102 protein-coding genes, 1 tRNA gene and 5 pseudogenes (1 of these 108 running past the window's edge) are annotated in these 115,343 nt (G+C 60.2%); 49 read left to right on the top strand and 59 right to left on the bottom strand.

The features are described from left to right. The first annotated feature begins 36 nt into the window (after window positions 1-36). A complete protein-coding gene (locus LRS56_04825; GenBank protein ID WDU63860.1) occupies window positions 37-504 on the top strand; it encodes a DUF1203 domain-containing protein in 468 nt (155 codons plus the stop codon). 120 nt (window positions 505-624) lie between these two features. On the opposite strand, the gene LRS56_04820 is transcribed toward LRS56_04825, so the two are convergent. Next, on the bottom strand, window positions 625-1,506 hold the full coding sequence (locus LRS56_04820; GenBank protein WDU63859.1) for a LysR family transcriptional regulator: 882 nt from the start codon (window positions 1,504-1,506) through the stop codon (window positions 625-627). 100 nt (window positions 1,507-1,606) lie between these two features. Here LRS56_04820 and LRS56_04815 point away from each other — a divergent pair, with 100 nt between their 5' ends. From LRS56_04815 to LRS56_04800, 4 genes are all read left to right on the top strand, one after another. Beyond that, window positions 1,607-2,671, top strand: a complete 1,065-nt coding sequence (locus LRS56_04815; protein WDU63858.1) for an alkene reductase — start codon at window positions 1,607-1,609, stop codon at window positions 2,669-2,671. 11 nt (window positions 2,672-2,682) lie between these two features. Further along, window positions 2,683-3,519, top strand: coding sequence for a pirin family protein (locus LRS56_04810; protein ID WDU63857.1), 837 nt, complete (start codon window positions 2,683-2,685; stop codon window positions 3,517-3,519). 60 nt (window positions 3,520-3,579) lie between these two features. Further along, window positions 3,580-4,164 (top strand): isochorismatase family protein, encoded by a 585-nt coding sequence (locus LRS56_04805; protein ID WDU63856.1) that lies wholly within the window; start codon window positions 3,580-3,582, stop codon window positions 4,162-4,164. Window positions 4,165-4,533: 369 nt separating this feature from the next. Then, window positions 4,534-5,433: an alpha/beta hydrolase gene (locus LRS56_04800; protein ID WDU63855.1), complete on the top strand. Its 900-nt coding sequence runs from the start codon at window positions 4,534-4,536 to the stop codon at window positions 5,431-5,433. Window positions 5,434-5,537: 104 nt separating this feature from the next. Here LRS56_04800 and LRS56_04795 read toward each other — a convergent pair whose 3' ends face one another. Continuing rightward, window positions 5,538-5,756: a hypothetical protein gene (locus LRS56_04795; protein ID WDU63854.1), complete on the bottom strand. Its 219-nt coding sequence runs from the start codon at window positions 5,754-5,756 to the stop codon at window positions 5,538-5,540. 217 nt (window positions 5,757-5,973) lie between these two features. Here LRS56_04795 and LRS56_04790 point away from each other — a divergent pair, with 217 nt between their 5' ends. Beyond that, window positions 5,974-6,300 (top strand): barstar family protein, encoded by a 327-nt coding sequence (locus tag LRS56_04790; protein WDU63853.1) that lies wholly within the window; start codon window positions 5,974-5,976, stop codon window positions 6,298-6,300. A gap of 80 nt (window positions 6,301-6,380) precedes the next feature. Here the strand turns inward: LRS56_04790 and LRS56_04785 are convergent, their stop codons facing one another. Then, a complete protein-coding gene (locus LRS56_04785; GenBank protein WDU63852.1) occupies window positions 6,381-6,872 on the bottom strand; it encodes a hypothetical protein in 492 nt (163 codons plus the stop codon). A 446-nt stretch (window positions 6,873-7,318) separates the two neighbouring features. Here LRS56_04785 and LRS56_04780 point away from each other — a divergent pair, with 446 nt between their 5' ends. The 4 genes from LRS56_04780 to LRS56_04765 all read left to right on the top strand — a co-directional run bounded on the left by LRS56_04780 (window position 7,319) and on the right by LRS56_04765 (window position 9,248). Then, a complete protein-coding gene (locus tag LRS56_04780; protein WDU63851.1) occupies window positions 7,319-7,651 on the top strand; it encodes a DUF6124 family protein in 333 nt (110 codons plus the stop codon). Window positions 7,652-7,800: 149 nt separating this feature from the next. Beyond that, the gene (locus tag LRS56_04775; GenBank protein WDU63850.1) at window positions 7,801-8,232 is read left to right on the top strand and encodes a hypothetical protein; all 432 of its coding nucleotides are present in this window, start codon (window positions 7,801-7,803) and stop codon (window positions 8,230-8,232) included. Window positions 8,233-8,323: 91 nt separating this feature from the next. Then, a complete protein-coding gene (locus LRS56_04770) occupies window positions 8,324-8,800 on the top strand; it encodes a septation protein IspZ (GenBank protein WDU63849.1) in 477 nt (158 codons plus the stop codon). A gap of 1 nt (window position 8,801) precedes the next feature. Continuing rightward, the gene (locus LRS56_04765; GenBank protein ID WDU63848.1) at window positions 8,802-9,248 is read left to right on the top strand and encodes a hypothetical protein; all 447 of its coding nucleotides are present in this window, start codon (window positions 8,802-8,804) and stop codon (window positions 9,246-9,248) included. 13 nt (window positions 9,249-9,261) lie between these two features. Here the strand turns inward: LRS56_04765 and LRS56_04760 are convergent, their stop codons facing one another. The 4 genes from LRS56_04760 to LRS56_04745 all read right to left on the bottom strand — a co-directional run bounded on the left by LRS56_04760 (window position 9,262) and on the right by LRS56_04745 (window position 12,056). Then, on the bottom strand, window positions 9,262-9,504 hold the full coding sequence (locus LRS56_04760) for a hypothetical protein (GenBank protein ID WDU63847.1): 243 nt from the start codon (window positions 9,502-9,504) through the stop codon (window positions 9,262-9,264). Window positions 9,505-9,516: 12 nt separating this feature from the next. Next, window positions 9,517-9,996, bottom strand: coding sequence for a hypothetical protein (locus LRS56_04755; protein ID WDU63846.1), 480 nt, complete (start codon window positions 9,994-9,996; stop codon window positions 9,517-9,519). A gap of 65 nt (window positions 9,997-10,061) precedes the next feature. Further along, window positions 10,062-10,568 (bottom strand): peptide-methionine (S)-S-oxide reductase MsrA, encoded by a 507-nt coding sequence (msrA, locus tag LRS56_04750; GenBank protein WDU63845.1) that lies wholly within the window; start codon window positions 10,566-10,568, stop codon window positions 10,062-10,064. Between the two features lie 198 nt (window positions 10,569-10,766). Next, window positions 10,767-12,056 (bottom strand): hypothetical protein, encoded by a 1,290-nt coding sequence (locus LRS56_04745; protein WDU63844.1) that lies wholly within the window; start codon window positions 12,054-12,056, stop codon window positions 10,767-10,769. A gap of 341 nt (window positions 12,057-12,397) precedes the next feature. On the opposite strand from LRS56_04745, the gene LRS56_04740 reads away from it, so the two are divergent. Next, window positions 12,398-13,441: an alpha/beta fold hydrolase gene (locus tag LRS56_04740; GenBank protein ID WDU63843.1), complete on the top strand. Its 1,044-nt coding sequence runs from the start codon at window positions 12,398-12,400 to the stop codon at window positions 13,439-13,441. Between the two features lie 48 nt (window positions 13,442-13,489). On the opposite strand, the gene cynS is transcribed toward LRS56_04740, so the two are convergent. After that, window positions 13,490-13,960 carry a cyanase gene (gene cynS, locus LRS56_04735; GenBank protein WDU63842.1) on the bottom strand — a complete coding sequence of 157 codons (471 nt, stop codon included), beginning with the start codon at window positions 13,958-13,960 and terminating at the stop codon, window positions 13,490-13,492. Between the two features lie 30 nt (window positions 13,961-13,990). Next, complete coding sequence (locus tag LRS56_04730; GenBank protein WDU63841.1) at window positions 13,991-14,632, bottom strand: carbonic anhydrase; 642 nt, start codon at window positions 14,630-14,632, stop codon at window positions 13,991-13,993. Window positions 14,633-14,743: 111 nt separating this feature from the next. Here LRS56_04730 and cynR point away from each other — a divergent pair, with 111 nt between their 5' ends. Both cynR and LRS56_04720 read left to right on the top strand, forming a co-directional pair. Further along, window positions 14,744-15,631, top strand: coding sequence for a transcriptional regulator CynR (gene cynR, locus LRS56_04725; GenBank protein ID WDU63840.1), 888 nt, complete (start codon window positions 14,744-14,746; stop codon window positions 15,629-15,631). A gap of 43 nt (window positions 15,632-15,674) precedes the next feature. Beyond that, complete coding sequence (locus LRS56_04720) at window positions 15,675-15,842, top strand: DUF2986 domain-containing protein (protein ID WDU63839.1); 168 nt, start codon at window positions 15,675-15,677, stop codon at window positions 15,840-15,842. Here LRS56_04720 and LRS56_04715 read toward each other — a convergent pair. Then, on the bottom strand, window positions 15,813-16,796 hold the full coding sequence (locus LRS56_04715; GenBank protein WDU63838.1) for a helix-turn-helix domain-containing protein: 984 nt from the start codon (window positions 16,794-16,796) through the stop codon (window positions 15,813-15,815). The genes LRS56_04720 and LRS56_04715 overlap by 30 nt on opposite strands. A 4-nt stretch (window positions 16,797-16,800) precedes the next feature. Continuing rightward, window positions 16,801-17,343, bottom strand: a complete 543-nt coding sequence (locus LRS56_04710) for an isochorismatase family protein (GenBank protein WDU63837.1) — start codon at window positions 17,341-17,343, stop codon at window positions 16,801-16,803. Between the two features lie 1,109 nt (window positions 17,344-18,452). Between LRS56_04710 and LRS56_04705 the strand changes: the two genes are divergently transcribed. Beyond that, window positions 18,453-19,721, top strand: coding sequence for an MFS transporter (locus LRS56_04705; protein ID WDU63836.1), 1,269 nt, complete (start codon window positions 18,453-18,455; stop codon window positions 19,719-19,721). Here LRS56_04705 and LRS56_04700 read toward each other — a convergent pair. Further along, the gene (locus tag LRS56_04700) at window positions 19,672-20,469 is read right to left on the bottom strand and encodes a DNA/RNA non-specific endonuclease (protein WDU63835.1); all 798 of its coding nucleotides are present in this window, start codon (window positions 20,467-20,469) and stop codon (window positions 19,672-19,674) included. The two genes, LRS56_04705 and LRS56_04700, sit on opposite strands and share 50 nt — an antisense overlap. A 156-nt stretch (window positions 20,470-20,625) precedes the next feature. Between LRS56_04700 and LRS56_04695 the strand changes: the two genes are divergently transcribed. Further along, a complete protein-coding gene (locus LRS56_04695) occupies window positions 20,626-21,687 on the top strand; it encodes an SDR family oxidoreductase (GenBank protein WDU63834.1) in 1,062 nt (353 codons plus the stop codon). 3 nt (window positions 21,688-21,690) lie between these two features. Here the strand turns inward: LRS56_04695 and LRS56_04690 are convergent, their stop codons facing one another. From LRS56_04690 to LRS56_04675, 4 genes are all read right to left on the bottom strand, one after another. After that, complete coding sequence (locus LRS56_04690; GenBank protein WDU63833.1) at window positions 21,691-22,719, bottom strand: HAMP domain-containing sensor histidine kinase; 1,029 nt, start codon at window positions 22,717-22,719, stop codon at window positions 21,691-21,693. An 8-nt stretch (window positions 22,720-22,727) separates the two neighbouring features. After that, window positions 22,728-24,188, bottom strand: coding sequence for an AAA family ATPase (locus LRS56_04685; GenBank protein WDU63832.1), 1,461 nt, complete (start codon window positions 24,186-24,188; stop codon window positions 22,728-22,730). Then, window positions 24,185-24,619, bottom strand: a complete 435-nt coding sequence (locus LRS56_04680; protein ID WDU63831.1) for a hypothetical protein — start codon at window positions 24,617-24,619, stop codon at window positions 24,185-24,187. The genes LRS56_04685 and LRS56_04680 overlap by 4 nt, the downstream gene beginning before the upstream one ends. A 61-nt stretch (window positions 24,620-24,680) precedes the next feature. Continuing rightward, on the bottom strand, window positions 24,681-25,892 hold the full coding sequence (locus LRS56_04675; GenBank protein ID WDU63830.1) for an MFS transporter: 1,212 nt from the start codon (window positions 25,890-25,892) through the stop codon (window positions 24,681-24,683). A gap of 120 nt (window positions 25,893-26,012) precedes the next feature. Here LRS56_04675 and LRS56_04670 point away from each other — a divergent pair, with 120 nt between their 5' ends. Continuing rightward, a complete protein-coding gene (locus tag LRS56_04670; protein ID WDU63829.1) occupies window positions 26,013-26,717 on the top strand; it encodes a TetR/AcrR family transcriptional regulator in 705 nt (234 codons plus the stop codon). Here LRS56_04670 and LRS56_04665 read toward each other — a convergent pair. The 5 genes and pseudogenes from LRS56_04665 to LRS56_04645 form a co-directional block, all read right to left on the bottom strand. Further along, a pseudogene (locus LRS56_04665) lies at window positions 26,632-26,844 on the bottom strand (LysR substrate-binding domain-containing protein). The gene LRS56_04670 and the pseudogene LRS56_04665 overlap by 86 nt on opposite strands. Before the next feature lie 34 nt (window positions 26,845-26,878). Continuing rightward, window positions 26,879-27,532, bottom strand: a complete 654-nt coding sequence (locus tag LRS56_04660) for a hypothetical protein (GenBank protein WDU63828.1) — start codon at window positions 27,530-27,532, stop codon at window positions 26,879-26,881. 279 nt (window positions 27,533-27,811) lie between these two features. After that, window positions 27,812-28,465, bottom strand: a complete 654-nt coding sequence (locus LRS56_04655) for an RraA family protein (protein ID WDU63827.1) — start codon at window positions 28,463-28,465, stop codon at window positions 27,812-27,814. Window positions 28,466-28,492: 27 nt separating this feature from the next. Next, on the bottom strand, window positions 28,493-29,506 hold the full coding sequence (locus tag LRS56_04650) for a hydroxyacid dehydrogenase (GenBank protein WDU63826.1): 1,014 nt from the start codon (window positions 29,504-29,506) through the stop codon (window positions 28,493-28,495). Between the two features lie 105 nt (window positions 29,507-29,611). Then, window positions 29,612-32,299, bottom strand: coding sequence for a phosphoenolpyruvate carboxylase (locus LRS56_04645; GenBank protein ID WDU63825.1), 2,688 nt, complete (start codon window positions 32,297-32,299; stop codon window positions 29,612-29,614). Window positions 32,300-32,839: 540 nt separating this feature from the next. Here LRS56_04645 and LRS56_04640 point away from each other — a divergent pair. The 7 genes from LRS56_04640 to LRS56_04610 all read left to right on the top strand — a co-directional run bounded on the left by LRS56_04640 (window position 32,840) and on the right by LRS56_04610 (window position 39,352). Next, window positions 32,840-34,702 carry a DUF3857 and transglutaminase domain-containing protein gene (locus tag LRS56_04640; GenBank protein ID WDU63824.1) on the top strand — a complete coding sequence of 621 codons (1,863 nt, stop codon included), beginning with the start codon at window positions 32,840-32,842 and terminating at the stop codon, window positions 34,700-34,702. A 458-nt stretch (window positions 34,703-35,160) separates the two neighbouring features. Then, window positions 35,161-35,736 carry a TetR/AcrR family transcriptional regulator gene (locus LRS56_04635; GenBank protein ID WDU63823.1) on the top strand — a complete coding sequence of 192 codons (576 nt, stop codon included), beginning with the start codon at window positions 35,161-35,163 and terminating at the stop codon, window positions 35,734-35,736. Between the two features lie 396 nt (window positions 35,737-36,132). Next, window positions 36,133-36,687, top strand: a complete 555-nt coding sequence (locus LRS56_04630) for an OsmC family protein (GenBank protein ID WDU63822.1) — start codon at window positions 36,133-36,135, stop codon at window positions 36,685-36,687. Between the two features lie 98 nt (window positions 36,688-36,785). Continuing rightward, window positions 36,786-37,559, top strand: coding sequence for an SDR family NAD(P)-dependent oxidoreductase (locus tag LRS56_04625; GenBank protein WDU63821.1), 774 nt, complete (start codon window positions 36,786-36,788; stop codon window positions 37,557-37,559). A gap of 105 nt (window positions 37,560-37,664) precedes the next feature. Beyond that, window positions 37,665-38,237: a TetR/AcrR family transcriptional regulator gene (locus LRS56_04620; protein ID WDU63820.1), complete on the top strand. Its 573-nt coding sequence runs from the start codon at window positions 37,665-37,667 to the stop codon at window positions 38,235-38,237. 23 nt (window positions 38,238-38,260) lie between these two features. After that, the gene (locus LRS56_04615) at window positions 38,261-38,959 is read left to right on the top strand and encodes a DsbA family oxidoreductase (protein WDU63819.1); all 699 of its coding nucleotides are present in this window, start codon (window positions 38,261-38,263) and stop codon (window positions 38,957-38,959) included. 63 nt (window positions 38,960-39,022) lie between these two features. Beyond that, window positions 39,023-39,352, top strand: coding sequence for a thioredoxin family protein (locus LRS56_04610; protein ID WDU63818.1), 330 nt, complete (start codon window positions 39,023-39,025; stop codon window positions 39,350-39,352). 14 nt (window positions 39,353-39,366) lie between these two features. On the opposite strand, the gene LRS56_04605 is transcribed toward LRS56_04610, so the two are convergent. The 9 genes and pseudogenes from LRS56_04605 to LRS56_04565 all read right to left on the bottom strand — a co-directional run bounded on the left by LRS56_04605 (window position 39,367) and on the right by LRS56_04565 (window position 45,975). Then, window positions 39,367-39,555 (bottom strand): hypothetical protein, encoded by a 189-nt coding sequence (locus LRS56_04605; protein ID WDU63817.1) that lies wholly within the window; start codon window positions 39,553-39,555, stop codon window positions 39,367-39,369. Beyond that, a complete protein-coding gene (kefF, locus tag LRS56_04600) occupies window positions 39,521-40,141 on the bottom strand; it encodes a glutathione-regulated potassium-efflux system oxidoreductase KefF (protein ID WDU63816.1) in 621 nt (206 codons plus the stop codon). The genes LRS56_04605 and kefF overlap by 35 nt, the downstream gene beginning before the upstream one ends. A 92-nt stretch (window positions 40,142-40,233) precedes the next feature. Next, window positions 40,234-40,452, bottom strand: a complete 219-nt coding sequence (locus LRS56_04595) for a 4-oxalocrotonate tautomerase family protein (protein ID WDU63815.1) — start codon at window positions 40,450-40,452, stop codon at window positions 40,234-40,236. A 48-nt stretch (window positions 40,453-40,500) separates the two neighbouring features. Then, on the bottom strand, window positions 40,501-41,607 hold the full coding sequence (locus tag LRS56_04590) for an alkene reductase (protein WDU63814.1): 1,107 nt from the start codon (window positions 41,605-41,607) through the stop codon (window positions 40,501-40,503). A gap of 44 nt (window positions 41,608-41,651) precedes the next feature. Beyond that, entirely contained in the window at window positions 41,652-41,984 is a 333-nt protein-coding gene (locus LRS56_04585; GenBank protein WDU63813.1) for a carboxymuconolactone decarboxylase family protein, read from the bottom strand. Window positions 41,985-42,197: 213 nt separating this feature from the next. Continuing rightward, window positions 42,198-42,546 (bottom strand): annotated as a pseudogene (locus LRS56_04580) (integrase). A 911-nt stretch (window positions 42,547-43,457) separates the two neighbouring features. Then, window positions 43,458-44,780, bottom strand: a complete 1,323-nt coding sequence (locus tag LRS56_04575) for an integrase arm-type DNA-binding domain-containing protein (GenBank protein WDU63812.1) — start codon at window positions 44,778-44,780, stop codon at window positions 43,458-43,460. A 162-nt stretch (window positions 44,781-44,942) separates the two neighbouring features. Then, window positions 44,943-45,018: transfer RNA gene (locus LRS56_04570), tRNA-Asn, on the bottom strand. Window positions 45,019-45,078: 60 nt separating this feature from the next. Then, window positions 45,079-45,975, bottom strand: coding sequence for a LysR family transcriptional regulator (locus LRS56_04565; GenBank protein WDU63811.1), 897 nt, complete (start codon window positions 45,973-45,975; stop codon window positions 45,079-45,081). A 101-nt stretch (window positions 45,976-46,076) separates the two neighbouring features. On the opposite strand from LRS56_04565, the gene lldD reads away from it, so the two are divergent. Beyond that, window positions 46,077-47,219, top strand: coding sequence for an FMN-dependent L-lactate dehydrogenase LldD (lldD, locus tag LRS56_04560; GenBank protein ID WDU63810.1), 1,143 nt, complete (start codon window positions 46,077-46,079; stop codon window positions 47,217-47,219). A gap of 281 nt (window positions 47,220-47,500) precedes the next feature. After that, window positions 47,501-48,427, top strand: a complete 927-nt coding sequence (locus LRS56_04555) for a GGDEF domain-containing protein (GenBank protein WDU63809.1) — start codon at window positions 47,501-47,503, stop codon at window positions 48,425-48,427. Window positions 48,428-48,672: 245 nt separating this feature from the next. Here LRS56_04555 and LRS56_04550 read toward each other — a convergent pair whose 3' ends face one another. The 5 genes and pseudogenes from LRS56_04550 to LRS56_04530 all read right to left on the bottom strand — a co-directional run bounded on the left by LRS56_04550 (window position 48,673) and on the right by LRS56_04530 (window position 55,441). After that, the gene (locus tag LRS56_04550) at window positions 48,673-49,473 is read right to left on the bottom strand and encodes an iron-containing redox enzyme family protein (GenBank protein ID WDU63808.1); all 801 of its coding nucleotides are present in this window, start codon (window positions 49,471-49,473) and stop codon (window positions 48,673-48,675) included. 45 nt (window positions 49,474-49,518) lie between these two features. Then, a pseudogene (locus LRS56_04545) lies at window positions 49,519-51,979 on the bottom strand (EAL domain-containing protein). Between the two features lie 71 nt (window positions 51,980-52,050). After that, window positions 52,051-53,868, bottom strand: coding sequence for an ABC transporter ATP-binding protein (locus tag LRS56_04540; protein ID WDU63807.1), 1,818 nt, complete (start codon window positions 53,866-53,868; stop codon window positions 52,051-52,053). Beyond that, entirely contained in the window at window positions 53,861-54,463 is a 603-nt protein-coding gene (locus tag LRS56_04535; GenBank protein ID WDU65691.1) for a DsbA family protein, read from the bottom strand. The genes LRS56_04540 and LRS56_04535 overlap by 8 nt, the downstream gene beginning before the upstream one ends. Window positions 54,464-54,499: 36 nt before the next feature. Beyond that, the gene (locus LRS56_04530) at window positions 54,500-55,441 is read right to left on the bottom strand and encodes a rhodanese-related sulfurtransferase (GenBank protein ID WDU63806.1); all 942 of its coding nucleotides are present in this window, start codon (window positions 55,439-55,441) and stop codon (window positions 54,500-54,502) included. Between the two features lie 235 nt (window positions 55,442-55,676). On the opposite strand from LRS56_04530, the gene LRS56_04525 reads away from it, so the two are divergent. The 6 genes from LRS56_04525 to LRS56_04500 all read left to right on the top strand — a co-directional run bounded on the left by LRS56_04525 (window position 55,677) and on the right by LRS56_04500 (window position 67,781). Continuing rightward, complete coding sequence (locus LRS56_04525) at window positions 55,677-58,037, top strand: Tc toxin subunit A (GenBank protein ID WDU63805.1); 2,361 nt, start codon at window positions 55,677-55,679, stop codon at window positions 58,035-58,037. A 122-nt stretch (window positions 58,038-58,159) separates the two neighbouring features. Further along, window positions 58,160-58,441: a hypothetical protein gene (locus LRS56_04520; GenBank protein ID WDU63804.1), complete on the top strand. Its 282-nt coding sequence runs from the start codon at window positions 58,160-58,162 to the stop codon at window positions 58,439-58,441. A gap of 43 nt (window positions 58,442-58,484) precedes the next feature. After that, window positions 58,485-62,915: a neuraminidase-like domain-containing protein gene (locus LRS56_04515; protein ID WDU63803.1), complete on the top strand. Its 4,431-nt coding sequence runs from the start codon at window positions 58,485-58,487 to the stop codon at window positions 62,913-62,915. A gap of 8 nt (window positions 62,916-62,923) precedes the next feature. Further along, complete coding sequence (locus LRS56_04510; protein WDU65690.1) at window positions 62,924-63,319, top strand: hypothetical protein; 396 nt, start codon at window positions 62,924-62,926, stop codon at window positions 63,317-63,319. Continuing rightward, window positions 63,316-67,323, top strand: a complete 4,008-nt coding sequence (locus tag LRS56_04505; protein WDU63802.1) for a toxin — start codon at window positions 63,316-63,318, stop codon at window positions 67,321-67,323. Before LRS56_04510 ends, LRS56_04505 begins: the two co-directional genes overlap by 4 nt. 41 nt (window positions 67,324-67,364) lie before the next feature. Continuing rightward, window positions 67,365-67,781 carry a hypothetical protein gene (locus tag LRS56_04500; GenBank protein WDU63801.1) on the top strand — a complete coding sequence of 139 codons (417 nt, stop codon included), beginning with the start codon at window positions 67,365-67,367 and terminating at the stop codon, window positions 67,779-67,781. A 25-nt stretch (window positions 67,782-67,806) separates the two neighbouring features. On the opposite strand, the gene LRS56_04495 is transcribed toward LRS56_04500, so the two are convergent. The 3 genes from LRS56_04495 to LRS56_04485 form a co-directional block, all read right to left on the bottom strand. Further along, complete coding sequence (locus LRS56_04495) at window positions 67,807-70,524, bottom strand: sugar-binding protein (GenBank protein WDU63800.1); 2,718 nt, start codon at window positions 70,522-70,524, stop codon at window positions 67,807-67,809. A 124-nt stretch (window positions 70,525-70,648) separates the two neighbouring features. After that, the gene (locus tag LRS56_04490) at window positions 70,649-70,942 is read right to left on the bottom strand and encodes a BolA family transcriptional regulator (GenBank protein WDU63799.1); all 294 of its coding nucleotides are present in this window, start codon (window positions 70,940-70,942) and stop codon (window positions 70,649-70,651) included. A gap of 6 nt (window positions 70,943-70,948) precedes the next feature. Then, on the bottom strand, window positions 70,949-71,467 hold the full coding sequence (locus LRS56_04485; protein WDU63798.1) for a DUF2059 domain-containing protein: 519 nt from the start codon (window positions 71,465-71,467) through the stop codon (window positions 70,949-70,951). A gap of 181 nt (window positions 71,468-71,648) precedes the next feature. On the opposite strand from LRS56_04485, the gene LRS56_04480 reads away from it, so the two are divergent. Next, window positions 71,649-73,037 (top strand): class II fumarate hydratase, encoded by a 1,389-nt coding sequence (locus tag LRS56_04480; GenBank protein ID WDU63797.1) that lies wholly within the window; start codon window positions 71,649-71,651, stop codon window positions 73,035-73,037. Here LRS56_04480 and LRS56_04475 read toward each other — a convergent pair. From LRS56_04475 to pap, 3 genes and pseudogenes are all read right to left on the bottom strand, one after another. Continuing rightward, a complete protein-coding gene (locus LRS56_04475) occupies window positions 73,034-73,990 on the bottom strand; it encodes a DMT family transporter (protein ID WDU63796.1) in 957 nt (318 codons plus the stop codon). The genes LRS56_04480 and LRS56_04475 overlap by 4 nt on opposite strands. A gap of 194 nt (window positions 73,991-74,184) precedes the next feature. Next, window positions 74,185-75,369: a thiolase family protein gene (locus LRS56_04470; protein ID WDU63795.1), complete on the bottom strand. Its 1,185-nt coding sequence runs from the start codon at window positions 75,367-75,369 to the stop codon at window positions 74,185-74,187. A gap of 256 nt (window positions 75,370-75,625) precedes the next feature. Further along, window positions 75,626-77,139 (bottom strand): annotated as a pseudogene (gene pap, locus LRS56_04465) (polyphosphate:AMP phosphotransferase). A 141-nt stretch (window positions 77,140-77,280) separates the two neighbouring features. On the opposite strand from pap, the gene mnmC reads away from it, so the two are divergent. Further along, window positions 77,281-79,260, top strand: a complete 1,980-nt coding sequence (mnmC, locus tag LRS56_04460; GenBank protein WDU63794.1) for a bifunctional tRNA (5-methylaminomethyl-2-thiouridine)(34)-methyltransferase MnmD/FAD-dependent 5-carboxymethylaminomethyl-2-thiouridine(34) oxidoreductase MnmC — start codon at window positions 77,281-77,283, stop codon at window positions 79,258-79,260. Here the strand turns inward: mnmC and LRS56_04455 are convergent. Beyond that, window positions 79,257-84,050, bottom strand: coding sequence for an NEL-type E3 ubiquitin ligase domain-containing protein (locus LRS56_04455; protein WDU63793.1), 4,794 nt, complete (start codon window positions 84,048-84,050; stop codon window positions 79,257-79,259). The two genes, mnmC and LRS56_04455, sit on opposite strands and share 4 nt — an antisense overlap. A 242-nt stretch (window positions 84,051-84,292) precedes the next feature. On the opposite strand from LRS56_04455, the gene LRS56_04450 reads away from it, so the two are divergent. The 4 genes from LRS56_04450 (at window position 84,293) to LRS56_04435 (ending at window position 89,491) form a co-directional block, all read left to right on the top strand. Next, window positions 84,293-86,065: an N-acetylglutaminylglutamine amidotransferase gene (locus LRS56_04450; protein ID WDU63792.1), complete on the top strand. Its 1,773-nt coding sequence runs from the start codon at window positions 84,293-84,295 to the stop codon at window positions 86,063-86,065. Window positions 86,066-86,068: 3 nt separating this feature from the next. After that, on the top strand, window positions 86,069-87,817 hold the full coding sequence (ngg, locus tag LRS56_04445) for an N-acetylglutaminylglutamine synthetase (protein WDU63791.1): 1,749 nt from the start codon (window positions 86,069-86,071) through the stop codon (window positions 87,815-87,817). Window positions 87,818-88,019: 202 nt separating this feature from the next. After that, window positions 88,020-89,204 carry an osmoprotectant NAGGN system M42 family peptidase gene (locus LRS56_04440; GenBank protein ID WDU63790.1) on the top strand — a complete coding sequence of 395 codons (1,185 nt, stop codon included), beginning with the start codon at window positions 88,020-88,022 and terminating at the stop codon, window positions 89,202-89,204. A 59-nt stretch (window positions 89,205-89,263) separates the two neighbouring features. Continuing rightward, on the top strand, window positions 89,264-89,491 hold the full coding sequence (locus LRS56_04435; protein WDU63789.1) for a YheU family protein: 228 nt from the start codon (window positions 89,264-89,266) through the stop codon (window positions 89,489-89,491). Between the two features lie 5 nt (window positions 89,492-89,496). Here the strand turns inward: LRS56_04435 and csrA are convergent, their stop codons facing one another. After that, complete coding sequence (csrA, locus tag LRS56_04430; protein WDU63788.1) at window positions 89,497-89,700, bottom strand: carbon storage regulator CsrA; 204 nt, start codon at window positions 89,698-89,700, stop codon at window positions 89,497-89,499. A gap of 997 nt (window positions 89,701-90,697) precedes the next feature. Then, complete coding sequence (locus LRS56_04425) at window positions 90,698-91,513, bottom strand: SDR family oxidoreductase (protein WDU63787.1); 816 nt, start codon at window positions 91,511-91,513, stop codon at window positions 90,698-90,700. A 330-nt stretch (window positions 91,514-91,843) separates the two neighbouring features. Between LRS56_04425 and LRS56_04420 the strand changes: the two genes are divergently transcribed. Then, complete coding sequence (locus LRS56_04420; protein ID WDU63786.1) at window positions 91,844-91,996, top strand: DUF3309 family protein; 153 nt, start codon at window positions 91,844-91,846, stop codon at window positions 91,994-91,996. 54 nt (window positions 91,997-92,050) lie between these two features. Here LRS56_04420 and LRS56_04415 read toward each other — a convergent pair whose 3' ends face one another. From LRS56_04415 to LRS56_04395, 5 genes are all read right to left on the bottom strand, one after another. Beyond that, window positions 92,051-94,138, bottom strand: a complete 2,088-nt coding sequence (locus LRS56_04415) for an LTA synthase family protein (GenBank protein ID WDU63785.1) — start codon at window positions 94,136-94,138, stop codon at window positions 92,051-92,053. Window positions 94,139-94,529: 391 nt separating this feature from the next. Beyond that, window positions 94,530-94,721: a PLDc N-terminal domain-containing protein gene (locus LRS56_04410; protein ID WDU63784.1), complete on the bottom strand. Its 192-nt coding sequence runs from the start codon at window positions 94,719-94,721 to the stop codon at window positions 94,530-94,532. Between the two features lie 67 nt (window positions 94,722-94,788). After that, window positions 94,789-95,319, bottom strand: coding sequence for a hypothetical protein (locus LRS56_04405; protein ID WDU63783.1), 531 nt, complete (start codon window positions 95,317-95,319; stop codon window positions 94,789-94,791). Window positions 95,320-95,360: 41 nt separating this feature from the next. Continuing rightward, complete coding sequence (locus LRS56_04400; GenBank protein WDU63782.1) at window positions 95,361-95,876, bottom strand: ankyrin repeat domain-containing protein; 516 nt, start codon at window positions 95,874-95,876, stop codon at window positions 95,361-95,363. Between the two features lie 95 nt (window positions 95,877-95,971). Beyond that, entirely contained in the window at window positions 95,972-97,798 is a 1,827-nt protein-coding gene (locus LRS56_04395) for a long-chain-acyl-CoA synthetase (protein ID WDU63781.1), read from the bottom strand. Between the two features lie 395 nt (window positions 97,799-98,193). Here LRS56_04395 and LRS56_04390 point away from each other — a divergent pair, with 395 nt between their 5' ends. Continuing rightward, window positions 98,194-98,472 (top strand): DUF3509 domain-containing protein, encoded by a 279-nt coding sequence (locus tag LRS56_04390; protein WDU63780.1) that lies wholly within the window; start codon window positions 98,194-98,196, stop codon window positions 98,470-98,472. Window positions 98,473-98,533: 61 nt separating this feature from the next. Here the strand turns inward: LRS56_04390 and LRS56_04385 are convergent, their stop codons facing one another. The 4 genes from LRS56_04385 to aroC all read right to left on the bottom strand — a co-directional run bounded on the left by LRS56_04385 (window position 98,534) and on the right by aroC (window position 101,905). Next, a complete protein-coding gene (locus LRS56_04385; GenBank protein ID WDU63779.1) occupies window positions 98,534-98,803 on the bottom strand; it encodes a helix-turn-helix transcriptional regulator in 270 nt (89 codons plus the stop codon). Between the two features lie 210 nt (window positions 98,804-99,013). Continuing rightward, a complete protein-coding gene (locus LRS56_04380; GenBank protein ID WDU63778.1) occupies window positions 99,014-99,544 on the bottom strand; it encodes an acireductone dioxygenase in 531 nt (176 codons plus the stop codon). After that, window positions 99,541-100,704 (bottom strand): MFS transporter, encoded by a 1,164-nt coding sequence (locus tag LRS56_04375; protein ID WDU63777.1) that lies wholly within the window; start codon window positions 100,702-100,704, stop codon window positions 99,541-99,543. Before LRS56_04375 ends, LRS56_04380 begins: the two co-directional genes overlap by 4 nt. Before the next feature lie 109 nt (window positions 100,705-100,813). Next, window positions 100,814-101,905, bottom strand: a complete 1,092-nt coding sequence (gene aroC / locus LRS56_04370) for a chorismate synthase (protein ID WDU63776.1) — start codon at window positions 101,903-101,905, stop codon at window positions 100,814-100,816. Window positions 101,906-102,048: 143 nt separating this feature from the next. Here aroC and LRS56_04365 point away from each other — a divergent pair, with 143 nt between their 5' ends. Both LRS56_04365 and LRS56_04360 read left to right on the top strand, forming a co-directional pair. Further along, window positions 102,049-103,011 carry an alpha/beta fold hydrolase gene (locus LRS56_04365; protein ID WDU63775.1) on the top strand — a complete coding sequence of 321 codons (963 nt, stop codon included), beginning with the start codon at window positions 102,049-102,051 and terminating at the stop codon, window positions 103,009-103,011. Window positions 103,012-103,110: 99 nt separating this feature from the next. Beyond that, the gene (locus tag LRS56_04360; GenBank protein WDU63774.1) at window positions 103,111-103,917 is read left to right on the top strand and encodes a hypothetical protein; all 807 of its coding nucleotides are present in this window, start codon (window positions 103,111-103,113) and stop codon (window positions 103,915-103,917) included. A gap of 127 nt (window positions 103,918-104,044) precedes the next feature. Here the strand turns inward: LRS56_04360 and prmB are convergent, their stop codons facing one another. Beyond that, a complete protein-coding gene (gene prmB, locus LRS56_04355) occupies window positions 104,045-104,953 on the bottom strand; it encodes a 50S ribosomal protein L3 N(5)-glutamine methyltransferase (GenBank protein WDU63773.1) in 909 nt (302 codons plus the stop codon). A 240-nt stretch (window positions 104,954-105,193) separates the two neighbouring features. On the opposite strand from prmB, the gene LRS56_04350 reads away from it, so the two are divergent. The 5 genes from LRS56_04350 (at window position 105,194) to LRS56_04330 (ending at window position 107,977) form a co-directional block, all read left to right on the top strand. Then, a complete protein-coding gene (locus LRS56_04350) occupies window positions 105,194-105,784 on the top strand; it encodes a cysteine hydrolase family protein (protein ID WDU63772.1) in 591 nt (196 codons plus the stop codon). Window positions 105,785-105,926: 142 nt separating this feature from the next. Further along, entirely contained in the window at window positions 105,927-106,247 is a 321-nt protein-coding gene (locus LRS56_04345) for a hypothetical protein (protein WDU63771.1), read from the top strand. Between the two features lie 75 nt (window positions 106,248-106,322). Further along, complete coding sequence (locus LRS56_04340; GenBank protein ID WDU63770.1) at window positions 106,323-106,880, top strand: Smr/MutS family protein; 558 nt, start codon at window positions 106,323-106,325, stop codon at window positions 106,878-106,880. A gap of 78 nt (window positions 106,881-106,958) precedes the next feature. Then, the gene (gene folE / locus LRS56_04335) at window positions 106,959-107,504 is read left to right on the top strand and encodes a GTP cyclohydrolase I FolE (protein ID WDU63769.1); all 546 of its coding nucleotides are present in this window, start codon (window positions 106,959-106,961) and stop codon (window positions 107,502-107,504) included. A 101-nt stretch (window positions 107,505-107,605) separates the two neighbouring features. Then, entirely contained in the window at window positions 107,606-107,977 is a 372-nt protein-coding gene (locus LRS56_04330; GenBank protein ID WDU63768.1) for a glutathione S-transferase N-terminal domain-containing protein, read from the top strand. A gap of 63 nt (window positions 107,978-108,040) precedes the next feature. On the opposite strand, the gene LRS56_04325 is transcribed toward LRS56_04330, so the two are convergent. From LRS56_04325 to LRS56_04315, 3 genes are read right to left on the bottom strand one after another with little or no spacing between them, the layout of a single operon-like run. Then, on the bottom strand, window positions 108,041-108,349 hold the full coding sequence (locus LRS56_04325) for a hypothetical protein (GenBank protein WDU63767.1): 309 nt from the start codon (window positions 108,347-108,349) through the stop codon (window positions 108,041-108,043). Continuing rightward, on the bottom strand, window positions 108,346-109,671 hold the full coding sequence (locus tag LRS56_04320; GenBank protein WDU63766.1) for a DUF1446 domain-containing protein: 1,326 nt from the start codon (window positions 109,669-109,671) through the stop codon (window positions 108,346-108,348). Before LRS56_04320 ends, LRS56_04325 begins: the two co-directional genes overlap by 4 nt. A 1-nt stretch (window position 109,672) precedes the next feature. Next, complete coding sequence (locus LRS56_04315; protein ID WDU63765.1) at window positions 109,673-110,965, bottom strand: citrate:proton symporter; 1,293 nt, start codon at window positions 110,963-110,965, stop codon at window positions 109,673-109,675. Between the two features lie 130 nt (window positions 110,966-111,095). On the opposite strand from LRS56_04315, the pseudogene LRS56_04310 reads away from it, so the two are divergent. Then, a pseudogene (locus tag LRS56_04310) lies at window positions 111,096-111,991 on the top strand (LysR family transcriptional regulator). A gap of 102 nt (window positions 111,992-112,093) precedes the next feature. On the opposite strand, the gene LRS56_04305 reads toward LRS56_04310, so the two are convergent. Both LRS56_04305 and LRS56_04300 read right to left on the bottom strand, forming a co-directional pair. After that, a complete protein-coding gene (locus LRS56_04305) occupies window positions 112,094-112,696 on the bottom strand; it encodes a glutathione S-transferase family protein (protein WDU63764.1) in 603 nt (200 codons plus the stop codon). A gap of 10 nt (window positions 112,697-112,706) precedes the next feature. Beyond that, the gene (locus tag LRS56_04300) at window positions 112,707-113,873 is read right to left on the bottom strand and encodes a PLP-dependent aminotransferase family protein (protein WDU63763.1); all 1,167 of its coding nucleotides are present in this window, start codon (window positions 113,871-113,873) and stop codon (window positions 112,707-112,709) included. 81 nt (window positions 113,874-113,954) lie between these two features. Between LRS56_04300 and LRS56_04295 the strand changes: the two genes are divergently transcribed. Together LRS56_04295 and LRS56_04290 are read left to right on the top strand one after the other, a co-directional pair. Then, the gene (locus LRS56_04295) at window positions 113,955-114,389 is read left to right on the top strand and encodes a MarR family transcriptional regulator (GenBank protein ID WDU63762.1); all 435 of its coding nucleotides are present in this window, start codon (window positions 113,955-113,957) and stop codon (window positions 114,387-114,389) included. A gap of 394 nt (window positions 114,390-114,783) precedes the next feature. Next, window positions 114,784-115,343 carry the start of an NCS2 family permease gene (locus LRS56_04290; protein WDU63761.1) on the top strand. The gene runs 787 nt beyond the window's last position, so 560 of the gene's 1,347 nt are visible here — the first part of the coding sequence; the start codon lies at window positions 114,784-114,786; the stop codon falls past the right edge of the window.

Below are 115,343 nucleotides of genomic sequence, written 5' to 3'. Positions count from 1 at the left end.
AGTCAGATAGCACTCCAGACCAATAGGAGTTCGACCATGGCGTTTCGTATAACTGGCCTTTCCCCGGAGCCGTTCCAGTCACTGTTTGGGTTGCCCGACCAAGAGCTTGCGTCTCTCGGGATAAAGCGTTACATCGTCGACAGCAACCCAGGCTTTCCTGACCGTATCGAAATGAAGGATGCGCAGCTAGGTCAGAGCGTGCTTTTACTCAACCATGTCTGTCAGCCGGCCAAGACGCCATACCGTGCCTCACACGCGATCTTCATACGGGAGTGGGCCACCCAAGCTTATGACGCAGTCGATCAGGTACCCGAGTCTATGCGAATCCGCCTGCTATCACTTCGCGCTTTCACTGATGATGGGATGATGCTCGACGCCGACGTCGCTGATGGAATAGCAATAGAACCTGTGGTTACCCGGATGTTTGCCAATCCAGAGGTTAGTTACATTCACGTTCACAACGCCAAGCAGGGTTGCTACTCCGGGCGAATAGATCGGGCGTAGTCACCGCAGGTCTTTGTGGTTCGTCTTCGATTTTGCTGGGCATCAACTGGCCGGTATTGGCCGATTTCTGCCGTTCGTGACGGGCAGCAACCAGCCAAAAGCGGCCATTCGCACTCGACACTACGCACCTTCTAGCTTATCTCTTAGAAACTCAATAAACCTTTGGGTTTTCGCCGGAAGCAGGCGCGTTTCGGTCAGTGCATAGACCGACACTGGTGATGCCTGCCATTGCGACAGGACTTTACAAAGCGTTCCGTCTGCGACGTCCTGCCCGGCGATGCCCTCAGGCAGCAATGCAATACCAAGATCCAACGATGCCAAACGCCTGAGCATGCCTACGCTATTGAGTTCGAACCGTCCTCCTACATCGATATCCACGCTCTCGGAGGCGCGTGACAGCGTCCAACGGTCGGCACCTGCGCTACGCATTCGCAGGCATTCATGATTAACCAGGTCGGCTGGGTGCTCAGGCTCGCCGGAAACCTCGAGGTATCGTGGAGATGCATACAGTCCGCGCCCTAAACTCGCGAGTTTGCGAGCGATCAGGTTCGAGTTTGGCGGCTCGCCCATACGGATTACTACATCCACCGGATCGCTGATCAGATCGACCTGACGCGGGCTCAGGTCAAACTCGAAACTGATACCGGGATAGAACCTGGCGAAGTCTGCAATCAGTGGGGCTAGGTAGACCGTTGCGAAGTCAACCGGTAGCGAAGCTCGCAACAGCCCGCTGGGCCGGGCCAGCATTTCTCCCAGCTGTTCATGCGCCAGACGGGCTTCATCGACGAGTCGTTTACAGCGTTCAAAGTACAACTGGCCCGCTTCGGTCAGCTCAATCTTGCGAGTCGTGCGGTGCAGCAGCCGCAAGCCAATCCCTTTCTCCAGCTCACTGATACGTCGCGACAACGTCGAATTGGGTATCCCCAGCGTTTCCGCCGCACGCGTGAAACTGCGCGCCTTCACCACCTCGACAAACAGAGCCATGTCGTTGAGAAAATCCACAGCATTATCCCATTTATGGATTAGTTATTTCGATTTTACGGCATTTATCCCAACTTCGGCTTGATGAATCATAGCCACATCACTTCTGAGGAGCACCGAAATGAACTCTCTTTTTGCCGAAGTCCAGATAGGACGCTTCACCCTGTCTAACCGTATGGTCATGGCACCGATGACCCGCTCGCGCTCCGATGATGCAGGTGTACCCAGCGATTTGGTTGCCACCTACTACGCACAGCGCGCCACTGCCGGGCTGATCATCAGCGAGGGCGTGTTTCCGGTCGCGCTGGGCAAAGGTTACGTTCGCACCCCTGGTATTGAAACCGCCGAACAAATCGCGGCCTGGAAGAAAATCACTGATGCCGTGCATGCCCGTGGTGGTCGCATCTTCATGCAACTGATGCATTGCGGACGGGTGTCTCACCCTTCTTTGCTACCCGAAGGCGCCCAACCGCAAGCACCTTCTGCAATCAAGGCCGCAGGCCAGACCTACACCGCCACCGGCTTGCAGGATTTCGTGACACCGCACGCCCTGACCGTCTCTGAAATCGCCGAGGTGGTTGAAGGCTATCGTCAGTCTGCTCGCCGGGCCATTGAAGCCGGTTTCGACGGCGTTGAATTGCACGCTGCCTCGGGCTATCTGCCTGAGCAGTTTCTCTCCACCGGCAGCAACCAGCGCAACGACCAGTACGGTGGCTCGGTTGAAAACCGCACTCGCTTCGTACAAGAAGTGCTCGCCGCCATGGTGAGTGAAGTGGGCAGTGACCGTATCGGCATCAAGATTTCCCCGGAGATGAACTTCAACGACATCGTCGATGCAAATCCGCAGGAAACCTACAAGTACCTAGTCAAGCAGCTTCGCGACCTCAAGCTCGCTTACCTGCACGTCGCGCTTTTCGGGGCCAAGTTCGATTACCACGCGGCGCTGCGCCCACTGTTCGATGGCAGCTACCTGATCGGCAGCGGCCAGACCAAAGACAGCGCCGAGTCATTGATCAATGAAGGCAAAGCAGACGCGGTAGTGTTTGGCAGCACCTTCCTGGCCAACCCTGATTTGCCTGAGCGGTTCCGCGCCGACGCAGAGTTGAATATGCCGAATAAAGACACTTTTTACGCTCCAGGTGCAGAAGGCTATGTCGATTATCCAACTATGTCCCAAGGGGCCTGAGGAGCTTCGTCATGCAACCCACCGCACGCTTACAGCGCATGAACCACGGCAGCCAGTTTCGGGCACTCAGTCTGCGTGGTGATCAGAATGCGAAACCCATCGACCCGTTTCTCGGCGTAGACCATGCATGGATCAGCGGACCGACGTTTCCCCCTCATCCTCATGCAGGTTTTTCAGCAGTCTCTTATCTATTTTTGGATTCGGAAACAGGCATCGACAACCGTGACTCGCTGGGCAACCGCAACGTGATTCAACCCGGTGGTTTGCACTGGACGGCGGCGGGTGAAGGCATCGTTCATGAAGAGGTTCCAGCCCAGCCAGGCAAGACCGTTCACATGCTGCAAATCTTCATCAACCTGCCCGAAGACAAGCAAGCTGATGCACCCTTTGTCTTCAGTGTTGAGGCTCAGGATGTCCCTACTGTTTATTTGGCGGGTGTAAAAATCAGAGTCCCCGTGGGCAACTTCGAAGGACTGGCCTCTCCGCTATTACTGCCTACGGACGTAAGGCTTCTGGACATATCCCTTGAAGCCGCAAGCGAAGTGAAAATTCCAGTGCCAGAAGGACACGTGGCATTCGTTATGCCAATTGACGGCGAGGTTTACGTCGACGGTAGGGCCTTCAACCTGATCGACCCGAAGGCACCAGTCAATCTTCCTCAGGGCACGGATCGAGTTATCACCCTGCAAGCGAAGAATGGAGATGCCAAGGCCGTGCTGCTCTCCGGAACTCCGTTAAATCAACCCGTGTATTGGCAAGGGTCCATGGCCCTCGCTTCGATGGACGCACTGGCCGCAGCAGTCAATGGCTACCGGCGCGGTGAGTTCGGAACACTGCAAGCGCGTTAAGCGATTTATATACCCAAAAACCGGGGTAAGTGCCCCATCGTAGTTGCCAGGAGAATCACCATGTCATTCGAAAACTTCAATGCTGATAATGCTGCTCTGCTGCTAATTGACCATCAGGTCGGAACCATGGGCTGGGCTAAATCCATGCCCTTTGAAGAACTGAAGCGCAACGCTCTGATGCTGGCCAAAGCAGCCCGCATCCTGAAGCTCCCGGTGGTACTGACCTCCAGCATGGAAGAGTATGCCCAAGGCCCGCTGTTGAGCGAACTGGAAGAGATTCTTCCAACTGAGTTTGCCGGTCGAATCAAACGTATGGGCATCGTCAACGCCATGGACGATGAGAACTTCGCAGCAGCAGTAAAAGCGACAGGCCGCAAGAAACTGATCATTGCGGGTGTAACCAATGATGTGTGCACCGTCTATCCAGCGCTCTCGCTGGTCCGTGAAGGCTATGAAGTCCAAGTCGTAGCAGATGGTGGCGCTTCGCCCACCGCCATGGCCGATGACATTGCTCTGCGCCGCATGGACAAAGCTGGTGTAACACTGACCACCACTAACCAGTTGATTGCTGAACTGGCTGGCAGTTGGGCAACACCGGAAGGCGGTGAACTGGTTCAAGTGCTTATGGAAGCCTTTGGCGAGTAAGCACGCTTGCAAAGGCCCGGAACATTCCATCCAGGGTGTCCGGGCCTTTCTCGACTGTTAAAGAAGGTGTTTTTGGCGAGACCAGAACGCTGAGTTCTCAGGCTATAGACAAAGTATCTCTTTCACCTATGTATCGCCGATCACCAAACCACTCTGTTTATGCCCTTAGGGGATAGTCAGTGCGGAAAGTCCGCTAATGGCCGAAACCCGCCCTTCGGGAGATTTCTGGTGCCTTTGTGCGTCGTATAGTGGCGGTATTTTTTCGGTCAAGGGAATGGCTATGAACCCCTTAAGCTGCCAACTCATCGGTGTAATTGGCGACCGTTACATCGTAAATGTCACTCCGCATTGCGCAAAAAGGACAAGCCTATGCGTGTAGGAGTGATCCTTGCTGGGATCGGCTCCACGTTGGCGCTGTTGTCAGCATCGCCAGCCCAGCCTGCGCCCCTGCCACCAACAACTGTCATCCAGGGTAATATCTCGGTGCAGGTACAAGGCTCGGGAACAGACATTATATTAATTCCAGGATTTGCCTCGTCCTACGAAGTATGGGCTGACTTGGCCTCCAGATTACGGCAGAACCACCGTCTCCATCTCGTACAGGTAGCGGGTTTTGCCGGCTCGCCTGCCGTGTCCGATCCAGACGGAAAAGTCGCCGCGCCAACGGCCGAGGCAATCGCCGAATATATACGCAGCCAGCACATCAAGGCGCCGGTCATCATCGGTCACTCGTTGGGGGGCGAGGTGGCACTGATGCTAGGTGCTCGTCACCCCGACCAGGTTGGACGCCTGATGATTGTCGATGCGCTGCCCTTTTATACGTTGCTGTTTGACCCTGGCGCGACGAGTGAAACGGCGACCCCACATGCGGCTGCGATGCGCAATGCAATGTTAGCGGCAACCCCTGAGCAAGCTGAAGCCACGCTGCTTGCATCCATCGCTCGTCTCGCCAAAACTGAAGGGGTCAGGCCAAGCTTGGTCGCAGCAGGGATTAGCTCGGACCGAAAGACCCTGGCCGATGCCATGTATGAACTGATGGTCACCGACCTGCGGCCTGAGCTTGGACGCATCAGGGTGCCGGTTCAGGTCGTCTATGCCTACGACCTGCTTTACGGCGTACAGGCGTCCAACATTGATGCAATGTTCCGTAATGCCTATGTTTCGAACCCAAACATCAGCTTCAGGCGCATTGACGACAGTTTTCATTTCGTCATGCTTGATCAGCCAGAACTGTTCGCCGGTGCTGTCATCAAGTTCTTGAACGAGTGAGTGGTAGCGGGGTTGCTACAGTGACGAATCGCCGTTAAGCGGCATAGGATGCGTTGTCGTGCTTGTAAGTCATCGACCGCCCGTTACTCGACAAGAGCTGACGCTTAGTGAAGATGGAAAAGCTTTAAGATCAGACCCGAAGCTTTCTTACCGTCAGCCTCGTAGAGGCCGCGCAATGAAGCTTGATCGGTGAGTTTGTGCAGGTTGAAATGGTTATAGAACGCTTGGCCCAATCGCTGATGCCCGAAGCGCCCTAGGGCCCAAAGCCGATTGAATTCCTCATAGGCGGCTCGTTCGATCTGCAAAGACAAATTGCTCTCCATCTTCAGGCAACCACCGTAAAGGGACTTAAGCGTACGAACGGCCTGTCAATCTTTCAAGCTCGAACCTTTCATACGGACCGGCGCCTTTCGGCCAGAAGTTACCACTACAACCTCGCCTGCTGCGGATTGAGCCCTGTATTGCGCCCAGCCAGCAATTGACTTCACCTCGTAAGACCGCCATACCTGTTTTTTTTACGTGGCGAAGGTTGATCTGACAATGGTGCAAGTGGATGCAAACCTTATTACTGACTGGCAAACATTCCACAGTGTCTTCGCAGAAAAATTCGGCTTTCCGAGCTTCTACGGCCGAAATATGGATGCCTGGGTTGATTGTCTTTCATACCTCGATGACCCCAGCGCAGAAATGTCGTCTATCCACGTTCAACGCGGACAAACGCTTTCATTAATCATCGACAATGCCCAGAGCTTCAAGCGCCGCTGCCCTGAACAATTTGAAGCGCTGGTGGAATGTGCCGCGTTTGTGAACTGGCGAATCGTCGTGGCGGGCGGCACGCCGCTCCTGGCACTTGCTTTCGCTGTTTAAATGCTCGCCCACATCAATCCATAGCGGTGTTATCAAAAACTGCGACGCGGCGAAAGTGGATCATCTTGGCAGGTTCACGACTAAAACCCGCACGCCTTCGTAACCGGTTCAACGATCAGAGAGGTCGGCGCTTTTCCTGTTTTCAGGTCTATCACCGCCAACGAACAGCCGGATTTTGGAGCCGAGTGGGTTACCTGGTAGGTTGCTCCAGCATCAGGGATGAAGCTGACAATACTTATGCAGCTCTTGTGGATCAGAGGCTCGTCGGTAGTCTCACGCTGCTTGATACCCGAACTAAGGGCATTCAGGAAAATGCGCTTATCCGGCTCGATCAGAAAGCGATTCTTCGCAGCATCGGACTGCGAAATTTCGCCCAGCACTCCGCTGTTTTCTGTTTTTTGGCAGTGGGCATTGTAGTAGGCCCAATAGCCTTGAAAGCCTCCGGACATCAGCTCATTGTTGCCCCACCTTGCGTCAAGCGTCGCGTGCGGTGCAGCTATCGACGGTTGCTGATAGTGGCCAACGCAGCCGGCCAGCAGCGCCGCACAGCAGATTGATAAGGTCTTGTTCATAGTCAAACCAGATGATGAGGTTGGGAGTACGGGACGGTTTTATTTACAACCGATGGGGCGAGGCGAAGTATCTGGCCGACGGTATTTTTGCAGAACGAGTACATGTCCTACAACAAAACCTGAAACAGGAAAGTCCGAGGCGACAGCGCCTTGCTCCCTTGCCTACGCTTGCGTCAGAATCCGCCGGCTTGTGCGCTTTAGTGGGCGTCTCTAAGGTGGTTCGGTCGCTGACAACTCAGTGATCGGGTTTAGTAGCCCGCGTGATAAACATAAAGTGCATAAGCCTCATCTTCCAGATGTTCTTGTCTGTGCTTGATGGTGGCTGTGCGCAGGGCGTCCTCGGGCGCGCCGGCTTTGTGTGTTTCCCCGGTCTACTAACCTGTGCACAGCTGCCACCCCTTCGTTTAGTAGCGAAGAGGTGTTGGCCCTAATCAGGTACAACACACATGTTCAAAGTTACGCCCAACCCTCCAAACAAGCCGGACCCGAAACTTAAAAGGGCCGCGCATCGCGCCATAGACCACTACCTCAATCCAGAAACCGCCCCACCTCTACCACCCCCAGCGCTGTTCAACGTCGCCGCCGACGCCAGCAGCGAAACCCTGATCACCAACAGCTACGAAACCTTTTCCTCAGTCACCGCCCTGTTGCTCGACCTGTCGGAGGATTTGACCGGCAAGCAGCGCGATGTGGCGCTGGCGATTCACCAGTTGAGTGAGCTGGGGGTTTTGTTGATGGACCGGCTGATGGAGCGCGAGGCCGCTGTAGCCGGTAGCTAAGGGCGTGATGAAATGCCGAGTCGTACGACTCGGTGTTTTCGTTTTGACGCGGTGTTGTGTCACCATAGGGCCTTGTGCCACTACCTTTTTAATCTGCGCAATCCACGGTTTTATGGGCCTATGGATTTACCCCGCTCAAGGACGTCTCGATGCGAATTCCCCTTTCCCTGCTTACCTTTGCCCTTATCGGCAGCCTGCTCAATGGCTGTGCCTCGACTTCAACCGCGCAAACAAACAGTTATTTGAGCACCCCACAAAGCGTGGTGTCAGATCGGGCGGATATGGACTTCAAAGATGGCTCCCTCTATTTCAAAGCCCCCCACAACACGCTTTCCGCCGCGCAGTTCAGCCAAAGCCTGAACGCCTGTGTTCAATTTGATATCGCCAACTACCAAAAGAACGGCCAAGGGGTGCAGGTATTGCGCTCACTGGGCTACACCGAAGCGCAAATCATCAATGAGGGCAGCCGCCTGTGCATGGAAAGCAAAGGCTGGGGGGCTCTACCGCGAGATCAACAGCCAAGTGCAACGCATCAGCCATCGGGGGGTGAGTTATGCCTCGATGTCCGAGCCGGAGCTTAAAAGCGCACGCAAGCTGGTGACCGGCCAACGCGAGTGGTACCGCACGTATGCGCCCGACGTTCTGGCTGTCGGCGATCTGGGTCAGTAAGTGATGATAAAACAGCGAGTTTCCCTGGGCTTCAGCCTGCTGTGGCGCACGTACCTGGTCTATTTCATTTACACCCTGATCTTCAGCCTGGTACTCGGGTTTGTATTCACCGATCTGGTGTACGCCAACAAAGACCTCTTACTGTTCGCGCCGGCATTCGCACTCGGCTTGTTTGGGCTGCTGCTCGCCCTTCTGGAGGTAGGTTGCCGCGTCAATTTGCTGCGGGTTGTGTTCGGCGGCCGGCTGAAGCGCTCGCCGGCGCAATGGCGAACCTGCGCGCTTCAACTGGCGGTGGTGCTGGGCACCCTGGGCACCTTGAATGCGCTGATTGCCCTGTTTGCGCCGGTTGATATTTGGCTGTACTACAAAGCCTACGGCGGCCCGCTGCTGTTTGTGATGAGTGTGTTTGCTATCGGTTGGACCCAGGCGACGCCGAGCACTGCACAAACAAGCGCTACACCTGACGCAAGGAAGCCATGACGTGGTAACAGAAAAACCGAAAAAATCGCTGTTGCCTTGGGCGTTTGGATTGCTTTTCTTGGGCCTGGTGGGGGTTTTGGTCAAACAGGCATTTGAAGAAACACCCGAGCCCAGCAAACCCAGCTTCCTCAGCGACCTGATCATTCTTACCGCACGCACCACGGCCCAGAATCGAAGGATCGACGAGGATACAACCTTCGTTCGGGCGGAAGCGGCTAACAGCCACGCGATAAGGCTTTATTACACGCTGGTGAATTACGATAGCCATCCCGATGACTTTGATTTGGCCACCACGCAATCAACAATCACAAAGGCTGTGTGCGACTCACAAATGCCAAGGGATCAGTCAATCATTTCACTGGGTGGCACCGTCATTTACATTTTTGGCAGTAAAACCGTGAAAGAGATTGCGCGGTTTGAAGTCAACAAGCAGAGCTGTGTTGGCTAACAGGGGAGCACCTTCAGCCAACCGGCTCAAACCGCCGCCGCTTGAGAAACAACCCCACCCCCAACGCAACGGCAAAGACCGACAGCAACCCCAGGTCAGCCCCTGACAGGCGGACCTGGCTGGCAGCCACGCAGCCAACCGCTCCCACCACCACCAACACCACGCCCAGCCACTTGCGCAGCAGGTACGGTTTAAGAAACCGATCAAGCAAAAAGAACAGCACCAGGGCGATGACCAACGGGATAATTTCAGACATGGGTTTCTCCAGTCAGGTCTTGATGATCAGGGTCGTGGCAGTGCGTTGCGGGCCGATGCCGCCGTTGACCTGGGCCTCAATGCTGACCAGTACGTCGCCTGCATGATAGGTGGGCAAGACTTCATTGGCGTACATGCGCACACCCGCGCCTACAGGAGCCCCCACGTAAGGCGAGGCAACATAAGAGGCGGCGCCAGCGAAGGCGCTGGCGGCGAGGTTAGCGATCTTGGTGCGTTGGGCATTCAGGGCGTCGCCCTGTTGCCGGGTCAACGGCTTGGAGATGCCGATCATCATCATGCACGGCAGGTTCTTGGCCAACATCTTGTCGTAGACCTCGACGACCTTGCTGTTGACCTCATAGTGGGCGCTGCCCGCTTCGCCAAAATGCAGCTCGCGCAAGCGCCCACGTTCGCTGTCGGTGAGGGTGATCTGCGAGACGTTGAAAACGATCCCGTGATTGCCCATGTATTGGAAAGTCCCTTCGAACTTCATCGCACGCATCCTTTCGAGCCAAAGGCGGGGATTCTCTACAAGGACTGCATGGGATTCAAATCATTTCAGCCCCGCTTCGGCAATTTCCAGTTCGGCCGAATGAAATGGCAGGTATACCCATTGGGAATCCGCTCCAGATAATCCTGGTGCTCCGGCTCCGCTTCCCAAAACGGCCCCGCCGGCTCAATCTCTGTCACCACACGGCCTGGCCACAACGTCGAAGCATCCACATCCGCAGCCGTATCCTCGGCCACGTCCCGCTGCTGTTCGCTCAGGTAATAAATCGCCGAACGGTAGCTGGGCCCAAGGTCATTGCCCTGGCGGTTAGGCGTGCTCGGGTCGTGTATCTGGAAGAAGAACTCCAGAATCTGCCGGTAGGTGATCACCGCCGGGTCAAAGACGATCTCGATCGCCTCGGCATGGTTACCGTGGTTGCGATAAGTGGCATTCGGCACATCGCCGCCGGTGTAGCCGACTCGCGTGTGCAGCACGCCGGGGTAGCGTCGCAACAGGTCCTGCATGCCCCAGAAGCAGCCGCCGGCGAGGATGGCGGTTTCGGTTTGGTTGGTCATGGTCTGCCCTTGTGCTAAGTGGATACAGGGGTAGTTATGGGGCAATGTTGGCCAATACCAAGTTGAATCGAGGAAAAACCTGGGGTGACCACGTTTTTTAGAGGCTGAGGCGAAGATAGCGGCTGTGCATAGGGCGCCCTCGGCGGGCCGGCTTGGCGTGTGTCCCCGCGCACAGCGGCTACGTGTTCGGCGACGGTTTCAGTCGGGCAACGAGGCGTAGCCCTTGTGGCTGAACACGAGAAGCGCGGTTGCCTGGGTTTTGCCGCGAGGCACACCCGTGTCGGGCAGGCCCGCAATACGTTTTGGCTCGATATTGTAGTAACCGAAAGTCGTATATTCGTCGGGGATGTGGCCCATCACATAATGAGCCAATTGCGAGAGGTTATAGGCTGCATCGGCGCGTTTTTCGAGGTCTTTATTGTTGGGTGTCCAATCCCCTACTTGAGTTTTCAAACCCGAGATAACCACGCGACCGTAAGACTTGCCCTGTAGTTGCTGGAGAAAATCGGTGATCGCCCTATTAGCGCTGAGAATCTGATCAGCGTTGCGTGTATCGCCCGCCGGTCTGCCACCTGGATGGGTCGGTTTGTTGGTAGTGTTTTCTTCAGTATTGGATGCCATCGAGGCGCCATCGCCGGGGAGTGGCAAGTCTTCTTTCAGGCTGGCATAACCGTTCTGGCTGAACGCCACAAAACGCTCCTTAGCGGTTCTTTCTACACCGTCCGATTTGGCCAGGATGAACTCGGCTGCCTTGGCCAGCCTGAACAGTGCATCAGCCTGCGCCTCTTTATCCGGGTTATTCGATCCGAAGTTCCCGACTACGCCTTTCAGCGCAGTGAGGAGGTTTTCCCGGACGGCCTCTTCAGCCGGGGTCAAGTCATTATGCTTGCCGATATACAGTTGCAGCGCTTGGCTTTGGGAGTAAATATCCTTCGCCGTGCGCGTGTCCTCTGAAGGGCGGCGATCTTCAGCTGTGGGCAACTTCGCCGTGTCCAGCTCGGCGCGGACCGGCGGTTCTTTTTTTACCACCGGCGGCGTCGTGGGAAGTAACTTACCGGTATTGGGATCTTGTAGAGCACTGTAGCCTTCTTTGGAAAAGTTCAAGAGTGCTCGGGCTTCAGAACCTGCCTTGTTCATCGTGTCCGGATCCCCCCTGTGAATCCTGAAGCCGTACCAAATGCTGCCCTCAATCATGTTGTTGTTAGCAGTTGAGTGTTGACCGCCCGTTTGATCAATATACTTAAGTACACGCTCGGCGTTAGCTGCAATATCCGCCTTTTGCGCGTCACTTAACTTGGGATCATTCCAATTACCGCCTATTTGCCAGAAAAAATCGTTGACATGCTCCTGGGGCACTGCAGGCTCTCCTCTGCTGAAGTCGGTTTTTTTGATCAAGTTAATAAATATAGAGCCACCCGTGATTTGCTCAACACTTCGATAATCGCCGGGCGCCCTGCCCGTATTACCGGTCGGTGCCAGGGGTTTCACTTGCGGTTCTGGAAGATGTTCCGCGAGCTTGAAGACAGTCGTTTGGGGCAGAGGTGTTGATAACATAAATTGCCATCTCGTCCGAGTGCTAAAAGTTTGAATTATTTACTAGGCATACAAAAGCTACTTTTAGTGGCAGGTGTAGGAAAAGGGTTCCAAGTGACAACGGTAGTTCTCGGGTAAGAAAGCGCAGTTTGACGTCTCATCATAAACACTGCAGCGCTTGAAACTATTACGGCCCCTACACCCTTAGAATTATTGTTCCACGCAAGTCGCCTGCCTCTACCCAAACCGCCTTTTTCGGACCATGATGCGGCCCTTACTCAAGGACGAAAACAACAATGAAAAACGCCCTCGCCTGCCTGTTTCTGCTCTGCCTGAGCCCACTAGCATTTGCCGTCGACAGCTCCACCGGTTTCCAGACCATCACCCTGCCCAATACGGAAAAAAACCGCCCACTGGAACTGGCCATCTGGTACCCCGCTGCAAGTAACTTCGCCAAGCCCGAGTTGATCGCCGACAACGAGGTATTCATCGGTGCCCTCGGCGTGCCCGACGCTGCACCGGCTGCCGGCGAGCATCCGCTGGTGGTGCTTTCCCACGGGTACGGCGGCAATTGGGGCAAGCAGGTGTGGCTGGCGAGTGCCTTGGCGCACAACGGGTACATCGTGGCGGCGGTCAACCATCCCGGCACCACGACCAAAGACCGTAGCCCCGCAGCTGCCGCACAGTTATGGCAACGCCCGGCCGACTTGAGCCGGGCTATCGACGCGGTACTGGCTCAGCCCAAGCAATTTGGCGCGGTCGCGAACAACCGGATTACCGCGATAGGCCACTCCCTCGGCGGCTGGACAGTGATGGAAATCGCCGGTGCGCGTTTCGACCCCGACCTCTTCAGCCGCGACTGCAACGTGCACCCGAAGCTGGGCGGTTGCGTCGGCTACCAGCAGATGAACCCCGCCGGCACTCCCGATGGCAAGGCCAAACTGGCGGCGGATTTGCGCGACAAGCGCGTCACCGCCGTGGTGTCCTTGGACCTGGGCCTGTCACGCGGCATGACCGACGCCAGCCTGGCGGCCTTTGCGGTGCCGGCACTGGTGATTGCCGGCGGCGTGCCCACCGAGGACATGCTGCCCGCATTGGAGTCCGCCGATATGGTCAGGCGCCTGCCAACAGCTTCGACGCAGTATGTGGAGATCAACGACGCTACCCACTTCAGCTTCATGTCGATCTGCAAGCCGGGCGCGGTGGCGTTGATTGAGGAGGATTCGCCGGGCGATGGCATGATTTGCCGGGACGGTGAAGGGGCGCGGCCACGGGCGGTGATTCAACAGCAGGTGGTCGAGCTGATCACGGGGTTTCTGGAGCGCACCGCTCGCAATTAAATAAAAGTGGCCCGGCCGCCTTGCGGTGCCGGGCCATGCACTGCGTGATCAGAACGGCTTGGTCGGCAAATACTTGCCATCCAGCGTGATCACCGCACGCGAACCGCCGTCCGGGTCATCCACCTTTTTGACGTCCAGCTTGAAGTTGATTGCGCTGATAATCCCGTCACCGAATTTCTCGTGCACCAGCGCCTTGAGCGTGGTGCCGTAGACCTGAATCATTTCGTAAAAGCGGTAAATGGTCGGGTCGGTCGGGATGCCGTTGCCGAGGCTGCCGCGCAGCGGGATGGTTTGCAGCAGGGCCACGGCGTCCGCGTCGAGGCCGAGGGTGTCGGCAACCGCCTGGGCGGCGCTGGCCGGCAGCGGGTGCTGGCCGAGCAAGGCGGCGGTGACGAAGGCTTCGTGCAGGCCAGTGCCTTCGGCGATCTGGGCGAACGACAGGTCTTTGCGGGCCTTGGCCAACAGGATGACATCGGTCAGGGCAAGGCGAGTGTTCTGGCTGATTTGCGACTGGATCATGGTGGTATCTCCGAGGGTAAAAAAAGGCGGTTAGTGCGAAACGGCGCGCACGCTTGGGTTGTCGGCAAGGGCAACAAACTGGCCGGTGCGGCTATCGAAAGCCTGGATGCAGCCGCTTTCGATGTCGTAGACCCAGCCATGCAGCGTCACGCGCTTTTCTTCGAGGGCCAGGCGTACCGAGGGGTGCGTCTGGAGATTGGCCAACTGCGCGATCACGTTTTCGCGCACCATCGACGCGACCTTGGCGTGCGGGTCGACATGCTGGCGGGCCTCATTCACCACCCGGCCGGAATCGGCGTAGCGCAACCAGCCTGCCACGGCGGGCATATGGTCCAGGCATTGGCAGGTGGCGATGGCGGTCATGGCGCCGCAATCGGAGTGCCCGCAGATCACGATATCGCTGACCTGCAAGGCCGCGACGGCGTACTCCACCGAGGCCGACACGCCGCCCGGCTCAGGGCCGTAGGACGGCACGATATTGCCGGCGTTGCGGATCACGAACAGGTCGCCCGGCTCGCGCTGCGTAACCAGCTCAGGCACCAGGCGGCTGTCGGAGCAGGAAATGAACAGCGCACGCGGGCTCTGCTGGTTGGCCAGGTCTTTGAACAGGCCGGCGCGCTCGGGGAACGCGTTGCGCTGGAACTTGAGAAAACCGTCGATGATGTCTTGCATGGTGGGCTCCTTTGAATCGCGATGCGATGGAGCAAAGGTTACGCAGCCCGTTCAATAAGGGAAAAGTCTCATATATGATCGAGTTCATCAGATAATCTTATGGATACGACAATGCTCGCACGCCACATCCACTACTTCCTCGCGGTGGCAGAACATCAGGGCTTCACCAAAGCGGCAGCGGCCCTGCATGTCTCGCAGCCGGCGCTGTCGCAGCAAGTGCGGCAACTGGAAGAAAGCCTCGGCGCAGCGCTGTTCGACCGCTCGGGCCGCAAAACACGGCTGACCGATGCCGGTGAGGTGTACCTGCGTTATGCGCTGCGGGCGGCGCAGGAACTGCAGGAAGGCCGGCGTGCGATTCATGACGTGAGCGACCTCAGCCGTGGGACCTTACGGGTTGCAGTCACGCCCACGTTCACCACTTACCTGGTGGGGCCGCTGGTAGAAGCCTTTCATCGCCGCTATCCGAACATCACGCTAAGTGTGCGTGAGGTGGCCCAGGAGCCGATGGAACACCAACTGCTGGCCGATGAGCTGGACGTGGGGATTGCGTTTGATCAGTTGCATGCCCAGGACATCGACGCCGACCCGCTGCTGGTTGAAACTCTCGCCCTGGTAGTCGGCAACCAGCATCCGCTGGCGGGAGAACAGGCTATCGGGTTGGACGCGCTGAGTGGCGAATCGCTGATTTTGCTGAGCAAGGAGTTCGCCACCCGCGAGCAGATCGACCGCTACTGCAACCAGCACGGCATCCGCCCACGCGTGGTGATGGAGGCCAATGTGATTGGTGCGTTGCTGGAGGTGGTGCGCAGGACCGCACTGTCGACGCTGCTGCCGGCCGCCATTGCGCGGGCCCACCCGGAGCTGGTCGCGATTGAGCTGGGGCCGCAGCGGTTGCAGCGCACGGCGGTGTTGATGCAGCGTAAAGGGGTGTATCAGTCGGCGGCGGCGCGGGTGTTTATCGAGGTGGCGAAGGACGTGGCGGCAGCACTTGATCGTTAGACTGCTGGTATCATCCGCGCATTTGCACACCAGGTAGAAACCCATGAACCGCCAGAAAAAACTCCAACAGCTCTTCAAGGCCAAAGCCAAAAAGGCCAGTGCCAAATTGGCGCCGAAAAGCAAAGACAAATACATCAGCAAAGCCGACCGCGCAAAGCTCGAAGCTGAGGCTGATCAGGCGTCAAGCACCGGTGCCGACACGCCCGCTTGAGGGCGTCCCCGCTTCATATTTGCCCCAGATACGCCGCAGATGCCGGGCCGAACCAAAGCCCGCACGCTCGGCGACGGTTTCAACGTCCAGGGTCGATTCAGCGAGTAATTCACGGGCCACGGTTAAACGCAGGGTGTGCAAATAGTCCAGCGGACTGATGCCGACATGTTCGTGGAACAGCCGCGCCAGGTGGCGGCTGCTGGTGCAGGCCAGGCTGGCCATGCGTGTGACGGTCCAGGCTTCACACGGGGCAGCGGCGATGGCGTCCTGCACCCGGTGCACGGCCGGGTGCAAGTGGTTGCGGCCGCTTATCCAGGGCGAGAGTTGCGGGTCGGCGCCGCCGCGGCGCATGTACACCACCATATCCCGTGCGACCGCGCAGGCCAGCCGTGGCCCGGCCTGCTCGGCGAGCAGGTGCAGCATCAGGTCGATGCCCGCCGTGACACCGGCACTGCAACTCACATTGCCATCGGTGACGTACAGGCGGTTTTCCAGGACTCGGGCCTTGGGGGCCAGGGTTTGCAAGGTGGCGCACAACGCGTGGTGGGTGGTGCACTGGCGCCCGTCCAGCAGCCCGGCACGGGCGGCACTCAAGGCGCCGGCGCACACGCACACCAGTCGCTCACCCGAGGGTGCGAACACGTTCTGCAGCCATTGGGTCAGCGTGGTGCTGGCCGACTCGAACGCCTGCCGCTGTGCCCGCGTGACCTTAAAGGTGGACCCCACCAACACCACCAACGTGCCGGGCGCCAGGCTCGCCGGGAGTGGCGCCAACCCGGCCAGCGGCAAGCCGATGGAAGTTTGCAGGGACTCCACTGGGCTGACGTACTGCAAATCGAAGTCGATGGCGGCCGGGCCCTCAACGTGAGCGGCCAGGCGCAGCACTTCGGCGGGCCCTGCCAGGTCCAGCATCAGCACGTTGGGCAGCAGCACGAACAGCACCGGCACGCTCATGGGTTCAACCCTCCAATGCCTGGGCGACGGTGGCGATGCGCGCAAAGCGGTCTTCCAGTACCAGCTCGGTACGCTCGCGAATCTGCGCCGGTGTGTAGACGCGGCCGCTGCGTACGTGGGTCATGGGGAAGGTCAGCGTCGCTTCACTGACAAAGTCCACTGTAAAGCCGCTGTCCGACGCCTGCCGCGTGGTGGTTTCACAGCACTGTTCGGTGCGAATGCCGCTGATGATCACCGTGGTGATGCCCCTTTCCGTTAACCGGGCAGCCAAGGGCGTTCCGGCGAAGGCGCTGTGGTAGCGCTTGTGAATAATCAACTCGGGGTTGATCGACAGCTCGCTCAAGGTTCTGACATTGCCTGAGGCCAGCGAAAAATGCCCCTGCTCTTCTACATGGAAAACTTGTATCACCGGGATGCCTTGCTGAACACACCCGTCGATCAGAGCCTGCTGTTTTTCCAGGTAAGCTGACAAGTCATTTTCGGACCAGTAGGTTGAATGACGAAACGAATGTTGGGCATCGATCACGATCAGCGCTTTGCGGCTCATGGGTGGCTCCTGGTGGCTTGCGGTTCAGGGTTGATGCAAGCCATGGTAGGCACGCCCGTAGGTTAGCAACAGGCGCGCTCCAGACCACTTTGGGACGGATTCGGACACGTAGCAGTTACTCGGCGAACAGCGCGCCCGCCCTCAACGCCGGAAGAACAGCAGCACCACCGCCAACAATCCCCTGTGGGAGCTGTCGAGCTTTAGCGAGGCTGCGATAGCGGTGGGTCAGGCACACAGAGGTCGGCAGTGCCGCCGCCTTCGTAGCCTCGCTGGGGCTCGACAACTCCCACATTTGATCTTCATTGCTGATGGGGACTGCATCTGCCGCAGGGGCCCTGTGAACCAAAATCCGACAAACACCGACAATCCCCTGTGGGAGCTGTCGAGCTTTAGCGAGGCTGCGAAGGCGGTGGGTCAGGCACACAGAGGTTGGCAGTGACGCCGCCTTCGTAGCCTCGCTGGGGCTCGACAACTCCCACATTTGATCTTCATTGCTGGTGGGGACTGCATCTGCCGCACGGGCCCTGTGAACCAAAATCCGACAAACACCGACAATCCCCTGTGGGAGCTGTCGAGCTTTAGCGAGGCTGCGATGGCGGTGGGTCAGGCAACGCCTTCGTAGCCTCGCTGGGGCTCGACAACTCCCACATTTGATCTTCATTGCTGGTGGGGACTGCATCCGCCGCATGGGCCCTGTGAACCAAAATCCGACAAACACCGACAATCCCCTGTGGGAGCTGTCGAGCTTTAGCGAGGCTGCGATAGCGGTGGGTCAGGCACACAGAGGTCGGCAATGCCGCCGCCTTCGTAGCCTCGCTGGGGCTCGACAACTCCCACATTTGATCTTCATTGCTGGTGGGGACTGCATCCGCCGCACGGGCCCTGTGAACCAAAATCCGAGCACTGCCGACAATCCCCTGTGGGAGCTGTCGAGCTTTAGCGAGGCTGCGATGGCGGTGGGTCAGGCAACGCAGAGGTCGGCAGTGCCGCCGCCTTCGTAGCCTCGCTGGGGCTCGACAACGCCTACATTGATGTTCACTGTGGTTGAACAATGTAGCCAGGTCATCTTCCAATCTGCCTGCTCTGCTTGAGGAGTAACGAACACCGCCATGAGTTTGCTCGGTACCTTCCGTTCCCTGCGCAGCCCCAACTACCGCATCTGGGCGGCCGGTGCGCTGGTCTCCAATATCGGCACCTGGATGCAACGCACCGCGCAGGACTGGCTGGTGCTCACCCAGCTCACCCCGCATAACGCCGCCGCGGTGGGCATCGTCATGTCGTTGCAGTTCGGGCCACAGTTGCTGCTGCTGCCATGGACCGGTTTTGCCGCCGACCACTACGACCAGCGCAAGTTGCTGATCGTCACCCAGGCGGTCATGGGGCTCCTCGCGCTGACGCTGGGGGTGTTCACTATCACCGGTTTTGTCGAGTTGTGGCACGTGTATGTGTTCGCGTTTTTATCCGGCTGCGCTTCGGCATTCGATGCGCCGGTGCGGCAGATTTTCGTGGCGGAACTGGTGGGCGAGAAGGACTTGTCCAACGCCATCGCGCTCAATTCCACCTCGTTCAATATGGCGCGCATGCTCGGCCCGGCAGTGGCCGGGCTGACCATTGCCTCGGTGGGCACCGGCTGGGCATTTCTACTCAACGGCAGCAGTTTTTTTGCGGTGCTGGCCTCGCTGTTTTTGCTGCGGGTCTCGGGGCAGCATGCCAAGGTTCGCGCCCTGCGCACCAAAGGCAGCCTGACCGAGGGCTTGCGCTACGTGTGGGCGCGACCGGACCTGAAGGCGATCTTGCTGATGCTGTTTCTGATCGGCACCTTCGGCATGAACTTCCCGATTTTCATCTCGACCATGGCCGTGACGGCGTTCCATACCGATGCGCGTGGTTACGGCCTGCTGTCCTCGACCCTGGCCATCGGCACCATCGCCGGCGCGCTGCTGGCCGCCGGCCGCGAGCGGCCACAGTTCAAGTCGTTACTGAGCGGTGCGGCGGTGTTCGGGGTGGGCTGCACCCTGGCGGCCATGGCGCCAAACTATTGGACGTTCGCTGTGGCACTGGTGATTATTGGCGTGGGCGCCATGACCTTCAGCAATACCACCAACAGCCTGATGCAACTCACCACCGAACCGGCCATGCGCGGCCGTGTGATTGCCTTGCGTGTCGGCGTGGCACTGGGCGGCACGCCAATTGGCGCGCCCATTGTCGGTTGGGTCGCCGACCACCTGGGCCCGCGCTGGGCACTGGGGGTCGGCGCGCTGTCGGGGGTTCTGGCGGTGGGAGTGGCGCTCTACACCCTCAAGCGGCGGCTGGATCGACCGACGTCGATCACGTGCGCCCTACCGACCCCGAAACCGGAAGATTCCCCAGCAACTTGAGCCCGGTGCTCTTCACAAAGGTGTCGTAGTCCATCGGCTTCTGGATCCGGGTTTCGGCGTTGGGCAGCACATAGGCCCACGCACGTTTGGACGAGGCGTCATACACCAGTTTGAACAGGCGCGTCGGTACCCAGACCTTATTGTCGCCAATGGTGCCGTAGCCCGGGTCGAACAGCGGGCCGGTAAACACATACACATCGCCACCGGCGCGCTTGGCGAACTTGCGCACGTCGGCCTCGACCTTGCTCCAGATCTTGCGGTTGTTGGTAGGGTCTTGCGGCACCATGTTCGACAGCGCAAAAGACTGGGCCATGGCGTGCGCGTTCGGGGCATCGGCGGCCGGGGCCTGGTGGCCACGGTCAACGGCCGGATGCTGGCTGCGGTAGTCGCTCAACTCGGCGCGCCCCGCCTTGGGAATACGCGGATCGGGGTAGAACTGATTGGTGCGTTCCTCGCCCTTGGCCTCCTGCAATTGCGCGGCATTCAGGCGCTCGACCACCACCAGCGGGGTCTTGCTGGCTTGCGAGTACAGCACCGCAAAAGTGTCGGAGCACAACGCCAAGGGTTTCATGGTGGCCGGCACGCTGGCGGTGTTAATCGGGGTTTTACTTGGGAAGAGTTCAGCGCAGCCCTCGAACGAGGCGCGTTGCTGCGTGGGGGTATAAGGGTTTGCCAGGCTGCGGGCGTCTACCGCGGTGGAAAGCAAAACAAGGGCCGAAAGCCCGACTGCAATGGTGCGTAGGTACATGCGTTAGATCTTATGGTGAGGGTAAACAGACAAGCGCGAATGATCGTGCGGGGCGTATGGACCCTGATAAGGCTGTTTGGTGCCGCAAGCTCGCGGATAAGGTTGAACCTGTGCCACCTGGGCGCGTTCAGAACCCTACATCCTCGGGAGAACGTTATGACCCAGACCGCATTAGTCGTCGGCGCCAGCGGCATCGTTGGCAGCGCCATCACCCAGTTACTGCTCGATAACCAATGGCAGGTCGCCGCGCTGTCCCGTCAGCCATCGCAGGTGCCGGGGGTGATCCCGGTGGCTGCCGACCTGCAAGATCCGGCATCACTGCACAAGGCACTGGCAGACCTGCAGCCGACCCATGTGTTCATCACCACCTGGTCACGCCAAGCCACCGAAGCCGAAAATATCCGAGTGAACGCCGCGATGGTGCGCAACGTGCTGGACGCCGTGCGCCCCGCCGGCAGCGTGCAGCACGTGGCGCTGGTCACCGGTTTGAAGCACTACCTCGGCCCGTTCGAAAACTACGGCAAGGGCAGCCTGCCGCAAACACCGTTTCGCGAAGAACAAGACCGCCTGGACGTAGAGAACTTCTACTACGCCCAAGAAGACGAAGTGTTCGCTGCCGCAAAACAGGATGGCTTCACCTGGAGCGTGCACCGCCCGCACACCGTCACCGGCGTGGCCGTGGGCAACGCGATGAACATGGCGACCACCCTCGCCGTCTACGCCAGTGTCTGCAAACACACCGGTCGCCCATTTGTATTCCCAGGCTCGCGCGTGCAGTGGGACAGCCTCACCGACATGACTGATGCACGGCAACTGGCCAAGCAACAACTATGGGCGGCCACTACTCCGGCTGCGGCCAACCAGGCATTCAATATCACCAATGGCGACGTCTTCCGTTGGAACTGGATGTGGGGCCAGATCGCCGAGTACTTCGACCTTACGCCCGCAGAGTTCCCCGCCGCGCCCTCACTGCTGGAAACGCAGATGGCTAACGATCAGGCCGCGTGGAGCCAGATCGCCACGGAACACGGCCTGAAAGAAACCGATATCCACCGACTGGTCTCGCCTTGGCACACCGATGCCGACCTGGGGCGGCCGATCGAGGTGGTCACGGATATGTCCAAGAGCCGGAAGATGGGCTTCACCGGCTACCAGGCCAGCGACCAGGCGTTTTTCGATGTGTTCGATCAGTTGCGGGCTGCACGCTTGATCCCCTGATGTTCAGGGCAGCGGCACCAATAGGGGCAGCCTCACCACAAACTCGCTGCCCTTGCCGTGCCCTTCGCTGGTGCCGGTCACAGTCCCGCCGTGAGCTTCGACCAGTTCGCGCACCACCGTCAAGCCAATGCCCAGGCCGGCACTGTTGAAACCAATCGCGTGCGCGTCTTGCACGTAAGGGTCAAAAATAAACGGCAGTGCCTTGGCGGTAACGCCGATGCCGTTGTCGGCAATACTGATCCGCAAAAACTCGGCCTCTACGCTGACAGCCATCTTGATGCTGCCACCGGCGGGGGTGTACTTGGCCGCGTTGCCCAGCAGGTTGTGCAGGATCTGCGCAAGCCGCACAGGGTCAGCCTGCATCGGCAGGATGGCGTCCGGCAGCTCGACATCGAATTGCTGTTTTCGCGTGATCATCACCGCGCTGCAGGCATCGATAGCGGCATTCAGGATGCGCAGCATATCCACGTCACGGCGGTTGATTCGCAGCTTGCCGGTGCTGGCGCGGGACACATCCAGCAGGTCGTCGACCAGCTGCGAAATATGCTGGACCTGGCCCTCGATCAACTCACGCATTCGCGGCAACTGGTCGCTCGGCAAACGGACCATGCGCTCGGCAATCAGGCTGATCGGGGTCAACGGGTTGCGCAGTTCGTGGGCCACCATCGCCAGGATGCTTTTCTGCTGGCCCAGTGCACGTTCGGCTGTTGCTTGAAGGTCTTGGGCACTCAGCGCAGCAATCACCAGTTGCGCGTTGGCCTCGCGCAGTTCCTGGAACAGGTGCAGTTCCTCACGGTGAGGCGTCGCCACCCCGTCGGATTGCGCCAGCAGTATCGCCAGCACCAACTGCTGATTGGCCTCGACCAGTTGCTCGACGTGCCGGGTATCCTCCAGGCGGCTGTTGGCGTCACCCAGTTGTTGCTGCAATGCCGCCAGCACGGCACGTGCCTCGACCGTTTTCTGGCCGAGCAGGAAGAGTTCATGGGCAGCACTGGCCACCTTGCGCTCGTCCTCTCCCGCGCTGTTACTCATGGCTCAGCTCAAACATTTGGGTCGCCTGCACGCTGGGTAGTCGGCCGACCACCGAGCAGTCCTTCCTGGTCCGCGAGCCTCTCGCCAATCTGCAGGCCCTCGTCATTGATGCGATATTGGCGCAGTTCGTCAGAGTGGGCGCTGGCGCGTACCTTGACCACGGCCATGATCCGCAGCAGGCGGCTGCGCACTTCGATGTAGCGCTGCACAATGATCGCATCCGTCAGAAACGCCGTGCCGTAGGGGCTGAAGCGCAGGTCGGTGTAGCGGTCTTCCAGCTCCGAGGTCATCAATACGCTGACCCCGGCACGGGTCAACGCCGTGACCATGCGCGACAGCGACTCACGGAAATCCGCACGGAAGGTCGGCGCCAGCGCCAGTTCAAAGCCCGACAGCGAATCGATGACCACCCGCGTAGCGCTCAAGCGGCGGATCTCGCCGAGCAGCAGCTGGACGATTTCGTCAATCGACAGGTCCGGCGCCCGGCTGTCCACCAGACCGACCTGCCCGCTCTCGATCAGGTTGGCCAGCGTCGCGTTTTGCGAGTGGTTGGGCCGTTGTTCGAACACCGCGATAACGCCCTTCTCGCCATTGCGCGCGCCTTCGGCCAGGAAGGTCGCCGCGAGAATGCTTTTGCCCGAGCCCGACGGCCCCGCCACCAACAGCGAATAGCCTCTGGGCAGGCCACCACCGAGCATTTCGTCGAGCCGCGGCACGCCCATTTTCAGACGCTGCACCGGCAGTGTCCTGGGTAACTCAACCGGGTTGAAGGTGGCGGGTGCGAAGACCTTGATACCCGAGGTGGCGATCCGAAAGGTGTGCAGCCCCGGCAACGTCGGCTGGCCGCGCATCTTCATGATTTCCATCTTGCGCACCATCGAATTGCGCTCGACGCTCTGGCGCAGCCAGATCAGGCCGTCGGCCACGGTAAAAATCGGGTTGGTGTCGGTTTCGGTGAAGTACTCACCAATCAGGAAGGTGGTCGCCTGCCAGGTGGTCATCAACATGCCCAGTTGCTGGACGAAATTCGGCAGGTTGTTGTTGGGGTTGTGCTGGGTCTGACTGGCCAGCACCACCGAGCGGAAGGAGTCGACAAACACCAGTGACGGCGAGTGCGCCTCCACTTCGCTGACGATCCGGCGCAGCACTTCATCCAGGTTCCCGGCCAGGGTGTCGTCGGCAAGGTTGATATAGCGGATCGACTGGTTGACCGCATCGTTATCAAAAAAGTCGAACTGCTGCTGGTAACGCAGCATCTTCAGCGGCGGCTCGCCCAGCACGGTAAAAAACAGCGCGGGGCGCTCAGGTGTCGCGAGGGCGAACATCATCTGATGCGCCAGCGTGGTTTTGCCACAGCCGGGCGGACCGGCGATCAGGTTGAACGAAAACTCCGGCAATCCTCCGCCCAGCACCTCGTCCAGCCCTGGCACACCGGTGGCCAGGCGGTTGATAGTTACTTTGGTGCTCATGGCGAATTTTCCTGCGAAGGGGTGTCGCTCAAAGAAGGTTCCCACACGTCGCGCAGCAGTCGGGCGCTCAGTGAAGGCCCGATCAGCGTGGTCAGCAGCGTGTAAAAGGTGGTCAGCAGCACCTCACCGAACAAGCGCGCATCGACTGCGTTTTGCGCAAGCAGTACGGCCTTGAGGCTTGCCCGGTCAGTCGCGACCTGCACCGGGTCATACAGCCCGGTCAGCCGCGTATCGGTGGAGACGCTGAGGTGCAGGCTGCGTCGCAACAGCGCCGCAACCCCTTGCTGCCCGATGATGGGCGTGAGTGCTGCGTCCATGTCCTGCAATATCGCAATGATCGCCTCGGCGATGCCTGCAATATCAGCGGTGGGACCAACACGGTGCGCCAGAGAAGCTACGATCTGGCGGCTCTCTTCGCTTAGCGTGGACATGACGGGCTTATATCTGACAAATAGAGCCCCAGCCTACACCCTATGGCGAAGGCCCGAAGGTTTAATGCGCCACTGTCACGCTGCCAACCCGTCGCCCGGGCTTGAAGCCATGGCCACGCGCACTCCATGCGATCACCAGCGCCACGCCGACCAAGCCCAGCATCGCCCACGGAAACGCTGCCACACCCCAGGTTTGCAGCAACACCCCGCCGACCACGCCGCTGCCGGCAATCGCGCTGTTCCAGGCCACCACGTTCAACGACAACGCCACATCCGCGCCATCGCCCGCCGCATCCGCCAAGGCGGTTTGCAGCAGGGTCGCCGCGCCGCCAAAGGTCAAGCCCCATACCGCCACGCCGAGGTAAATCACCCACGGCACACTGCCCAGCAAACCGAACAACACGCTCACCGCCGCAAACGTCGCCAGGCTCACCAGCACGGTTTTACGCAGCAAGGGCTCGACCAGCCTGGCCGTGATCCAGATGCCCGCCAACGCTGCCATCCCGAACACCAGCAATACCAGGTCCACACGCTCGGCCAGACCCGCCGACGCTACGAACGGCGCGATGTAGGTGTACAGAATGTTGTGCGCCAGCATCCAGCTGATCACCACCGCCAGCACGGGGCGCACGCCGGGTGTGCTCAGCACTTTACCCAGTGACAGGCGTTGATCGGCCGGTTGCGGCGCGTAGTCCGGGACTTTCACCAGCACCCAGACGATCAGCACCAGGGTCAGTGCCGACATCAGACCAAAGGTGCTGCGCCAACCGACCAGGCCGCCCAGCCAGGTACCCAGCGGTACCCCCAGCGACAGCGCAATCGGCGTGCCGACCATCGCCAGCGCCAGCGCCTTGCCCTGTTGATGGGGCGCGACCATGCGCCGGGCATACCCTGCCAGCAGGCTCCAGGCCAGCCCCGCCGCTACCCCGGCAAAGAAGCGTGCCACCAAGGTCACGCCGTAGTGCGACGACAGCGCAGTGATGGAGTTGAACAGCAGAAACCCGACGATGGTCAGCAACAGCACATTGCGTCGGCGCCAGCCACGCGTGGCGATGGTCATGGGGATCACCGCCAGAACCGAGCCCAGTGCATAGGCGGTGACCATCTGCCCGGCCATGGACGGGGAAATCGCCAGGCCTTCGCTGATCAACGGCAACAGGCCGGCCGGCAGGGTTTCGGTGACGATGCAAATGAAGCCGGTCATGGCCAGCGCGAGCAAGGCGCCAATGGGCAGGCGCTCGGACGAGGCCGATAAAGTGAGTGAGGGCGTCACGGAATACTCCTTGAGGGCACTTAAATACTGATCGATACAGATATTGCAGGCAGGCACTTAGCGTTGTCAACGACTTATGTATCGACTAGTATTTATCTCGTTCCCCACCGGAGACCTGACATGGCACAAATGGGCCGCCCCCGCACCTTCGACCGCGAGCAGGCCGTGGAACAAGCCCTGCACTTGTTCTGGCAGCACGGCTACGACGCCACCTCCCTCGCCCAACTCAAGGCCGGGCTGGGCGGCGGCATCTCCGCGCCCAGTTTCTACGCGGCGTTCGGCTCCAAAGAGGCGCTGTTCGATGAATGCGTGCAGCGCTACCTGGCAACCTACGCCCAGGTCACCGAATGCCTGTGGGACGAAACCCTGCTACCGCGCCAAGCGGTCGAAACTGCGTTGCGCCAGTCGACGCGCATGCAATGTGAGGACGGGCACCCCAAGGGCTGCATGGTGGCGCTGGGCGTAATGAGTGCGCCAAGCCCGGAGAATGCGCGGGTGGCGGATGCGCTGACGCAGTCGCGAGCCCGTACCCGAGCAGGGATTGTGGCGTGTGTGGAGCGGGCGATCCGTACCGGCCAATTGCCGCAACAGACCCAGGCGGCCGTACTGGCCAGCGTATTCGACAGTTTTTTGCAGGGCGTTTCGCTACTGGCGCGCGATAACGTGCCCCCTGCAACCCTCGACGCAGCAATCAGCCAACTGCTGCTGACCTGGGATGTGGCGGCCTCCATCACGGCACCTACGCGTGGCGACATGCCAGCAAAAAATCCACACACGCCCGCACCCGATGCGGCACATAACGCCCATGGGGATACAGCAAGGTAAACGGCCGCGAACGCCCGCCATAGGGCTGCAGCACGTGCACCAGGCTGCCGTCCGCCAGTGCCTGCTCGACAATAAACGTGTAGGTCTGGAACAACCCCGCCCCATGTTTGGCCAGGGTCACGCCGCCGGGGTAACGCCGGCGGCGGTGAAGCGGCTGGACGTCAAGCACCCGCCGGGACGGTAATGAACGCATCGGCCCCGGTTGAATATTCGATGATCGACGGCGTATTCATCTTGAGTTTGTGCCGCTCGACATGGTCGCTTTTCATCCGGGAAAGGAAACGCACCAGGTACAGCCCCGGCTCATCCAGCTTGACCACGTACTTGAGTTCATAGGATTCGGACGGGCCGACATCCAGATAAGGAAACACCAGTAAGGTCGAACTCATGCCGTCGTACCGCGCGCCGGCAATGTCCCAGGCGCGGCCGTACACCGGCAAGCCTGCCTCGAAACGCTCAACTTTAACCACCGATAAAACCCGCCGATCAAGGTTCAGCCTGGCGATGTCATTGCCGCTGTTGGACAGCGTCACGCCTATTTCCAACACACTCGCCCCGCCCTCGGAGGGCATCAAGTGGGTGGTCAGGCTCGCGCCAACATGGGCGCTCAGCTCGGTCTTCATCTGCATCTCCTTGAGCAGGAGCGCACTCATTTGCGAGTCGTGCTTGACGTAGTAAGTCACCCATACCGTCCAGGCGGCCACACATAACAGGGCCACCAGGGACCCCACGCTCGTAAACACACCCACCTTGATCTGCACCAGTTCCCAATAACCGCGCCGCAGGGAGTTTTTTCTTGAAGGCGTAGGATTCATACACAGGTTGCTCCTGAATAAAGCGAGCAAACCTACGGTAACCCCGTACGTTCAAGCAATAAACCCTCACGCCGACTTGGCGCAGGATCGTGTGCAAGAAGTGATTCGCCTGAGCCGCAGCCGCGAGCACACGGAAGACGGAATTCGTGCGGGGCTTGCGGCCGGGAAAAGTACGGTAGACCTGCTGGGGCTGGCCCCGACGCTGGAGAGACTTGGCATGCGCTGAGCCCTCCCGCGTCAACAGAAGCCGCACCTGCTGCGGCTTCTGTCGTTGGCCAATCAGGCGCGTGGCGTCTGCAAGGCGTGGTAGCCATAATCGGCGCGGGCTTGACGCAACGGCACGCCCGCCTCGATAGCCGCACGGATATGCTCTTCAGCCTGGTGGACTTCTTCGGCCACCGCCAGCACTTCGCTCAGCGAACCGGCCGGAATCGCCACTAGGCCATCGCCGTCGCCGCGCAACCAATCATCCGGTTGTACCCGCACGCCGCCCAGCGTCACGGGCGCCTGGATCGCTTCGACACGCACCCGATCCTTGCCGGTGCGCATCCAGTTACCCCGGGAAAAGATCGGGTAGTTAAGCTCCAGAGCACGATCAACGTCGCGGCAGATACCGTCAATCACCGTCCCGGCCAACTGCTTACGGGCGGCGGTAGAGGTCAGCAAGTCGCCCCACACGGTGGTGTCGAGCCGCGCCTGGTTGTCGATCACCACCACCTGGCCGGCCTCAAGGTCGTCGATGTAATCACCCACCGAGCCGCCGTCCAGGCCAATAGGGCCGTAGCGTAGGGTCCAGGCTTTGCCTGTGAGGTTGAACGTGCGGTCCAGGGGCATGATGTCGGTGCACTGGCAAACGATTTTCAGGCGGTCCATCGCATCGCTGAGGTCGGTGCAACTCAGGGCGTTGAGACGGGTAAAAATAGAGGTTTGCATGGTGTGGCCTTCCTTGTGTCCGGTCGGTTAACGCACGATGGCGGCGTTACTGAATGCGTGGATCTTGTCGACGATCTGGCGCGATGCCGTCCTGATTGCCGTGGTGGTATTGCCGGCGATATGCGGCGTGAGTTGCGCGCTGGGAACGCCGGTCAGTGGCGAGTCGAACCGGTCCTTTTCCAGGGCAAAAGTATCGATGGCGACCGCCTTGATATGCCTGGGAAACTCGCGCATGAAGGCGGCCAGCTGGTGTTCGTCGACGATCCCGCCGCGTGCGGTATTGATCAGGATTGAACCTTGACGCATCTGCCGGAACTCGCCAGTGCCGAACAAACCGCGGGTCAGCGTAGTGAGCGGGACGTGGATCGAAACGATGTGCGCCTCGGCCAGTAACTGCGCAAGGCTAGCTCGTCGTTCAAGCTCAAGGCTGCGCGCCACCGGTTCGGTAAAACGCTCCGACCCAGTGACGATCACCTTGATGCCCAGCGCTGCCGCCTTGTGTGCTACCTGCCGGGCAATGCTGCCGGTGCCCACCAGCCCCAACGTAAGTTCGGCGTATTCGGGGGTAGGTGCCAAGGTGCCTTTTGCCCAATGGCCGTTGTGGGTTTCGGCGTTGTAGTAATCCAGGTCGCGAGACAGAAACAGCGCCTGGGCCACGACGTACTCGGCAACAGCGGCCGCGTTGGAACCCGGTGTGTTGAGTATCGCCACGCCGCACTGCTCGCACTCAAGCCGATCAATATGATTAACCCCGGTGCCGGCCTGGGCAATAGCGCGCAGTGGCGTGGCCAGCGCGGGCGAGCTGGCGGCGCGGACCAGGCTGGCGCCGAGGGGGATGTTCAAGCGCGTCTTGAACACGCTGTAACCCCCGGCCTGACTCACGGCGGCAATAAAGGCAGGCTCGTCGTGGCAGTTGATCTCGGCATAGTGAATGCGCGTGGTGTAGTGCTGCCGGATGCGCTCTTTGTCCGCGAAATAGTGCAGGTTGAGGGTGACGGCCAGGCCCAGCTCAAGAAAGCGATCAACTTCCTCAAACAGCAACGGTGGGCCGGGGCATCGAGTATCAGGGTGGTAAATGCCATACAGTTGATCCTCTTGGAGGGTAGCGCCTGCCGATACCCAGGTTGCCCTGGGTATCGGGGCTGATCACCAGGTGAAATGGTGGGCGCTGATGGGATCGACCAGACCTGCATCGGTACTCGCGGCCGCGAGGAACCCGCTGTAGAAATCATTCAGCGATGAAGACTGGATGAACTCGGGATTGCTCTTGGCGTAGATAAGAAACAACCGATAGATTCTCAGGTTCTTTTCCTTGCGGTAGACCTCTGCCTTGAGGCTAGGCCACAGGTTGAGCAAGCTGCCTTCCTTGATTTTCCAAGGGTCCGCCGGCTCGGTGCCGATGGTGGCTTTGTACACAAAGCGCTTACCTTCAATCACTTCCAGGTGCAGGCTGGCCAACAGCTGTTCAGCCGTGCCGACGGCCTCGCCCTTCAAGGCTTCAGCCAGCGCCAGGATGTGGGCCTTCTCCGGGATGCTGCCGGTCAAGGTCAGCCAGGCGCATTTGAGGTCGGTTCGCGCAATGGCATAGGCCATGCCTTTGACATAGGTGTGAAAGCTCTCATCTTCGTTGAAGGCCTTCGACACCTGCGTTGCGGGCTCTTGCGCGAACTGCCCGACGCCGATCAGTTCGCTGTGCAACCCGCCGGCCAGCAGGGCGCGAGTCCAGGGAATCGCACGAATGGCATCGGGTCGCGACTCGAAAACCTTGATGTTGAAGATACGCGAAGGCGGCCGAGTGCCCTTGGCGGTGGCCCTGACCACATCAAATCGCGCCAGGTCCCGCAGCAGGGAGGGCAGCGCCGGGTGCTCGAAGAACGTCGCTTGATAGCGTCGCACCACCTCAGCCCAGCGTTGAATCCTGCCCGCAACGACCGCCTCGGACGGTTGCGGCTGGGGGTCGGCGTGCATGCGGTACAACTGACTGAGGAAGTTGACGGACTGGTTGCGGGTCAGCAGATGAGCGCGCATCTCCGCGCACCCGGCCAGCATGAAGCGGGTTTCCGGGCCCTCCAGCGCGCCGAACTCCTGCAAGGTCTCGGCGATCACCCCGTTACACCGTGCGTGCTCCCCGCCCATGATCACATGGACGACCACCTCGATACCGTAGCGGGCCGCGATCAGCTTGTGCTGGTTGGCAATCGCCATGTTCAGTTTGTGCATGGCCTTGCCGCCTTGCTTGCCGGTGTCGCTGGGGCCAAACGTGATGTATTGGCGGTTGCCCCGCGTTGCCAGGTGCTGGCGGTACAACGGGTTTTCGTACACCTCATGCACCGTCGCCAGCGTGCGCTCGGCGCCTGCCAGGTCTTCGGGCTGCAGGGCGATGTCGATACCGTCCCGCACCTGGGCCGCCTTCATCAGGAACAGCACCTCCAGCGCGCTGAGGGCCGAGGTGTATTCGGCGATCCCGTGGATTTTCATGCGGTCGCGATACCGATCGATCATTTCAAACCGCTCGAGCGCGTTGCGCGCATCGTGCATGCGGATATAGCCCGGGTCCTGCTCCATCAGCGCGATGTAATCCTGGCCGGCGTATTGCTGGGCTTTCTTGGTGTAAATCGACGTGGTGCGCTGCAGATAGCCTTGCCACAGGGCAGCGGGAGCCTGGGACTCGTCGCCTTCCAGCGCGACCTCAAGCGCGGCCTGGCGCGCACGCTCATCCAGCTCGTGATAGTGCCGACCCTGGCCCAGGCCGATGGTTTCCAGCCACTGGCTGGAAAGAATCTCATCGACCACGCTGCTGAACATCTCGGCGTTTTCACGAAACTCGATATCCAGGTAGTGAAAGCCAAACGCATGCACCCGCAGCAGCAAGCGGTCGATGGCCGCGGGCTGGGTAAAACGGATGCTGCCCAGTGCCTCGATCAGCTCGGCGGGCTGCTCGAAATGCTCAGGATGATCCTTGCCCAGGCGTGCGCGAATTTCTTCCAGGCGATGCCGTGCGCCGCCGTCTTTGATCAGGCTGTCGATATCAGCGATGTAGCGATTGCGCAGCGCGGTTTCCAGCGCCACGACCAGGGTTTCGGTGTGCTGGTTGGTGTCATAGGGGCGGCCATCCTTGTCGCCGTATAACCAGGTAAACAAGCTCAGCCATTTTTCCTGCGGCGCCAGGCCCAGGGCGTGATGCACGTCGGGCAACGCGTCATACACACTGTCGGCGTAAAAAATCTGCGATTCGATATCGGTGCCATTACTGCCCGACCACACGGCGTTGTACAACTCCAGCAGGAGCTGCGCAGTGACTTGGGGCTTTTTCAGGCCACGGTCTTCGACGTGCTGCGCCAGTTTCTGCAAGACCAGCACGACGGAATGCTTGAGCTGGTCGGTCTCTTTGCACAGCAGCCCCAGGCTGATATTTACCCCCGACGGCGCTGCAATCAACTGCGAGTCGAGCGTGAGCAATTGACGGGGCAGGCTGGCTTGCGAAGCGATCTGGGTCGCCACACTCCTGACCGACAATTCGAACAGCAGTTGCTTGATCAGCAACAGCTTCCAGAACGCCTCGACGTCTTTGCTGGAGCGGGATTCGAAGAACGCCTTGCCCAGGGCCGCCGCCAGTTTCGAATCAGCCTTGTCCAGATACGACAGCGTATCGATTTCGGCGTAGATCCTCAGGCAGGCGCGAGTGTGCGGGGTTTGCGAAGCATCATCCGTGGTTGCCTTGAGTGCGTGCTCCAATGCTCGCCATAGAACGTCATGCAGTAACGCGGGGTTGGTATGGCCGATTGACGGGCGAGTTGATGCATTTTCCAGTATGGAGTTGATCACATGATTCATGGGTTCAAGCCTCGATAATTGTACAAATCCCTTGTTTGCATTGCGCCAAACAGGCACAAGCAAAATCATCAATGTCCCAGGCTTAACCCACTGCGTCGCAACGAACGGAACTCACCTGTTCGCCGACAGAAAGCCCCCCTTGTCGGTACCGAAAAACGGCAAAAATTGAAACAACTTGTTACATCTATGCGCAATAAAGCATGCTCCGGTTTTTTCGACAAAAGACCTTTTTGGAATAGATAGCTAAGGAAAAATGATAGGAGGCTAATCAAAATCATACTGCTGCATACCGCTCATTTTTCTAAAACCCTGATTATTCGAAATTAAATCCACCCGCTCAAAAGTCGCTCGCCCTCGGGACAATGTGGTGCAGGCATGCGCGGCAAGCGTCACCTAAATAATTCTTCATAAACACGATTGCATGAAAAAGCAGAGCAGGCTCATTGCCACCCATTTATAGTAATGCTTCGCATTAAGCGTTTTACCCAAGGAACGCGCGCCCTCCCCTGACGGCGCACGTCATCGTTCAGAAGGATCTTTATGCAAGGCTTTACGCGCTCCCCCGCACGCCTGTTCGGCGTGCTGGCTGTCATCCTCTGCGGGCTATTCACTGCACAGGCGCATGCCGATTACACCGACCTTTCCCTGACCCACGAAAAACACATCCAATCGTTTGTTGTGAATGCCGACGGCACCTTTGTGCTGGATGTCGAGCGGGTATTGCGGATCAACGAAGAACGCGCAATCAAGTCCAATGCCCAGCGCTCGGTCAGCTACAACCGCACCCTGGAAACCCTGGATATCGTCGACGCTTACACATTGAAACCCGACGGCCGCAAGGTCGCGGTCGCCGCCGACCAGATCAAGGAGCAGCAGGAAACCGCCTCGGCCGACGCGCCGATGTTCCAGGACTCGCGGGTCAAGGTGGTGATATTCCCGGAGCTGCAAGTGGGTGACCGCATGGTCCTGCGCTATCAGCGCAAACGCACCACGGCGCTGTTCCCCGGGCAGTTCGAGGACCTTTCCGCGCCGGACTTCTACCAGTACCAGCAGATTCGCTTCAGCTACGACATGCCTGCCGACATGGCGCTGCACGCAGACTTGCGGGGCTTTAAAGCCAGCGCTCCGGTCACGGCCAAAGGGCGCACCGTCTACCGTTGGGACCTGGAACCTGCCGAGAAAAATCGCGTGGAACAAGGCTCCGTCGCCTACACGGATTACGGTCAGTACCTGGCCGTGTCGACCTTCGCCAGTTACCAGCAATTTGCCCAGGCGTACGCAGCCAGGGCGCAGGTAGAAGTGACCCCGGCCATCACCCAACTGGCCAAGGAACTCACCGCCCACCTCGACACCCCGCGCAGCAAAGCGCTGGTATTGAGTGATTGGGTACGCAAGAACATCCGCTACGTCGCCGTGTACGTTGGCGCCGGCACCGTGGTGCCGCACTCGGCCCAGGCCGTGCTGGATAACCGCTACGGCGACTGCAAGGACCATGTCGCCCTGCTGGAAGCACTGCTTAAGGCGGCGGCCATCGAAAGCTCGCCGGCCCTGATCAACCTCGGCAACGCCTACGTGCTGCCGAAGGTGCCGACCCTGGGCGTGCTCAACCACGCGATCACCTATGTACCCAGCCTCGACCTGTATCTGGACTCCACGGCCACCCCGATCGCGGCCGGCTACCTGCAGATCCAGGAGCTGGGCAAAACCGTCGTGCTGACCCAGACCGGCGAATTGGGCCACACTCCGTCCAACCAACAGGGCAAGGTCGACACCACGCTGCAGTTCAAGGTTGATGCACGCGGCGCCGCCGACTTTACCCACGACTCCACCGTGGAAGGCTGGGGCGCGGAATTCAACCGCTTTGTGTTCAAAACCCTGCAGCCCGCCGACCGTGATCAATTGGTACAGAAAGTCCTCAGTCTGTACGGCCAGTCGGGCAGCGGCGTGATCGAAACCGACTCACTGGACGGCACCGCCAACCACTTCAAATCCACGATCAAGGGGCACACCGACAACCTGGTCAACCTGCCCGGCCCAACCGGCGTACCGACCTTCACCAGCCTGGCCGGCGGCATCGCGCAGAACGTGTTTACCTTCCTCGCCGAAAATGAGCGCACCCAGACCTTCACCTGTATCTCGGGTGAAATCTCGGAGCAGGCGCGCCTGGAATTTCCCGGCAAAGTGAAGATCCTCGCGGTGCCCAAGGCGGTGTCGCTGAAACAGGCGGGCTTTGACTACCACTCGACCTATACGAAAAAAGCCAACGCGGTGCTGATCACGCGTCACTATGTGTTCGCCAAAGCCGACGCACTGTGCACCCCAGAGGATTTCGCGGCGATGAAGCCGGCTATCGAAGGCATGGTTAATGATCTGAAAAGCCAGATCATCGTGCAGACCAAGTAAGGGGTTGATGCTCGCGGGCCAGGCGAACGCACTGGCCCGCGAGCACTGCCGGTACTCTTGAGTACGTCACCGCGAGCCAAATCCAAGGCAAAAAAAAGCCTGCATCGCTGCAGGCTTTTCTCTATCTGGCTCCACGACTCTGGACTCGAATGAAAACTTAAGTACCTGTTTTACAATAAATTCATGCTGATTTCTAAAGTCTCTATCCCTACGATTATCCTAATCAAGCCAGTATTTTATGCGAGTTCTTTCAGTACCTCATGAGCGGGGCAGCGGCAACAGTAGAAAATTAATAATCTAACGTTGGGCCTATTTCACTGAGGAGAATGCAGCGCTGTGAAACGGCTGACTGCTTGTGGCCGATTCCAGTGGGTGGTTCATAGGTGCGCAACCTGAGCGCTGTCTTATGAAGAAGTACTAATTTATGATGCCGCATTGATAAATTTGGAAACGGCATCATGAGTACACGTTCCGACCTCCTGACCAGCGCTGAGATTCTGTTGCGTACCAAGGGCTACGCAGCCTTCAGCTATGCCGATCTGGCGGAAGACATCGGTATCAAGAAGGCGAGTATTCACCACCACTTTCCCACCAAAGAAAGTCTGGCGATCGCCATCGTTGAGAGTTATCTGTTCCGGTTCAAGAATCAGCTGGAATGCATCAATGATGAAAATACCGGCATTATCGATCGGCTCACTGCCTTCGCCCTGATGTTCGCGCAAAGCAGTAAAAACGCGATGCTTCCACTCTGCGGCGCCCTGGCAGCGGAATTGCTGGCTTTGCCTAAAAGCCTAAAGGAATTGACGCGGGACTTTTTCGAAATCCATCTCAATTGGCTTCAGGCCAATATCGCACTGGGCCAGGCGGCAGGGGAACTCAAAGCTGAGCTGGACGGCGTGAAGGTTGCCAGGTTCATCTTGAATACGTTGGAAGGTGGCAGCTTTGTATCTTGGGCGCTGAGCGACAATTACGAACAGTCTTCTGGATTTGATTTCATTTTAGATGGGCTTCGGGTTACCGAAACGCATCACTGAGGTTCGATCAGCTTTTTTCTGCGTCATAAAACGACCGGTTCTGCCCCTGCTGGCTCGGTCCGTTTTCCCGCCTCGTAAGTGGTTTCAGCCGCTTAGCTCACACTCTCTGAATTCTTTTTGCGCGCACTCAATCTGACGAGCGTACGTCTAGTCTCGCATTTGGGTTGCGGATACCTACCCATGTCTACACTTTCGGTGTGTGACCAGAAGTACACAATTAAGTAGAAATTACTGCATTGTTATCGGAGTTATCCCTATTCAGGAAAACTCTGTCGAAGCTGGTTTTTTTGGCGATTGATTATAAGAAGAATAACCTATTGATCGACAACCTACTAGTTGGTAGGCTTGTATCTCTTCCGGGCCAAACGCCCGGTCCATCCGAAGAGGAACGAACACATGAGCAACAACCTGAATGGTATCGATGTCGCCGCACTCCAGCAGTTTGCCCAAGGCGTTGCTGAGGATGCGACCAAGCGCCACGCGAGCTTCAACGTCAAGACTCAGTGGAAAGGCCAGACTCGCTCTGTGGCCAAAGTCAATCGCTACAGTCTGGCCGGTGAAACCTATCTGCGGGATTTCGAAATCGTCGCCGATGAGCCTAATGAATTGCTGGGCCAAAACACTGCGCCTAACCCTCAAGAGCTGCTGATGGCCGCTCTCAACGCCTGCATGTCGGTCGGTTATGCCGCCAACGCCGCAATGATGGGTATCAAGATTCACAGCCTGGAAATCGAAACGGACGGCACCCTCGACCTGCGAGGCTTCCTGGGCCTCGACGAGAGCGTCAACCCAGGTTACGACGAAGTGAGTGTGGTGATTCGACTGCACACCGACGCCTCCCGTGAGCGCGTTGAAGAGCTGCACAAAGTGGTGCTCAAAACCTCGGTCAACTACGCCAACTTCTCGAAAGCCATCCGCATGGTGCCAACCCTCGAAGTGCGTGAGGGCTGATTCGCTCGTTTCAAAGAGATTCAAACCTTGCGTGCACCAGCAGGCAGCCAGCCGCCTTGGTGCCGACCCTAATTAGTTCTGGATAACCGGAGTCTGCAATGAACGATTTTTTCAAAGGTAAAAAACTGCTAGTTGTCGGTGGCACCAGTGGCATGGGCCTGGAAACGGCCCGCATGGTGCTCAAGGCAGGCGGCAGCGTGGTGCTCACCGGCAGCAAGCAAGACAAGGCCGATGCGGTGCGTAACGAGCTGAGCCCGCTGGGCCCTGTGTCGGTGATCGTCGCCAACCTGATGACTGAAGAAGGCATGAATTTTGTTCGCAAGGAAATCAATGCCAACCATAGCGATATCAGCCTGATGGTGAACTCCGCCGGGATCTTTATTCCCAAGCCGTTCACCGAGCACGATGAGGCCGAGTACGACATGTACCTGTCTCTGAACCGTGCGACCTTCTTCATCACCCAGGCAGTGATCAAGAACATGCTGGCTGCCAAGCGCGAAGGGGCAATTGTCAATGTTGGCTCCATCGGTGCGCAGGCCGCATTGGCAGGTTCACCGGCCTCTGCCTACTCCATGGCAAAGGCAGGTCTGCATGCGCTGACACGCAACCTGGCAATTGAATTGGCTCACTCGGGTATCCGGGTCAACGCCGTCTCACCAGGGATCGTTCACACCTCGATCTATGAAGGGTTCATGGACAAAGAGGCGATCCCGGAAGCGATGAAATCGCTGAACGATTTCCACCCCCTGGGACGAGTCGGCGTTCCCGAAGACGTCGCCAACACCATCCTGTTCCTGCTGTCGGACAAGACGTCCTGGGTGACCGGCGCAATCTGGGACGTGGATGCTGGAATTATGGCTGTTAGGGCCTGACCACAGTGGCGAGCGCGGCCTGATGAAAGCTCCCATCGCGGGAGCTTTCACGCCTTCACTCAGTACAAGTGAAAGTAGGCTGAATGCTGGCTGCAGGAGTCTTCAATGTCGATCACGACAAAAGCAGCGCTGTTGAGAGCTGCGGAAACCCAAATGCGCTCCAAGGGCTATTCCGCGTTCAGTTATGCCGATCTTGCGGCGCAGATCGGCATTAGAAAAGCCAGTATTCACCATCACTTCCCGACCAAGGAAAACCTGGGCGCGGAGCTGATCAAGGACTACATCAAACGCTTCGATGCGACCCTCAGTTCGATCGAAGAAATGCATGTCGATCCGTTGCTGCGGCTTCGTGGTTTTGCCCGGCTTTTCATCATTAGCGCCAACGAGGGGCTGCTGCCCTTGTGTGGTGCCCTGGCGGCAGAAATGGCGGCACTGCCGCTGTCGCTGCAAGGGCTCACTCGGGCGTTCTTTGAAACCCAGCTCGATTGGCTTCAGGCCACCCTCAATGCAGGGGTCCGGCAGCGCAACTGGTCGCTGGACAAACCCGTTGAGACCTACGCGTTCATGCTGCTGAGCAGCCTGGAGGGCGCGAGCCTTATCGATTGGACATTGGGCCGATCAACCGACCCGTTGGCAGGCTTCGATCATTTGCTTGAAACGCTGGTAACGCGGTCTTGATTTCTTTGAGTACAGGACGAGTCATGCAAACTTCTTCGAAAAAATATGCAGTGGATATCTGGTCTGATTTTGTTTGCCCTTGGTGCTGGGTAGCCAAGCGTCGATTCGAGCAGGCGCTCGATAAATTTGCTGAAAAAGACAATGTACAAGTCAACGTCAAGGCCTATCGTCTGGCGGCGGATCAAGCGCCAGAGCCTATGATCGCTGCCCTTAAACGCAAGCTCGGCAATCCGGATTCCGCTGTCGCGATGATGAACACCGTCAGTAAATATGGTCGGGCCGATGGGCTTGATTACCGCTTTGACAGCATGCTGTTTGGCGATACCGCAGATGCCCATGTACTGGTCAAGGCGGTTGCGGACGAAGTCGTTAAAAAACGCTTGGTCGAGGCGCTGTATGAGCAAAGCACCTCCCATGGTCAGTCGCTGTTTGATCGCGGCAGCCTGGAGGCCATAGCCAAGGCCGTAGGTGTTTCGGACGCGTTAATCCAACGGGCGTGGTCATCCGTTGAATTGCGCGAAGAGATGGAGGAAGACGAACATATCGCCGCGCAACTAGGTTCGGGCGTGCCTTTGTTTGTATTCGATAATGCCTTCTCATTGTCCGGTGCTCAGCCTGAGGCTGCTTTTCTTGAAGCGCTGAACAAGATGCAGGAGAAGTCGAAAGTCGAAGATGACGCATTCAGCAGTCAAGTCTGCGGCATAGATGGCTGCAAAATTTGATCAGCAGAAGCGGTGCGGCACTGGGTTGTGCCGTCCTTCATCCATATTGAGAGCGAGATCCAAATGAGCCGTATCGTTGAGTTGAGTGCTCAGCAGTTCGCCCGCTTTGTGGCCAAAGGCAGCAGCGTCGTTCTGTTTTCAGCGTCCTGGTGCAAGCCTTGTCAGGAGATGAAGCCGGTCTTTCATGCTTTGGAAGAAAAGCTTCACTCCTTGGCGGCTTTTGCAAAGATTGATGTGGTGGTGTCTCCGACGATCGCGCAAATGTACGGTATCCGGGCGGTGCCATCCTTGGGGGTGTTCCATGAGGGGCGGCTGCTGCGGGTCATGCCCGGATCCCGTTCAGTTGGAACAATGAAAAAAGCCATTCTTGCGGAGTTGGAAGAGGCGATTTAACCGAACCTCCTCCATCAGCGGTCAGGCTGATCAGCCTGGCGTTCTTTTTCATCCCTCGGGTGTGGATTTGCCCCGGACCAGTTATCGATGGGATGAGCGCGGTCTTCGTTGAAGATTTCCGTTAACAGCGCGTTGGCCCGTTTGTAGGCGTCATACTTGAACTCGGTATCATCCACAGGCTGCGCGGCCATTTCTTCCAGCATCTCCAGGTTCAGGCGACGGAATCGATCCGCTCGTTCGCGGGCTTTGTAGCGACCAATGCCCAGTTGCTCCAATGCCCTGCGGCCCAAGGACAATGCGAAAGCAGGGTCGAGGGGCAGCGTTGAAAGCACCGTGAACAGCCACAGGCGTCAGCCTGCGCATCTGGCAGTAGGCCGCGGTCGCATGCAGGGGTTGGGCAAGCACCGAAAACCCGGGGTGGTCACCCATGTCGAACTGGTCGTGCTCGCCGCCGGTGGTCACGGCCCACAACAAGCTCTTACCTTTGAGTGCGGTGGCGCCTTTGCCATAGGCCCACCCTTGGGTGAAGGCTTTATCGATCCACAATTTCAGCAGCGGCGGGCAGCTGTACCAGTACAGCGGATGTTGCAGGACCAGAAGCTTTGCCTGTTCTAGGGATTGCTGCTCGGCTTGGACATCGATGTGGAAGTCCGGGTACAGGTCATAAAGGGAGCGTATGACCACATCCGGGTTATTGGAGGCTTGCCTGAGCATCACCTCGTTAACCTTGGATTTGTCGGGGTAAGGGTGAGCGTAATGATCAGAATCATTGGGAGCATTCCACGACAAATCGCGAGTTCATTCAGAACGAAAAAACTCTCTGGTCGTTGGGCATGAAGATGCCCACCGACCAGAGAGTCGCTTTTTGGGGATGGAACCCTTTATTTACCTACTTGCAGTTTCAATATGTCCTGCGCAGTCACGGGTTCGCCAGCGATTCCCCAATCTCCGCTTTTGACCTCTTCGAAGATGACCCAGGTGAGGGCGCGCATGTTTTCACCTTCCACAGACACCATGGCGTCCGTCACTTTCTGGATGACTTCGGCTTTCTGCTTGTCGGTAAAAACGCCTTCAATGCCTTTGATGGTAACGAGAGGCATGGTGTGCTCCTTAACGTCTGAAGTGGACAGTGATGAAACAGCGAATAATCAGGCTTTGGCTGCAACGTATTCCGGGTAGTCGGTGTAACCCTTGGCAATGCGATCGCTGACACCGTAGTAAGTCGCGCGATCACCCTCTGCCAGTGGCCAGCCGTTCTGCATGCGCTCCACCAAATCGGGGTTGGCGATGTAGGCCGTACCGAAGGCGATCAAGTCGAGTTCACCTTTAACCAGTTCCGACTCAGCGAGGGCTTGATTAAACCCACCGGCGGCCATCAAGGTACCCTTGTAGGCTTCACGGAACGCGGCGCCGAACCCCGGCGGCGTTTCAGCGGCGACGATGGTCGGTTGGTAGTTCAGGTGGACGTAGGCCAGTTCGCGTTCATTAAGCGCTGCCGCCATGCTCATCCAGGTTTCTGCTTCACCTTCGTACACACCAAAGTCATACAGGCGGCCAAACGGCGAGAACCGTACGCCAATCTTCGAGCCGCCGATTTCGGCAGAAATCGCGTCAATGGTTTCCAGCAGAAAGCGCTGGCGATTGGCGATCGAGCCACCGTACTGGTCGGTACGGGTGTTCAAGGCGCTGCTGAGGAACTGATCGAACAGGAACCCGTTGGCAGCCATGATTTCGATACCGTCAAAACCGGCCTCCATCGCCATACGCGCAGACTTCACAAAGTCAGCGATGACACGTTTCACTTCTTCCGTTTCCAGCGCACGGGGCACGCTGGGTTGCACAGCGCCGGATTCGCCAGGCTCGATCCAGGCATACACCGTGGTATCGACCGCCGGCTGAGTACCCGAAGAAACCGGAACCATGCCATGCACCGAAATATGGGACATACGGCCAACGTGCCATAACTGCGCGAAGATCTTCCCGCCCTTGGCATGCACCGCGTCGGTGACCTGACGCCAGCCTGGCAAGTGTTCGTCGGCATAAATACCTGGGGTGTACAGGTAGCCACGGGCTTCGTCGGAAATCGGCAGGCCTTCGGTGATCAGCAGACCAGCAGAAGCACGCTGCGCGTAATACAGCGCGGTGAACTCGTTAGGGATGTTGTCTAGGGTCCGGGTGCGGGTCATGGGGGCCATAACGACCCGGTTTTTTAGCGCAGTACCGGACAGATCGTAAGGGGTGAGCAGCTTATTCATGATTAGTCTCGAAGTCGTTAACAGGTTGAAAGTCAGCGTTTGATTTACGACTTATCGAATGCGTCCAGCACATGTGTGCTGTACACCAACGCGGCACCGGCGTTCATGTTGATTGCCACGCCCAGTGCTTCGGCGACTTCTTCACTGGTGACGCCAAGTTTCTTGGCTTCGGCGGCGTGGAAGGCGATGCAACCGTCGCAGCGGGTGGTCACGGCCACGGCGAGCGAGATCAGTTCTCGGGTCTTCGCGTCCAGGTGATTGGTCTTGCCGCCGGCAGCGCCGAGCGCCGCCATGCCTTTCATTGTTTCCGGAGACAGGCCGTTTAGTTCTACCAAGCGAGTATTGATGTCTTTGCGGGTTTGCTTCCAATCTTGCATGGGATTCTCACAGGGATGGTGTTAATTACAGTTATCTAAAAACTTGCTAATAAGCTACCATCCAGTTGGTAGGCGTACAATGTGTTCGTGCTGATTTTCACTATCAACGCAATCGAAGGTATTGATAATTTGGTCCCGAACAATAGGGGAATCGCTTCATGGGGATGACGATTACTGGACTGTTGATTGTCAGCACCGCTTGCTGTCAGGCATCGTCGAGACGCTCACATACTGATCGCCGCGAAGCGCCGTCATGGTTCGATTCACACTGGACAACCGGTTTTGCTCGGTGGCGATGCCGATATCGCACTTATTCAACTTGCTGACGCAGATGTCCGGCGTAGTCCAACAAGGTCTGCCGATCAATTTGTCGCGCATCGTTAAACCCTGGTCCATCCTCCGAGCGACACCACCGAACAAACGCCTGCCAGCGGTCACTGTGCGCCTGCACCGTGCCGTAATGCCCGCCGCCAAATAGATCGCGCAATGCCTGCGGCCCGGCATAACTCAGTTGCCGGCCATAGCCAAAATTGCGTCCATCTCGCCTGCCCACTGGTGCCATGATCGAACTCCTCTCGAAGCCAAACCTTTGAAGCTTTCCCCACGTCATCCCGCCAAGGATGTTGAGTGTTATCAGGGATCAAGGCCCCTGCGACCTGTGAGGGTTGTCCACTAACGCGGGACTGGCGGCTCTTTACGACCGGGAGCTTGGGCATCTCATGATCTGGCCTCCTGAACACTTCCGAGGAAGTGGGCGGGTGGAGGCTGCACTGGCTGACGAGACCAATGCCGCGAGATCCTGAGTCGGGTGAAGGCAGCGAGGCAATGACCGGGGCATACCTGACTGTCAGTCAGGTGCAGTCCATTCCGTGGGCTGCGGCACCATCATCTACATCGCTGTTGCTGGTGACTTCGGTGTTTGTCACGCCGATTGTCACGAGGGGGAATGCCGCAAAGCCTTGTACGAGTTGGGCTGCAGCAGCGGTAGGAGCGCCCGTCTCTTTCCGGGAGAAAGAGACGGGCGCAGGTTGGCGCAAGGAAATGGCCAAGCGGATAGGTTGCTGCAAGGCAGCTATGAAAGGGGGAAGTTGCCGCAGTGGGCACACTGGTAAAAGTAGGCATCCATCACATCGCTGTGAGCGTGCGAGCCGCCGGACGCTAATCGCACTTTGGGAGAACCACCACGGTGTGGCGTAGCCTTAAAGGTTCTGGCTACCTGGGTTGCTGTCAACGACAGCGCTTGCACGGTCTTTTCTACGCCCACGGATAAACAGGGTCAAGGCTCGTTTTTCCGAGAATTCTGCGGCTGAGAATGACATCAGCTGTCTATGGAAATCATTGGTTTCCATAAGACGGTTGTGCGCCGATTTTTAGATTTTTCAAGTGAGGTCCATCCAAGCAGGGCGGCTTTGCAGCCCTGTTTGGATGGACCCGCGTGGACAAGCGGATCACTGAGGTATGAGAACCGAGCGCTTACTCAGTTGCGCCACGTTTTGCTTTTAGTCGAGTGACATTCGCCCCCGTCTGATTGGCGAATTCGCGTGGGCTGACATGCTTCTGCTGATTAGTCTCAAGGTAGCGACTCCACCAGTTCATGATCAGCCTGCGCTCCTCGATGAACTCGGCCTTGTGGATGTAAGCGGCGCGGACGTTGTTGCGTTCCTTGTGGCTCATCTGCCGCTCGATGGCTGTGTCCGTCCACAAACCTGACTCGATCAGTGCGCTGCAGGCCATCGAACGAAACCCATGCCCACAGATCTCGGATTTGGTGTCGTACCCCATCTTCCGAAGCGCGCTGTTCACCGTGTTTTCGGACATTGGTTTCCAAGACTTGGTATCGCCTGCGAACACCAAGTCAAATTTGCCTGTGATTGCGTGGATCTGCTCGAGCAGGGCGATCGCTTGCGGCGATAAGGGTACAAGATGGATGTCCCCGGCCATCTTCGTACCTCTTGTGGAAAAGGGTACGCCTTCCAACGCTGGTCGCGTGTCGGGTATTTCCCAGACGCCACGTTTGAGGTCGAACTCGCTCCAGCGGGCGAAGCGCAGCTCGCTGGAGCGGACAAACACGTGCAGCGACAGCAAGACCGTCAGCCGGGTAAGTGCGCGGCCTTTATAGGTGTCGATCCGTTCCTGCAACTCAGGTAAGCGCGATAAGGATAAGGCGGGGCGGTGGACGACCCGCGAGGCTTTGATCGAGCCTGCGAGGTCGTAAGCAGGGTTTACGGTGATAAGCCGGAGGCGCTTTGCCTCGCGCATGATGCTTTGCAGGTAGTTTTGTACCCTTAAAGCAATGTCTATCGTTCCGCGCTTCTTAATCGCGTCCAGGGGCCGCATAAGGTCGTGGGTATCAAGGTCGACAATGGCGCGGGTGCCGATCAGCGGGAAGAGGTGAGTTTTGAGGCGACTCATCACTGTCTTGGAATAGTCCGGTGCCCACTTGGCTGACATTTCCGTGTGCCAGCCGAGGGCAACGCTTTCAAAGGTGCGGCCTTTGATCAGAGCGTCCGTCTTGGCTTGGTTCTTGGCTCCTATAGGGTCAATGCCATCCGCCAGCATTCGCTTGACCTCCAAGCGCTTGCGGCGCGCATTCGCGAGGCCAACGATGGGGTAGTTGCCGAATGAGGTCAGTCCTTCCCGGCCATCAGGTTTGACGTATCTGAGACGCCAGCCTTTGCGGCCATTGGGTTGGACTAGAAGGTAAAGGCCGTCGCCGTCGAAAAGCTTGTAGGCGCGGTCTGTGGGCTTGGCCGAACGGCAAGCGGCGTCGGAGAGTGGAGCAGTGGTGCGCGACATAAGGGTACTCCCTTTTATCGAACTGATCTTTATCCCAAACTCTACCCTTAAAATGGCTGGTACTTACCGGAATCCGACAGAACGCCAAAACGAAAAAACCCGCCATAAGGCGGGTTTTTCGGGGGTTTCAGAGATTTTGAAAGCCTTCTCTGGAACCTTGTCTGGCTCCACGACCTGGACTCGAACCAGGGACCCAATGATTAACAGTCATTTGCTCTACCAACTGAGCTATCGCGGAATGCGCCGTATGTTACTGATTGAAAAGGAGAAGTCAAGCTTTCTCTAGCATTTCGGCGGATTAAACCGGATGGCCGCTTGAAAGCGGGTGCTCCTTCGCCAGATCCAGCCAGGCTCGCGCCGCTGGAGGCAGGTGGGCATTGGTGCGCCAGGCCAGGGCGATGTGCCAGTCGGTGTGGGGTTCGTCCAGGCGGATCAGGGCGATGTCGGCATGTTGATGCCTGTGCGCCAGCATGCGCGGCAGGAAGGCCACGCCCAGGCCGGCCGCGACCAGGTCGACGATAAAGTCGATTTGCCCGCTGCGTGCGGTCACCCGCGGGGTCACGCCTTTGCGCTCGCAGGCGGCGAGGATCTTGGCGTTCAGGGCGAAGCCGGCTTCGAACAGAATGAACGGCGAATCCGCGAGGTCGGTGAAATCGATGCGTTTGCGTCGGGCCAAGGGGTGGCTCGTAGGCAGCACGGCCATCAGCGGTTCATTGCGCACGGGCTGGTAGTCGAAGCCCTCGTCCACCGGCAGCAGCAAGGCCGCGAGGTCGACCTCCCCTGCTTCCAGGCATTCACGCAGTTTTTTGCTGCCGTATTCGGTGAGTTCGATGTCGATGTCCGGGTAACGGCTACGGTAGGTGGCGAACATGCTCGCAAACAGCACGCCGCAGCCTACCGGCGGCAGGCCGATGCGCAGTACGCCGCGCTTGAGGCCGCGAAGATCATTGATTTCGGCGACCATATCATGGTGCTCAGCGAGCATGACCAGGGCGCGGCGGTAGGCAATTTCGCCAGCGGCGGTCAGTTCGCTCTTGTGCCCGAGGCGATTGAGCAGTGGCGTGCCGTACTCCTCCTCCAGGGTCTTGACCGCCTTGCTCACCGAGGACTGGGTCAGGGACACCACGTGGGCGGCCTGGGAAAAGCCACCCTGACGCACCACTTCGACAAAAGCCTGCAAGGTCCTGAGGTTCATCGGTATTCTCTTTGCGACTGGATACTAGCGATAAAAGTTGTTTTTATCATGCCAGAGATTGGCTTATCTTGGGCCCACTTTGCCTTGTGGAGTCACGCTGCATGATTATCTCGTCCGCCTCCGATTACCGCGCAGCCGCCAAACGCAAGCTGCCGCGCTTTCTGTTCGACTACATCGACGGCGGCGCCTACGCCGAGCACACGATGCGGGCGAACAGTTCGGATTTGGCCGAGATCAGCCTGCGCCAGCGCATCCTGCGCAATGTCGATAACCTGAGCCTGAAAACCAGCCTGTTCGGCCAGGAACTGGCGATGCCGGTGATCCTCAGCCCGGTCGGCCTGACCGGTATGTATGCGCGGCGCGGTGAGGTGCAAGCAGCGAAGGCGGCGGCCAGCAGGGGCATTCCGTTCTGCCTGTCGACGGTGTCGGTGTGTTCGATTGAGGAGGTGGCTTCCCAGAGCCCGCAATCGATCTGGTTCCAGCTCTATGTGCTCAAGGACCGTGGCTTTATGCGCAATGCGCTGGAGCGGGCCCAGGCCGCCGGGGTCACCACGCTGGTGTTCACGGTGGATATGCCGACGCCTGGGGCGCGCTACCGCGACGCTCACTCGGGCATGTCCGGGCCGTTTGCGGCGCAACGGCGCATGCTGCAAGCCGTGACCAAACCGCAATGGGCGTTTGATGTGGGGCTGATGGGCCGTCCGCACGACCTGGGCAATATCTCCAGATACCTCGGCAAACCGACGCGCCTGGAAGATTACATCGGCTGGCTGGCCAACAACTTCGACCCCTCCATCAGCTGGAAAGACCTGGAGTGGATTCGTGAATTCTGGAAGGGCCCGATGATCATCAAAGGCATCCTCGACCCCCAGGATGCCAAGGATGCGGTGAGTTTCGGCGCCGACGGCATCGTGGTTTCCAACCATGGCGGGCGCCAACTGGACGGCGTGCTGTCCACCGCCAAGGCCCTGCCACCGATTGCCGAGGTGGTGGGCGATGACCTGACGGTACTGGTGGACTCTGGCATCCGCTCCGGGCTGGACGTGGTGCGCATGCTCGCGCTGGGAGCCAAGGCGTGTCTGCTGGGGCGTGCGACCGCCTACGCATTGGCCGCCGAAGGCCAGCACGGGGTGGAGAACCTGCTGGATATCTTCGCCAAAGAAATGCGCGTGGCCATGACGCTGACCGGTGTCACGTCGATTGACCGGATTGACCACAGCACGCTGGTGCAATCAGCCAAATAACTGACGTCATACTCAATGACTGTTTTTTAACGCGAAAAACAGTCATTGATTTATAAGGAGTTTTATTAAGTTAAACAAAATGGCATGAATCTCGCTCTAACCTTTCCCAAGCAGGTTAAGCGATGACAAGACGTGCGGCAGTGCCCAGGGGTTATAACCCTGTGTAAAGCGGTTTAAACTGTTACTCATGTTTTACGGAACTGAAGGAACAGTAAGACGCTCGGCATTCGCCACGCTCATCGAGCCTGTAAGACAGCTAAGTGCTTAGAGGCCGATTGCTTATGAAAACCCCAACCCAGACCAACGCAATTGACTTCGACAGTGCCAAATTGCAACGCCTGGGCTTTGGTCAGCCTTCCCTTCCCCCACGCCGCCCCACGACCATCACGCAACTTCGCCAGCAACTAGGCATGCAACTGCAGACCAGCCTCGAGCCGGAGCGCATCCTCGGTGTGTTCTTCCGTGAGATCCAGCGCCTGGTGCCCCTGGATGCCCTGCAATATCGCCATGACGCCAGTGACTTGCGCCTGGAATACGGCCACCGCGGCCACCATTCGGTGAGCTATAGCCTGAGCCATGAAGGCGAACACCTGGGCGAGCTGATTTTCCGCCGCAACCAGCGCCTTTTGGAAGAAGAACTCGGCCAGCTCGAATCGCTGCTGTCGACCTTGCTGTACCCGATGCGCAACGCCCTGCTCTACCGCGCCGCCACCCGCAGCGCCCTGCGCGACCCATTGACCGAGACGGGCAACCGCATCGCCATGGACCAGACCCTGCAACGGGAAATCGACATGGCGCGCCGGCACCTGAACCCGTTGTCCTTGTTGATGCTGGACATCGATCACTTCAAAGCCATCAACGACACCCACGGCCACACCGCCGGCGATCACGTACTACGCGCCGTTGCCGGGTCGATCAAACGCCAGTTGCGCAACGTGGACATGGTGTTTCGGTTTGGCGGGGAAGAGTTTCTGATTCTGCTGTCCAACACCGGCCGCGAGGCTGCGGCCATGGTCGGTGAACGCCTGCGCCAGGCGGCACAGGCCCAGGATTATTGGGCGGATGGGACACGGATTGAATTGACGGTGAGCCTGGGCTGCTCGACCTTACTGGCTGCAGAGTCTGCCGAAAGCCTGTTGCGCCGCGCCGACAGCGCCCTGTACGTGGCCAAACGCGAAGGCCGTAACCGCTTGGCAATGGCGGGGTAAGCGCCCCTCAAGCAGAACACCGCACCTGTGGCAAACGAGCCTGCCTGGAAAACAGGCGTGTGTGGCGAGCCGGGCTTGTTGTGGCGAGCGGGCTTGCCCGCGTTGGACTGCGTAGCAGTTCCATTTATGGGGCCGCTTCGCGACCCAACGCGGGCAAGCCCGCTCGCCACACAAGCCCTGCTCTTCACAGCAAACCCAGATCTTCATAGCAAGCCCAGCTCTTCACACCAAGCCCTGCTCTTCAATCACGCTTCGCTGGCGACCCGTGCCTGGCGCTCGCGCACTACCGCGGGGGCTTTTTCTTTCTCCAGGCGCATGCAGCTTTCCAGGAACAGGTACATGTAGTCGTAGCTCTTGCACACCGCCTGGCGCAGCTCTACCTGCAGCGCCTGGCTCGGGTTCATCCCGGCCAGCGTACAGATGATTTCCAGTGCTTCCCAAGGGTGCGCGTCATCGTACTGGGCATGCATCTTCAGCCACTTCATTGCACGCTTGCGGTCTTCCTCCGGGAACGCCGCCGCGTAGACGCCAGTGGAACACACCACCGCCGACCACTCGCCGGTCGCCCCTTCGATTGCATAGTTGGTCGCGGCGATGGCCACAATCAGCGAATCGGCGGAGCTTGTGTGCCAGCACCAATGGCTCAGGGCGTGCAGCTCTGGGGGAACGTTCTGCGCCTGCAACTCTTCGAGGCTCACGCCGTGCGCGCGCGCCCAATGCACCCAATAGTCGGCGTGGTTCAGCTCCACACGAATATTGCGCATCAGCCAACGCCGCGCCATGTCCTCACCAGGATGGCGGGCGAATTTGGTTTTGGTGAGGTTTTGTGCCATGTACAAGGCAAACTGTTCCACCACGGGCCAGCCACCGATCAGGTAGTGGCGCATAGTCTTGGCGCTGAGCGTGTTGTCGCGCATGCGCTGGTACAGTTCGTGTTCGACAACTCGGCGCTTGCTCTCGCTACTGTCCCGGATCAGTTGTTGTGCCCAGGCGGGGTAACTCGAGGCTTCCATAAGCGGGCCGGTTCTGTTGAATGTGTCGATCACTGTTGGGCTCCTTTTCAAGTGTGATTTTACAGACCAGCAAATGTTTCAGCGGAATGTGCCGGGCGCCTTGAATAACAGAGGCTGCGGCCGCACAGGTCGACACTGCAAGCTATCAAAGGACAACAATTGCGGGCGTTCAATCAGGTAGCCCTGAGCGTAATCCACACCGATCTCGAGTAACGCCTGTTCGATCTGCGGTGTTTCGACAAACTCTGCAATTGTGCGCTTGCCCATGACATGGCCAATGTGATTGATCACTTCAACCATTGCGCGGTTAATCGGGTCGTCCAGCATATCCTTTACGAAACTTCCATCGATCTTCAGGAAGTCTACAGGTAAATGTTTGAGATAGGCGAATGAAGACATTCCGGCACAAAAGTCATCGAGCGAGAAACGGCAGCCTAACGCTTTGAGTTCATTAATAAATCGGATCGCACTGCCCAAGTTTGCAATTGCACTGGTTTCGGTAATTTCAAAACAGATCATTCCTGGCGGAATACTGTAAGCGTGAAATTTCTCACGTAAAAAACCAAGAAATTCATCATCGCCAATAGTTATACCTGACAGATTAATCGCACACATCGCCATGGGCCGACCGGGACGTTCCAGCAGGCACCGGGCGATCAGTTTGAATACGTTTTCCACGACCCACCGGTCCAGGGACGTCATCAAACCGTAGCGCTCGGCAGCCGGGATAAAACTGTCCGGCAATATGATGCGGCCGGCTTCATCATGCAGGCGCAGCAGGATTTCGATGTGCCCGTCGCCGCCGTCGGTATGCCCCAGGGGTGAGATTTCCTGGGCATACAGGCAAAACCGGTTCTCCTCCAATGCCATGTGCAGGCGCTGCACCCAGGCCATTTCACCAAAGCGCAGGGACAGTTCCGAGTCATCGGCGTGATACACCTGCACGCGATTGCGGCCTTTTTCCTTGGCCATGTAGCACGCCATGTCGGCGGCGCGCAGCGAGGTTTCCAGGGTGGTCGGGGTGTGCGAGATATGCACCAGGCCGATACTCACGGTGGTCATGAACGGCCGGCCCTTCCATACAAAATGCAGGTTTTGCACGGTATGACGCAGGCTCTCGGCGATCTTTTCCGCCACCGGCGCCGGGCAGTTCTCCAGCAGGATGCCGAATTCATCCCCCCAGGCGCGCCAGCGTGTCGCCTTCACGCAGGTCCGATTGCAGCAGCGCGCAGATATGCCGCAGCAGCTCGTCGCCCGCGGCGTGGCCGCAGGTGTCGTTGACCAGCTTGAACTGGTCCAGGTCAAGAAACATCAACGCGTGCCGCCCGCCCTGTTGTTGCCCTGCCGGGTGCAACACCTGCTCCAGGCGAAATTCGAATTCGCGACGGTTGGCCAGGCCGGTCAAGGCATCATGGGTGGCCTGCCACGACAGGTTGGCAATATATTGACGCTCCTGGGTCATGTCGTGCAGCACCAGCACTGCCCCCGTGACCTTGCCGGCGCTGCGGATCGGCGCGCCCACCAGGGTCACTGACACCGTACTGCCATCCAGACGCTGGATGGTTTTCGAATGCTCGCTGCCGCCGCCGAGCCGGCCCCTCACGATGTGTTCGATCAGGGTAAAACCGTCAGGCTGGGCATTGTCGTCCAGCAGGTTGAACAAGGCCGCCAGGGGCTGGCCCTGGGCCCTGGCCGACTGCCAGTGCGTCAGGGCCTCGGCCGCCGGGTTCATATAGGTGATGGCGCCGTCGACATCCGTGGTGATCACCCCGTCGCCAATCGACTCCAGGGTAATCTGCGCGCGCTCCTTCTCTTGTTGCAGGGCATCGGCGAACGCATGGCGCTGGGTCAGCAACTTATGGGTACGCAGCAGCGCCAGTATGATCAGGCCCAGGGCCGTCGCCAGGTTAGTGATCAACAGCAGTCGCAGGATCATCCTCGAGCCTTCGCCCAAGGCGTCGCTGAACGCCTTGGCGGCCGGGGTCACACCCTCGTTGATGGCGATGATATGGGCCTTCCATTGGCGCACATCGTTAGCGTTGACCTGGTCGCGGGTGACTGCCTGGTGCATCTCGCGGGCCAGGTCGTCCAGCTGAACCAGGTAGCCATCGCCCACGGTCCACAGTTCAATGGCTTTTTCCAGGTAGCTGAAATGCCGGAAATTGAGGTACAGCCAGATCAGGCTGGAGACGTCGTCCGGGTGGTTGCCACCCTTGAGAATCCCCAGGCGGGCAGCGCTGAGATCGGGCGTGGGGCGGTCCAGGGCAATACGCAGCTCATGCCCGCCCTGGGGCACGGCAATCGCCTGCTGGTATTTGAGGTAGGTGGCTTCTTCGCGATTATCGGCGTAGAGCGTCAGGTAGTAGATCGCATCCTTCTGGCCCTTGGACCACAGGCTTTCGCCGGCCACATAGCCGCGCACCGCCGAAAGCATGTAGAGACTGACGCAGCCCAACAATGCCTGAAACAGCACGACAGCGATGAAAGGCCAGACAATGCCCAACAGCCGAGGCGTTCCGAGAGTCCGCTTTTGCTTCATGAAGTCCCTTGCACATGCACTGCTGAATACGCACGCGAAAATCCGCTTCCGATAGCTGAGCCCAGGCTAAATCAACGCACTTGTTGCAAATGTCCATATAGCTTGGCGTACAGACCGCCATCGGCAATCAACTGCTGATGATCACCATCTTCAGCAATGTGACCGCCGTCAAACACTAATACTCGATCCGCCTGCTTAACCGCCGACAAGCGGTGAGCAATGATCAGTGTAGTACGCCCGCTGAGAAACCGCGCCAGCGCCTGGTGCAGGTTGTACTCGGTGGCGGCGTCCAGGGCGGAGGTCGCTTCGTCGAGGATCACCACTTTCGGCTCGGCCAGTACCATGCGCGCAATCGCCAGGCGCTGACGCTGCCCGCCGGAAAACCGCACACCGGAACGCCCTACTACGCTGTCCAAACCCAACGGCAGCGCCTTGACGGTAGCATCCAGCTGGGCGATTTCCAGTGCCTGCCAGCACGCCTGGTCGCTGCGCTCACGGCCCATGGTCAGGTTGGCGCGCACCGTGTCGTTGAACAGCGCAGGGTGTTGCAGCACCACCGCGACGTTCTCGCGAATGGTCGCAAGACCGATTGCCTGCTGGGTGGCACCGCCGAAACGGATAGTGCCCGCCTGCGGCGTATACAGCCCGAGCAACAGTTGCACCAGGGTGCTTTTGCCGCCGCCGCTGGCGCCGACAATCGCCACCTTTTCGCCGGGCGCGATGCTCAGGTTCAACTGGTCCAGCACCAGGTCTTCGCCATAGCCGAAGTTGAGGCCGCGCACCTCGATGCCAACGGTGGCGCGCCCGATGAACGGGTCTTCACCGCCTGCGTATTGCGGCTCATCGGCTCGTGCCAGCAACTCGTTGATCCGCGTCAGCGCCCCGCCCGCCGCGTAGTAGGCGTATTGCAGGTTCAACAGCTGCTCCACCGGGCCGATCATGAACCACAGATAGCTGAACACCGCGAGCATCTGGCCGATGGACAGGTCGGAAAACAGCACGGTGAGCATCGCCGCCGCACGGAAGATGTCGATACCGAACTGGAACAGCAAGCCGCTGGCGCGGCTCGATGCATCGGTTTTCCATTGAGAGTGGATCGCATAGTCGCGTACTTCCTGGGCGCGCTGGCCGAGGCGTCCGAGGAAGAAACCCTGGCGGTTGCCGGCGCGCACTTCCTGGATCGCATCAAGGGTTTCGGTCAGGGCCTGGGTGAAACGCGAAGTGCTGTCGTTTTCCAGCTTCTTCAGGTGTTTGACCCGTTTGCCCAACTGCACCGTGGCGTAGATCACCAACGGGTTGAACAGCAGGATCAGCAAGGCCAGTTGCCAATGCATCCACACCAGAATCGCCGACGTGCCGACCAGGGTCAGCATGGCCACCAGGAAGCGGCTGAGGGTCTCGCCGACGAATTTATCCAGGGTGTCCAGGTCGGTGACCAGGTGCGTGGTGACCGTACCGCTGCCCAGGCTCTCGTACTCGCCGAGGGAAATGCGCTTGAGGCGCTCGATCAGGCGCACGCGGATGCGGTACACAATGTCCTTGGCCAGCCGCGCAAACAGCCGCGCCTGCACCACGTTGAACAGCAGCGCCCCGCAGCGCAGCAACAGGGTCACCAGCAGCATCAGGCCGATATAGCCGGCGGCCTTCTGCCAGCCCAGGGGCAGTGCGTGGTTCATCACCTTGAGCGCGGCATCGCCGTGGCCCAGCAGCACCTCGTCTACCAGCAACGGCAACAGCAAGGGGATGGGCACGCTGCACAGGGTCGCCAGCACGGCGACGCCATTGGCGATCCACAGGGATTTCTTGTGACGCAACGCCAGGCGGCGAATTTCCGCCCAGGTCAGTCGATCGGCACGTTGGGCAGGCTCCAGGTCGGGCTGGTCATGCACAGGTGGCGCGCTCCAACCAACGGGCCAGCAAGGGCGATAGCTCGGACAGCGGCTGATAGCCATTGGTCAGCAGCGCCAACTGGCCATTACGCTCGGCGAGCAAGGTCGGGAAGCCGGCGATACCCAAATCCTGCACCCAAGTGAAATCAGCGGCTGTCGCCGCGTGCTGCTCGGCGCGGTCGAACGCGCCGGCAAACTCGATACGCGGGATGCCCGCCTCCTCGGCCAACTCCACCAGCACGCTGGCGAGGGTCACATCGCGCCCCTCGACATAAAACGCACGCTGGATCAGCCCCAGCAACTTCCAGGCACAATCCGGCGCCAGGCTGCGGGCGGTAACGATGGCGCGGCACGCCGGCTCGGTGTCGTAGACAAAACCCTCGGGCAACGCGCCTTCACGCTTGAACGGTTGGCCGGTGGCGTCGGTGACGGCCTGCCAGTGCTCAAGGATGTAGCGTCGGGTGGTCGGCTCCAGCGCCGCGCCGCTGCCGGTGCGCAAACCGCCCACCACCAGGTGCAGCTCCACGCCGGCCGCGTGGGCCTGCGCCACCAACGCCTCGGCCACCGGGGCGAAGCCCCAGCACCAGGAACACATCGGGTCCATTACATAGAGCAGGCGCGCGGACATGGCTCAAGCCTCGGAAGGGGTTTGCTTATAGTTGAAGCCAATCGGGTGCGGCATGTTGCGGGCCTTGGCCAGCTCGATCTGCTTCTGCCGGTCGATCGCGCTGCGACGGGTTTTCTCCGGCAGCTTATCCCAGCAATGCGGGCAGCTGATGCCGGCCACATAGTGCTCGGACGCACGGTCTTCGATGCTCACCGGTGTGCGGCAGGCATGACATTGATCGTAGTCGCCTTCGCTCAAGTCGTGGCGCACGGTCACACGATTGTCGAACACAAAGCAGTCGCCCTGCCATTTGGTCTCTGCCTGCGGCACCTCTTCGAGGTACTTCAGGATGCCGCCCTTGAGGTGGTAGACCTCGTCGAAACCCTCGCTGAGCATATAGCTCGACGCCTTCTCGCAACGAATGCCGCCGGTGCAGAACATGGCGACTTTCTTGTGCTTGGCCGGGTCGAAGTTGGCTTTGATGTAGTCGGGAAATTCGCGAAAACTGGTGGTTTTCGGGTCGATTGCGCCTTCAAAGGTGCCGATCGACACTTCGTAGTCGTTGCGGGTGTCGATCAACAACACTTGCGGGTCGCTGATCAACGCGTTCCAGTCCTGCGGGTCGACGTAGGTGCCGACTTTTTTGTTCGGGTCGACGCCTTCGACGCCCAGGGTCACGATCTCTTTCTTGAGCTTGACCTTGGTGCGGTAGAACGGCTGGTCATCGCAGTACGACTCTTTGTGGTCGATATCGACCATGCGGGGGTCTTTCTTCAGCCAGGCCATCAGGCCATCAATGCCTTCGCGGCTGCCGGAAACGGTGCCGTTGATGCCTTCTTCGGCGATCAGCAAGGTGCCTTTGATGCCGTTGTCGACCATCGCCTGCAGCAGTGGCTCGCGCAGGGCGACGTAATCTTCCAGGGTGACGAACTTATACAGTGCCGCCACGACAATCGGTTGAGTCATGGGTGTTCTCTCCAGGTGGCTACCCTCGTAAGGGGTGAACCGGATGCAAAAAAAAGCGCCGACTCTGCGGCGCGTTGCGGATTCTAACAAAATCCACGTCACGATGGTTCGCTTGCCTGTTGATATTTCCGCACTGGCGCCGCGACATCGGCTTACCCCGGGCCTTGTAACCTGCGTGATAGCGTTCTGTGTCGCTCGCCGGACCCGCTGGCGGGCCCGAAGGAACCCTATGCACATGGATGAAGACAGCAGCCCCCTGCTCTCACGAATGGTCACTGACTCGTCACCGCCCGCCGGGGGTAACAGAGACCTCAAGGACACCTTGCAGCAGCTGAACATCAACTCGGTATTCGACATTGCGCAGCTGTCCGAAAGCGAGTTTGTCGAGCACGTAGCCAGCCATCCCAAAGTTGACGCCACGCGCTTGCACTTCAAGGCCTGCAGCGCCGCCGCACAGCTGGAAACACTGTTTCGTGAGCAACAGGCGTCGCCCCGCCCAGGCGTCGGCGCAACGCCCACCAGCGGCGTGACCTATAACGCGCTCTTCAAAGAAGACTGGCAACAGTTTTGCGCCCCGGACTCCATCGCCGCAGTGGACTCACCGGTGGCCTACCTAAGGGCACTCTATCTATTTGCCATGCAGCTGGAAAAACACGCCGACGCCAAAACGGCGACCCGCCTGGCCGAACGCCGCCCGGACCTCAAGGAACTGCTGATCGACCCCCATACCGTGTCGGGCCAGCGCCCCATGCTGTCGATCATCAACCAGACCCTGCTCGATAACCTCGGCGTGAGCGATCAGAAAGCTGCCTGTCAGTTGTTGAGCAAGACCTGGTATCCGTTTTCCATGCCCTACCACTTTCACCATCAGCAGTGCCTGCTGGGGCTGGCTGAAAACACACTGTCGCTGGGCGAACTGAACTACCGGATCAGCCGCAGGCTGCCTGTGGCACGGCGGGACGCGCACGCCTATGGCTACGTCACCGCCGACAATGACGACCTGCAACCCCTGCTGTCCGGCCTGAGCCCGGAGCAGCAGGCACTGCTCAAGCAACAGTTGGCAGGCTCGACCTATGACACGCAGCAGGTTCGGGCCTTCTATCACGACTATTACAACTGGCGAGTGGACGCCGATCTGGCAGGCCCGGAACAGGTTACCGATTTTCTCAGCCGCACCGGCCTCAATGCCGGGCAGTTGCAGGAGCTGCTCGCGCAAACCACGCACAAGCCGCGCCGATCGCCCTACTGCACAATGGTCCCTGATATGGCGTATGGGGCCGCGTTTATCAATGGTCGCGCAGACACTGCGATCAGCCAGGGCGGCCCCCACCTGGCCCGGCTGGTGAACCTCACACTTGAGCGCTTCGATCGCCTGCAACGCATGATTCGCCTGCAGCGCTGGCTGGACATCCCTTTCGCACAACTCGATACCTTGCTGGTCAGCGCCATGCGCTGCGAAGGCAAGGCCAACCCTGACCTGCTGATCACCCACAACACTCTGCGCGCGCTGGGCGTGTATCGGTACCTGAACAAACGCTATGGGCTGCAAGCTGAAGAGTTTGCCGCACTACTGCATCACATACCGGTCGATGCTTCGGGCGAGCGCGTGTCGTTATTCGACCAGGTGTTCAACCGCACCGACTCGGCGCTACCGCCGCTGTACCTGGATGGTCTGCCCTTTGATGCCACGACCCGGCAGCAGCTGTGTGCCAACCTGCGTCTGCAAGACTCGCCGACGTCGCTGCAACTGCTGATCGGCGCCGGCGAATCCCCCGAGCGCAACCTCGCCACAATCAGTACCCTTTATCGCCAAGCACGCGTCGCCCGGCTGTTTGGCCTGTCGATCCTGGACTACAAGCACTTGCTGGACATGCTCAAGCCCAGCAGCTATCAGCATCAAATACTCAAGCCGACGTTGCGCAAAGTGTTGAAAGGGTCGCCGGATGTGCTCGACGTGCTGATGTATCTGGACTGGGCAAGTCGCTGGATCAGCGATAATGGCAGCAGCCTTGAGCTGCTGCGCCACCAACTGCTGCGGCGGGAAACCGTAAGCCTGGACCCGGCCGTCGCCCTGCTGCTCAAGGAGTTCACCGACCATCCACAACCCTCCCTGTCAAACCTGCTCACCGGCCACACATTTCCCGCACAAGCCACGAATGAGCCGAAGATTGATTGGGAAGCCGCGATCCATAACGTTCTGCAGCGGATACGGCAGGGCAGATCACGCAGTACCGCGCTCGACCAAGTGCTCGCCACGCTTAAATTGAGTGGTCAGAGCGACAGCGTGTCCCAGGCCAAGCAAACCCTGCTGACGATCCTGGCTTCGATCCAGCAGGATTTGCAGCCCCTGTATCTACGCCTCAGACAAACCCTGCAAAACCTGCCCCAGGAGCACGGCAATCACGTAAACAATCTGAAATACGGGCAAGCCGATCACGTGCTGCGCCTGTTCCATCCGCCCACGGCAAGCGCTTCCCCCTCTGCAAACTCTCAGTTACTTGGTGTTGCTGCTGCCTCACGCCGCAGACCTGCTGCAATTGCCCGTCAGCCGGCAGGCGTTGCACGCATTGCTGGGCAACCCGCACTGGCTCAATGACGCCTATCACAGTAACGCCTTGCTTGAGCTGAACTTGCACAACGTGTTTTTGATGCAACAGTTCAAACACTGCATCGACCGTTACGGCGTATCACAAGAGCAGCTTCTGGACTACCTCAAGCATGCCAACAACACTCCCGCGCCCCCCGGATGCCGACGCCAACAACCAATTGGCCCAACTGCTGGGCTGGAGCGCCAGTGAAATCGAGGCTTTGAGCCAGTCCTTGCAGCCCAAGCGCATCAACTCCATCGAACGCCTGGACTGGATCCTGCGGTGCCGGCAAGCCAGCGCCGACACCGGCCTGTCCGCCAGGCAACTGCTGGACTTCTGCCGCCTGGACAGCCAATCGACATTCGAAGAGTGGCAGGCCGTCGGTGAAGCCGTCACCAGCACTCACCAATAACACGCCATCGCAGCTCTTCCCACGACCTGTTCAAGGACTGATCATGTCTCACTCGCTCAATCAACGTCTCAATGAAAGCCTGCGTGATGCCATGCTGGCTTACTACCTGGCCCACAAAATACCCCCCGCGCAAGCCGGCAAAATCAACAACGCCGATGACCTCTACGAGTATTGGCTGCTCGATGTGCAAGTCAGCCAGGCAGTGCCCACCAGCCCTGTGGCCTGCGCAATTGCCAGCCTGCAGCAGTACATCACGCGCATCCAGCTGGGCCTGGAGCCCGGTTATGAAACACAGGGCATGAGCCCAAAGCAGGACCAGATGTGGCGCGAACAGCTGCACGCCTACCCGCTCTGGAGCGCCAGCCAGCAGTTGTGCTATCACCCGGCCAATTACCTGGACCCTACGCTGCGCCGCGACAAGACCGACAGTTTTCAGCACCTGGAAAACGACCTGAGCCAATACCGCCTGCACGCCGATACCGTACTCACCGCCGTGCAAAGCTACCTGGGTCGCTTTGAGGAAATGGCCAATATCCGCACCCTCAACGGCTACATTGATGGCAATGCCTCTGAGTTGCACACCAGCACTTATTACTTCGTCGGCAAATCCACGTCGGAGAAGGCCTATTACTGGCGGTCCATGGACCTGTCCAAACGCTCGTCCAGCGACGCCAAAAAGCCCTCGGCACGGGCCTGGTCGGATTGGAAGAAAATCAATCTGACCCTCTCCGACGACACGGCCGAGCAGAGCATTCGCCCGGTGTTCATGAATAACCGCCTGTATCTGATCTGGGCCGAATGCGTCAAACCCGAACCCGTGCGCAACGTTGCGACGGCAGAAACCAAGGACGACGAAAAAGACGTTCTGATCGAATGGTTCGCCAGCCACTACGTCAAGTTTCGTCTTAACTTTTCTTATAAAAAATACGACGACAGCTGGAGCGCCCCCAAGGCATGTATCAACCAATACTGCGCCACTGAAGAAGTCAACGCCTCGACCGCGACCTTTCTGAAAGCCGTCACCCAAACCATCGCAATTGCCGATGCCGATACGCCGAACACTTTGTTCCTGGGAGTACACGCCCCTGTGCGCACCGATCCGAAACAGCAGGGCCATTTCACCGGCAAGTTTTTCCAGGCGATCCATCTCGACCAGCATTTCAACATCACCACGGTCGCCGACGGTGGCAGCCCCGAGCGGTACAAGGTATTACCTGGAAGCAAACTGTCCGAAGACATCAGCCGTTTATTGGAAGTCTTCGACGTTAGTCAACGCGAAAAAGTACAGAGCGTCATCACCGGCGAGGCGAATAATAACAACGGTTATTACAGTGAATTGCTGCCTGCCAATGCGCGACAATACTTTACGTATTTTGGTTACAGAAACCCCAACAACCTGCAGTTCAAGATTGCGCCTTATACCCAGCGCACCGTCACAATCCTGCACCAGCAAACGCCGTTTTCAGAGAAAAACAAGTTCTGGAACTTTGAAGAAAAGCAAGCAGATATCGATGACGTGATCAAGGGCTCGCCGACATTCGACTCAAACACCAACAAGCTGATTATCAACTCCCAGCTCAACAAGAAGTTCCGCCAAACCTATCAGGTCACCTTGAAAAAGGAAGGTGTGACTGTCACGCTGAAAACCGAAGACTCGCTGGATGATCCAAATGCCATGCAGCTTGAACTGAGTGAAGGCTCAAGTATCACCGGCACCGAAAGCGAACTTGTAAATGATTTTTACGCGTTGTATTTCAGAAACACGCTGACGCACGAAGAGTTCCCAAACTTTGTACACGATAAAAACAAGTTATTGATTACCCCCCTCGCACAAGCAACGCCTACCAGCACCCTCTCTCTAAAAGGGAAGTTCGTCGATAAATTGGCCTTTGTGCACCTCTACACCCAGGCACAGATCCCAATGCAGGTATCCCTCACTCGCTACGGTACCTACACCGCGCCTCAGGGCAACAACGCAGGTAGCACACTGGCGCAGTTGCACCTGCAAAACACCCTCAAGCTGGAAAACACCAAAGTGAGCACGGCCAACCTGCGTGCCTACAAGCACATCATCATGAGTGCCAACTTCGCCGATTACCCACTCACCGACACCATTGACGCCAACTCCAACCGTATTCTCAACTTTCAGAACACCGCCCACGACAGCCTGGCCGGGTCGAGCCCAGAGTTGCCAGCAACGCACAGCGTCACGGCGCATATTCCGGTACCGGATGAGCCGGCGGAATCCATCATCACCCTGATCCACGGCGTGTTGACCCTCGAGACCAGCACAAACGGCACGAAGATCCTGGGCTATGCGCTCAAGGCGATCACCCTGAAAGTGGCGGCCAAAAGCCGGGGAACGGCACTTATCCAGCAACGTGCACCGACCATCACCCGGCTGGCGTCAAAGGCGCTGGGCACTGCAGAATTCATCGACTTCTCCGCCAGCACGCTGGTCGGCGCCGCCCCCGTGGCCATTCGCCTGAATACCTGCTTCGCCGGCAAGCTGGTAGAGGCTGCCAGTATCGGTCTTGAACAGTTGTACGCCTTGAGCCCCAAACAATGGAAAGAGCCGCCGCTGATCGCCAGTGAAGCCGCCGATGATATCGACTTCAACGGAGCCAACGGCAAGTACTTCTGGGAGTTATTCCTCTACGTGCCCTGGCTGATTGCCCATCGCCTGAATCAAGAACAACAGTATGTAGAGGCCCAGGCGTGGCTCAAATATGTCTTCGACCCCGGCCGCAATGCCACCGCCAACAGTGATCGCCCGGCCTATTGGGGGTTCAGCGAACTGACCCGGGACACCCGTGGCAATGGCGAAGTCGACAGTGACCCGCATCAGTCGGCACTGGCGGCCCCGGTGCACTTTCGTAAAGCGGTCTACCAGTTCTACCTCGATATCCTGCTCAATCGCGGCGACGCCGCTTACCGGCAACTCACCGCCGACAGCCTGACGCAAGCCAAGCTCTGGTACACCCGCGCCCATCAACTGCTGGAGTCACGGCCGACGATCACACGCGTGGAACCCTGGGCGAGCATCACCCTGGAAAAGCTCGCAAAGAGCCAATCCAAAGCCCTGCGACAGCTTGAGCGGCAAGCCGAGTACATCAATGAAAATCGCCCGATCAATGGTAATTCGCTGCCGTTTCTGACCGACACCGACGACCTCTGCCTACCCTTCAACCCGGACGTTGTCGCGCGCTGGGACAAGCTGGAAAGCCGTCTGCACAACTTGCGATACAACCTGGACATCAGCGGCAAACCGCTGCGTCTGCCGCTCTACGCGCCCCCGTTGTCGCCCCACCGGCTGCTGGCCAGCCAAGGCAAAGGCGCGCTGGACCAGGATGGCTTCGGTAAGTTGCCGCCTGCACCACTGAGCAACTATCGGTTCCAGGTGATGCTCAGCCACGCCAAAGACGCCACCGATACGCTGATTCAATTCGGCAACACGATGCTCAGCCTCAATGAGCGCAAGGAACAGGCTGAACTCCTGGAGCTACAACAACAGCAAGCCTGGGACCTGGCCAGCGTCATTGTGAGCCAACAGCAGCAGGCATTGCGCATTGACGAAAAGAACCGCGAAACACTCGATGCCGGCCGCCAGATCATCGAAGGCCGGGCCCACTACTACGAACGCCAACTGGCCGAAGGAGTCAGCAGCGCAGAAGCCCAGGCGGGCCTGCTTTACCTGCGCAGCGCAGGCTTCGAGGCGGCGGCCGCCGTGGCTGGCGCCGCGGCAGGGGTTGCGATGCTGGCGCCGAATATTGTCGGAATGTCAGTAGGCGGCTCGCGCTGGGAAGGCCCCTTCCATGCCACCCAAGCCTTGGCCCAAGGCGCCGCGACCGCCTTGCGCAGCAGCGCCGCCGACCTGGATCGCACCGAGCAATTCAACCGGCGGGCGCAAGAGTGGGTATATGCCCGGGACCAGGCGCACTTCGAATTGGCGCAGATCGACGTGCAGAAACAGGCCTACGCCGAACAGGAGCAAGCGACCCGCCTGCAATTGCGCCTGGCGCAGACGTCCCTGGCGCAGGCATGGGCCAGCTACCAGTTGCTGACCAAGCGCTTTTCCAAGGCGCGCCTCTATGATTGGGTCAATGCGCAGCTCGGCCAGTTTTTTTACCAGGCCTATGACCTGTGCCTGTCCCTGTGCCAAGCGGCCGAAGCCAGCTGGCGCTATGAGATGGCCGATTTCGAGCGCACGTTTATCAACCCCGGCGCCTGGAACAACAGTTATCGCGGCTACCTGGCAGGCGAGGCATTGAAGCTGTCGCTGCTCAGTATGAACAGGGACTACCTGCACCATCAGGTGCGCGACCTGGAGATCGTCAAGACGCTGTCCCTGCGTCATCGCCTCAGCGACTGTGAGGTCACAAGCCTGGGCCCCCCAATGCGACAGATCAGCCAGACCCGTGGGCCCGGCATAAAAAAAACCTGGTCGAAAAAGGCACGCTCAGCTTCAAGCTGACCAAAGCCCTGTTCGACCAGGACTACCCCGGCCAGGTGCTCCGGCGCATCAAAAGCATCAGCCTGTCTCTGCCGGCGACACTCGGCCCCTATGAAGACGTGAGGGCAATTCTGACCCAGACCAGCAACCAGATCGAACTGCCCACCGGCGCGGCACCCAAGGACATCCGGGCAAACCAGCAAATCGCCCTCTCCACCGGCCTGGATGACAATGGCCTGTTCACACTGATGTTCGAGGGTAATGACCGCTACCTGCCCTTCGAGTACACCGGTGCGATTTCCGATTGGAACCTGGCGTTCCCCGAACCGGCCCGGCAAAAAGCTTTGCTCGAATCGATCAACGATATCGTTATCCATGTGCGCTACACCGCCAGGGCCGCAGCGGCCAGCGGTGGCCGTCAATGAACCGCGCCCAGGACAACTCGCCGATCAATGCCCCCGCGCTGCCAGAGGACGGCACGTCGATTCAAGGCAGCGGCAAGGATTGGGGCGATGTCGGCTTCAACGGCGGTGCCGCGCTGGAGTTCCCCCTGCCCGTCTCGCCCGCACGCGGTTTCACCCCCGCCATGACGTTGGTGTATCACAGCGCCGCCGGCAACAGCCCCTTCGGCCAGGGCTGGACGGTGCCTGTAGACACGATCAGCCGACGCACCTCCCATGGCGTACCGGCCTATACCGCCGACGACCGCTTTATTGGCCCGGATGGGCAGTTGCTGTTACCCGACGGACCTGCTCGCTTGGCGCCAGGCACGGACTACTCCGTGACACGCTACCAGCCCAGGGTCGAACGTGATTTCGATCGGCTGGAGCGCTGGCAATCAGCAACCGACCCCAGCGGGTTCTGGCGGGTTCATGCGGCCGACGGCAGCCAGCACCTGTATGGCAAAACCAGCGCCGCGCGGATCGCCGACCCGGACCAGCCACACCACATCGCGCAGTGGCTGTTGCAGGAGAGCCTGAGTGCCCGTGGCGAGCACATTTACTATCACTACGAACCGGAAACCGAGACGGCCCGCTACCCACGGGACTGCCGCGCCCAACGCTACCTGATTAAGGTCTGCTACGGGCATTTCAGCGCCAGGACCGAGGAGCGCCTGTACCTGCTGGACACCGATGATGCCTTAGCCAAAGGCTGGCACTTCCAGTTGCTGTTCGATTATGGGCAACGCACCACGGCCCTCGACCAGGTGCCACCCTACGCCACGCAAACCCCCTGGCCCCTGCGCGAGGACGCGTTTTCCAGCTTCGCCGACGGCTTTGAACGACGCACCTTGCGCCTGTGTCGACAGGTGTTGTTGTTCCACCACTTTCCCGGCGAGCCGCAGATGGGCAACTCGCCGGTGCTGGTCAGGCGTGTGGTGCTGGAACACCACCGCGCACGCAACGGCCTGAACCTGCTGCACGCCATCCACGAACAAGCCATCGACGCCCAGGGCACGATCAGCAGCCTGCCCCCTCAGGAATGCCTTTATCAAAATGCCAGCCTGAAGCTTGAGCCCGCGCGATTTCAACGCCTGGTCGACTTCCCCGGCCTGAACGACGGCCAGCGTTATCACGTGGTCGACCTCTATGGCGAAGGGCTGCCGGGGCTGCTTTATCGCTCCGACAAGGCCTGGTACTACCGGGAACCGCAGCGCGCTGAACCCGGCACCGCAGATGAGGTGAGCTACGCAGCGGCCCAGGAAATCCCCGCCGTCCCCATGGCCGACAGCGCCCATCAGATGCACCAGCAACTGGCCGATGTAACCGGTAATGGGCGCATTGACTGGGTGGTTGGCCGACCAGGCCTCATTGGTTTTTTCAGCTTGAGCACGCAGTTGAAATGGTCCGGGTTCGTCCCGTTCGACGCGCTCCCCATGGAGTACTTCCACCCCGACGCGGTCTTTGGCGACCTGATGGGTGGCGGTTTCAACGACCTGGCGCTGGTAGGGCCGCGTAGCGTGCGCTTGTATGCCAACCGCCAGCAGGCCGGGTTCGCCCCCGGTGTCGATATCCCCCATACACCCGCCGACGACACGCTGCCGACCCTGTCCCACTCACCCCATGAATGGGTCGGTTTCAGTGATGTGCTTGGCAGTGGCCAGCAACATCTGGTGCGCATCCGCCATAACCAGCTCATGTGCTGGCCCAACCTGGGACGAGGCCGATTCGGCAAAGGTTTCGTGATGGCTGACCTGCCCTTCAACCCAGCCACATTCGACGCCACCCACATACGCCTGGCAGACCTGGACGGCATTGGCGGCGCCGACCTGCTGTACCTGATGCCGGGGGAGTTGCAGGTATTGCGCAACCTCGCCGGCAACCGCTTCGACCCCACGCCCCAAGTGCTGGCCTGGCCGGACGGCGTGCGGCATGACGCACTCTGCCAGATCAGCCTGGCTGACCTGAACGGCCTGGGCTGCCCCAGCCTGATCGTCAGCGTCCTGTACGAGCACCCCCGCCATTGGCGCTACGACTTTTTCGACGAGCGGCCCAGCCTGCTCATCTACACCACCAACAACCTCGGAACCCAGTCAAAAGTGCGCTACCGCAGCAGCGCCCAGGAGTGGCTGGATGAGAAAAAACAGCGGCGGGCCCAAGGCAGGCCCGCCATCAGCCAGTCGCCGCTGGCCATCCCGCTGGTGTGCCACCAGACTCGCCACGACGAGATAAACAACAGCACCCTGACCCGGCATTTCAGCTACCGGCAGGCGTATTACAACGCCACCGAACGCGCGTTCCAGGGCTTCGGCCTGATCCTTCAGAGCGAGACCGAGCGCGCGCCCGGCGACGCAGCTGACAGTGCTGGCACCTTGAGCAAACGCTGGTTTCATACCGGCCAGGCACTCGATATGCCAACCGAGGGCTACAGCCTGCATGACCCAGAGGCACCCCGCCTGGGTAAAACCCTGATGTGCCGACACCACGCCCCCGCACAACCGCAGCCCACCGACCACGCCGATGTGCCGCTGCCCGCCCCCAGCCCGCAAACTCTGCGGGATGCGGCCTACGCGCTCAAAGGCGCGTTGTTGCGCCACGAAGTTTTCGCCGGCGACACGGCGCAAGGCGTGCCGTTTTCCGTGCAGCAACATCGCTACCTGGTACGCCAGCTGGTCGCCGCGTCCGACTCACAGCCCTGGGCACGCATGCTGGTAGTGCCGGTGGAAACCATCGACTACCGGTATGAACAGGTGCCCGACGACCCCGTGGCCACCCATCAACTCAACCTGCGCTGGGATGGGTTTGGCCGCCTGGTCCATAGCGTCACCTTGCACCTGGCACGCCGCAAGGCCGCCAGCGATGCCCCGCCGGCTGCACTGGTCGATCCCTATCAACAACAGTGGTGGCGCGACAGCCATGACCCGGCGCAGCACACCCACTACCTGAACGAAACCCTGGCGCAGTGGACCCACCTGACGCAGGACGCGCAATGGCGCCTGGGCCTGCCTTGTCGCCAACGCGACAACGCCTGGGTCGTGCCGAAAACCGAGTTGAGTGTCACGACCATTGCCTATGAACAGTTTATCGACAAGCGCTCAGGGCCTATGGGGCCGCAAGCGCCACGCGCGCTCAGCGGGCTGTCGATCCAGTATTACCGCGAGCCGGGCCCTGCCGGCAAAACCCTGGAAGCGGGCAAGGCCACGTTGCAGGCCTTGAGCGACTACCTGGAGAGCGCCGAACTGAACGCTGAAGCCATCGAAACCTACCGGCAGATACCCCAGATGCCCGGCCAGGCGCCCTGGCAGCTCACGGCCCAATTGCAGCAGATCGGCTATCGCCCCATGACGGTGTTTTTCTCCGCCAACGTGGCCGAGCCGACACTCTGGTCCGTGCGCCGGCAGTGGCCCCGCTATCTGGATGGCAGCGGCTTTTACCAACTGCGCAGCTGGCGCCTGACCCAAGGTCTGGGCGACACCACATTGACCTATGACCCCTATGGCTGCCACATCATCGCGGTCAAACACCCCGATGGCTGCATCAGCACAACCCTGCCGGACTATCGCCTGCTGCTGCCCATTAGCCTGACCGACCCCAATGGCAGCGTGCAACAAGCCCTGTACGACGGCTTCGGGCGGCTGCTCTCCAGTCGCTACCAGGGCCGGGAGTCAGGGCAAAACACAGGCTTCGGCCCGTTGCCGGATGCCCGACAGCTGCTCGGAACGTCTGTCGAACAGGCCATCAACGCCCCCCGCCAAACCCTCGGCCAGGCCGCCAGCGCGCACCTCTACGCGCCGTTCAGTTGGATGGGCACAATCGCAACAGCGGATAGCCAGGCTGAGTGGGTGACCCGGGGTTACCTGCTACCCGGCGGGCATATCCGCGAGACTGCCCGGTTGCGCCTGAAAAAATCCCGCCAGGGGCCGATGCCTCTACCCGGCAGCTCGCCGCTCTGGTTGCCCAGGCCCATCGCGAACCGGTCCATCGCCTGACGCTGCTGGCTGATCGTTACCCCGATGACCCGGAACAGTCGGTGCGGCTGAGCCTGACCTTTTGGGATGGCTTTGGCCGACCCTTGCAACGCATGCACAACACCGAGCCGGGCGATGCCTGGCAGGTCCTGGGCAATGGCAGTTTGAGTGTCGAACGAGGGGCCATTCAATCGGTAAAGGCTAACCCGCGCTGGTGCGTCGAAGAGCGCGTCGAATACAACCACCAGAGCGCGATAACGCGTGTTTATCGGCCTTACTTCGCTAGCGCACACCGCTACATCAGCGATGTGTCGTTGCGCGACCTGGCCGACAACGACCGGCAGTTTCATGACGCGCTGGGGCGTGCGGTGCGCACGCTGACGGCCAGCGGCGCGATAAAACGCGTAAGCCATAATGGTTGGTACGGGGTCAGCCAGGATGAAAACGACACATGGGAGGAAACCACCGGCGCAGGCTGAACCCGGCGCCGGTCGGGGATTATGATCAACGCCGCGCAGTCCCTTGCGTACTGCGCGGCCGGTAACTCTTCCACGTCGCTGCCTGGGTGTCCCAAGGGGCATCCACGCGCCGCTGGCCTTGATAAAACACCACCCGGCCCGCCAATTGCGCACGGTGCCGGTAAAGCCAGCGCAGTTCGGAACCGGTGACCGAGCGTTTGGTCTTGCGAATCACGCTATTGATGTCCAGCTCATCAAGGGCGAAATGCACCATCGCGCTCTGGGAGCCAATCAGCGTAGCCAATGCCGATTTACTGCTGCGGCTGATCACCTTTTTTTGAATCTCGTTCAGCCCTTTGTCAATGAACGCCCGCGTAGTGTCGGTGAGTGAGTACTTGTTTTGCACCAGATCCCCAGCAAAACGCCTGACGAACTGCTGGTTGGTACTCGTAGACAAACAACCGGAATAACGCGCCACCATACTTTGATAGAAGTGCTGTTCTACTGCTGAAGTCTTCTGGACCAGCTCGCGTTTCAGCCGGACGTAAACCTCTTCGGTTCCGCTTGGGTCGGGCGTGATCAGGTCCTTGAAGATGTCCGGCGCCAGCTTTTGATAACTTTTGAATGCATGTGCGACGACCCCTAGCCCGGCGCTCCAGTTCGCCACGTCGGCACCAGAAAAGTACGCCGCCAGGACATCGCCCCGCGCGCTCAGTTTTGACCAGAAACTCCGGTAGCCCGCCACCACCTCGCCCAGGCCAAAAATCATGTCCCCCCGGCTGGGTTGGAACTGCTCACCAAAGGTCGTCTGCCCGCCCCCGGCATCGGTGAAACGTATGGGGTTACCGTGCACCATCGCATACAGATTCAACCCGCCTACATCGCCACCCGGGTCCGGGCTGATCCAGCGCATCAACCAGGGCGCGTAATAACGCGCACCGTAGTAATACAGGCCGGTGGCGTCGCGCTCTTTGCCCGCATAGCGGTAGCACTTGTAGTCGCCCTGGAGCGCCGACCGGTTGGCGCACCAGGCTGTGGCGCCGTAGGGGTAATAGCCTTCCTGGCTCAATAGCCGCGCCTGGTCATCGACCACCAACGCGCTGCTCTTGAGGTGGTCGAGCAGGTTGAACTGGATCTGCTCGGCGTCCATGCCGTCAGGGCGTCCCTGCTCCCATTGCAGCACCGTGACCCGGCTGCCCTCCAGGTCAATATCCAGCAGGTTGAAGCGCTGGCCACGCCGCCAGTGCATCTGCAGACCCGGCAGATAATAGGTACGTTGCAAGTGCATACCGTTGCGCCTGACCTTGAGCGCACGCGTGCCGTGGGCATCGTAGAGGTAAGCCTCGGTGTCTGCCTCGTGCGCCACCTGGGTCACGTGGGTCAACTGGTTGCGCACGTTCCAGGCCATCTGCTGGCCGCTGCCAAGGGCACGCTGGTTGCCATTGCCATCAAAGTCCTCGGCTGCTGGCAGCGCGGTACCGGACACGGCGCGGTTGCTGTGAACCGCAGCCGTCATCTGCCGGCTGTAACCGGTGCCGGTGCCCGGTGAATGACGCAGGTGCGTGAGGTTGCCACCTTCGTCGTAGGTGTAACGCTGGGTGTAATTGCGCCACAGCCCAGCGTCCGTCGCACCGAACATCAGCTGCGGCGGTGGCGCCTGGCCCGACGTGCTCGCAGCATGTTCGCGCCCGGTAGCAAGGGTGAGTTGGTACAGGCTGTCGTACTCGTAGCGACTGACCGCCTCAATGCGCGCATTGCTGTGCCACTGGGTGGGCTGGGCCTGGTCGCTGAGGCTGACGATATTGCCGACCGGGTCGTAGTCGTACACCAGGTCTTGCAATGGCTTGGCGGCTTCACCCTGGCGGTATGTCTGGATTTGCAATAAACGCCCGTTTTGCGGCACATAACGCGCGTTCCTGATCAGCCTGGTGCCCAGCCATTCGTACTCCACCTGCCCGTTGGCATTGTACTTGCGCTGATGCAACAACAGCGTGCGTGCGCCGTTCCTGGGGGTGACTGCGACCTCCTTGAGCCGACCGTGCAGCCCATAGGCCCGATGCTGGCGATTGCCCTTGGCGTCGGTATGTTCAAGCAATGCGCCCAGCGCGTCGTAGCGGCGAACAGTGGTATAGGAGGCCTTTTCCAGCAACGCATCCTGGGCTGGCACCGTCGCCGGCCAATCCACCGGGGTGGTGTCGGGGCGAAAACGCCGGGTTTGCTTGAGTTCGCGCAGGTGTATGGCGTACTCATCGAACAGCACGGTGCCCGCCGGGTCGGCATGCCGAATCAGCCGGCCGCAACGGTTCAGCGCCGCCGCTTCGGGCGAAGGGCCAGCATAGTCCAAGCGCTCGACACAACGTTCACGCGGTTCGTCGGCCGCCTGTTCAAACACCGCGACCGGCCGTTGCGAGGTGTCGTATTCATAGCGTTGGCAAGCGCTCCGGCTGTCCCAGGCCAGCAGCAACTGCCCGGTCTCGTTCATCAACATCAGGCGTCGGCCGGCATCCACGCTGTCGCGCTGCAGCGTGGCCCCGGACAGGCTGTGCACCAGGCTTTCAGAGGCCGTAGCCGGAGTGTTCAGGGCATACAGGCGCGGGTCCCATTGCTGACGCAGCAAGCCGCTGGCGCCATACACTTGGCGTGTGACACGTGCCTGGGGTTCAACCTGGGCGCTGGCGCGGTGGTAGGCGACAGTGCGTACCGTCAACCCGCGCGGGTCGAACGCCACAAGAGTGGGGGTGTTTCGATGGAGTGCAGCAGACATGATCACATGACCCTGGTGACTGAATAGTCAGCAAAGCCTAGGGATCACGTCAGGGAGAAATGGGGTATCGGGTTATGCAAGCAGCCTCAACCGGCACCTGCCGGCTGAAGCCCGGGCATTGTGGTCAATGCCCGCCCGCACACGTCGGCGAAGCAGGTGCCGCGCCGATCTGCTGCCACTCTTGCGGGGTGTAGGTGTGCAGCGCCAGCGCATGAAATTCGCTCATCAGGTCACCCAGGGTGGCGTAGACCTTCTGGTGGCGCTTGACGCGGTTAAGCCCCTCGAACTGCTGGCTGACCAGCACGGCCTTGAAGTGGGTCTGCAACCCACGGCTGTGCATATGGCTTTCATCCAGCACGCTCAAATGGTCCGGGCTCAGGGCGCCGAGCGCCGTTTCAATACGCTGTTGCATGGTCATTCCTGCTTACTTCTTCTTGGCCGGTGCGGCGGCTTTGGGTGTCAGCTCGTTGGTCATGTCTTCCAACAGCTTGTTCACCACCGGCACGGCGCTTTCCAGCTTGGCCTGGGTCATCTGGGCCGATTGCTGGGTCAGTTGCGGCATTTTTTCCAGGACTTTCTTGCCCAGTGGCGACTGGTAGAACGCAACCAGGTCCTTGAGCTCGGATTCGCTGAAGTTGCTGGTGTAGAGCTTGACCATGTCCGGCTTCAGCTTCGGCCAGCCGATAGCCTGGTCCAGGGCGGCGTTGGCCTTGGCCTGGTAGCTGTCCAGCACGGACTGCTTGGCGGCAGGCGCCTTGGTCTGTTCGAAACGCTGGGCGAACATTTGCTGCACTTGCATGTACACCGGGGTACCCAGCTTGTCGGCATGGGCCAGGGTAAGGAAGGCTTCGGCACTGGCGTTGTGGCTGGCGGTATCGGCAAAAACCTGGCCGCTGGCGCAAACCAGAGCAACCGCGGTACAGATGGCACGAAGACGAGTCATCGAGTTTCCTTTTCTAGCAGGCGAGGTAAGACCCCAAGGGCGCCCATTCTGCGCCTAAAAAACCTTATGGCTCAACCCCAGGCCTTGTAACGCCAGGATTGCCCGATGAAAAGTCTTTTAGGGAACCCCCAAGGTCCATCAGGGCCTAAACTGCGCAAACGAACCTGAAGGAGTGTGCCCGATGAGCCGTATCGAAACCGACAGCCTGGGAGACGTACATGTCCCGGATGACGCTTACTGGGGCGCCCAGACCCAACGTTCGCTGGTGAATTTCGCCATTGGCGAACAGCGCATGCCCCTTGCGGTACTGCATGCCCTGGCCCTGATCAAAAAGGCCGCCGCCCGGGTCAACGACCGCAACGGCGACTTGCCCGCCGACATCGCCCGCCTGATCGAACAAGCCGCCGACGAAGTACTGGCCGGTACGCATGACGACCAGTTCCCCCTTGTGGTCTGGCAGACCGGCAGCGGTACCCAGAGCAACATGAACGCCAACGAAGTGATCGCCGGCCGCGCCAACGAGCTGTCGGGCAAGGCCCGCGGTGGCAAGAGCCCGGTGCACCCGAACGATCACGTCAACCGCTCCCAGAGTTCCAACGACTGCTTCCCCACGGCCATGAGCATTGCGGCGGTGCAGGCCGTGAACAAACAGCTGCTGCCGGCGATCACCACCCTGTCCGGCGGCCTGGCGGAACTGTCGGCACGGCACATGAAACTGGTGAAGACCGGCCGCACCCACATGATGGATGCCACGCCGATCACCTTCGGCCAGGAGCTTTCGGCGTTTATCGCCCAACTCGATTACGCCGAACGCGCGATTCGCAGCGCCCTGCCCGCCGTGTGCGAGCTGGCCCAGGGCGGCACCGCCGTCGGCACCGGGCTCAACTCGCCGCATGGTTTTGGCGAGGCAATTGCGTCCGAGCTGGCGGCGCTGTCGGGCTTGCCGTTTGTGACAGCGCCGAATAAATTCGCCGCACTCTCCGGCCATGAGCCGCTGGTGACCCTGCACGGCGCGCTGAAAACTCTGGCGGTGGCGCTGATGAAAATCGCCAACGACCTGCGCCTGCTGGGCTCGGGCCCCCGCGCCGGGCTGGCGGAAGTGAAGTTGCCGGCCAACGAGCCGGGCAGCTCCATCATGCCGGGCAAGGTCAACCCGACCCAATGCGAAGCCTTGTCGATGCTGGCCTGCCAGGTATTGGGCAATGACGTGACCATCGGCATTGCCGCAAGCCAGGGGCATTTGCAGTTGAATGTGTATAAGCCGGTGATCATCCACAACCTGCTGGAGTCGATCCGCCTGCTGGCCGACGGCTGCAACAACTTCCAGGAGCACTGCATTGCAGGCCTTGAGCCGGATGCCGAGCAAATGGCCGAGCACCTGGAGCGCGGGCTGATGCTGGTGACGGCGCTCAACCCACATATCGGCTACGACAAGTCGGCGCAGATCGCCAAAAAGGCTTACGCCGAAGGGCTGACGCTACGCCAGGCCGCGCTGGACCTGGGCTACCTCACCGACGCCGAGTTCGACCAGTGGGTGCGCCCGGAAAACATGCTCGAAGCTGGCCATTAAGACGCCATGCGTAGCCGCCGGGCCTTGAGCCCGGCGAGCAGCGAGGGCGCCAGCGCCACGGCCGCCGACCCCAGCACCACCACCAACGCCCCGAAATACCCGAGGGCGTTGATCTCTTCGGCCTGCACATAGTCCGGCCACAGCCACGCCGCCAACGCGACGGCCACAAACGTCACCAACGGTGTGAGCGCCAGGGTCGCGCTGACCCGCGACGCCTCCCAATGCGCCAGGGCTTCGGCAAACGCACCATAGGCCACCAGCGTATTCATGCAGCACCCCAGCAGCAGCCAGCCTTGCAGCGGGCTCAGTTGCAGGGCCTCCAGCGGATGCGCCCAGGGCGTGAGCAACATGGCGCACGACAGGTAGATCACCATCATCACCTGCAGCGAATTCCACACCGTCAGCAACTGTTTCTGGCCCAGGGCGTAGAACACCCAGATAGTGGTGGCGAGCAAAACCGTGAGCACACCGGCGGTGTAGGTGCCGAGCGAGGTCAGCAGCTCCGTCAGGCGCTGATTGAAAAACAGCCCGAAGCCGATAATCAACACCACCAGGCCCACGCCCTGCCCCAGGCTGAAACGCTCCTTGAACACCAACACGCTGGCGATCATCAGGAAGATCGGCCCCATCTGCACCACCAGCTGTGCGGTGCCGGGGCTCAGCAGTTTCAGGCCCACCAGGTACAACACGTAGTTGCCCACCAGCCCGCACACGGCCATCGCCACCAACCAGGCGCCCTTGGGTCCGAGCACTTTAAGGCTGGGCAGACGTCGGGTGGCGGCCAGGTAAACGAACAGGCAACTGCCGGCCACCGTCAGGCGAAACCAGGTAACGGTCACCGGGTCCATCACCTGCAGTACCTGTTTGAGTTTGACCGGAAGAATGCCCCACAGAAACGCGGCCAGCAGGGTCAAGACAAAGCCATAGACCCAGCGGCCGGAAGAGATGTGCATGAGTGCCCCGAATGCCTGAGGAAGTGGAGGCAGCATTCTAGGGTCAAGCGAACGGATTGGGCTATGCCGCAATTCAACTGTGGGAGCGGGCTTGCTCGCGAAAGCGGCGGGTCAGCCATGCATGTGTTGACTGACACTCAGCTTTCGCGAGCAAGCCCGCTCCCACATTGTTGACCCGGTTTCTTCAGTGATAACTAGCGCACGGCTTCGAACAGACCGGTGGCGCCCATGCCCCCGCCGACACACATGGTGACGATGCCATACCGCAGATTGCGCCGCTGCAACTCCCGCACCAGATGCCCCACCTGCCGCGAGCCGGTCATGCCGAACGGGTGGCCGATGGAAATCGAACCGCCGTTGACGTTGTACCTGGCGTTGTCGATTTCCAAGCGATTACGCGCATACAGGCACTGGGAGGCGAACGCCTCGTTGAGTTCCCACAGGTCAATATCCGCCACCTGCAAGCCCCGCGCCTTGAGCAGCTTGGGCACCGAGAACACCGGGCCGATGCCCATCTCGTCCGGCTCGCAACCGGCCACGGTGAAGCCACGGAAAAACGCCTTGGGCTTGAGCCCCAATTCCAGGGCTTTTTCCAGGCTCATCACCAAGGTCATCGAAGCACCGTCGGACAGCTGCGACGAGTTGCCCGCCGTCACCGAACCATCTTCGGCGAATACCGGCTTCAACCCGGCAAGGCTCGCCAGCGTGGTGTCGGGGCGGTTGCAGTCATCGCGGTCCACTACGCCCTCAAGGATCTGCACCGCGCCGGTGTGCTTGTCCTCGACCTTGTACTTGACCGCCATCGGCACGATTTCGTCGTCGAACAGACCATCGGCCTGAGCCTTGGCCGTACGCTGCTGGCTTTGCAGGGCGTACAGGTCCTGCTCTTCGCGGCTGACGTTGTAGCGGCGAGCGACGATTTCGGCGGTCTGGCCCATGGGGAAATAGATGCCCGGTACCTGTTCTTTAAGCAGCGGGTTGATCAGGTTGTCGGTGTTGACGCTTTTCATGGTCAGGCTGATGGACTCCACGCCACCGGCGACGATGATGTCGCTGCAGCCCGAGGCGATCTGGTTGGCCGCAATCGCAATCGCCTGCAAGCCTGAGGAGCAGAAACGGTTGAGGGTCATGCCTGCCGTGGCGGTGCCCAGTTGCGAGAGCACCGCCACGTTGCGCCCGATGTTGTAGCCCTGCGCGCCTTCATTGGAGCCGGCACCGACGATGCAATCTTCCACCGTGGCCGGGTCAATGCCGTTACGGGTCAGCAGTGCATTGACGCAATGGGCCGCCATGTCATCGGGGCGGGTCTGGTTGAACTTGCCGCGAAAGGATTTGGCCAGGCCGGTTCGCACGCTGTCGACGATCACTACTTCACGCATGGGCTACCTCGAGCTTGTGGTTGTTGGCTCGAGAATAGAGCCAGCCCTGCGCAACCGCGACGATCATTCACCCGGCGTATACAAAAACATGGCCTTTGTGGCGAGCGGGCTTGCCCGCGTTGGGGCGCGACGCGGCGCTGATCCAGTATCTGATTTTTCCAGTGATCACTCGCCGGCAGGTTTCAGGGCTGCTTCGCAGCCCAACGCGGGCAAGCCCGCTCGCCACAATAAGCCCGCTCGCCACAGGCGCTCAGCGCTATTTGTTTTTCTTCTTGTCGTGCTTGTCGGACTTGGCGAACGCTTCTTCCAGCGCCAGGTTGATGGTGCGCAATACCTTGACCCGCGCCCAGCGCTTGTCATTGGCTTCCACCAGGGTCCAGGGTGAGACTTCGGTGCTGGTGCGGTCGACCATATCGCCCACGGCGGCGCGGTAGTCGTCCCATTTTTCGCGGTTGCGCCAGTCGTCTTCGGTGATCTTGAAGCGCTTGAAGGGGATCTCCTCACGGGCCTGGAAGCGTTCCAGCTGGGTCTGTTTGTCGATCGCCAGCCAGAACTTGACCACGATCACGCCCGCGTCACGCAGTTGCTCTTCAAAGTCATTGATCTCGCCATAGGCGCGCATCCAGTCGGCCGTGGTGCAGAAGCCTTCGATGCGCTCCACCAGCACGCGGCCGTACCACGAGCGGTCGAACACGGTGAACTTGCCGCGTGCCGGGATTTTCTGCCAGAACCGCCACAGGTAAGGCTGGGCACGTTCATCCTCGGTGGGCGCGGCAATCGGCACGATGTGATACTGGCGCGGGTCCAGCGCTGCTGCCACCCGGCGGATAGCCCCCCCTTGCCCGCTGCGTCATTGCCTTCGAATACCGTCACCAGCGCGTGCTTGCGCATGCGTTTGTCGCGCATCAGGCCGGAGAAGCGTGCCTGTTCGGTGATCAACTGTTCTTCGTAGTCATCCTTGTCCAGGCTCAGGGTCATGTCGAGGCTGTTGAGCAGGCTCATCTGGTCCACCGCCGATGGCAAGGGCGCCGGGTTCATGCCGCTGGCCTTGCCCTTGGGCAGCTTCAGGGCATTTTGCAGGCCCTCGAGCAGGATCTTGCCCACCGTGAGGCTCCGGTAATGCGCGTCCACCCCTTCGATCACATGCCACGGCGCGTAGTCGCGGCTGGTGCGCCGCAGGATGCGCTCACCAAAATGCACAAACTTGTCGTAGGTCTGCGACTGCTGCCAGTCCAGCGGGCTGATGCGCCAGCTGTGCAACGGGTCGTCGGCCAGGGCCTTGAGCCGCGCCTTCATTTGCTTTTTGGAAAGGTGGAACCAGAACTTGAAGATCAGCGCGCCTTCGTCGCAGAGCATTTTCTCCAGGCGCTCGGCCCCGGCGATCGCCTGGTCCAGGCGTGCGTCCTTGATCTGCCCATGAACCCGGCTTTGCAGCATCTGGCTGTACCAGTTACCGAAAAAAATCCCCATGCGGCCCTTGGCGGGCAGTTGGCGCCAGTAGCGCCAGGCGGGTGGGCGGGCCAGTTCTTCGTCGGTCTGCTGGTCGAAGGTGCGCACCTCGATCAGGCGCGGGTCCATCCATTCATTCAGCAGCTTGACGGTTTCGCCCTTGCCGGCGCCTTCGATGCCGTTGATCAGGATAATCACCGGGAAGCGCTTTTGCTGTTGCAGCTCGTACTGTACCTCCAGCAAGGCTTCGCGCAGCGCCGGCACTTCGGCTTCATAGGTGTCTTTGTCGATGGCGTGACCAATTTCGGCAGATTCGAACATGGGCGGCTCCGTTCCAGAATTCAGCAAGACTAGCGGATTGGGCAACAAGACGCGGGAGGAAATTCCCGCCTTGCTTGCCATGGGTCAATTCAATGTGGGTTGATCGGCTAGAATGGCCGCCTAGTCTTTGCCGAGTCGCCCATGAACCCCATCACCCACGCCCAGCTCGACTGGGATGAACAAGGTCGCCCGCACTCGCGGGTCTTCGACGATGTGTACTTCTCCGACCAGTCGGGCCTTGAAGAAACCCGCTACGTGTTCCTTGAGCAGAACCGCTTGCAGGAGCGTTTTGCCGCACTGGCTGACGGCGGGCGGTTGGTGATTGGCGAAACCGGCTTCGGCACCGGGCTGAATTTCCTGTGTGCCTGGCAGCTGTTCGAGCAACACGCGGTACCGGGCGCACGCTTGCATTTTGTCAGCGTCGAAAAGTACCCGCTGAGCCAGCCCGACCTGCAACGCGCCCTCGCCCTCTGGCCGCAGCTGCAACCCTTTGCCGATCAGTTGCTGGCGCAATACATCGCCATCCACTCAGGCTTTCAGCGCCTGATCCTGGATAACGGCCGCGTGACCCTGACCCTGTTGATCGGCGATGCCCTTGAGCAACTGCCGCAACTGGACGCGCAGATTGACGCGTGGTTCCTCGACGGCTTCGCCCCGGCGAAAAACCCCGAGATGTGGACCGCCGAGCTGTTCGCCGAGCTGGCGCGGCTGGCCGCGCCGGGCTCGACCATCAGCACCTTTACCAGCACCGGCTGGGTGCGCCGGCTGATCAATGCCGCCGGGTTCAAGATGAAGCGCACGCCAGGCATCGGCCACAAGTGGGAAATCCTGCGCGGCGAGTTTCTCGGCTGGCCCGATGCAGCCCCGCCGCCACAGCTCATCAAACCCTGGTTCGCCCGCCCTGCTGCGCTGGCGGGTGAGCGCCGCGCACTGGTGATCGGCGGTGGCCTGGCCGGTTGCGCCACGGCGGCCAGCCTGGCGGCGCGGGGCTGGCACGTCAGTGTGCTGGAACGTCACGCAGGCTTGGCGCGAGAAGCGTCGGGCAATCCGCAGGGGGTGCTGTACCTCAAACTCTCGGCACACGGCACGGCGCTGTCGCAGATGATTGTCAGTGGTTTCGGCCATACCCGCCGACTGCTGGAGCACCTGCAACGCGGGGTGGATTGGGATGGCTGCGGCGTGTTGCAACTGAGCTTCAACGCCAAGGAAGCCGAGCGCCAGGCGCAACTGGCCCAAGCGTTTGCGCCGGGCCTGCTGCACCTGCTGGATCAGGCACAGGCCCAGGCGCGTGCCGGCGTGGCCCTCGAACATGGCGGGCTGTTTTTCCCCGAAGGCGGCTGGGTGCACCCGCCCGCGTTGTGCGAATGGCAAGCCCGCCAGCCAGGCATCGAGGTGCTCACCCATCGCGAGGTGCTGGACTTGCGCAAGGCCGACGGCGAGTGGCAGGCGTGGGACGGCGACAACTTGCTGGCGAGCGCCCCCGTGGTAGTGCTGGCCGGCGCCGCCGAGGTCAAACGCTTTGCGCCGAGTGCCGAGTTGCCCCTCAAGCGCATTCGCGGGCAGATCACCCGTTTGCCGCAGACCGAGGCGAGCCAGGCGCTGGCCACCGTGGTGTGTGCCGAGGGCTATATGGCACCGGCGCGTCTGGGCGAGCACACCCTCGGCGCCAGCTTCGACTTCAAGAACGATGACCTCACGCCCACCGTTGCCGAACATGCTGGCAACCTGTCGATGCTGCAGGAAATCTCCCCCGACCTGGCACAGCGCCTGGGCGCCGCGCAACGGGCCCCCGAACACCTCGAAGGCCGGGCGGCGTTTCGCTGCACCAGCCCGGACTACCTGCCCATCGTCGGGCCCCTGGCAGACTCGCAGCAGTTCACCGAGGCTTACGGCGTGCTGAGCAAAGACGCACGCCAAGTGCCGGACACCCCGTGCCCGTGGATCGACGGCCTGTACGTCAACAGCGGCCACGGCTCTCGCGGGCTGATCACCGCACCGTTATCCGGGGAGTTGCTGGCGGCCTGGCTGGATAACGAACCTTTGCCATTGCCCAGAAGCGTGGCCGAAGCCTGCCACCCGAACCGCTTTGCCGTGCGCGGGTTGATACGCGCCAAGGGCTAGAGTGGGCACGGGCCTGCCTGGAGGTTATCAGCCTCCTCCAGCGCCTTGCGGGTCAAGCGATCCACCAACTGCTCACGGGCTTGATGGTGGTCGTTCTGCACTTTGAGCGCCTGGGAGAGGTAGGTGCTGCTGGTCACATCCAGGGCTTTGAGTTGCGTGTCGTACACCTGGCCGACGCGGCTGAACTCCGCGGAATGTTGACGTTTGAGGTATTCCAGCCAGAATCCCTGGCGCGTCATAAAGCGCAACAGATCCGAGGTCATCTCGCGCGAGGTGACCTGAGCCAACGCGTCCGTCAGATCCTCTTGGGTCACGCCGCCCACCTCGCGGTAGGCAATCGTTTCCGGCTGCCCCGGCAAATCCAGGGCCTTGGCCAGCCCGCTGCGATACACCAGGCGCACGGCCAATTGGTCGGCGAGGTTTTTGCGTCGGCTGAAGATATCGGAAATGCTGTCGAGCTGCTCCAGGCGAAACAGACCGCGCCCTAATTTCTTCAACGTTGCGACACTTGGCCGGCTGGCGCCGGCCTCTTTCATGGCCTTGTTGAGCATCACCGTGACTTCCATCTCGCTGAAGCTGTAAGCGGCCGCGTCTACACAATTGGGCTCGCCCCTGGCCAGATTGAACAGCAACTCGCGCAGTTCACGATTGTCGGCAGCCGCATCGATCACCTGCCACACCCGACGCACCAGGTCAGCCCGTACTTGCTTGTATTGCGGGGTATTGACCAGTTGGCGCAGTACCGCAAAAAAGTCCTCGGACTGCCAATCGTCCTTTAACAGTTCCCAGGCTGCCTCACGTGCGCGGTACGCATCGGCAGTCTTGCCTTCCAGCCACGCTTGCCGGGAGCGCTGCTCGCTCAACAACGCAATGTCGTCGTCCTGCAAGCCCATGCCCACGCCGGTGCGGCGCCGGTATTCGTCCAGGTTCAGACGGCTCTGGTGCGAAACCGGGTTGAGCCGCAGGTTGATTTTCTCGGTCACCGCCACCGGCGCGGTAAACAGTTCCGAGGGCAGTTCGACGATGTCGTTTTCCCGCAGGTTGGCGTCCTCCAGGTGCAAGCGTGTGAGCAAGCCCTCGGGCAACTCCCGGGCGCGGGTGTTGCGCAGGTTCAGGGACTGCAACTGGTCCATCTGCTTGACCGACGGGGTTTCGCCCAAGGGGTTGCTGCTCAGGTCCAGAGCACGCAGACCGCTCATGGCTTGCAGTTTTTTGGTGGTCGCGTCGGTGAGATTAAGGCTGTTTTGCGCCAGGCTCAGGCGCTGCAGCGAGGGCATATGGGACAACACTTCCGGCAGCCACGTGAGCTGGTTTTTGTCCAACTCCAGTGAGCGCAGGCCCTTGAACGCCTTGAGGAAGTAGGCGACGTCGTTATCCAGCGCCATGTTTTTCAGCGACAGGCGTTGCACATGCCCGAAGTCGATATCGATGGGCAAAGCCGGCAACTTGCCAACCCGCATGCCGTCCAGGCTCAAGCCATATACCTGAGCGCGGGTTTCATCGGGCAAGCGAATCTGGTGGCGCCACGCACTGCGCAGACGGTCGGCAACCTGGCGCCGACTGAGCTGATAATCGTCCAAACGCCCCGGGAGTTTTCGCATGTCGTCGTCTTGCTGCATCCAGGCCCTGAGCACCCCATCGAGCCTGGCCAGTTGCTGCTCGCGCTGGCGCACCGCAGTGGCCCGTGACGGGTCGTCGACGCCCAGGCTCATGACCGTTTCACGGGCCTGGCTCTCGCTGAAAAACGGGTACAGGTTTGTGATCTTGCGCATCATCCCGCGCTGTGCACGCGTCGGTTCCGCTGGCGGCGGAGCGTCGATGACCTGGCAGGCGGAGGTCAGCGCCACGCGCTCTTCGGGGATTTTGGCACGCTCCGCCACGGCACGATCAAGCAGGTGATAGCGCAACCTTTGCGCGTCTGATGCGGCACTGCCACTGATGTCCAGCCCGGTTCGCATCTCCACGGGGAGCGTCTGCAAGGTCGCACGATAGAACGCCTGCGGGCCGCTGAACTGCTCGCCCAGGGAACGCCCGTCGGCTTCAAACGCCTGATAGCGCTCGCCGGTCTTGACCACCACCCGGGTCTGGGCGGCAGACGAATCACCGATACGCTCCAGTACAGCCCCGCTGGCCGAAGTCTCGCGCAGTTGCAATTGCAACGTGTCGGGAAAACCAGGCAAATCCTTCAGCAAACGCCAGGAAAATCGATGAGCCTGCCTATCCGCCAATTCCGCCATATGGAAACTCGCCATCAACCGCTCACGCTGTACCTGCGCGACGGCCTCGCGGGCCGCCTGCCCGAGAGACAACGGTACCCGGCGTTCATCGCGCAGGTGGATCCGGTCAATACTCGACGAGCTATCGATCAGCTCGGCGGCAACGTTGGCAGGCAGGCCCGGCACAGTCTCGACCAGGCGCGACTGCTCTGCGCCTACCGGCTGGTCGTAGTCGGCGTACAACTTCTGGAACAAGGGTTTGCGATCGATCTTCAAGGTATGCGCCAGACGCCTTGCCAATGCCTCGGCGTCTGTTTCACCCGCCCGCACCGGCGTGTCGCCCAGCAGCGTGTCCAGCTCGGCTCGGTACAGCCCATCTGTCACGCCTAACAGCACCTCGCCTTCTTCCATCTGATCGCGGCTGATCACCACGCTCAGCTCGTCATCGGTCCGAGCGTTCGAGGGGTACTTGGTCGAGGCGTTACCCTCGGCAGGGAGCACCTCAAGATAACGACCGCTGGGCCACTCGGGCATCAGCGGCAAAGCCTCCAACTGCAAGGCAATATCCTCGGCCGTGTAGGGCTGGCGCTGTTCGAGGCGGGCGATCAAATCCGTGATCTTCTGATTCAGGGCGAACCGCTGAATGCTGTCGACAAGGCTCGCCGGCAGCTTGAGATTACCCTCGGCCCAGCGCTGCACCTGCGGCAGTTGCACATCACTGGCCTGACAGATCTGCTCCAGGCGGGTGTCGCTCAAGGCGACCAGTCGCGGGTCCAGGCGCTGCAGGGCATAGCGTGTATTGCTCCACTCCTGCGGGCGCTCGTGTTGCCCTCGCCAGCCTCCCGCGCCATTGTGCAACACCGGCGGCGCGTGGGCATCCGGGCGACGCGGGTGACGAATACGCCATTGCCCCAGAGACGCGTCAAAACGCAGCGCGTGGCCACGCCCGTCGATTCGGACCCCAGGCCGACCGTCGCTCCAATACACACCCTGAGCATCGGGCTCGCTGGCGGTCAATGGCTGCTCATAAGGCTTGAGACTTGTACGCCACAAGCGACGCGTGCCATCGCTTGCGTCAACCGCCTCGAAGTTGTCGATAAGCTCCAGATTGTCTCGCGCAACCCGGCGCAAGCTGCCAACCACCTTGCCGCCTGCCACAAACGCGGCCATCGAGGCCACACTTTCCAGCACATTGCGCAGGTGCGCGAATGCCGCGCTGCGGTCCTCGTGGCGCCAATCCTGCACGCCCTCGTAGATTTCACCGAGCATCTGCCCTATCGCCACGCCGAGCATCAGTTGGCCTATGACCGGCACAAAAAAACCGGCGAGGTTCAACAGGTCCAGGCCCCATGACTCATAGTCGCGCCAACGCTGCTCGCGCACCGCCTGGTCAAAGTCCGCAGTGGGAACTGCCAGCACGCGGCTGTCTTTTTGCAGCTTGCCGATCAGGCTGTTGAAGAAAAACTGGAACAACCCGACGTCGATCGCTATTGGCTTGATCAACCCCAGGGATCTGCCCACCGAGAACCGCTTGAAAAAATCCCCGCGAGCCTCTTCATCGAGGTAACGCACGAAAAAATCGGCATAGCTTTTTACCTGTAGCTTTAACGTCAGGTAGGTCTGAAACGCGGCAAACGTGGGGTATTCAAAAATCGGTCGATAAGGCTCTCCCGGCATATAAACGATGCAGCGGGTTTGGGGATTGATATCAATGGCTTCCTGGGAGAACACCACGATGCCCCACAAACAACTGTCGTGCACATCCAGCCCTTGCCACATCAGCGGTTTGCCGTCATAGGTTTCGGCCAGCACAGCGGCCTTGCTCAAGCTGGCACCCTGGCGGGTAAAGCTCACGAGCAGCTTGAAGGCCGGCTCGGCGATATCACCGCGCAGGTACGCGAGGTAGACATCCGTTGCCATGTCATAGACTTTGAGGTGCTTGATTTCGCCGGCATCGGCGTTGTACAGCACCTCATCAGCCAGCGGCACGGCCTGGTTGATCGCGCCGCGCAGATGCTCCTGGTAGCGACGCCCGAGGTCAAGGCTGCGGCAGTAGGTCGCGAAGGCCGTAACGCTGATCCGGCTCACGACGGTATCGGTGTCACGACGGATCTGGCTGGCGCTCGGAAAACGCCGGCCCTGAGCCTCATCCTCGGAAAAATTGAGCATCGCCGACTCGAGCAGCGTGCGGGTTTCGATCACCACTTTGGTGCTCGGAACGCCGTATGCGGTGTTACCGGTGTCAATCGCATCCCAAGGCAACCACAGATGATCGCGCTTGACGTCCAGGGTCACACCAAACTGACGCTGCAGGCCGCGGGTCAGCTCTTCGGCGCAAAACTGATCAAGGCCTTTTATACGTTGCAGGATGGCATTGACCTTGGGCTCCTGAAACCCGGCCAACTCAGACACTTTCTCCAGTTGCTCCAACAGTTCAGGTTTGGCGTCGAACAACCAGCCAGGGATCCGTTGTTGCAGCACATCGGCTTTATCCAGATCGCCGGTCAACTCCAGCAGGGTGGATGAGAGCAGTGCCGGGGGCAGTTGAGCAGGCACGGAAACGGGATCGGGCATCGGCAATATCCTTGTTGCGCAGAAGTAGACCCGCACCATAACCATCCGTCGCACGTCGCCTTGGGTAACTATGTGGCACACGCGTCAGCTGCGCTGCTGTTGCGTGCTGGCCCTAGCTGAAAACCCTGCTTATAACCGATCGTTCTAAAACTCCCTGGATTCACCCGTGTCAGTTTCTGGGTAGCCGCCATTTGACGCGGCGCCCCTGAACTCTCCCCAACGGAAAAACCGGTAAGGAATTTATGTGCGGATTAGCTGGCGAGTTACGCTTTGATCACCAACCTGCCGACCTGGCAGCCGTGGAACGAATCACCCATCACCTCGCCCCACGAGGCCCCGACGCATGGGGTTTCCATGCCCAAGGGCCGATTGCCCTGGGCCATCGACGCCTGAAAATCATGGACCTGTCGGACGGCTCCGCCCAACCGATGGTCGATGCCCAACTGGGGCTGTCCCTGGCCTTCAACGGCGCGATCTACAACTTCCCGGAATTACGTGAAGAGCTGGAAGCCCTCGGCTACGCCTTCTACTCCGGCGGCGACACCGAAGTGCTGCTCAAGGGCTATCACGCCTGGGGTGAGGCGCTGCTGCCCAAGCTCAACGGCATGTTCGCGTTTGCCATCTGGGAGCGTGACGCCCAGCGCCTGTTCATCGCCCGTGACCGCCTCGGTGTGAAGCCGTTGTACGTGTCGCGCACCGGCCAGCGCCTGCGTTTTGCCTCGGCGTTGCCGGCGCTGCTCAAGGGCGGCGATATCAACCCGATTCTCGACCCGGTGGCGCTTAATCATTACCTGAACTTCCACGCCGTGGTGCCCGCGCCGCGCACCTTGCTGGCGGGCATTGAAAAACTGCCGCCGGCCAGCTGGCTGCGCATCGACGCCGACGGCAACACCGAACAGAAAACCTGGTGGACCCTGCCCTACGGCCCGCATGACGACGAAAAAAACCTGAGCCTGGAAGACTGGACCGACCGCGTGCTCGACAGCACCCGCGAAGCCGTGGCGATTCGTCAACGCGCCGCCGTGGATGTCGGCGTGCTGCTCTCCGGTGGCGTCGATTCGAGCATGCTCGTGGGCCTGCTGCGGGAAGTCGGCGTGCAGGATCTGTCGACCTTCTCCATCGGCTTTGAAGACGCCGGCGGCGAGGCCGGCAATGAGTTCCAATACTCGGACCTGATCGCCAAGCACTACGGCACGCGCCATCACCAATTGCGCATCGCTGAAAGCGAGATCATCGAGCAATTGCCGGCGGCGTTCCGCGCCATGAGCGAGCCGATGGTCAGCCACGATTGCATCGCCTTCTACCTGCTGTCGCGGGAAGTGGCCAAGCATTGCAAGGTGGTGCAAAGCGGCCAGGGTGCCGACGAGCTGTTCGCCGGTTACCACTGGTACCCGCAGGTCGACGGCGCCAGCGACCCGTATGCGGCTTATCGCGAGGCGTTTTTCGACCGCAGCTACGACGACTACGCCGCCACCGTCGCACCGAAATGGCTGACCGCCAACGACGCCGCCGGTGACTTTGTGCGCGAGCATTTCGCTATGCCCGGTGCAGACGCGGCCGTAGACAAGGCCCTGCGCCTGGACAGCACGGTGATGCTGGTGGACGACCCGGTCAAACGCGTCGACAACATGACCATGGCCTGGGGCCTGGAAGCGCGCACGCCGTTCCTGGACTACCGCCTGGTGGAACTGTCGGCCCGCGTACCGGGCAAATTCAAACTGCCCGACGGCGGCAAGCAAGTGCTGAAAGAAGCCGCGCGCCGCGTCATCCCGAGCGAAGTCATCGACCGTAAAAAAGGTTACTTCCCGGTGCCCGGCCTCAAGCATCTGCATGGCGACACCCTTAACTGGGTACGCGAGCTGCTGCTGGACCCGAGCCAGGATCGTGGCCTGTTCAACCCGGCCATGCTCGACCGCTTGCTCACCGACCCGCAAGGCCAATTGACCCCGTTGCGCGGCTCCAAGCTGTGGCAACTGGCGGCGCTGAACCTGTGGCTCAGCGAACAAGGAATCTGATTGATGAAACCCCATGCAGCGGCTTACAGCCAACGCTTGCTGAAGGGCCAGGCGCCGACCTACGAGCGCCTGCAAGCCCGACTGGCCGAAGATGGCAGCCCGCTCGCTGCCGAGCCGATTGCCGTGCATTGCGGCTGGGGCCGCTTGCTGATCGGCCATACCTTTCCCGATCCCGCGAGCCTGGCCCAGGAACTGCTCAACGAACAGCCCGGCGAGCGCGATATTGCGCTGTATGTGGCCGCGCCACAGCAGATCCTCGGGATTGACCCGCAGCAGTTGTTCCTCGACCCCTCCGATACCCTGCGCCTGTGGTTCAGCGACTATCGCCCGGCCACCCGGGTGTTTCGCGGCTTCCGGATTCGCCGGGTGCAGACCGAGGCCGATTGGCTGGCGGTCAACCAGCTGTACCAGGGGCGCGGTATGTTACCGGTCGACGCCGAACGCCTCACGCCACGCCATGCAGGCGGCCCGGTGTACTGGCTGGCCGAGGATGAAGACAGCGGCGCAGTGATCGGCAGCGTGATGGGCCTTAACCATCAGAAAGCTTTTCACGACCCGGAAAACGGCTGCAGCCTGTGGTGCCTGGCGGTCGACCCGCAATGCACCCGCCCCGGCGTGGGCGAAGTGCTGGTGCGCCACTTGGTGGAGCACTTTATGAGCCGTGGGCTGAGCTACCTCGACCTGTCGGTGCTGCACGATAATCGCCAGGCCAAGAACCTCTACGCCAAGCTCGGTTTCCGTGCGCTGACCACCTTCGCGATCAAACGCAAAAACGGCATCAACCAGCCGCTGTTCCTCGGCCCCGGGCCGCAGGCGGGGTTCAATCCCTATGCGCGGATCATTGTCGAAGAAGCGCACCGACGCGGTATTGATGTGCAGGTGGATGACGCCGATGCCGGGCTGTTCACCCTCAGCCATGGCGGCCGTCGCGTGCGCTGTCGCGAATCGCTGAGCGATCTGACCAGCGCAATCAGCATGACCCTGTGCCAGGACAAAAGCCTGACCCACAAGGTGTTGAAAGGCGCCGGTTTGAAACTGCCTTCACAGCAACTGGCGGGCAGCGCCGACGACAACCTGGAGTTCCTCGACGAACACCAGCGCATCGTGGTCAAGCCGCTGGATGGCGAGCAGGGCCAGGGCGTGGCGGTGGATTTGCAGAGCATTGAAGATGTGCAACAGGCCATTGAAGCGGCGCGCCAGTTCGACAGCCGGGTGTTGCTGGAAAGCTTCCACGAGGGCCTGGACCTGCGCATTCTGGTAATTGGTTTTGAGGTGGTCGCCGCTGCGATCCGCCGCCCTGCCGAAGTGACCGGCGATGGCCAGCATTCCATCGGCGCACTGATCGAAGCCCAGAGCCGGCGCCGTCAGGCGGCTACCGACGGCGAAAGCAAAATCCCCATCGACGCAGAAACCGAGCGCACCCTGCACGCCGCCGGCTACGACTACAGCAGCATCCTGCCGCGTGGCCAGACCCTGGCCGTGCGCCGCACCGCCAACCTGCACACCGGCGGCTGCCTGGAGGACGTCACCGCGATCCTGCATCCCACGCTGGTGGACGCCGCCGTGCGTGCGGCCCGCGCCCTGGATATCCCCATGGTGGGCCTGGACCTGATGGTGCCCGCCGCCGATCAACCCGAGTATGTGTTTATCGAAGCCAATGAACGGGCCGGGCTGGCCAACCATGAACCGCAGCCGACTGCGGAGAAGTTTGTGGACCTGCTGTTTCCCCATAGCCAGCCAACTGCTCAATAACCTGTGGCCAGCGCGCATCTGTGGCCAGCAGGCTGCTGTGGCGAGCGGGCTTGCCCGCGTTGGGCTGCGAAGCGGCCCTGATCCAAGCGCTGCGTCCTGTCAGGCAGAACTCATTGACAGGTTTTGGGGCTGCTTCGCAGCCCAACGCGGGCAAGCCCGCTCGCCACAAAAGCCCATTCGCCACTATTCATCAGGAGTCTTTATGAGCCGAACCATCCCCGAACCGGACCTCAACTACCTGCAAAAAGTGCTGCTGGAAATGCTCGCCATTCCCAGCCCCACCGGGTTTACCGACACCATCGTGCGTTATGTCGCCGAGCGTCTGGAAGAACTGGGCATCCCCTTTGAAATGACCCGGCGCGGCACCATTCGCGCCACCCTCAAGGGCCAGAAAAACAGCCCCGACCGAGCGGTGTCCGCGCACCTGGACACCATCGGCGCCGCCGTGCGCGCAATCAAGGACAATGGCCGCTTGAGCCTGGCGCCGGTGGGCTGCTGGTCAAGCCGCTTTGCCGAAGGCAGCCGCGTCAGCCTGTTTACCGACAACGGCGTGATTCGTGGCAGCGTGTTGCCGCTGATGGCCTCCGGGCATGCGTTCAACACTGCCGTGGATGAAATGCCGGTGAGCTGGGACCATGTGGAGTTGCGCCTGGACGCCTATTGCGCCACGCGTGCCGACTGCGATTCCCTGGGCATCGGCATCGGCGACTACGTGGCGTTCGACCCGCTGCCCGAGTTCACCGAAAGCGGGCACATCAGCGCCCGCCACCTGGACGACAAAGCCGGCGTCGCTGCCCTGCTCGCTGCACTCAAGGCGATCATCGACAGCGGCGAGCCGTTGCTGATCGACTGCCACCCGCTGTTCACCATCACCGAAGAAACCGGCAGTGGTGCCGCAGCCGCCCTGCCCTGGGATGTGAGTGAGTTTGTCGGCATCGACATCGCCCCGGTCGCCCCCGGCCAGCATTCCAGTGAACATGCGGTGAGCGTGGCGATGCAGGATTCCGGCGGGCCGTATGACTATCACTTGTCGCGGCATCTGCTGCGCCTGGCCTCGGATAACGACCTGCCGGTACGCCGCGACCTGTTCCGTTATTACTTCAGCGACGCGCACTCGGCGGTGACCGCCGGGCATGACATCCGCACCGCGCTGCTGGCATTTGGTTGCGATGCGACCCACGGCTACGAGCGCACGCACATCGACAGCCTGGCCGCGCTGAGCCGTCTGTTGGGCGCGTACATTCTCAGCCCGCCGGTGTTCGCCAGCGACGCGCAACCGGCCCAGGGCTCACTGGACCGCTTCAGTCACCAGATCGAGCATGAAACGCAGATGGAGAGCGACACGCGTGTGCCATCGGTGGACAGCTTGGTGGGCAACAAGTCCTGAGACTGGCAACTGAACTCCCGGCGCAGTAGCATCGCCGGGATTCTCCACTTGAGGCTTATATGCTGATTCCCTACGACGCACTTGAAGTCGACACCCTGACCCGCCTCATCGAAGACTTCGTGACCCGCGACGGCACCGATAACGGCGATGAAACGCCGCTGGAAACCCGCGTATTGCGGGTGCGTCAGGCGCTGACCAAAGGTCAGGCATTGATCGTGTTCGACCCGGAAAGCGAGCAGTGCCAGTTGATGCTCAAGCACGATGTGCCCAAGCATCTGTTCGACTGACGGGGTCAGGGGTTGGGCACGGGCACCGGATGGGGGGTGGCGCCCTGGCGCTGGAGGATTTTCTGGTAGATCTCGGCGCGGTGGACGTGTACCCCGGATGGCGCTTCTACGCCGAATTTAACCTGGGTGCCGTTGACGTCGAGGATATGGACGGCGATGTCATCGCCGATGGAGATGATTTCGCCTACGGCGCGGCTTAAGACCAGCATGGCGGTTGTCCTTATGTCAGTGACAGGACCTTGACCATGCGCGCTTGGGGTGGGGGCGGCAATGGCTTGCTGTTAAATCAGGCGGGGCCTACGTTTTCGGGTAATTTGACTTACAGACATTTGGTGGCTTTGTGGGGTTGGGGGGTATATCCGTTATTTGGGTGATGGCTGGGATTGGTTCCGCTCTTACAGCGGGTCACTTTTGGAAAAGAGCCCCAAAAGTAACCAAAAGGGCTCTTGCCCCATCACTCGGCACCTCGCTCTGGCTCGGTGTGCCCTCACTCCGGCTTGAATCCGTGGGCCGCCGCGATGGGCCATCCTTGGCCCAGCGCGGCTAACCCGGCGTCCTGCCGGGTTGCCCACGGATTCAAGCCTGCGTTCGGCCATCGTGATTGACGGGGCGCCTCAGATCACGATCAAAAGCCCTAGATCAAAAGATCGCTGACTTCGTCAGCGGTAATGATGTAAGGGCCAGATCAAAAACAAAGCAAAGCACGGCGGCCTGACAGCCGACCTCGGTTCAAATGTGGGAGCTGGCTTGCCTGCGATGGCATCGACTTGGTTTGCCTGATGTACCGAGGTGCCTGTATCGCAGCGATGCGGCGACCCGACAAGCCAGCTCCCACAGAAAAGCACCCCACTGCGCACGCCGAACCGCTCTTGATCTACACCACTCAGGTCGGCTACTAGGCCGCCGTGCTCTGCTTTTGATTTTGATCTTGATCCTAGGCGCCCCATTAACCACGCTGGCCGCACGCGGGCTTGAATCCGTGGGTAACCCGGCAGGACGCCGGGTTAGCCGCGCTGGGCCAAGGATGGCCCATCGCGGCGGCCCACGGATTCAAGTCTGCGTGCGGGCACACCGAGCCTAAGCGAGGTGCCGAGTGGTGGGGCAAGAGCCCTTTGGTTACTTTGGGGCTCTTTTCCAAAGTGACTCGCTGTAAGAGCGAAACCAATATCCGCCATCACCCAAATAACGGATATACCCCAAAAAAACTCACCCCCTAACCGCCTGAGCCTTAGCCCGCATCTTGTCCGCCATCACCGTCATCTCGTCATACAACAACTGCGGATTCTTCTGTTTCAACGCCCAAGCCATCCTCCCCTGCTCATGCGGCAAAATCATAAACTCCCCCTCCGCCACCCGCTGATAGATGTAATCGGCAATATCCCCCGCCGAAATCGGCGAACTCTCAAGCAACTTACCCACCTGCGCCTTCATCGCCGGGGTCGGCCCCCGAAAGGAATCCAGCAAATTGGTCTGGAAGAACGACGGGCATACCACATGCACCCCAATCTCCTGCTGCTTGAGCTCCACCAACAAACTCTCCGACAACGCCACCACACCGGCCTTGGCCACGTTGTAGTTACTCATCGCCGGCCCCTGCATCAAGGCGGCCATCGACGCAATGTTGATGATCCGACCCTTGCTCTGTTCCAGCAGCGGCAGGAACGCCTTGCACCCCTTGACCACCCCCATCAGGTTGATTGCGATCTGCCAGTCCCAATCCTCCAGCGACAACTCGGCAAAAAACCCACCCGAGGCCACGCCGGCATTGTTGACGATCACATCAATGCCCCCCAACTTGACCTCGCAAGCCTGGGCAAACGCAGTGAGCTGGCTGTAGTCGCGCACGTCGCAGCGCTGAATAAAGCCATCGCCCCCCGCTTCGCGCACCCGTCTGAGGGTGTCCTGCAGGCCCGGCTCACTGACGTCCGACAAGGCCAATTGCCAGCCCTCACGAGCCCAGCGCAGAGCGATTTCACGACCCAGGCCGGACCCGGCGCCAGTGATCATCATGCGATTTTGCATAGGAAGTAGCCTTGTGGTTCACAGAAGAAGTGATCGGCAGTGTAGCGAAGGTTTTTCCCGCACCCACGCACCATCAGATTGATGAATGCCCCAGGCAAACCAGCGGCCGGGTCGGATACCTGGTGACAGCCTAAGTTCAATCTTTTTCAACTAATAAGAAGGATTTGCGAGCGCATTAAAAGAAATAAGCAAGTGCGCGAAATGCTTTAAAAAAACAGGGAATTTTCTGCGAAGTGGCAGAGTCGGAGTTGTTAAGGCGTCCGATTTAAAAACAGACGGGCCTATCGTTAAATAACCGGTCTTTACAGAAGGCCTATAAGGAAATAAAACATGAGCCTCATTCTAATCATCATCCTGATTCTCCTGCTGGTCGGCGGTTTGCCAGTGTTCCCTCACTCGCGCAACTGGGGTTACGGCCCGTCGGGTATCCTGGGCGTTGTCCTGGTGGTACTGCTGGTGCTGCTGTTGCTGGGTCGGATATAAATACCGGACAAAAAAAGAGGCCCTTCAAGGGCCTCTTTTTTTATGGCCGGTTAATTAGTCCGGCTTGCCGTTGACTACACCCGCGGTGTTATCCAACAGGCTCTTGGTAGCCGTTTGCAGGAACGACTCGAGTTTCTGCTTCAACGCAGCCTCGTCCGGCGACTCTGGAATCACTTTGCCGGTCGGGTTGGCACCCAGCTCGTATTCCCACAGCTTCGGTGGCATCTCCTTGGGCAGTACCAGGATACGGTCGGCGGTGACCAGCGCGACGGTCTGGTCGCTGCCCGACGGCTTGATCACGCCAAAACCCTTGTCGCCTTCCGGCAGGTTCAGCAGGTCGCGGCCCCAGCACTGGTGCAAGGTGTCGCCCCCGAGGCGGCCCATGATGGTCGGTACGATGTCGATCTGGGTGCCCACGGTGTGGTCACGCTCGCCGAACTTCTCTTGCATGCCCGGTGCAATCATCAGCATCGGCACGTTGAAGCGGCCCAGGTCCATTTCGGTAATCTGCTGTTCGTTGCCGAAGCCGTGGTCGCCGACGATCACGAACAGGGTTTCCTTGAAGTACGGCTCCTTGCGGGCCTTTTCAAAGAACTGGCCCAGGGCCCAGTCGGAGTAACGCATGGCCGTCAAATGCTCGTTGAGGCTGCCACGGTCGGTGACTTTTTCAACTGGCAATGGGGTCGGCAACGCGTACGGCGTGTGGTTGGACAGGGTTTGCAGCAGTGCGTAGAACGGCTTGCCGCCTTCACGGGCTTTCAACTCTTCCAGGCCACGGTTGAACATGTCCTGATCGGACACGCCCCACGTCGGGTCGGAGAACACCGGGTCGACGAAATCGTTACGGCCGATAAAGTTGGTCATGCCCTGGTTGCTGAAGAAGCCCGACTGGTTGTCCCAGGCGAAATCGCCGTTATAGACATACACGTCGTTGAAGTCACGGGCGCTGAGCAACTGCGGCAAACCCGACAGCTTGTGGCTGCCTTCCGGGGTCTGCATCAGGTATTCAAAGCCCGGCAGGTTCGGGAAACACGCCATGGTGGCGAACATACCCTGGTGGGTGTGGGTGCCGTTGGAGAAGAAGCGGTCGAACAGCAGGCCCTCTTTGGACAGCTTGTCGAAGGACGGCGTGATGTTGCCCGGACGACCCAGCGCGCCTACCGAGTGACCGGCGAAGCTTTCCATCAGGATCACGACTACGTTCTTGATCGGCAGGGTCTTCTCGGCCGGTGGCGTGTAGTCACGGCGCACGGCGGCGATGTCGGTATCCACCAGCTTCTCTTGCGGCAGTACCAGCATGTCGCGCACGGTCTGGGTGGCCAGCGGCTGGTCCAGGGTGGCTTTCCAGATGTTCGAGCGGTCTTCACCGAACCGAGCCTTGGCCGCCCCGATCAGCGATAAGGTGCCATTGAGGCCCAACTGGTTGGCGAAGTTGGAATCGGTGGTGTACACGTCACCCCAACGCAGCGGCGGGCCTTGGCGCAGGGTGCCACGCGCAGCGACCACGGCGATCAGCAGGCAGACCACGAACACCGCAATCCGGCTGTACCACGGCGCCACTTGGCGGGTGCCGATGCTGCCACCGCTGAACGGGCCACGCGGGCGGGTGGCGCGGTCGGCGCCTTTGAACGCGATGCTCAGGATCAGCGTGCCCACGGCCCAGGCCAACAGGTAGCGCACCACCGGGAAACCGTACCAGAGCATGCTCATCACGGTTTTCGGGTCTTCCTTCACATACTGGAACACCAGGCCGTTGAGGCGTTGGTGAAACTCGCGATAGAAGTCCATTTCCATCAGGCCCAGGAACAGGGCGATGCTGGACGCAACGGTCAGCCAAAAACGAAAGAACCCCCGTGCAGCCATGGCCCGCACACTAAACAGTGCCAGCAACAGCGGAATGATCAGGTACACCACCAGGCGCAGGTCCAGGCGCAGGCCGTTGGCGAACGCTTCCAGAAAGGTCGAGGCCGGTGTATCGAGGATCATCTCGCGGTTGTAGACCAGCAGCGCCAGGCGCAGCAGGGAGAACATCACCATCATGACCAGTGCGCAGAGCAGTGTGTACGCCAGATGGGATTTGACGGTCGGTTGCAGCAGGCGATTAGAAGCTCGCTGCTGACTCAGGGCGTCCGGGTTTGCCATGTCGTTTCAGGACCCATTGGAAGTTTAAGTTACGAAATAAAGCGGTGGCGTCCGTCCCTCGCCCAGGCTGGCTGGGGTAGGCGGTTAACGCGGTGGCGCAAATGGTGCCCGATCAAAGCCGGCAAGGCTATTAATTACTGAACGAGCACCGCTGCCCCGCCTTTAATGGCTGTTGAGATAGAGCCTTGGCAGGGGGTCGAAGCGGGTCGGATTGTCTTGGATGGGATGTGAAAATTCTGTGCAGCGAATATTTCGAAATACAAATCAGCGAAAGCACCGCACACCAATGTGGGAGCGGGCTTGCCGGCGAATGCCGTGTGTCAGTCAAAACATCTGAGACTGATACACCGCATTCACGAGCACGCCCGCCCCACCTTTACGGTGTCCACGCTTAGATCCGCACGTTACCTCGCGGCCCGGCGATAGCCCAGATGATCAGGCCCAATACCGGCAGCAACAGGATCAGCAGGATCCAGAGCACCTTGGCCCCGGTGCTCGCGCCGCTTTTGAATACATTGAAGATCGCCCAGATATCCAGCGCCAGGATGATCAGCCCGACCAAGCCATTGAAAGTGGAACCCATGGTGTCGCTCCTAAGTGAGGGCATGCCCTTTTAGGATAGTCAGCCCTGGCAGGGGTTCCGTTTTATTTCAGACGTGGACAGCGACCTTCAGTGCCTCCAGGGAAGGCTCGGCCTTGATGCCGACTTCAGCGCACAGCGCCAGCACGCGTGGCAGATCATTGCCGTACACCAGCACGGCCTGAATCTCGTCATCCAGCAACTGGCTGAAGTTAAGCAGCACATAGCCGCCGTCTTCCGGGCTCAGGGCGCTCATCTGGATCTGGATACGATTGAGCGCGGTAAGGTCTTCGGTCTTGGCCAGTTGCTTGGGCTTGAGGTTGAACGCGACCCCAGGGCCAAACGAAGCGACGATTTGCGCAAACAGGTCGCCATAGGTGTCGGCCTGGAACAGCACGGTGTCCGGCAGGCTGCCCACCACCACCCACTCCCCCAGCGGAATGGGAAAGCTGTCGTCGTAGTTGATATCCGGGTTGGCCGCCAGGAACGCCACCGGGTCGGCGTAGGCCTGGGCGGCTTCATCGGCGATGCGCGCCACTTCGTCCTCGCCCATGACCCCGGCGCTGATTTTGCTGATAAGTTCGACGAGGGCGGTTTTCATGGGGCGATCCTGTAGCGGGCTGGTTTTTGAGGGCGCAAAGCCTACACCAGTTTCTGCAACTGCGCCGCCGTATCCACTGCGCCCATGGTCTGAGCCGCCGCCAGCGCCGTCGCGCCCTGGGCATCGGTGGCCTTGGGGTTGGCGCCCTGGCCGAGCAGGTAGTCGACCATTTCGACGCGGTTAAACATGGCCGCCATCATCAGCGCGGTACGGCCGTCGGAGGAGGCAGCCTCAACCGGCGTGCCGCCTTCGATCAACGCCTTGACCACGGGCAGGTTGCCCTTGAACGCCGCGCCGGCAATCGGCAATTGGTTCTTGTCGTTGGGGATCAACGGGTCGGCCTTGAATTCCAGCAGCACTTTTACCGCCTCGGCGTGGCCGTGGTAGGCCGCGAGCATCAGCAAGGTGTCACCGTTGTGGTTGCGAAAGTTGGCAGGCAAGCCTTTGGTCAGCAGCGCTGCGAGCATGGCGGCATCGCCTTTGCGGACCACGTCGAAGACCTGCTCGGCAAATTCGGCGGCTTCGTCTTCGGTCATTTGTTTGGGCTGGTCTGACATAGGGGGCTCCTTGGCTGTGCTGTATAAGGCGCCCAGTCTCGCGGGGGAGTTCCCACCTGTCATGACTTTTTTGTCAAAAGCCGTCATAGGCAGAATCAATAGCGGAATTGCCCACCCTGGATTTGCGCCAGCAATTGCCCGGTCACCGGCACGTAGCAGTCCGACCCCGGCAACCAGGCGTACACGGGGTCATTGCCCGCCCGGTCGGGGTCGAACGCCTCTTCCTTGAGTTTCACCTTCTGGTATTTGAAGGTGCCGGTGGTTTCCATCTTCACTTTGATCCGCAGGAACAGCGGCACCGCATAGTGCGGCAACTGGCCGTGGGCAAATTGCAGCAGCTCGCGCATGTCCAGTGCAGCCAGGGACTCGCTCGGGGTGATGGCCACCATGCCCGCACGGCCATTGGTGTTTTCGATCTCGACGCCATAGGCCACCACTTCAGCGATCTGCGGGTGTTGCAGCAGCACGTTCTCGACTTCGGTGGTGGAGACGTTTTCGCCTTTCCAGCGATAGGTATCCCCCAGGCGATCGACGAATTGCGCATGGCCGAAGCCAATGCTGCGCAACAAGTCGCCGGTGTTGAAGTAGCGGTCGCCCTTTTCGAACACGTCGGTGAGTATCACCTTGCGGTTTTTTTCCGGGTCGGTGTAGCCATCGAACGGCGATTTATCGTCGATCCTGGCCAGCAGCAGGCCCTGCCCGCCCGTTTGCACTTTGCGCATAAAGCCATCGCTGCCGCGAATCGGCTCGCCGCTGTCGTGGGCATAGTCCACCAGCGCCCAGTGCTGCAGGCAGAAGCCGATGGTGTTGTCGAAATTCAATACGTTGGTAAAGCCGATGTTGCCATCACTGGCGGCGTACAACTCGCAGATATGCTCCACCCCATACCGCGCCTTGAACTGCGCCCACACCCCTGGTCGCAGGCCATTGCCGACCATTTTGGTCACGCGGTTGTCACGGTCGTTTTCGCTGACAGGCTGGTCAAGCAGGTAACGGCACAACTCCCCCACGTAACCGAGGGTGGTGGCCTTGAATTTGCGAGCATCGTCCCAGAACTGACTGGCGCTGAATTTGCGGCGAATGGCAAAGCCCGAAGCCCCCACAATCGCCGAGCCCCAGCACACGCAAAGGCCCGTGGCATGGTAAAGCGGCAAGGTGCAATACAGGACATCGTCCGGCCCCATGTCGAGGGCGATACTGCCGAAACTCACGGCGGTTTTGGTCCAGCGCCCGTGCTTCATGATGCCGGCCTTGGGCAAGCCGGTGGTGCCGGAGGTGTAGATATAGAAACAGGGATCGTTGAAGTAGATCTGCGCGGTGCTGGCGGGATTGTCCTGCGAGCACTCGGCGCTTGCGGCCATCAAGTCGAGATACCCCTCGGGCACCGCCCCACCCTGCTGATCGGCGACAAACCAGGTGCGCTGCGCCTGGATCTGCACCTGGTCACGCACGGTCTGATAGGCGCCTACCAATTCGGCGCCCACCACGACCGCCACCGGGCTCACCAGGTTCAGGCTATGCACCAGCGCGCTGTGGGTTTGCGCGGTATTGAGCATGGCGCAGATGCCGCCCAGCTTGGCCACGGCCAGCACGCTCAGCAGCAATTCGGGACGATTTTCGATAAACAACGCCACCACGTCGCCCTTGCCGATGCCCTGCGCCTGCAAGTGATGGGCAATGCGGTTGGCCTGCTGGTTGGCTTCGCGATAGCTGATCACGCGATCGCTGTACAGCAACGCGGCGCCGCCCGGGTTGCGCAGGGCGGCTTGCTCAAAGTGCCAGCCCAGGCCGCACGGTTGTTCGGGATCAGTGACATTCGCCGCACGCATGCCGCGCACCACGCGAGGAAGGGCTCGAACAATCGCGGGCACCTTACGCAGCATCTTGCCCCAGGTGATCATGTCATTTGGCGGTTGGCTCATGCAGGAACGTCCTTTTTCTTATTCTTCGTATGATCCGAGCACACCGGTACTCCCTGGGCGGGAGGCCGAATGCATTGCTGGAAAATACGTCAGCCCTTCTTCGGCTGTACACGCAGGATTTGAAAAGTTTTGTATCCCGACGGCGGAGCCGATGAAAAAAGGAATTTCGCGGCGCGCCGGCAGTCTTCAAAAACAGGAGTAGGCCCATTCTGCGAGGCCGAGCAGCGCAAAATGCAGGATGCATGATGGCCATTCATGCAATTTGCACGAAACTGAAAAACCGGAAAAACTGCAAGCCACTGTTTTATAACGATATTTTTAATAACACCTAGCTGGCACAATCACTGCAACTATCTCTCCATGCTTGCCAACTTGAGCCAACGGAGCTGATAGACATGAGCCTGATCCAAGATAAATTCGCTTCAGTATTCTCCCACTACGACGTCACCACCCAGCCACGTCCAGACGGCGGCATCCTGTTGACCTTGCGTAACAGCGAAGGCAAACAGGTAAAGCGCTCGATCTCTTACCAGCAGTTGCACACTGCCGACCAGCTGACTTGGGTGATCAGCGCCATCCGCCGCGACCTGGCCGAACAAGCCAGTGAGTTGCCGCAAATTTCGATGCTGCAAAGCCAGAACCGCTTTGCACTGCCGACTTACCACTCGGCCTGATCTAATAGCCGGATGTAAAAGGGCCGCGACGCCATCAGTGTCGCGGCCCTTTTTTATGGCTTCAGCACAGCCCCTGGCGCGCCGCTTCATTCAAGGCCTGCACGCGGTTGTTGACGTCCAGTTTGCCGTAGATATTGCGCAGGTGAAATTTCACCGTGGCTTCGGACGTGGCCCGTATCTGGCTGATCTCCCACACCGTCTTGCCCTCCGAGGCCCAGCGCAGTATCTCCAGCTCCGTCGGGGTCAGGGGCTTGCCGGCTAAACTCAGGCGCCTTCTGACGGTGTTGGCTAAGGAATACGGCGTGGCAAAAGAATCCTTTGGGCCTCTCATTAATTTCTCTCCCTTTTTTGGCTGACGGCCAATCAATATTCGGACTCCTCCTATTGACAGGCTCTATAAACGTCGATGCGCTAGAGAGTTACATAACGAATGGTACTAAGGCGCAGGCCCTGCAATAAACAGCAGAGCCCTACAGGAGTTTGAGTTTATTCCCACAACAACTTCCAACACGTGGGGCTTGAAGTTTCCAATACGCCGCGATTAGTCGTCCAATCCAGGAAAGTGCCGGGCAATATCGTCGCCCGTTAGCACAGGCACCCCGCCTTGCGCCGTCTTGAATAGCCGCACCGCTACAAAGTGCGGGTTCTCGCCCATATCAAACCAATGTGCCACACCGGCCGGGATAACCAGCAAATCGTTTTTCTCGCAGCGTACGGCATACACGTAGTCGCCGATGTGCAGCGCAAACAAGCCTTGGCCAGCAATCAAGAAATGTGCGTGGTCTTCGCTATTGCGGCGCTCATCGAGGAACTGGGCGCGTAATTCCGCCTTCTGCGGGTGGTCTCCGGTCACGCTGTGCACCGCCACGCCTGCGTAGCCAAGGGCGTCAATCTGCGTCTGGTAGGCCGCGATCAGTTGCGCGTCGCTGGCGCCCTGTTCAATCGGCGCGGGTTGCCAACGCTCGAACCGCACGCCGTGCTCGCCGAGGGTGGCGGCGATGTCGTCGAAATGGGTCAGGACCTTGTTCGGGGTGTCCGGTGCAGCAACGGGGTAAACGGCGACATAACTCATTGAAGGGTTCCTTGGCTTTGCTCTTGCAATCGAAAAGCGATGATAACGGCCGCGGCCAGGGCCGCGACGCTGGCGATGCTGAACGTGAGGGTAGGCCCCAACAGGTTCCAACTGTAACCGGAATACAGCGCACCCAACGCACCACCGGTACCGGCCAACGCCGCATACAGCGCCTGGCCCTGGCCTTGTTGCTTATCGCCGAAACTGCGCTGCACAAAGGCGATGGCGGCCGCATGAAAGCTGCCGAAGGTGGCGGCGTGCATCACCTGCGCCAGCAACAGCGCCCAGAAAAACTCGGCAAACGAGCCCAGCAGCAACCAGCGCAGCGCCGCCAACAGAAAGCTCGCCAGCAGCACCCGGCGCACTGAAAACCGCGCGAGGATGCGGCTCATGCCCAGAAACATCAGCACTTCCGCCACCACTCCCAGGGCCCACAGCAGGCCGATCACACCACGGCTGTAGCCCAAATGTTCGAGGTGCAGGGTGAGGAAGGTGTAATACGGGCCGTGGCTCATTTGCATCAGCGCCACACAGGCATAGAACGCCAGCACGCCGGGGCTGCGCAGTTGCTTGAGGAAGCCGTCACCGGCCAGGCGACTGCCATGGCTGGCGGGCTGCGCATTCGGCACCCACAGGCTGGCGCCGATGATGCCGGCCATGATCACCACGACCACCACCGGGTAGATGTCCAGGCTCAGCCAGTCGAACAGGCGGCCCATGATCACCACGGTGAGAATAAAACCGATGGAGCCCCACAGGCGGATCTGACTGTAGCGCGAGGTCTGTGTTTGCAGGTGGGCCAGGGTGATCACTTCAAATTGCGGCAGCACGGCATGCCAGAAGAACGCATGCAGCGCCATCACTAGAGCCAGCCAGGCGTAGGTGTGGCTGACGAAGATCAGCGAAAAACTCAACAGGGTGCACACCGCGCCAAAGCGCACGATGGCCAGGCGCCGGCCGGTGTAGTCGCCCAGCCAGCCCCACAGGTTGGGTGCCACGCAGCGCATCAGCATGGGGATAGCCACCAGCTCGCCGATGCGCGCGCTGGAGAACCCCAGGTGATCGAAGTACAGCGCCAGGAATGGGGCTGTTGCACCGAGCAGGGCGAAGTAGAAGAGGTAGAAGCTGGAGAGGCGCCAGTATGGGAGGGTGGGGGTCATGCCGGGGGCTGCTTCGCAGCCCAACGCGAGCAAGCTCGCTCGCCACAACAAGCTTGCTCACCACAGTAAGCTTGATTGCCACAGCAAGCGTGCTTACCACGGCAGATTGTCACAGCTGGCCCAGTACCGGGGTGCTTACGCGCACGTCAGCGTTCTGCCCACGATTGCGCAGCAGGTGGTCCATCAACACGATGGCCATCATTGCTTCGGCAATCGGCGTGGCACGGATGCCCACGCACGGGTCGTGACGGCCCTTGGTGATGACGTCCACCGGGTTGCCGTGCACATCGATCGAGCGGCCCGGGGTGGTGATGCTCGACGTGGCTTTGAGCGCCAGGTGCGCAACGATCGGCTGGCCGGAGGAAATACCGCCGAGAATCCCGCCTGCGTTGTTGCTGAGGAAACCCTCCGGCGTCAGCTCATCGCGATGCTCGGTACCGCGCTGGGACACACAGGCGAAGCCGGCGCCGATTTCCACGCCCTTCACCGCGTTGATGCTCATCAGCGCATGGGCCAGTTCGGCGTCCAGGCGGTCGAAGATCGGCTCGCCCAGGCCCGGTTTTACACCTTCGGCGACCACGGTGATCTTGGCGCCCACCGAATCCTGATCGCGGCGCAGCTGGTCCATATAGGCTTCCAGTTCCGGCACTTTGTCGGGGTCGGGGCTGAAAAAGGCATTGTCGTCCACGCTGTCCCAGGTCTTGAACGGGATTTCGATCGGGCCCAGCTGGCTCATGTAGCCACGGACCACGATGCCCTGGCTCGCCAGGTATTTCTTGGCGATGGCACCGGCGGCCACACGCATCGCGGTTTCGCGGGCCGAGCTGCGACCGCCGCCACGGTAGTCGCGTTCGCCGTATTTGTGGTGGTAGGTGTAGTCGGCGTGGGCCGGGCGGAACAGGTCCTTGATCGCCGAGTAGTCCTTGGACTTCTGGTCGGTGTTGCGAATCAGCAGGCCGATGGCGCAACCGGTGGTGCGACCTTCGAACACACCGGAGAGGATCTCGACTTCGTCGGGCTCCTGGCGCTGGGTGGTGTGGCGGCTGGTGCCGGGCTTGCGGCGGTCGAGGTCGCGCTGCAGGTCTTCCAGGGACAGCTCGAGGCCGGGCGGGCAGCCGTCGACAATGGCGACCAACGCCGGGCCATGGCTTTCGCCCGCGGTGGTGACAGTGAACAGCTTGCCGAAGGTATTGCCGGACATGCAGGGCGCTCCGTGAAATCAGTTGAATCAAGTCAACCGTAATAACTTAAGGCGGCCAGTATACGCAGGCTAACCGACTAGATCATCATCGAAACCTTACCGGTAGACATTGGTCCAACCGGCACCTTCCCAATGATGGCGTGATGATGCTGCGAGTTCTGCTTTTGACCCTCACCCTGTTTTCCAGCCTTGGCTTCGCCGCCTCCCCCGTGGTGCTGCAACGGCCCATCAGCCTGGACACCGGCAGCGGCGAGCTGTTTGGCTCGCTGCTGCTGCCCCAGTCCGACAAACCGGTGCCGGTGGTGCTGATCATCGCCGGCTCCGGCCCCACCGACCGCAACGGCAACAGCGCCGACGGCGCACGCAACGACAGCCTCAAGCGTCTGGCCTGGGTGCTGGCCCGGCACAATATCGCCAGCGTGCGCTATGACAAGCGCGGGGTCGCTGCCAGCCTCGCCGCCACCCCCGACGAACGCAACCTGACCCTGGACGCCTACGTGGCCGACGCCGTGGCCTGGGGCAAGCTGCTCAAGGCCGACAAACGCATGGGCCCGCTGATTGTGCTCGGCCATAGCGAAGGCGCGTTGGTAGCGGCCCTGGCCGCACCGCAACTCGACCCGGCCGGGGTCATCTCCCTGTCCGGCAGCGCCCGCCCGGTGGACCAGGTGATCCGCCAGCAACTGGCCGATCACCTGCCCCCTGCCCTGTTGCTGCGCAGCAATGAAATCCTCGATCACCTCAAGGCCGGCCAGGTGGATGCGGATGTGCCTGGCCCGCTGGAGGGCATTTTCCGACCCAGCGTGCAGCCGTATCTGATCAGCCTGTTCCGCGCCGATCCCTCGGCAGCCTTCGCCAAACTGCGCATGCCGGCACTGATTATCCAGGGCACCAACGACATCCAGGTCGGCGTGGGTGACGCTCAGCAACTGAAAAAGGCCAAGCCCGACGCACAATTAACGGTGATTGAAGGCATGAACCACGTGATGCGCATCGTGCCCAATGACGTGAAGCAGCAATTGGCCTCCTACAACGACCCGCAATTACCCCTCGCCGCCGAGCTGGGTAATCGGGTGGTGCGCTTTATCGCCGGACTTCAGCCCCGTTAAGCGACATTTTGCCTCCAGTCCTGCGAATAACGGCCGATAAGCCCAGAGTCGACAGTAAAAAGACTGTCGGCTTGCAGGGCTTGGACAGGATCGCGCCGCATGACAACCACTGAAGCAACACCGGAACCAATCGCCGACACCCCGGCTGAAAAAACCGAGGCCGTCGACGCGGCGCCCCTGCCGTGGGCGGATGTTCAGGCCGAACATTTCAAGATGCTGCGCCTGGCCCCCCTGGCCACCGACCGCGCCACGGGCGTGCGGCCGTTGCGGTTCGTGCAGTTCGGTTATGCCGAGCGCAATGACAAACACCACAGCCTGCTGCGCATGGTGATCCAGTTGCCGGGCCAGCGGGTGCGCCGCGAACAGAACCACCTGGATATCTGGGTCGACCACGACGCCCATCGCGTGCACTTCGGCCCGGGCAACAGCCTGGAAATCGAACCGGCCAACCGCGGCATCGGGCGCTTCCTGGTGGCCCAGGGTGCCGCATGGGCCAAGAAAAAGTGGTCGCACTACCGCGTCGATGGCGTTGACCTGTCCAACAAGGACGCCCTTAACGAATCCACCCGCCTGCGCCGCGATCACTTCCTGCGCATCCAGGGGTTTGATGTGGCCTACGCCGACGTGCAGCACCTCAAAGGCAACGTGCAGCCCGCCAAGGTCAGCGACGTGCTGGACAGCTGGAACACCGAGAAAGTGCAGTTCGTGGAAATTCTGGAAGCGGCGCAGATGCTGCAGCAGGCCGAGCACAACCTGGCGGAGCAGGAAGTGAAGCTGCGCAAGGAAGAGGAAAAGGTCACCAAGTTCAAGCGTGAAGACAGCGGCTTGCGTTTTACCATCACGTGTTTGGTGGCGTTTACCGTGTTTCAGGCGGGGTTGCTGATATGGATTGCCACGCACCGCTAGTCAGGCTGGAATGCAAAAAATGTGAGAGCTGGCTCGCCTGCCATAGCGGTGAGTCAGCTTGCACATCTGCTACTGATACACCGCTATCGCAGGCAAGCCAGCGCCTACACTGACCGCGTTCCTAGCGTTAGACGCGGGCGGCGAAGATCGCTTGATGTTCGCGGCATTGTTCTGCCGTGAGCATAAACACCCCATGCCCGCCCCGCTGGAACTCCAGCCAGGCAAAATCGACTTCCGGGTACAGCGCCTCGACGTGGACCTGGCTGTTGCCCACTTCGACAATCAGCAAGCCCTTCTCGGTCAGGTGGTCTGCCGCTTCGGCCAGCATGCGCCGCACCAGGTTCAAGCCATCGTCGCCGCAGGCCAGGCCCAGCTCCGGCTCGTGCTGGTATTCGTCGGGCATGTCGGCGAAATCTTCGGCATCCACGTAGGGCGGGTTCGATACGATCAGGTCAAAACGCTGGCCCGGCAAGCCGTCGAACCCGTCGCCCTGCACGGTGTACACGCGCTCGTCGACGCCATGGCGCTCGATGTTCTGATTGGCCACTTCCAGCGCTTCAAAGGACAAGTCCCCCAGCACCACTTCGGCATCCTGAAACTCGTAGGCACACGCGATGCCGATGCAACCCGAACCGGTGCACAGGTCGAGAATGCGCGCAGGTGGCTGGGCCAACCAGGGTTCGAAGCGGTTTTCGATCAGCTCGCCAATCGGTGAGCGCGGGATCAGCACACGCTCGTCAACGATGAATGACATGCCGCAGAACCAGGCTTCCTTCAACAGGTAAGCGGTGGGCACACGCTCGTGGATGCGCCGATGCAGCAAGCGCTGCACGTGGGAGATTTCCTCTTCTTCCAAGTTGCAATCCAAGTAGCTGTCATTAATTTCCCACGGCAGGTGCAAGGCGCCGAGCACCAGTTGCCGGGCTTCGTCCCAGGCATTGTCGGTACCATGGCCAAAAAACAGGTCTTCCCCATGGAAACGGCTGACAGCCCAACGGATGTGGTCGCGCAAGGTGCGCAGGCGGGAAGTGATCACGGGGGCAGACTCCTGGAAAAAACGACTGGCGATTCTAACAGCCTTCGCCTGTACCGACGACGTAGGAAAAGATCACGCCATACGTCGGATTTCATTCAAATTGCCATCATTCGGTTAAACCAGCCGCCCACTTGACATGGCTGCACGTCAACAACGGCGTACCTTACGATGGTAGCGATTCACAGAACCGCTCAGCCAGTGGACAATGTCACAAAAGCCCCCCTCACAGGAGCCCCCAGAATGTCCGTTCCAAAGACGATGTTTCAACTCAGTGGTCGCGGTTACGCAGCCGCCAACCTTGGCCATGCGACCCTCGTGATCATCGACGCCCAGAAGGAATACCTCAGCGGCCCGCTCGCCCTCTCGGGCATGGACGCGGCGGTCGCCAACATCCAGCAACTGGTCGCAGCGGCGCGTAACGCCGGGCGCCCGATCGTGCACGTGCGCCACCTGGGCACCGTCGGCGGCCTGTTTGACCCGCAGGGCGAGCGCGGCGAATTCATCCCGGGGCTGGAGCCGGCCGGTGACGAAACCATCATCGGCAAGCTGCTGCCCAGCGCCTTCCACGGCACCGGTCTGGAAAAACACCTGCAGGACCTCGGCTCGCTGGACCTGATCGTCTGCGGTTTCATGAGCCACTCCAGCGTCAGTACCACCGTGCGCGCCGCCAAGAACCTGGGCTTTCGCTGCACCCTGGTGGAAGACGCCTGCGCGACCCGCGACCTGCCTTACAAGGGCGGCATCCTGAGCGCCGAACATGTGCAGCAGACCGAAATGGCCATCATGGCTGACAACTTCGCGACCCTCGCGCTGACCAAAGATCTGATCTGATCGACCTTCTGATGAGCGGCGCGGCAATGTTTATTGCCCCGCTCATCCGCAAATGCCTGTCATTTGCTGCAATTGCCTCAGGTACAGGAACAACCTGTGTATCTTCCGGTCGAAGGGCCGATACCCTGGAGGAAAGGTCGGAATGAAGATATCCGATGGTTTTGATGCTCGTCGCTTGCGCCCCAAGGGCCCGAGCAACTGGCGTCTGCGCCTGGTAGCCGGCTTTGCCGCGTTGCTGGCGATTGTAGGTGTGCTGCTGGCCGGCGCAGGTGGCGCGGGCCTGTTTGGTCATTCGCCGGCCCTTGGCGAATTGAATGCCAGCCCTGGCGGTTCGGCTATCCTGGCGGTGATCGGGTTGTTGGTGCTGTGGCTGGGCGTGTGGCTGTGGCGTCGCAGCCGTAGGAAGATGCGTCAACCGCTGTCACTGAACATCGCCTCACACCTGATGAAAAAGCACGACTGATGGCGTTTGAATAGCGTTTCCTGCGCCCCGGCCGCCGCGATTTAGGTAAACTGCCCGCCCTTCGCGGAGGCTGACATGCAAGACGACGATTTTTCCCTGTTCAAAAACGAGCTGCGCGGCGTCAAGCCGATCAAGCACGACCGCGCCGACATCGGCAAACCCAAGACTGACCGGGCGCAGATCGCCAAACTGCGCCAGGCCGCGACCGTGCGTGCCGATGCCACCACCGTGGATGGTCTGTCGGACCAGTTCGTGATCGACGTCGGCCCGGAAGACGAGCTGATGTGGGCCCGCGATGGCGTGCAGGAAAGCCAGATGCGCAAGCTCAAGGTTGGCCAGATCCCGTTCGAAGGCAGCCTCGACCTGCACGGCATGAGCGTGGAAAAAGCCCGCGAAACCCTGTGGGCCTTTCTCGCCGAAGCCACCAAGTTCGAAATCCGCTGCGTACGCGTCACCCACGGCAAGGCCGTGCGGCTGGACGGCAAGCGCCCGATGATCAAAAGCCACGTCAACACCTGGCTGCGCCAGCATGCCCAGGTGCTCGGTTTTACCTCGTGCCAGGCCCGCCACGGCGGTGCGGGGGCGGTGTATGTGATGCTCAAGCGCACCATGATGGAGGGGCGCGACGAGTAACAAGTGCCATCGTCAGGCTTGCAGCGATGTGCCCGCCACCGTAACCTTGCGCTTTGCGAAAATCCCACAGGTAGTTTCATGTCCCTGGAACAGAATTACACGGCGATCCTCGGCCAACTCGGCGAGGACGTTTCCCGCGAGGGCCTGCTCGACACGCCAAAGCGTGCCGCCAAGGCGATGCAGTACCTTTGCCGCGGCTATGAACAGACACTCGAAGAAGTCACCAACGGTGCCTTGTTCAGCTCCGACAACAGCGAAATGGTGCTGGTCAAGGACATCGAGTTGTACTCGCTGTGCGAACACCACCTGCTGCCGTTTATCGGCAAGGCGCATGTTGCGTATATCCCGAGCGGCAAGGTGCTGGGCCTGTCGAAGGTTGCGCGGATTGTCGACATGTATGCGCGCCGCCTGCAGATCCAGGAAAACCTCAGCCGCCAGATCGCCGATGCCGTGATGCAAGTGACTGGCGCGCTGGGCGTGGCCGTGGTGATCGAGGCCAAGCACATGTGCATGATGATGCGCGGTGTGGAGAAACAGAATTCGTCGATGATCACGTCGGTGATGCTGGGTGAGTTCCGCGAAAACGCGGCGACCCGCAGCGAATTCCTCAGCCTGATCAAGTAAAAGGCTGCGTAAGAAAAAACCGGCGTTCATCGCCGGTTTTTTTTCGCCTGCAAAAATCAGGTAAGCTGCGGCCCCTTCTTCATGGGCAAGAGGTTTCAGCCATGTTCGTCAAAGCACTTCGAGTGGGCCTCGGCCACGTCATCATCGCGGGCGACTTCCTGACCCGCCCGCGCAAAAAGCAGCGCCCCGCCGAGCAACAGGCGCAGGTGAACGCCGCGGCCAAGGAACTGACGCTGTATCAATTCCACGCCTGCCCGTTCTGCGTGAAGACCCGCCGCACCCTGCACCGCCTGAATGTGCCGGTGGCGCTGAAGGACGCGAAGAACAACGAACAGGACCGCCAGACCCTGCTGGAGCAAGGCGGCAAGATCAAGGTGCCGTGCCTGCGTATCGAAGAAAATGGCCAGACCACCTGGATGTATGACTCCAAGGTGATCATCGATTATCTGGACAAGCGGTTTGCCGCGGTCTGACCCACACTGAAGAAACCCTGTGGGAGCTGGCTTGCCAGCTCCCACAGGGGTTTTGTGGTGTTGTTAAAGGTCGAGATCCAGCAGTGCCGAACCCAGACACTTGCCATGCGCATCCAGCGCCAGCGAACGCGTGACGCCGCCGCGCAAGATCCCCGGCAGCACAAAGTTCAGCGCCTGCACAGTCGGCAACGCATACCGGCGCACCGGCGCCGCGCCTGGTTCCAGCAAGCCGCTGAAAAACTCAGCCACGCGCTCAGCCGTGAGTTGCTCGCACAGTAATGGATAGTCCTCGGCGCGATAGGCAATGATCGAGATGTTCGAAGTGTCGCCCTTGTCCCCGGTGCGGGAATGGGCCAGCGTGTGCAGTTTCATGCTTCGATCCTCGGGTTGACCGCGCCACGGGGCAGCAGCAACGACGCCACCGCCACCACCTGACGCACACTTTTGCTGGCACCGCCGCCGCCCGACGGGCCGTTGGTGTAAAGCGTTTCCACTTCATTGCCGACCCGTACCGCCTCGCTGCGCACTTCACAGCGGGCCGCCACGCGCAGGCGCACTTCCCAGGGTTCGACCCGGCTGCGCGGGCCGTGGAGCGAATCCATGCCGATCAACTCGGCGCGCACGTCCTGCATCTTCACGCCCATCAACTCCAGACGCTTGAGTACGACATCCCGCGCCAGTTGTGCCCGTGCGACAGCGCCCGGACCACCGTAAGACATCTGCCCCTCGCCGATCCAGCCGTCCAGATAGCCGACGCTGACCTTCAATTGCTCGGGCCGCGCACGCCCATCGGCACCCTGGGCACGTACGCGGTCAACGCCCTCTTCGACAAACCCCACCCCGGAAAAATCGGCGGTGACATCCGGCGTGAGGTACGCCGCCGGATCATGCACTTCATAGATCAATTGTTCCGTGCAGGTGGCGCGGCTGACCCGTCCGCCGGTGCCGGCAACCTTGGTGATCAGCGCTTCGCCATCGGCATCGATTTCGGCCAAGGGGAAACCCAGGCGCGCCAAGTCATCCACATCCTTGAAACCGGGGTCGGCAAAATAACCGCCGCTGACTTGGCCGGCACATTCGAGCAAATGCCCGACCAACGTACCGCGCCCCAGGCGCGGCCAGTCATCCGCCGCCCAGCCGAACTCAAACATTTGCGGCGCGAGGAACAATGAAGGGTCCGCCACACGCCCGGTGATCACCACATCGGCGTCGGCGCGCAGGGCTTCAAGAATGCCGTCCACGCCCAAGTAGGCGTTCGCGGATATCAACCGCTCACCCAAGGAGCCGACAGTCTGGCCGTTATCCAGCATTTGCTCAGGCGCCAACGCCTCCAGGACATCATCGCCCAGCGCGGCCACGACCTTGAGGTTCAGGCCCAGCTCGGTGGCGATGCGCCGCACTTCAATCACCGCCGCCAGCGGGTTGGCCGCGCCCATATTGGTGATCACCCGCAGGCGGCGACGCCCTTCGTGCTGCCCGACATACGGCAGCACCCGGCGCATACGCTCGCTCAACAGCGGGTCGTAACCGCCTTGTGGATCGCTGATGCGTGCCTGTTGCGCCAAGGCAATGGTGCGTTCGGCCAGGCACTCGAAGACCAGGTAGTCGAGGTCGCCCTGTTCGGCCAGTTCCACGGCGGGTTCGATACGGTCACCGGAATAGCCGGCGCCGGAACCGATGCGCAAGGTTTTCATCTCAAATCACTCCCAGGAGCAACGCGGTCAGGGTCATCAACACCGACGCGGCAAACAGAAAAGGGATGGTGAAGCGCTGGTGATCGGCCAACTCGATCTTGCACAGGCCCACCAACAGGAAGGTCGCCGGGGTCAGCGGGCTCACGGGGAAGCCGGTGGTGTGCACGCCCAGCAACGACGCCTGGGCCACTTGCAGTGGGTCTACACCCAGCGCCTTGCCGACTTCGGCGATCACCGGCATCACGCCGAAATAGTAGGAATCGGGGTCAAACAGCATGCTCAGCGGCATGGAGATAAAGCCCACTACCGCCGGGATCAGCTTGCCGTGGCCGGCCGGAATCTGCGCCACCGCCACTTCGGCAATCGCCTTGAGCATGCCGGTGCCTTGCATGATCCCGGTGAACACGCCGGCGGCGAGCAGGATACTGGCCATGGTCAGCGCGGTCTTCGCATGGGCATCGATGCGTGCGCGCTGGGCGTCCACATTCGGGTAATTGATGCACAGCGCCAGCACGGTGCCGAGCATGAACATCACCACCGGGTCGACCCAGCCGGCGATCATTACCACCATCACCAGCACGGTCAGGATCAGGTTGACCCAGAACAGGCGCGGGCGGCGCAACTTGATGTCATCGTCGCTGAGCACCCGCTGCGGCACGGCATCGACCGTGGAGCCGGCACCGAGGCCCAGGCGTTTTTCTTCGCGATGGCCGAGCCACCAGGCACAGGCAAACACGAAAATCAGCCCTACGATCTGCACCGGAATCAGCGGCTGGAACAGGTCGGCCACCGGCACATGCAGCGCCGCCGACGAGCGCAGTACCGGCCCGGTCCACGGCAGGAAGTTGACCCCGGCGGCCATTGCACACACACAGGCGAGGATGCGTTTGTCGATCCCCAGCCGCGTGTACAGCGGCAGCATCGCTGGCACCGTCACCAGAAAGGTCACCGCGCCGGAGCCGTCCAGGTGCACCAACAAGGCCAGGGTCGCAGTGCCGACGACAATACGTGTAGGACGCGTCCCTACCGTGCGCAGGATGCGATCAATGATGGGGTCAAGCATGCCGGCGTCGGTCATGATCCCGAAAAACAGAATCGCGAACACAAACATGCCCACCACAGGGGCGACGTTCTTGATACCGGTAATGATGAAGGCACTGGTTTGCAGGCCGAACCCGCCGAGCAGCGCGGCGATGATCGGCAAGGCGATCAGGGCCACCAGTGGCGAGAGGCGTTTGCTCATGACGGCAGCGAGCAGGCACAGGATGGTGATGACACCCAGGGTAGCGAGCATGGGTTACTCCAGAGCGGCCTTTGCGGCCGGTTATTGTTTTACCCCGAGTATTGGAATCGCGTTACCCTTTGTAAATTGGAATGTTCAGCAATTCATATTCGTAAAAACAAAACGCTCGAGAAAAATAACAATGAAAAATTCGATCCAGCATATCCAGGCGTTTCTGGCCGTAGCCCGTACGGGCAGCTTTACCAAGGCCGCCAACGAGCTGCATCTGTCACCCTCGGCGCTGACGGTGCAGGTGCAACAACTGGAAGATTGGCTCGGCGTCGCCCTGCTCGACCGCAGCCCACGCCATGTGAGCATCACCGCTGCCGGCCAGGACGCACGCGGCCCGATGGAAAAACTGCTGCTGGATCTGGACAACATCGTCACCGGCTCCCGTGACCTGGCTGCCTTGCGCCGTGGCGTCGTGACCATCGCCGCCCTGCCCTCGGTCTGCGCCGGCACCCTCCCCCCGCCCTGCGCCTGTTTCGCGAGCGCTTTGCCGGCATCGAAGTGCGCCTGCATGACCTGGTCGCCCACCGTATTCATGCCCAGGTGCGCGCCGGCGAAGTGGATTTCGGCATCGGCGTACGGGCGCGGCTGAGCCATGGCCTGGAATTTGTACCGGTATTGAACGACCGACTGTGTGCCTTTGTGCCGCAAGGGCATCCCCTCACGCGTCATCGCCAACTGACCCTGGCGCAACTGGCGGACCAGCCGATCATCCTCACCGGGCGCGACAGCAGCGTGCGTGAGCAAGTGGATGCGTTATTTGATGAGACACGGCTGAGGATGAACGCGGGCATGGAGGCCAACTATATGTCGACAGTGCTCGCGCTGGTACGCCAGGGGTTGGGGATCAGTGTACTGCCGGAGTCGGCGGCGGACAGCCTGGAGGGGTTGAAGCGCATCCACATCGACCATCCGGGCGTGAACCGGGAGATCGGGTTGATCAGTCGTAGCGGGATGGGGCTAAGCCCGGCAGCACAACGCTGCTTCGAGCTATTGAACGAAGAATTATCAGGCACAGCATCAAGCTAAATGTGGGAGCTGGCTTGCCTGCGATGCAGACACCTCGGTTTATCTGTTTAACCGATTTGATGCTATCGCAGGCAAGCCAGCTCCTACAGTTGATCGAGTGAATCAGTCGAGCATCGCTACGTGTTTGGGATGGCTGGCGACGCGCTTGAGCCACGCCTGCACGCCCGGGTAGGCGTCCAGGTCAAAGCCGCCCTCATGGGCCACATGGGTGTAGGCGTACAAAGCCACATCGGCGATGGAGAACTGCTCGCCCACCAGATACGGCGTCAGTTGCAGCTGGCGTTCCATGACCTTGAGGGCCTTGTAGCCACCCTTGTGCAGCTTCTTGTATTCCTCCTGGCGATCTTCCGGCAGGCCCAGGTAAAACTGGATAAACCGCGCCACCGCAATGTACGGCTCGTGGCTGTACTGCTCGAAGAACTGCCACTGCAACACTTGCGTACGCAAACGCGGCTCGGCCGGCAAGAACTCGCTGCCATCGGCCAGGAAGTTGAGGATTGCGTTGGATTCCCACAGGCAGGTGCCGTCTTCAAGCTCCAGCACCGGGATCTTGCCGTTGGGGTTCTTGGCCAGGAACTCGGCGGTTTGGGTATCGCCCTTGAGGATATCGACATCAATCCATTGGTACGGGATGCCCAGCAGGTTGAGCATCAGTTTGACCTTGTAGCAATTGCCCGACTTGTAATCGCCATAAACCTTGTACATGGGGCTCCCCTTATGCCGCTTGCGCGTGCTGTGCTTGACGGACCACTGCGGCCAGCCGCTTGAGACCTTCGTCCAGACGGGACGGGTCGATATGGCTGAAATTCAGCCGCAGTGAGCCAAGATGCTGGTCCGGCTCGGAAAAGAACGGTTCACCGGGCATGAACGCGACGTCCTGATCGAGCGCAGGAGCCAACAAGGTGCGGGTGTCGAGCGGCTGTTTCAAGGTCAGCCAGAAGAATAATCCACCCTGGGGCACTTGCCAGTCGGCCAGGTCACTGAAGTGACGCGCCAGCGCCGCCTGGAAAGCATCGCGGCGCTCACGGTAGAAGCTGCGCAGTTCCACCAGGTGTTGCTGGTATTTTTGCGTGCCGATCCATTGCATCGCCTGCCACTGGCCGACGCGGTTGGTGTGCAGGTCCGCCGACTGCTTGAGTTTGAGCAGGTGCGGGAACAGGTCCGGGCTGGCAATCAGGTAACCCACGCGCAGGCCCGGCAACAGGGTCTTGGAGACGGTGCCGGTGTAGATCCAGCTGGCTTTTTTCAGGCGCCCGACGATGGGCTGCGCGCTGCCGCCGTCGAAGGTCAGCTCGCGGTAGGGCTCGTCTTCAATCAGGGTCACACCGAACTCATCCAGCAACGCGGCGACGGCCGCACGCTTGGCCTCGCTGTAGCGCACGGCCGAAGGGTTCTGGAACGTAGGGATCAGGTAGATGAACGCCGGACGATGGCGTTCGAGGTTGGCGCGCAGGCTGGCCAGGTCAGGGCCATCAGCCTCCAGTTGCACGGTGAGGCAGTCGGCGCCGAACAGTTGGAAAATCTGCAATGCGGCGAGGTAGGTCGGGCCTTCCAGCAGGATTTTCGTGCCCTTGTCGATATACAGTTTGGCCGCCAGGTCCAGGGTTTGCTGGGACCCGCTGACCACCAGCACCTGGCTGGCCTGGCAGGGCACTCCCAAGGCTCGCGCCTCGGCGGCAAGCAATTCACGCAACTGCGGTTCACCTTCGCTCATGCCGTATTGGCCGATGTTTAACGGCATGTCGTCCCAATTCAACGCCGGCAACATGGCTTCGGCGGGCAGGCCACCGGCGAACGACATCACTTCCGGGCGCTGAGCCGCCGCGAGGATTTCACGGATCAAGGAGCTTTTGAGGCGCGTAACACGTTCAGAGAAGGCCATAAGGTCACCGGTAGCGAAGCCTGTGGGAAATACGTCAAACTGCTTGACCGAAATTACGACAGCTTGAATGGATACGTCAACATGCTTGACCTTAAAAACCAAAGCAGCCAGCAACAAGCCATGGAAGCGTTCTTCTTCGGGTACCAGGCATTTACGGCCAAGGCCGACGAAATGCTCGAACGCCGCGGCCTGAGCCGGGTGCATCAGCGCATCGTGTTTTTTATTGCGCGCTACCCGGCCTTGAGCGTGAAGGAACTGCTGGAATTGCTCGGTGTGAGCAAGCAGGCGCTGAACATGCCGCTGCGCCAATTGCAGGAAATGCACCTGGTGAACAGCGTTGCGTCCGAGGCCGACAAGCGCAAACGCCTGCTGGAACTGACCGAAGAGGGGCTGCGCTTCGAGCAGTCGCTAAGGCGCGAACAGGTGAAGCTGTTGCAGCGCGCCTTCAGCGACGCCGGAGAACAAGCAGTGACAGGATGGCTGGCGGTCAATCAAGCACTTGCCGGCCAGCCTTGACCCTCGTAGTGGATAGGCTGGTCGTGCAAGCAGGCTTGTTGTGGCGAGCGGGCTTGCTGTGGCGAGCGGGCTTGCTGTGGCGAGCGGGCTTGCCCGCGTTGGACTGCGCAGCAGGCCCATTTTTTAGGGTCGCTACACGACCCAACGCGGGCAAGCCCGCTCGCCACAAAAGCGCGTCCATACAAAATTGCTCACCACCGAGTTAACCTTTCATCCCCTTCCATCCAAACAATCGAAAACATTATTTGCTTTATTTGTATACAAAAGCATAATTCGCTTCGTGCGAGTTCCTGACCTATTGGTCAACAAAAACCCGCCAGTACCTCAAAGCGCCGCTGCCCACACCTGTGTCCGGCGCTGGAAATAACAATAAAACTCTTGAGGAGTACTCGCTGTGGAAAGCCGCAAATCCGAAGCCCCAACGCTCGACCTTGCCCCCTCACAGAACGGCTGGCTGGAACGCCTGTTCAAACTGCGCCTGCATGGCACCACAGTGAAGACCGAGCTGATCGCCGGCCTCACCACCTTTATCACCATGGCTTACATCATCTTCGTCAACCCGAACATCATGGCCGACGCCGGCATCGATCACGGCGCGGCGTTTGTCGCCACCTGCATCGCCGCCGCGCTGGGTTGCCTGTTGATGGGCCTCTACGCCAACTGGCCGGTAGGACTCGCGCCAGGCATGGGCCTCAACGCATTTTTTACCTACACCGTGGTCGGCACCATGGGCTACCACTGGGAGACCGCGCTGGGTGCGGTGTTTATTTCCGGGGTGCTGTTCATGGGCCTCACGCTCTCACGGGTGCGTGAATGGCTGCTCAACAGCATTCCGGTGAGCCTGCGCCATGCCATGGGCGCCGGTGTCGGTTTGTTTCTGGGGGTGATCGGCCTGAAAACCGCCGGCATCATCGTCGACAGCCCGGCCACCCTGATCAAGCTCGGTTCGCTGCA

Origin of the sequence: Pseudomonas poae (genome assembly GCA_028869255.1) — a bacterium.
In the GTDB taxonomy this organism is placed as follows: Bacteria; Pseudomonadota; Gammaproteobacteria; order Pseudomonadales; family Pseudomonadaceae; genus Aquipseudomonas; species Aquipseudomonas poae_C.
Note: the sequence above shows the minus strand (reverse complement) of the source record. Positions and strands in the feature narration are given on the sequence as shown.

Coding starts and splice junctions, on each gene's coding strand:
- LRS56_04825 (WDU63860.1), top strand. CDS start 37: ATGGCGTTTCGTATAACTGGCCTTTCCCCGGAGCCGTTCCAGTCACTG.
- LRS56_04815 (WDU63858.1), top strand. CDS start 1,607: ATGAACTCTCTTTTTGCCGAAGTCCAGATAGGACGCTTCACCCTGTCT.
- LRS56_04810 (WDU63857.1), top strand. CDS start 2,683: ATGCAACCCACCGCACGCTTACAGCGCATGAACCACGGCAGCCAGTTT.
- LRS56_04805 (WDU63856.1), top strand. CDS start 3,580: ATGTCATTCGAAAACTTCAATGCTGATAATGCTGCTCTGCTGCTAATT.
- LRS56_04800 (WDU63855.1), top strand. CDS start 4,534: ATGCGTGTAGGAGTGATCCTTGCTGGGATCGGCTCCACGTTGGCGCTG.
- LRS56_04795 (WDU63854.1), bottom strand. CDS start 5,756: ATGGAGAGCAATTTGTCTTTGCAGATCGAACGAGCCGCCTATGAGGAA.
- LRS56_04790 (WDU63853.1), top strand. CDS start 5,974: ATGGTGCAAGTGGATGCAAACCTTATTACTGACTGGCAAACATTCCAC.
- LRS56_04785 (WDU63852.1), bottom strand. CDS start 6,872: ATGAACAAGACCTTATCAATCTGCTGTGCGGCGCTGCTGGCCGGCTGC.
- LRS56_04780 (WDU63851.1), top strand. CDS start 7,319: ATGTTCAAAGTTACGCCCAACCCTCCAAACAAGCCGGACCCGAAACTT.
- LRS56_04775 (WDU63850.1), top strand. CDS start 7,801: ATGCGAATTCCCCTTTCCCTGCTTACCTTTGCCCTTATCGGCAGCCTG.
- LRS56_04770 (WDU63849.1), top strand. CDS start 8,324: ATGATAAAACAGCGAGTTTCCCTGGGCTTCAGCCTGCTGTGGCGCACG.
- LRS56_04760 (WDU63847.1), bottom strand. CDS start 9,504: ATGTCTGAAATTATCCCGTTGGTCATCGCCCTGGTGCTGTTCTTTTTG.
- LRS56_04755 (WDU63846.1), bottom strand. CDS start 9,996: ATGAAGTTCGAAGGGACTTTCCAATACATGGGCAATCACGGGATCGTT.
- msrA (WDU63845.1), bottom strand. CDS start 10,568: ATGACCAACCAAACCGAAACCGCCATCCTCGCCGGCGGCTGCTTCTGG.
- LRS56_04740 (WDU63843.1), top strand. CDS start 12,398: ATGAAAAACGCCCTCGCCTGCCTGTTTCTGCTCTGCCTGAGCCCACTA.
- cynS (WDU63842.1), bottom strand. CDS start 13,960: ATGATCCAGTCGCAAATCAGCCAGAACACTCGCCTTGCCCTGACCGAT.
- LRS56_04730 (WDU63841.1), bottom strand. CDS start 14,632: ATGCAAGACATCATCGACGGTTTTCTCAAGTTCCAGCGCAACGCGTTC.
- cynR (WDU63840.1), top strand. CDS start 14,744: ATGCTCGCACGCCACATCCACTACTTCCTCGCGGTGGCAGAACATCAG.
- LRS56_04720 (WDU63839.1), top strand. CDS start 15,675: ATGAACCGCCAGAAAAAACTCCAACAGCTCTTCAAGGCCAAAGCCAAA.
- LRS56_04715 (WDU63838.1), bottom strand. CDS start 16,796: ATGAGCGTGCCGGTGCTGTTCGTGCTGCTGCCCAACGTGCTGATGCTG.
- LRS56_04710 (WDU63837.1), bottom strand. CDS start 17,343: ATGAGCCGCAAAGCGCTGATCGTGATCGATGCCCAACATTCGTTTCGT.
- LRS56_04705 (WDU63836.1), top strand. CDS start 18,453: ATGAGTTTGCTCGGTACCTTCCGTTCCCTGCGCAGCCCCAACTACCGC.
- LRS56_04700 (WDU63835.1), bottom strand. CDS start 20,469: ATGTACCTACGCACCATTGCAGTCGGGCTTTCGGCCCTTGTTTTGCTT.
- LRS56_04695 (WDU63834.1), top strand. CDS start 20,626: ATGACCCAGACCGCATTAGTCGTCGGCGCCAGCGGCATCGTTGGCAGC.
- LRS56_04690 (WDU63833.1), bottom strand. CDS start 22,719: ATGAGTAACAGCGCGGGAGAGGACGAGCGCAAGGTGGCCAGTGCTGCC.
- LRS56_04685 (WDU63832.1), bottom strand. CDS start 24,188: ATGAGCACCAAAGTAACTATCAACCGCCTGGCCACCGGTGTGCCAGGG.
- LRS56_04680 (WDU63831.1), bottom strand. CDS start 24,619: ATGTCCACGCTAAGCGAAGAGAGCCGCCAGATCGTAGCTTCTCTGGCG.
- LRS56_04670 (WDU63829.1), top strand. CDS start 26,013: ATGGCACAAATGGGCCGCCCCCGCACCTTCGACCGCGAGCAGGCCGTG.
- LRS56_04660 (WDU63828.1), bottom strand. CDS start 27,532: ATGAATCCTACGCCTTCAAGAAAAAACTCCCTGCGGCGCGGTTATTGG.
- LRS56_04655 (WDU63827.1), bottom strand. CDS start 28,465: ATGCAAACCTCTATTTTTACCCGTCTCAACGCCCTGAGTTGCACCGAC.
- LRS56_04645 (WDU63825.1), bottom strand. CDS start 32,299: ATGAATCATGTGATCAACTCCATACTGGAAAATGCATCAACTCGCCCG.
- LRS56_04640 (WDU63824.1), top strand. CDS start 32,840: ATGCAAGGCTTTACGCGCTCCCCCGCACGCCTGTTCGGCGTGCTGGCT.
- LRS56_04635 (WDU63823.1), top strand. CDS start 35,161: ATGAGTACACGTTCCGACCTCCTGACCAGCGCTGAGATTCTGTTGCGT.
- LRS56_04630 (WDU63822.1), top strand. CDS start 36,133: ATGAGCAACAACCTGAATGGTATCGATGTCGCCGCACTCCAGCAGTTT.
- LRS56_04625 (WDU63821.1), top strand. CDS start 36,786: ATGAACGATTTTTTCAAAGGTAAAAAACTGCTAGTTGTCGGTGGCACC.
- LRS56_04620 (WDU63820.1), top strand. CDS start 37,665: ATGTCGATCACGACAAAAGCAGCGCTGTTGAGAGCTGCGGAAACCCAA.
- LRS56_04615 (WDU63819.1), top strand. CDS start 38,261: ATGCAAACTTCTTCGAAAAAATATGCAGTGGATATCTGGTCTGATTTT.
- LRS56_04610 (WDU63818.1), top strand. CDS start 39,023: ATGAGCCGTATCGTTGAGTTGAGTGCTCAGCAGTTCGCCCGCTTTGTG.
- LRS56_04605 (WDU63817.1), bottom strand. CDS start 39,555: ATGCTGGAAGAAATGGCCGCGCAGCCTGTGGATGATACCGAGTTCAAG.
- LRS56_04595 (WDU63815.1), bottom strand. CDS start 40,452: ATGCCTCTCGTTACCATCAAAGGCATTGAAGGCGTTTTTACCGACAAG.
- LRS56_04590 (WDU63814.1), bottom strand. CDS start 41,607: ATGAATAAGCTGCTCACCCCTTACGATCTGTCCGGTACTGCGCTAAAA.
- LRS56_04585 (WDU63813.1), bottom strand. CDS start 41,984: ATGCAAGATTGGAAGCAAACCCGCAAAGACATCAATACTCGCTTGGTA.
- LRS56_04575 (WDU63812.1), bottom strand. CDS start 44,780: ATGTCGCGCACCACTGCTCCACTCTCCGACGCCGCTTGCCGTTCGGCC.
- LRS56_04565 (WDU63811.1), bottom strand. CDS start 45,975: ATGAACCTCAGGACCTTGCAGGCTTTTGTCGAAGTGGTGCGTCAGGGT.
- lldD (WDU63810.1), top strand. CDS start 46,077: ATGATTATCTCGTCCGCCTCCGATTACCGCGCAGCCGCCAAACGCAAG.
- LRS56_04555 (WDU63809.1), top strand. CDS start 47,501: ATGAAAACCCCAACCCAGACCAACGCAATTGACTTCGACAGTGCCAAA.
- LRS56_04535 (WDU65691.1), bottom strand. CDS start 54,463: ATGTGTTCCTGGTGCTGGGGCTTCGCCCCGGTGGCCGAGGCGTTGGTG.
- LRS56_04530 (WDU63806.1), bottom strand. CDS start 55,441: ATGACTCAACCGATTGTCGTGGCGGCACTGTATAAGTTCGTCACCCTG.
- LRS56_04525 (WDU63805.1), top strand. CDS start 55,677: ATGGATGAAGACAGCAGCCCCCTGCTCTCACGAATGGTCACTGACTCG.
- LRS56_04520 (WDU63804.1), top strand. CDS start 58,160: ATGCCAACAACACTCCCGCGCCCCCCGGATGCCGACGCCAACAACCAA.
- LRS56_04515 (WDU63803.1), top strand. CDS start 58,485: ATGTCTCACTCGCTCAATCAACGTCTCAATGAAAGCCTGCGTGATGCC.
- LRS56_04505 (WDU63802.1), top strand. CDS start 63,316: ATGAACCGCGCCCAGGACAACTCGCCGATCAATGCCCCCGCGCTGCCA.
- LRS56_04495 (WDU63800.1), bottom strand. CDS start 70,524: ATGTCTGCTGCACTCCATCGAAACACCCCCACTCTTGTGGCGTTCGAC.
- LRS56_04490 (WDU63799.1), bottom strand. CDS start 70,942: ATGACCATGCAACAGCGTATTGAAACGGCGCTCGGCGCCCTGAGCCCG.
- LRS56_04485 (WDU63798.1), bottom strand. CDS start 71,467: ATGACTCGTCTTCGTGCCATCTGTACCGCGGTTGCTCTGGTTTGCGCC.
- LRS56_04480 (WDU63797.1), top strand. CDS start 71,649: ATGAGCCGTATCGAAACCGACAGCCTGGGAGACGTACATGTCCCGGAT.
- LRS56_04475 (WDU63796.1), bottom strand. CDS start 73,990: ATGCACATCTCTTCCGGCCGCTGGGTCTATGGCTTTGTCTTGACCCTG.
- LRS56_04470 (WDU63795.1), bottom strand. CDS start 75,369: ATGCGTGAAGTAGTGATCGTCGACAGCGTGCGAACCGGCCTGGCCAAA.
- mnmC (WDU63794.1), top strand. CDS start 77,281: ATGAACCCCATCACCCACGCCCAGCTCGACTGGGATGAACAAGGTCGC.
- LRS56_04455 (WDU63793.1), bottom strand. CDS start 84,050: ATGCCCGATCCCGTTTCCGTGCCTGCTCAACTGCCCCCGGCACTGCTC.
- LRS56_04450 (WDU63792.1), top strand. CDS start 84,293: ATGTGCGGATTAGCTGGCGAGTTACGCTTTGATCACCAACCTGCCGAC.
- ngg (WDU63791.1), top strand. CDS start 86,069: ATGAAACCCCATGCAGCGGCTTACAGCCAACGCTTGCTGAAGGGCCAG.
- LRS56_04440 (WDU63790.1), top strand. CDS start 88,020: ATGAGCCGAACCATCCCCGAACCGGACCTCAACTACCTGCAAAAAGTG.
- LRS56_04435 (WDU63789.1), top strand. CDS start 89,264: ATGCTGATTCCCTACGACGCACTTGAAGTCGACACCCTGACCCGCCTC.
- csrA (WDU63788.1), bottom strand. CDS start 89,700: ATGCTGGTCTTAAGCCGCGCCGTAGGCGAAATCATCTCCATCGGCGAT.
- LRS56_04425 (WDU63787.1), bottom strand. CDS start 91,513: ATGCAAAATCGCATGATGATCACTGGCGCCGGGTCCGGCCTGGGTCGT.
- LRS56_04420 (WDU63786.1), top strand. CDS start 91,844: ATGAGCCTCATTCTAATCATCATCCTGATTCTCCTGCTGGTCGGCGGT.
- LRS56_04415 (WDU63785.1), bottom strand. CDS start 94,138: ATGGCAAACCCGGACGCCCTGAGTCAGCAGCGAGCTTCTAATCGCCTG.
- LRS56_04410 (WDU63784.1), bottom strand. CDS start 94,721: ATGGGTTCCACTTTCAATGGCTTGGTCGGGCTGATCATCCTGGCGCTG.
- LRS56_04405 (WDU63783.1), bottom strand. CDS start 95,319: ATGAAAACCGCCCTCGTCGAACTTATCAGCAAAATCAGCGCCGGGGTC.
- LRS56_04400 (WDU63782.1), bottom strand. CDS start 95,876: ATGTCAGACCAGCCCAAACAAATGACCGAAGACGAAGCCGCCGAATTT.
- LRS56_04395 (WDU63781.1), bottom strand. CDS start 97,798: ATGAGCCAACCGCCAAATGACATGATCACCTGGGGCAAGATGCTGCGT.
- LRS56_04390 (WDU63780.1), top strand. CDS start 98,194: ATGAGCCTGATCCAAGATAAATTCGCTTCAGTATTCTCCCACTACGAC.
- LRS56_04385 (WDU63779.1), bottom strand. CDS start 98,803: ATGAGAGGCCCAAAGGATTCTTTTGCCACGCCGTATTCCTTAGCCAAC.
- LRS56_04380 (WDU63778.1), bottom strand. CDS start 99,544: ATGAGTTATGTCGCCGTTTACCCCGTTGCTGCACCGGACACCCCGAAC.
- LRS56_04375 (WDU63777.1), bottom strand. CDS start 100,704: ATGACCCCCACCCTCCCATACTGGCGCCTCTCCAGCTTCTACCTCTTC.
- aroC (WDU63776.1), bottom strand. CDS start 101,905: ATGTCCGGCAATACCTTCGGCAAGCTGTTCACTGTCACCACCGCGGGC.
- LRS56_04365 (WDU63775.1), top strand. CDS start 102,049: ATGATGCTGCGAGTTCTGCTTTTGACCCTCACCCTGTTTTCCAGCCTT.
- LRS56_04360 (WDU63774.1), top strand. CDS start 103,111: ATGACAACCACTGAAGCAACACCGGAACCAATCGCCGACACCCCGGCT.
- LRS56_04350 (WDU63772.1), top strand. CDS start 105,194: ATGTCCGTTCCAAAGACGATGTTTCAACTCAGTGGTCGCGGTTACGCA.
- LRS56_04345 (WDU63771.1), top strand. CDS start 105,927: ATGAAGATATCCGATGGTTTTGATGCTCGTCGCTTGCGCCCCAAGGGC.
- LRS56_04340 (WDU63770.1), top strand. CDS start 106,323: ATGCAAGACGACGATTTTTCCCTGTTCAAAAACGAGCTGCGCGGCGTC.
- folE (WDU63769.1), top strand. CDS start 106,959: ATGTCCCTGGAACAGAATTACACGGCGATCCTCGGCCAACTCGGCGAG.
- LRS56_04330 (WDU63768.1), top strand. CDS start 107,606: ATGTTCGTCAAAGCACTTCGAGTGGGCCTCGGCCACGTCATCATCGCG.
- LRS56_04325 (WDU63767.1), bottom strand. CDS start 108,349: ATGAAACTGCACACGCTGGCCCATTCCCGCACCGGGGACAAGGGCGAC.
- LRS56_04320 (WDU63766.1), bottom strand. CDS start 109,671: ATGAAAACCTTGCGCATCGGTTCCGGCGCCGGCTATTCCGGTGACCGT.
- LRS56_04315 (WDU63765.1), bottom strand. CDS start 110,965: ATGCTCGCTACCCTGGGTGTCATCACCATCCTGTGCCTGCTCGCTGCC.
- LRS56_04305 (WDU63764.1), bottom strand. CDS start 112,696: ATGTACAAGGTTTATGGCGATTACAAGTCGGGCAATTGCTACAAGGTC.
- LRS56_04300 (WDU63763.1), bottom strand. CDS start 113,873: ATGGCCTTCTCTGAACGTGTTACGCGCCTCAAAAGCTCCTTGATCCGT.
- LRS56_04295 (WDU63762.1), top strand. CDS start 113,955: ATGCTTGACCTTAAAAACCAAAGCAGCCAGCAACAAGCCATGGAAGCG.